At 70.4% G+C, this 85132-nt stretch carries 92 protein-coding genes, 1 tRNA gene and 1 pseudogene; 50 read left to right on the top strand and 44 right to left on the bottom strand.

What is annotated here, in order from left to right; genetic code table 11:
- From ACWDN5_RS12800 to ACWDN5_RS12790, 3 genes and pseudogenes are all read right to left on the bottom strand, one after another.
- Positions 1-203, bottom strand: a pseudogene (locus ACWDN5_RS12800) (hypothetical protein); the annotation flags it as partial.
- 1 nt (position 204) lies between these two features.
- Positions 205-402, bottom strand: coding sequence for a hypothetical protein (locus tag ACWDN5_RS12795; RefSeq protein ID WP_449676379.1), 198 nt, complete (start codon positions 400-402; stop codon positions 205-207).
- 161 nt (positions 403-563) lie between these two features.
- Positions 564-857: a hypothetical protein gene (locus tag ACWDN5_RS12790; RefSeq protein WP_449676378.1), complete on the bottom strand. Its 294-nt coding sequence runs from the start codon at positions 855-857 to the stop codon at positions 564-566.
- Positions 858-976: 119 nt separating this feature from the next.
- Here ACWDN5_RS12790 and ACWDN5_RS12785 point away from each other — a divergent pair, with 119 nt between their 5' ends.
- From ACWDN5_RS12785 to ACWDN5_RS12775, 3 genes are all read left to right on the top strand, one after another.
- The gene (locus tag ACWDN5_RS12785; RefSeq protein WP_310976736.1) at positions 977-1303 is read left to right on the top strand and encodes a GntR family transcriptional regulator; all 327 of its coding nucleotides are present in this window, start codon (positions 977-979) and stop codon (positions 1301-1303) included.
- A gap of 186 nt (positions 1304-1489) precedes the next feature.
- Positions 1490-2965 (top strand): helix-turn-helix domain-containing protein, encoded by a 1476-nt coding sequence (locus ACWDN5_RS12780; RefSeq protein WP_449676377.1) that lies wholly within the window; start codon positions 1490-1492, stop codon positions 2963-2965.
- Position 2966: 1 nt separating this feature from the next.
- A complete protein-coding gene (locus tag ACWDN5_RS12775) occupies positions 2967-3710 on the top strand; it encodes a hypothetical protein (protein WP_449676376.1) in 744 nt (247 codons plus the stop codon).
- A gap of 265 nt (positions 3711-3975) precedes the next feature.
- On the opposite strand, the gene ACWDN5_RS12770 is transcribed toward ACWDN5_RS12775, so the two are convergent.
- Positions 3976-4932, bottom strand: coding sequence for a pentapeptide repeat-containing protein (locus ACWDN5_RS12770; RefSeq protein ID WP_449676375.1), 957 nt, complete (start codon positions 4930-4932; stop codon positions 3976-3978).
- Positions 4933-5795: 863 nt separating this feature from the next.
- Positions 5796-6452, bottom strand: coding sequence for a hypothetical protein (locus ACWDN5_RS12765; protein WP_449676374.1), 657 nt, complete (start codon positions 6450-6452; stop codon positions 5796-5798).
- Between the two features lie 579 nt (positions 6453-7031).
- Here ACWDN5_RS12765 and ACWDN5_RS12760 point away from each other — a divergent pair.
- Genes ACWDN5_RS12760 through ACWDN5_RS12745 form a run of 4 tightly spaced genes read left to right on the top strand, consistent with a single transcriptional unit; the run spans position 7032 to position 10703 of the window.
- The gene (locus tag ACWDN5_RS12760) at positions 7032-7292 is read left to right on the top strand and encodes a hypothetical protein (protein WP_003056176.1); all 261 of its coding nucleotides are present in this window, start codon (positions 7032-7034) and stop codon (positions 7290-7292) included.
- A gap of 5 nt (positions 7293-7297) precedes the next feature.
- Entirely contained in the window at positions 7298-7543 is a 246-nt protein-coding gene (locus tag ACWDN5_RS12755; protein WP_003056173.1) for a hypothetical protein, read from the top strand.
- Positions 7544-7578: 35 nt separating this feature from the next.
- A complete protein-coding gene (locus ACWDN5_RS12750) occupies positions 7579-10305 on the top strand; it encodes an FtsK/SpoIIIE domain-containing protein (RefSeq protein WP_449676372.1) in 2727 nt (908 codons plus the stop codon).
- Positions 10302-10703, top strand: a complete 402-nt coding sequence (locus tag ACWDN5_RS12745) for a hypothetical protein (RefSeq protein ID WP_310969348.1) — start codon at positions 10302-10304, stop codon at positions 10701-10703. Before ACWDN5_RS12750 ends, ACWDN5_RS12745 begins: the two co-directional genes overlap by 4 nt.
- Before the next feature lie 5 nt (positions 10704-10708).
- Here the strand turns inward: ACWDN5_RS12745 and ACWDN5_RS12740 are convergent, their stop codons facing one another.
- The 7 genes from ACWDN5_RS12740 to ACWDN5_RS12710 form a co-directional block, all read right to left on the bottom strand.
- Positions 10709-11065 (bottom strand): hypothetical protein, encoded by a 357-nt coding sequence (locus tag ACWDN5_RS12740; RefSeq protein ID WP_449676370.1) that lies wholly within the window; start codon positions 11063-11065, stop codon positions 10709-10711.
- Entirely contained in the window at positions 11058-11432 is a 375-nt protein-coding gene (locus tag ACWDN5_RS12735) for a YbaB/EbfC family nucleoid-associated protein (protein WP_449676369.1), read from the bottom strand. Before ACWDN5_RS12735 ends, ACWDN5_RS12740 begins: the two co-directional genes overlap by 8 nt.
- On the bottom strand, positions 11429-11758 hold the full coding sequence (locus ACWDN5_RS12730) for a hypothetical protein (protein WP_449676368.1): 330 nt from the start codon (positions 11756-11758) through the stop codon (positions 11429-11431). Before ACWDN5_RS12730 ends, ACWDN5_RS12735 begins: the two co-directional genes overlap by 4 nt.
- Positions 11755-12324: a hypothetical protein gene (locus ACWDN5_RS12725; RefSeq protein ID WP_449676366.1), complete on the bottom strand. Its 570-nt coding sequence runs from the start codon at positions 12322-12324 to the stop codon at positions 11755-11757. Before ACWDN5_RS12725 ends, ACWDN5_RS12730 begins: the two co-directional genes overlap by 4 nt.
- On the bottom strand, positions 12324-13517 hold the full coding sequence (locus ACWDN5_RS12720) for a putative T7SS-secreted protein (RefSeq protein ID WP_449676365.1): 1194 nt from the start codon (positions 13515-13517) through the stop codon (positions 12324-12326). Before ACWDN5_RS12720 ends, ACWDN5_RS12725 begins: the two co-directional genes overlap by 1 nt.
- Positions 13514-14140, bottom strand: coding sequence for a hypothetical protein (locus tag ACWDN5_RS12715; RefSeq protein ID WP_449676363.1), 627 nt, complete (start codon positions 14138-14140; stop codon positions 13514-13516). Before ACWDN5_RS12715 ends, ACWDN5_RS12720 begins: the two co-directional genes overlap by 4 nt.
- Before the next feature lie 140 nt (positions 14141-14280).
- Positions 14281-16746, bottom strand: coding sequence for an endonuclease/exonuclease/phosphatase family protein (locus tag ACWDN5_RS12710; protein ID WP_449676361.1), 2466 nt, complete (start codon positions 16744-16746; stop codon positions 14281-14283).
- A gap of 126 nt (positions 16747-16872) precedes the next feature.
- Here ACWDN5_RS12710 and ACWDN5_RS12705 point away from each other — a divergent pair, with 126 nt between their 5' ends.
- On the top strand, positions 16873-17790 hold the full coding sequence (locus ACWDN5_RS12705) for a CapA family protein (protein WP_449676360.1): 918 nt from the start codon (positions 16873-16875) through the stop codon (positions 17788-17790).
- A 291-nt stretch (positions 17791-18081) separates the two neighbouring features.
- Here the strand turns inward: ACWDN5_RS12705 and ACWDN5_RS12700 are convergent, their stop codons facing one another.
- Complete coding sequence (locus tag ACWDN5_RS12700) at positions 18082-18528, bottom strand: limonene-1,2-epoxide hydrolase family protein (RefSeq protein ID WP_310969361.1); 447 nt, start codon at positions 18526-18528, stop codon at positions 18082-18084.
- Between the two features lie 16 nt (positions 18529-18544).
- Complete coding sequence (locus ACWDN5_RS12695) at positions 18545-19465, bottom strand: TauD/TfdA dioxygenase family protein (RefSeq protein WP_449676358.1); 921 nt, start codon at positions 19463-19465, stop codon at positions 18545-18547.
- Between the two features lie 310 nt (positions 19466-19775).
- Between ACWDN5_RS12695 and ACWDN5_RS12690 the strand changes: the two genes are divergently transcribed.
- Positions 19776-20087 (top strand): hypothetical protein, encoded by a 312-nt coding sequence (locus tag ACWDN5_RS12690; protein WP_310969367.1) that lies wholly within the window; start codon positions 19776-19778, stop codon positions 20085-20087.
- Entirely contained in the window at positions 20084-20656 is a 573-nt protein-coding gene (locus tag ACWDN5_RS12685) for a hypothetical protein (protein WP_449676357.1), read from the top strand. Before ACWDN5_RS12690 ends, ACWDN5_RS12685 begins: the two co-directional genes overlap by 4 nt.
- Here ACWDN5_RS12685 and ACWDN5_RS12680 read toward each other — a convergent pair.
- The 6 genes from ACWDN5_RS12680 to ACWDN5_RS12655 form a co-directional block, all read right to left on the bottom strand.
- Entirely contained in the window at positions 20649-21431 is a 783-nt protein-coding gene (locus ACWDN5_RS12680) for an SDR family oxidoreductase (RefSeq protein ID WP_449676356.1), read from the bottom strand. The genes ACWDN5_RS12685 and ACWDN5_RS12680 overlap by 8 nt on opposite strands.
- A gap of 17 nt (positions 21432-21448) precedes the next feature.
- A complete protein-coding gene (locus tag ACWDN5_RS12675) occupies positions 21449-21925 on the bottom strand; it encodes a hypothetical protein (RefSeq protein ID WP_449676355.1) in 477 nt (158 codons plus the stop codon).
- A 55-nt stretch (positions 21926-21980) separates the two neighbouring features.
- Positions 21981-22068 (bottom strand) — tRNA-Ser (locus tag ACWDN5_RS12670).
- A gap of 33 nt (positions 22069-22101) precedes the next feature.
- Complete coding sequence (locus ACWDN5_RS12665; protein ID WP_449676354.1) at positions 22102-22317, bottom strand: CsbD family protein; 216 nt, start codon at positions 22315-22317, stop codon at positions 22102-22104.
- Between the two features lie 20 nt (positions 22318-22337).
- Entirely contained in the window at positions 22338-22766 is a 429-nt protein-coding gene (locus ACWDN5_RS12660; RefSeq protein WP_449676353.1) for a nucleoside deaminase, read from the bottom strand.
- 23 nt (positions 22767-22789) lie between these two features.
- A complete protein-coding gene (locus ACWDN5_RS12655) occupies positions 22790-23272 on the bottom strand; it encodes a tRNA adenosine deaminase-associated protein (RefSeq protein ID WP_206789346.1) in 483 nt (160 codons plus the stop codon).
- Between the two features lie 77 nt (positions 23273-23349).
- Here ACWDN5_RS12655 and ACWDN5_RS12650 point away from each other — a divergent pair, with 77 nt between their 5' ends.
- Positions 23350-24579, top strand: coding sequence for a M20 metallopeptidase family protein (locus ACWDN5_RS12650; RefSeq protein ID WP_449676351.1), 1230 nt, complete (start codon positions 23350-23352; stop codon positions 24577-24579).
- Here ACWDN5_RS12650 and ACWDN5_RS12645 read toward each other — a convergent pair.
- Positions 24576-26525: a phosphocholine-specific phospholipase C gene (locus ACWDN5_RS12645; protein WP_449676349.1), complete on the bottom strand. Its 1950-nt coding sequence runs from the start codon at positions 26523-26525 to the stop codon at positions 24576-24578. The two genes, ACWDN5_RS12650 and ACWDN5_RS12645, sit on opposite strands and share 4 nt — an antisense overlap.
- An 87-nt stretch (positions 26526-26612) precedes the next feature.
- Between ACWDN5_RS12645 and ACWDN5_RS12640 the strand changes: the two genes are divergently transcribed.
- The 4 genes from ACWDN5_RS12640 to thrS all read left to right on the top strand — a co-directional run bounded on the left by ACWDN5_RS12640 (position 26613) and on the right by thrS (position 29557).
- Complete coding sequence (locus ACWDN5_RS12640; RefSeq protein WP_449676348.1) at positions 26613-26972, top strand: VOC family protein; 360 nt, start codon at positions 26613-26615, stop codon at positions 26970-26972.
- A 25-nt stretch (positions 26973-26997) separates the two neighbouring features.
- The gene (locus tag ACWDN5_RS12635; protein ID WP_449676346.1) at positions 26998-27465 is read left to right on the top strand and encodes a heme-degrading domain-containing protein; all 468 of its coding nucleotides are present in this window, start codon (positions 26998-27000) and stop codon (positions 27463-27465) included.
- A 76-nt stretch (positions 27466-27541) separates the two neighbouring features.
- Positions 27542-28174 (top strand): dihydrofolate reductase family protein, encoded by a 633-nt coding sequence (locus ACWDN5_RS12630; RefSeq protein ID WP_310969381.1) that lies wholly within the window; start codon positions 27542-27544, stop codon positions 28172-28174.
- A 114-nt stretch (positions 28175-28288) separates the two neighbouring features.
- Entirely contained in the window at positions 28289-29557 is a 1269-nt protein-coding gene (thrS, locus tag ACWDN5_RS12625) for a threonine--tRNA ligase (protein ID WP_449676344.1), read from the top strand.
- On the opposite strand, the gene ACWDN5_RS12620 is transcribed toward thrS, so the two are convergent.
- The 6 genes from ACWDN5_RS12620 to ACWDN5_RS12595 all read right to left on the bottom strand — a co-directional run bounded on the left by ACWDN5_RS12620 (position 29487) and on the right by ACWDN5_RS12595 (position 34992).
- A complete protein-coding gene (locus ACWDN5_RS12620) occupies positions 29487-30491 on the bottom strand; it encodes a MerR family transcriptional regulator (RefSeq protein WP_449676343.1) in 1005 nt (334 codons plus the stop codon). The two genes, thrS and ACWDN5_RS12620, sit on opposite strands and share 71 nt — an antisense overlap.
- 113 nt (positions 30492-30604) lie before the next feature.
- The gene (locus ACWDN5_RS12615) at positions 30605-31432 is read right to left on the bottom strand and encodes an ABC transporter permease (RefSeq protein ID WP_310969386.1); all 828 of its coding nucleotides are present in this window, start codon (positions 31430-31432) and stop codon (positions 30605-30607) included.
- Entirely contained in the window at positions 31429-32322 is an 894-nt protein-coding gene (locus ACWDN5_RS12610; protein ID WP_449676341.1) for an ABC transporter permease, read from the bottom strand. Before ACWDN5_RS12610 ends, ACWDN5_RS12615 begins: the two co-directional genes overlap by 4 nt.
- Positions 32319-32729 (bottom strand): hypothetical protein, encoded by a 411-nt coding sequence (locus tag ACWDN5_RS12605; RefSeq protein ID WP_449676340.1) that lies wholly within the window; start codon positions 32727-32729, stop codon positions 32319-32321. Before ACWDN5_RS12605 ends, ACWDN5_RS12610 begins: the two co-directional genes overlap by 4 nt.
- Positions 32726-33769 (bottom strand): ABC transporter ATP-binding protein, encoded by a 1044-nt coding sequence (locus tag ACWDN5_RS12600; RefSeq protein ID WP_449676339.1) that lies wholly within the window; start codon positions 33767-33769, stop codon positions 32726-32728. The genes ACWDN5_RS12605 and ACWDN5_RS12600 overlap by 4 nt, the downstream gene beginning before the upstream one ends.
- Entirely contained in the window at positions 33766-34992 is a 1227-nt protein-coding gene (locus tag ACWDN5_RS12595; RefSeq protein WP_310969393.1) for an extracellular solute-binding protein, read from the bottom strand. The genes ACWDN5_RS12600 and ACWDN5_RS12595 overlap by 4 nt, the downstream gene beginning before the upstream one ends.
- Before the next feature lie 62 nt (positions 34993-35054).
- On the opposite strand from ACWDN5_RS12595, the gene ACWDN5_RS12590 reads away from it, so the two are divergent.
- From ACWDN5_RS12590 to lysA, 3 genes are all read left to right on the top strand, one after another.
- The gene (locus ACWDN5_RS12590) at positions 35055-35759 is read left to right on the top strand and encodes a GntR family transcriptional regulator (RefSeq protein ID WP_310969684.1); all 705 of its coding nucleotides are present in this window, start codon (positions 35055-35057) and stop codon (positions 35757-35759) included.
- Entirely contained in the window at positions 35756-36661 is a 906-nt protein-coding gene (locus ACWDN5_RS12585) for a dihydrodipicolinate synthase family protein (RefSeq protein WP_449676337.1), read from the top strand. Before ACWDN5_RS12590 ends, ACWDN5_RS12585 begins: the two co-directional genes overlap by 4 nt.
- Positions 36662-36801: 140 nt before the next feature.
- Positions 36802-38145, top strand: a complete 1344-nt coding sequence (gene lysA, locus ACWDN5_RS12580; RefSeq protein WP_449676335.1) for a diaminopimelate decarboxylase — start codon at positions 36802-36804, stop codon at positions 38143-38145.
- Here the strand turns inward: lysA and ACWDN5_RS12575 are convergent.
- Positions 38123-39673: an APC family permease gene (locus tag ACWDN5_RS12575; RefSeq protein ID WP_449676333.1), complete on the bottom strand. Its 1551-nt coding sequence runs from the start codon at positions 39671-39673 to the stop codon at positions 38123-38125. The genes lysA and ACWDN5_RS12575 overlap by 23 nt on opposite strands.
- A gap of 264 nt (positions 39674-39937) precedes the next feature.
- On the opposite strand from ACWDN5_RS12575, the gene ACWDN5_RS12570 reads away from it, so the two are divergent.
- Positions 39938-40414, top strand: coding sequence for an Lrp/AsnC family transcriptional regulator (locus ACWDN5_RS12570; protein ID WP_310969400.1), 477 nt, complete (start codon positions 39938-39940; stop codon positions 40412-40414).
- A 44-nt stretch (positions 40415-40458) separates the two neighbouring features.
- On the opposite strand, the gene helR is transcribed toward ACWDN5_RS12570, so the two are convergent.
- Together helR and ACWDN5_RS12560 are read right to left on the bottom strand one after the other, a co-directional pair.
- Positions 40459-42663 (bottom strand): RNA polymerase recycling motor ATPase HelR, encoded by a 2205-nt coding sequence (helR, locus tag ACWDN5_RS12565; RefSeq protein ID WP_449676331.1) that lies wholly within the window; start codon positions 42661-42663, stop codon positions 40459-40461.
- Positions 42664-42764: 101 nt separating this feature from the next.
- Positions 42765-44582 (bottom strand): LamG-like jellyroll fold domain-containing protein, encoded by a 1818-nt coding sequence (locus ACWDN5_RS12560; RefSeq protein ID WP_449676329.1) that lies wholly within the window; start codon positions 44580-44582, stop codon positions 42765-42767.
- Between the two features lie 79 nt (positions 44583-44661).
- On the opposite strand from ACWDN5_RS12560, the gene ACWDN5_RS12555 reads away from it, so the two are divergent.
- Positions 44662-45054, top strand: coding sequence for a VOC family protein (locus ACWDN5_RS12555; RefSeq protein WP_310969406.1), 393 nt, complete (start codon positions 44662-44664; stop codon positions 45052-45054).
- Here the strand turns inward: ACWDN5_RS12555 and ACWDN5_RS12550 are convergent.
- Positions 45030-45518 (bottom strand): DUF6328 family protein, encoded by a 489-nt coding sequence (locus tag ACWDN5_RS12550; RefSeq protein ID WP_310969407.1) that lies wholly within the window; start codon positions 45516-45518, stop codon positions 45030-45032. The two genes, ACWDN5_RS12555 and ACWDN5_RS12550, sit on opposite strands and share 25 nt — an antisense overlap.
- 125 nt (positions 45519-45643) lie before the next feature.
- On the opposite strand from ACWDN5_RS12550, the gene ACWDN5_RS12545 reads away from it, so the two are divergent.
- On the top strand, positions 45644-46201 hold the full coding sequence (locus ACWDN5_RS12545) for a superoxide dismutase (protein ID WP_449676327.1): 558 nt from the start codon (positions 45644-45646) through the stop codon (positions 46199-46201).
- Here ACWDN5_RS12545 and ACWDN5_RS12540 read toward each other — a convergent pair whose 3' ends face one another.
- The 3 genes from ACWDN5_RS12540 to ACWDN5_RS12530 all read right to left on the bottom strand — a co-directional run bounded on the left by ACWDN5_RS12540 (position 46202) and on the right by ACWDN5_RS12530 (position 49570).
- Positions 46202-46591, bottom strand: a complete 390-nt coding sequence (locus ACWDN5_RS12540) for a TIGR03667 family PPOX class F420-dependent oxidoreductase (protein WP_310969409.1) — start codon at positions 46589-46591, stop codon at positions 46202-46204.
- Positions 46592-46658: 67 nt separating this feature from the next.
- On the bottom strand, positions 46659-48545 hold the full coding sequence (locus tag ACWDN5_RS12535) for a DUF2339 domain-containing protein (protein ID WP_449676326.1): 1887 nt from the start codon (positions 48543-48545) through the stop codon (positions 46659-46661).
- A gap of 59 nt (positions 48546-48604) precedes the next feature.
- Positions 48605-49570: a Gfo/Idh/MocA family protein gene (locus tag ACWDN5_RS12530; RefSeq protein ID WP_449676324.1), complete on the bottom strand. Its 966-nt coding sequence runs from the start codon at positions 49568-49570 to the stop codon at positions 48605-48607.
- Positions 49571-50207: 637 nt separating this feature from the next.
- Between ACWDN5_RS12530 and dusB the strand changes: the two genes are divergently transcribed.
- A complete protein-coding gene (gene dusB, locus ACWDN5_RS12525; protein WP_310969413.1) occupies positions 50208-51347 on the top strand; it encodes a tRNA dihydrouridine synthase DusB in 1140 nt (379 codons plus the stop codon).
- Here the strand turns inward: dusB and ACWDN5_RS12520 are convergent.
- On the bottom strand, positions 51268-51669 hold the full coding sequence (locus ACWDN5_RS12520; protein ID WP_449676323.1) for a hypothetical protein: 402 nt from the start codon (positions 51667-51669) through the stop codon (positions 51268-51270). The two genes, dusB and ACWDN5_RS12520, sit on opposite strands and share 80 nt — an antisense overlap.
- Before the next feature lie 138 nt (positions 51670-51807).
- On the opposite strand from ACWDN5_RS12520, the gene ACWDN5_RS12515 reads away from it, so the two are divergent.
- The 13 genes from ACWDN5_RS12515 to phoU all read left to right on the top strand — a co-directional run bounded on the left by ACWDN5_RS12515 (position 51808) and on the right by phoU (position 65745).
- Positions 51808-52455, top strand: a complete 648-nt coding sequence (locus ACWDN5_RS12515) for a VC0807 family protein (protein WP_449676322.1) — start codon at positions 51808-51810, stop codon at positions 52453-52455.
- 32 nt (positions 52456-52487) lie between these two features.
- Entirely contained in the window at positions 52488-53180 is a 693-nt protein-coding gene (locus ACWDN5_RS12510) for a GntR family transcriptional regulator (protein ID WP_449676321.1), read from the top strand.
- A complete protein-coding gene (locus ACWDN5_RS12505; RefSeq protein ID WP_449676320.1) occupies positions 53177-54172 on the top strand; it encodes an ADP-ribosylglycohydrolase family protein in 996 nt (331 codons plus the stop codon). The genes ACWDN5_RS12510 and ACWDN5_RS12505 overlap by 4 nt, the downstream gene beginning before the upstream one ends.
- Positions 54169-55044 carry a PfkB family carbohydrate kinase gene (locus ACWDN5_RS12500; protein WP_449676318.1) on the top strand — a complete coding sequence of 292 codons (876 nt, stop codon included), beginning with the start codon at positions 54169-54171 and terminating at the stop codon, positions 55042-55044. Before ACWDN5_RS12505 ends, ACWDN5_RS12500 begins: the two co-directional genes overlap by 4 nt.
- Entirely contained in the window at positions 55041-56474 is a 1434-nt protein-coding gene (locus ACWDN5_RS12495; protein WP_449676316.1) for a purine-cytosine permease family protein, read from the top strand. Before ACWDN5_RS12500 ends, ACWDN5_RS12495 begins: the two co-directional genes overlap by 4 nt.
- The gene (locus tag ACWDN5_RS12490; RefSeq protein WP_449676314.1) at positions 56471-56998 is read left to right on the top strand and encodes a cysteine hydrolase family protein; all 528 of its coding nucleotides are present in this window, start codon (positions 56471-56473) and stop codon (positions 56996-56998) included. The genes ACWDN5_RS12495 and ACWDN5_RS12490 overlap by 4 nt, the downstream gene beginning before the upstream one ends.
- 10 nt (positions 56999-57008) lie before the next feature.
- Positions 57009-60002, top strand: coding sequence for an NACHT domain-containing protein (locus tag ACWDN5_RS12485; protein ID WP_449676313.1), 2994 nt, complete (start codon positions 57009-57011; stop codon positions 60000-60002).
- Positions 59999-60832, top strand: coding sequence for an alpha/beta fold hydrolase (locus ACWDN5_RS12480; protein WP_449676311.1), 834 nt, complete (start codon positions 59999-60001; stop codon positions 60830-60832). The genes ACWDN5_RS12485 and ACWDN5_RS12480 overlap by 4 nt, the downstream gene beginning before the upstream one ends.
- An 87-nt stretch (positions 60833-60919) precedes the next feature.
- Positions 60920-61483 (top strand): isopentenyl-diphosphate Delta-isomerase, encoded by a 564-nt coding sequence (gene idi / locus ACWDN5_RS12475; protein ID WP_310969430.1) that lies wholly within the window; start codon positions 60920-60922, stop codon positions 61481-61483.
- Between the two features lie 120 nt (positions 61484-61603).
- Positions 61604-62278, top strand: coding sequence for a GGDEF domain-containing protein (locus ACWDN5_RS12470; RefSeq protein ID WP_310969685.1), 675 nt, complete (start codon positions 61604-61606; stop codon positions 62276-62278).
- A gap of 1144 nt (positions 62279-63422) precedes the next feature.
- A complete protein-coding gene (locus ACWDN5_RS12465; protein ID WP_449676382.1) occupies positions 63423-63596 on the top strand; it encodes a hypothetical protein in 174 nt (57 codons plus the stop codon).
- The gene (locus ACWDN5_RS12460; RefSeq protein WP_449676309.1) at positions 63566-64996 is read left to right on the top strand and encodes an LCP family protein; all 1431 of its coding nucleotides are present in this window, start codon (positions 63566-63568) and stop codon (positions 64994-64996) included. Before ACWDN5_RS12465 ends, ACWDN5_RS12460 begins: the two co-directional genes overlap by 31 nt.
- An 83-nt stretch (positions 64997-65079) precedes the next feature.
- Positions 65080-65745 (top strand): phosphate signaling complex protein PhoU, encoded by a 666-nt coding sequence (phoU, locus tag ACWDN5_RS12455; RefSeq protein ID WP_310969434.1) that lies wholly within the window; start codon positions 65080-65082, stop codon positions 65743-65745.
- Between the two features lie 61 nt (positions 65746-65806).
- On the opposite strand, the gene pstB is transcribed toward phoU, so the two are convergent.
- The 6 genes from pstB to ACWDN5_RS12425 all read right to left on the bottom strand — a co-directional run bounded on the left by pstB (position 65807) and on the right by ACWDN5_RS12425 (position 71712).
- A complete protein-coding gene (pstB, locus tag ACWDN5_RS12450; RefSeq protein ID WP_086862623.1) occupies positions 65807-66583 on the bottom strand; it encodes a phosphate ABC transporter ATP-binding protein PstB in 777 nt (258 codons plus the stop codon).
- 10 nt (positions 66584-66593) lie between these two features.
- On the bottom strand, positions 66594-67514 hold the full coding sequence (gene pstA / locus ACWDN5_RS12445) for a phosphate ABC transporter permease PstA (protein ID WP_310969436.1): 921 nt from the start codon (positions 67512-67514) through the stop codon (positions 66594-66596).
- 2 nt (positions 67515-67516) lie between these two features.
- The gene (pstC, locus tag ACWDN5_RS12440) at positions 67517-68440 is read right to left on the bottom strand and encodes a phosphate ABC transporter permease subunit PstC (RefSeq protein WP_449676380.1); all 924 of its coding nucleotides are present in this window, start codon (positions 68438-68440) and stop codon (positions 67517-67519) included.
- 195 nt (positions 68441-68635) lie between these two features.
- A complete protein-coding gene (gene pstS / locus ACWDN5_RS12435) occupies positions 68636-69766 on the bottom strand; it encodes a phosphate ABC transporter substrate-binding protein PstS (RefSeq protein WP_310969687.1) in 1131 nt (376 codons plus the stop codon).
- A 225-nt stretch (positions 69767-69991) separates the two neighbouring features.
- Positions 69992-70891, bottom strand: coding sequence for a mycothiol synthase (gene mshD / locus ACWDN5_RS12430; protein WP_310969437.1), 900 nt, complete (start codon positions 70889-70891; stop codon positions 69992-69994).
- Between the two features lie 71 nt (positions 70892-70962).
- Positions 70963-71712 carry a response regulator transcription factor gene (locus ACWDN5_RS12425; protein ID WP_310969438.1) on the bottom strand — a complete coding sequence of 250 codons (750 nt, stop codon included), beginning with the start codon at positions 71710-71712 and terminating at the stop codon, positions 70963-70965.
- A 150-nt stretch (positions 71713-71862) separates the two neighbouring features.
- Between ACWDN5_RS12425 and ACWDN5_RS12420 the strand changes: the two genes are divergently transcribed.
- From ACWDN5_RS12420 to ACWDN5_RS12375, 10 genes are all read left to right on the top strand, one after another.
- The gene (locus ACWDN5_RS12420) at positions 71863-72762 is read left to right on the top strand and encodes an LmeA family phospholipid-binding protein (RefSeq protein ID WP_449676307.1); all 900 of its coding nucleotides are present in this window, start codon (positions 71863-71865) and stop codon (positions 72760-72762) included.
- A 10-nt stretch (positions 72763-72772) separates the two neighbouring features.
- Complete coding sequence (locus ACWDN5_RS12415) at positions 72773-73201, top strand: TlpA family protein disulfide reductase (protein WP_449676306.1); 429 nt, start codon at positions 72773-72775, stop codon at positions 73199-73201.
- Between the two features lie 85 nt (positions 73202-73286).
- Positions 73287-73385 (top strand): putative leader peptide, encoded by a 99-nt coding sequence (locus tag ACWDN5_RS12410; protein WP_310969441.1) that lies wholly within the window; start codon positions 73287-73289, stop codon positions 73383-73385.
- 81 nt (positions 73386-73466) lie between these two features.
- Positions 73467-73898, top strand: coding sequence for a DUF4395 domain-containing protein (locus tag ACWDN5_RS12405; protein ID WP_449676305.1), 432 nt, complete (start codon positions 73467-73469; stop codon positions 73896-73898).
- Between the two features lie 31 nt (positions 73899-73929).
- Positions 73930-74766 (top strand): sulfurtransferase, encoded by an 837-nt coding sequence (locus ACWDN5_RS12400; protein ID WP_449662393.1) that lies wholly within the window; start codon positions 73930-73932, stop codon positions 74764-74766.
- Positions 74766-75077, top strand: a complete 312-nt coding sequence (locus ACWDN5_RS12395) for a DUF1416 domain-containing protein (protein ID WP_310969444.1) — start codon at positions 74766-74768, stop codon at positions 75075-75077. Before ACWDN5_RS12400 ends, ACWDN5_RS12395 begins: the two co-directional genes overlap by 1 nt.
- 233 nt (positions 75078-75310) lie before the next feature.
- The gene (locus tag ACWDN5_RS12390; RefSeq protein WP_310969445.1) at positions 75311-75925 is read left to right on the top strand and encodes an FABP family protein; all 615 of its coding nucleotides are present in this window, start codon (positions 75311-75313) and stop codon (positions 75923-75925) included.
- Between the two features lie 4 nt (positions 75926-75929).
- Positions 75930-76526: a 5-oxoprolinase subunit B family protein gene (locus tag ACWDN5_RS12385; RefSeq protein WP_449676304.1), complete on the top strand. Its 597-nt coding sequence runs from the start codon at positions 75930-75932 to the stop codon at positions 76524-76526.
- Complete coding sequence (locus ACWDN5_RS12380) at positions 76523-77368, top strand: 5-oxoprolinase subunit C family protein (RefSeq protein WP_449676303.1); 846 nt, start codon at positions 76523-76525, stop codon at positions 77366-77368. The genes ACWDN5_RS12385 and ACWDN5_RS12380 overlap by 4 nt, the downstream gene beginning before the upstream one ends.
- A gap of 98 nt (positions 77369-77466) precedes the next feature.
- Positions 77467-77892, top strand: a complete 426-nt coding sequence (locus tag ACWDN5_RS12375; RefSeq protein WP_449676302.1) for a hypothetical protein — start codon at positions 77467-77469, stop codon at positions 77890-77892.
- On the opposite strand, the gene ACWDN5_RS12370 is transcribed toward ACWDN5_RS12375, so the two are convergent.
- Positions 77871-78719, bottom strand: a complete 849-nt coding sequence (locus tag ACWDN5_RS12370) for an aminodeoxychorismate lyase (protein ID WP_449676301.1) — start codon at positions 78717-78719, stop codon at positions 77871-77873. The genes ACWDN5_RS12375 and ACWDN5_RS12370 overlap by 22 nt on opposite strands.
- Before the next feature lie 31 nt (positions 78720-78750).
- On the opposite strand from ACWDN5_RS12370, the gene ygfZ reads away from it, so the two are divergent.
- The 3 genes from ygfZ to ACWDN5_RS12355 are packed head-to-tail and all read left to right on the top strand — an operon-like array spanning position 78751 to position 81423.
- Positions 78751-79881 (top strand): CAF17-like 4Fe-4S cluster assembly/insertion protein YgfZ, encoded by a 1131-nt coding sequence (gene ygfZ / locus ACWDN5_RS12365; RefSeq protein ID WP_310969449.1) that lies wholly within the window; start codon positions 78751-78753, stop codon positions 79879-79881.
- 49 nt (positions 79882-79930) lie between these two features.
- A complete protein-coding gene (locus ACWDN5_RS12360) occupies positions 79931-80494 on the top strand; it encodes an RsiG family protein (protein WP_310969450.1) in 564 nt (187 codons plus the stop codon).
- Entirely contained in the window at positions 80491-81423 is a 933-nt protein-coding gene (locus tag ACWDN5_RS12355; protein ID WP_449676300.1) for an asparaginase, read from the top strand. Before ACWDN5_RS12360 ends, ACWDN5_RS12355 begins: the two co-directional genes overlap by 4 nt.
- 342 nt (positions 81424-81765) lie before the next feature.
- Here ACWDN5_RS12355 and ACWDN5_RS12350 read toward each other — a convergent pair whose 3' ends face one another.
- A complete protein-coding gene (locus ACWDN5_RS12350) occupies positions 81766-82662 on the bottom strand; it encodes a hypothetical protein (RefSeq protein WP_310969452.1) in 897 nt (298 codons plus the stop codon).
- Between the two features lie 207 nt (positions 82663-82869).
- Here ACWDN5_RS12350 and ACWDN5_RS12345 point away from each other — a divergent pair, with 207 nt between their 5' ends.
- Both ACWDN5_RS12345 and ACWDN5_RS12340 read left to right on the top strand, forming a co-directional pair.
- On the top strand, positions 82870-83064 hold the full coding sequence (locus tag ACWDN5_RS12345; RefSeq protein WP_091319261.1) for a DUF3073 domain-containing protein: 195 nt from the start codon (positions 82870-82872) through the stop codon (positions 83062-83064).
- Positions 83065-83190: 126 nt separating this feature from the next.
- Positions 83191-84045 (top strand): 3-hydroxybutyryl-CoA dehydrogenase, encoded by an 855-nt coding sequence (locus tag ACWDN5_RS12340; protein ID WP_310969453.1) that lies wholly within the window; start codon positions 83191-83193, stop codon positions 84043-84045.
- Here the strand turns inward: ACWDN5_RS12340 and ACWDN5_RS12335 are convergent.
- Complete coding sequence (locus ACWDN5_RS12335; protein WP_449676299.1) at positions 84036-84857, bottom strand: ECF transporter S component; 822 nt, start codon at positions 84855-84857, stop codon at positions 84036-84038. The genes ACWDN5_RS12340 and ACWDN5_RS12335 overlap by 10 nt on opposite strands.
- Between the last annotated feature and the right edge of the window lie 275 nt (positions 84858-85132).

Here is an 85132-nt window from a genome sequence, read left to right as displayed (position 1 = left end):
TTCTGAATCTTCACGATCACCAGCCACTGAACGAACGCGATAATCGCCGTGGCCAAGATCAGGCGGATCGTGTTGCCGGTCATGCGGGTGATCTCGCGAACGCCCCGCTGGGCCCGGATCGCGGACTTGCGGCCGGAGCGCCACACCGAGAACACGCCAACCAGCGCGAGACCGCCGAGGACCATCAGCACCTGGGTGGACATCTCAGGCCACCTCCGGCACGTCGAAGAGGTCGACCTGGCCGGGTGCCTGCCAGTCCCCGCCGTCCCACACCGCGTCCAGCGCGATGCCGTGTTCGGCGCGGATGACCGGCTCGGTCTCCGCAAGCCACGCCCGGCGGGTGGCGGCTGGGGTCTTGGCCCAGGACTGGCCGGTCTGGTCGGTGTATCGGCGGATCGCCAAACGCTCGATTGCGCGAGGGGTGAGGGTGCCTACCATGAGAGACCTCTCCGAGTAGCTACCTGCGTGGTGGTTGATCGGGAGACCCGACGCGGCGTGCGCGTTCTTGGCGGAGTGAGCCGCCGTGTCGGGACCAAATGCGACGGGGATACCGAGCCGGACCGTCATGCGGCCTCCCCGCTCTCCGCCGCGCCGGCCGAGTCGAGCCGGAGCGGCAGCACCCGCAGCGCCGCACGGCTGACGCGCCGGCGAGTGCGGTGAGCGTGCTGCGGGTCGGTGAACGCGTGCCGGGTACGGGTCTCCGCCACTGCCGTCGCGGCGGTCAACTCCTGGTCGACTTCGGCGATCAGCGAGTCAATCGCCGACTCGTCCAGGCCGTCCGGGCAGTGCCCCTGCACAGCGGAAACGCTGTCGGCAGCGGCCCGGGCGACGCGGTTGGTGATGTTCGCGGACTTCATGGGGAACCTTTCGTTCAAGTACCTTGCTGCACCTTATTGCACCTTAATGCACTCAGGTAAGTCAAGGTCGCACGTGTGGCGCATTAGGGTGATGTTGGTTTTCTGCGTACCCTGGCGAGATGCCTATCGATCAGCAGGGAGCGCAGCCGCTAGGCGCACAGATCCGGGATGACCTTGTCCGACGCATCCGGGCCGGCGAGTTCGCGCTCGGGGAAAAGATCCCGTCCCTCAAAGCGCTCTCGGCGACGTACAACGTCGCCGAGCTGACCGTCCACAACGCCATCCGGGAGCTTCAGCACGCCGGCGTACTCGAGTCCGCCGCCGGGCGAGGCACGTTCGTCCGGAGCCTCCCGGACGAGAGCGCGCCCGCCGACGACGTGGCCGCCCTCCGAGCCGAGGTTGCGGACCTTCGACGCCGGGTAGAGGAGCTTGAGAAGCGGTCGTGATGTTCGGCCGTTCGGCCCGTGTTCCGTGATCATGGGAATAGCTTCGCCCGTGAGCACCACCACAGTCCAAGGCCGGACAGTCCTAACGGCGCTCCCGCATGACAGGCAGGCATAACCGCAGGTCAAACGCCATCCAGTCAGCCCGATCACAGCCGAAGAAGATCGAAACGAAGGGACTTGCCACCAGTGGAAGCAGACCAGCCGTGGCTCTCGCCGAGGTCGACAACCGAGCTCGAACTGAACACCGGGCTGCTTGCTGAGGTCCTGAAGGAGTACCGGAAGACGAACGGGCTCAACCAGGCTGACTTGGCCCAGATCCTCAACATGGACCAGTCGTACATCTCGAAGATCGAGACCGGTCAACGGCAGGTCCGGGACCTGGATACCCTGCTGCGGGTCGCCAACCAGCTCGGCATCTCCCCGTCGCGGCTCGGCCTGTCCAAGGAGCTACTTCAGCCCGTCGCTCCCCCGTCGACGTCGGCGCTGGTGAACGAGGTCGACCCGGTCGCGGTGAGCCAGGAGGAGTGGCGCCGGATGCGGCGCGAGCTCAACAGCCGCCGGCGTGAGCTCGCCGAGGCGGCTGCGACGCTCTACCGGCCGGAAGCGCGCATCGGCAAGGCTCCGCTGATCGCCCGGCGCGAGTGGATGCCGCCGGCGCCGGTACGCCTGGAGGACATCAAGCTTGAGTGGTCGGACCACCGGGTGCCGATCACGGTCACCGGCACCGAACCCGAGGCGGACAAGGCGTTGCCGCTCCGTGCGCCCGGCCGGCGTTTCGAGCGCTACACGTCGGCGATCAAGTACCTGGACCCGCCGTCGCTGTTCGAGAACCGCACTAGCTACCGGCTACTGGACGTCGACCTGACGCCGTCAAACGAGCGGATGACCTTCGGCCTGGCAACGTACTTCGACAAGCTCGACCTGTCCGAGGCCATCGCGCACGAGCTCGCCGTCGCGCAGTTCCCGAACCGGAAGGTGCCGCGCGCGGACTGGGCGGAGCTCCCGCTGCGTGGCCTGATCGGCGACCCCTTCGACCTGGAGCGGCGGCCGGTCATGCCCGCGATCGAGACGCTGACACTCCGCCGCGAGCGTGACACCGGCAAGGCAACTTTCCTCCTGCACTGGCGCGACCCAGCGAAGGTGGCGACGGCCGCCGGCATCTACGGCCTCATTCCGGCCGGCGAGTTCCAGCCGTCGTCGGTGGCGGCGTGGGACAAGGAGAACGACTTCGACCTGTGGCGCAGCATGGTCCGCGAGTACTCCGAGGAGATACTCGGTGAGCCGGAGCGCGACGGTAGCCAAGGTGAGCCACTCGACTACGAGAACTGGTCGCTGTACCGCGACCTCCAAGCGGCACGCGAGAAAGACCGTGTCACCGCCTACTGCCTCGGCATTGGCCTGGACACGCTGACCCTCACTGCCACCGTCCTGACGGTCGTCGTCATGGACGACGATGTCTTTGATGAGTTATTTGGCAATGCCGTAGACGTGAACGCCGAAGGTATCTTGGTTACCGCCTCTGAATCATCATCGGTTTCCGAAGGTGTACCTTTCTCCGAGGAAAGCGTTATGCGGCTTCTCACGCAGGAGCCAATGGCCTCACCAGGTGCATGCATCCTAGAGCGGGCATGGCGTTTCCGCGACCAGATCATGAGCTCGTAAAATGGCATGGGAATGGGTCGCTCCCGTCGCCACTTTCGCCACCGGAGCCACAGGAATCTGGTTCACATACCGAACATCACGCAATCAATCAAAGTCGAGTTTAGACGCACTACTGAAGCAACTCAGAGAATCACATGAATCCGAACTACGCAAGGAGAAGCGCCAACTTTACGCCGACTACTTGGGCGCACTGGCTGAGGCTTCATTTATAACCTTGACAATGCAAGTTGCCCACTCAAACACGAAATTTGAATGGGGAAAACTGCCCGCGAGCACACAAAAGGCGGTTCTAAGATCAGTAAACAAGCTATTTCCGGAAAATATGTCACCCGATGAGCGTGCGAAAATGATAGTTAAGGCCCTCGACGAGGCCAAGCCGAAAGTTGAAGAGGCGATGAAGGATAGGCTTGCCGAAAAGGGCGTCCCACGCTATCCGCTCGCCGCAATCAACTTCAAAGACCTGTGGCGCCTCGCGGCGCAGGTAGACATGGTCGGCGGCAAAGAAATCGCGATACTCACTCGCGAGCCTATCACGAGCATAGCGCACGTCTTGGCAGCCGAAGGCCTCAACCCGGAAGAAATTCAGGAGGAAGTACTAAAGATCGAAGTGCAGATTTTGCTGCTAAGATCAGCAATGCGAGACGATCTGCAATACGCGCCGAACACAGGGTCGACTCCAGGACCAAGAAAACGCTGGCGGGTCCGGCGAAACGCCAACCCGAGCCAGCTAGAGCAACCGTCGTGACCACCTCACTTGCTCGTCAAACTTGACGACATCTGGGCGTTTCTGCAACAGGGAAGCAAGGCAACCCAAAGGCTACCCGCCCCCGTTATGCCCCCGAATGGCTTCAGTCTCCTACAGACACGCAGGTCACGACTTACTTCCACGATCCGTTCAAAATCCGTCCAGCCTGCGAGCAAGGATAGAGATCAGGTACAGGCACGCCTTGTATACGAACGGCCTCGCGGATCAACTGGGCTTGGGCCAGGCATGACGTTAGGCCACGGGCTTAGCGCGGCGATAGGCCCTCAGAGCCGGTGAAATTCGCGCCGGTGAAGTTCGCGTAGGTCAAGTCCGCGCCGGTCAAGTTCGCGTAAGTTAGGTCCGCGCCGGTGAAGTTCGCTCGGCTGAGACCTGCGTCAGTAAAGTTCGCGCGGTCCAGGTCCGCCCGGACGAGCTCTGCACTGGACAGGCTTGCACTGGTGAAGTTCACCTGAGTGAGATGTGCGTCGGTGAGGTCTGCGACCAAAAAATTTGCGTCGGTGAAGTTCGCGCAGGTGAGGTTCGCGCCGGTGAGGTTCGCGCCGGCGAGACGCGCGCCACGCAGGGATGAAAAGCCGAGGAACGTGCTACTAAGGTTCGCACTGCTCAAGCTCGCTTGATCGAGTTTCGCGTTGCTACCAAAGGACGCGCCGGCAAGGTACGCGCCATCGAGGTTCGCGCCGACGAGGCTGGCGCCTTCGAAAGCCGCTTTATCGAGGTACGCCCCCTCTAGGTTTGCGTTCTCAAGATGTGAACCCTTGAGATTTGCGGAGCTCAGGCAGGTCAGGCCAAGGTTGATTCGCACGTTTGCGTCTTGCTGCGGGTTGCGGCGGCCCAGCACGGTGAGGGCGGCTTGGACGTCGGCCTTTGGTCCGGTGTCGTTGCGAGGGCATCCCGTGCTGCTGGGGATGCCGGGACTGGTGACAGGGGCGGCGTGGGGGACGCGGCCGCGCACAAATTCCGAGAGAACTTCGATGACAATGGGCTGATAGCGCGGCGAGTCGATCATCAGTCGCTCTAGTGCGTACACCCCACCCAGGCGAGTTTGGAGGTGATCATCACCCTGGGTGCCGGTCTGCTCAACCGCCGAGGTGTAACGCCCGGCGATCTGACCTTGCTCCGCCAAAGCGTTCTGCTCGCGGGTGGCGGTGAGAGAGTCCCCGGTGTATACCAACGCCGCGAGTGCAGTGAAGGCGGTGACCATGCTTGTCACCTTCGACCAGTCCCGTCCTCGCTTGGCGACCGTGTACTGGGCCATGGACGCAGACAGCTGCGGTCCGGAAGATCGTGTCCACCCATCAGAGCCGGGCACCCACAGTGACGCCGTTGCAGGCGCCGACGTCGCCAGCGGCCGCGCGGAGCGTCTCCACCAAGTTATCCCGCCGCCCCCGGCCGCAACGGCTGCGACCGCGGGCCACCAGAGGGACCACCACGCGCCGATCGCTACCCATCCCGGCCACCACGGCAAGCTGGGCAACGTCACCAGAGCCACTAGCGCGGCGAACACGACCGCCGCCGACAACAACATCACGGCGCCCCAGCGCCGGCCACTAAGCAGCTTCACCACCCAAATGTTTCACCCGAGCGTGTCACGCTCGGTTCCAGGTCCAGCGGGCGCCGGAGGCAACTCGACGCCATTACTAAACGCTATCGCTACACACCACAGCGTAAGCGCGTCTTTGAACTTTGCTGCACCCGGTCCGGCAAGCCCCGCTCACGTGCAAGCCGGGACGGCGTGCCGTTGCCCCAGAGGGGCCAACTCGGCGTCCTGCGATCCCGAAGTGGTGGGCAGAACCTCCAAGCCCACCGCAGGCAACTCCTTGAGCTGCACAGCAGGGCCGCAGTCCATAGTCTCAGTTCTAGTCTCATTCACCCCGGGCGGTCGTTGTCCACCGACCGACGCGCAACGCTCTGACCTGCGGCTTCCGACTAGCCGAACCCTCACGTACGGCCATGTGCAGACTTGGAAAGCGTGTTGGGTTCACGCCCTCGCAGGTTCGAATCCTGTATCCTCCGCCGGTTGAACACGCCGGGTGTCCCGCTTCGGGACACCCGGCGTTTTCCGTCCTACCGGCCGTCCAGCTGCACGGGGAACTCCCGGATGGTCGCGACGGTGCTGTCCGGGTCGTCCGGCTGCACCAGGTCGACCGGGTTCCGCAGCTGGTGCAGGTCGCCCGCCGGCGGGAACTGCGTGAGCTCGCCGACCAGCTCGGCCGGGGCCTTGGTGACCAGCACCAGCGGCTCACGCCGCGAGTCGGGCTGGTCGATGGTCATCGTGAACGTCAGCCTCAGGATCTGCTCGTAGCGCGGGGGGTTCTGCTGGATGAGCCTGAGCACGCTCGGGGCGTCGGCGTCGACGTCGTCCTGTTCCAGGGTGATCGTGCCGCCACCCTGGCGGGAGCCGTCGCCGGCGGGCAGCACGGCGGCCACCTTGAACCCGATGATCCGCAGCCGCACGCTGTTGGCCGGGTCGGCCGGGTTCGCTTCGACCCGCACCTTGAGGCCGCCTCGGAAATCGACGCTGAACTTCGAGAGCCTGATCTCCAGCGGCGTGTTCAGCGCCAGCAAGACGTTCGGGATCTCCGCGCCGATCGGCGGCAGGAGGCCGCTCACCCTCGGAACGGTGGCCCGAGCGGCCGGCGTCCCGCCCAGCACCAGCACGGCGGTCATCGCCGCCGCCGCGACCGACCACGACCGGGCAAATCGTTTGACCTGGGTGAACACGGGGCTTCCTTTCCTCGGACCGGCCTACCGCCACCTCCACCGTCGGACACCCCAGGCCCCGCACCAACCACTTTCACCCCGCTGTGGAATGACCGATCCCGCACGCCCGCCCCCTCCGTCACTCTGGTCCCGGCCACCCCTTGCGCGACCCACCGTCGGTATGCCTCGGACACAGTTGCGCGGCACTTTCGGCCCACCCGAACATGAAATGCGTTCGGCGCCGCAGAATTCCGTACCTGTACGGGGAGTTACGAACAGGGCTGAGCGCAAGCGGTTACTCCGGTCGCGCTAGTCTCACCAGCACCTCGCCCGCCCCCGTCGAGAAAGGCCAGCAGTGGCACTGAAACCGCTCTGACCTGGGGTAGCGCTGGCCAGCGACTTCAAGGTGCGGTACTGGCGTCGGGACGACCCCCGCACAGACCGTGATCGGCCCGGCCCCGGACGTTCCCACGTCCGGGGCCTTGCTGATTCCGGGCCCGCGATCACTCGGCAAAGTCTGATGATCACGCTGAGTCGCTGGATCTGTTTCAATGGAATCCGTCCCCCGTACGACACCAGATTTCGAGGAGTAGAGGCCCGATGGCCGGAGTCGAAGAGATCCGCGCTGGCATCGCGCTCGCCAACGAGAAGGCGTCCGCGAGCATCGCCGCCCTGCAACAGGCAGCGCAGTCTCTCGAAGAAGCCCAGCAGTCGCTCGCACAGGCGACGCAGGGGAGCAGCCAGCACGAAGTGAGCCAGGCGCACGGACTCCTTGCGGAAGCCCTGCAAGGCATCAACGGCTTGCAGAGCACCGTCCAAGCAAGCATTTCCTCCGCCGACTCCTACTCGGCGCGTCTGTAAGCCGGATGACGCTCGCCGAACTCCACCAGCTGCTCACCGCTGCCGTGACCGGGCTCGCCGACGCGCGCGCCCACTCCGAACGGGCCACAAGCCTGCTCGGAGAAGCCCGGCAAGCTCTCGTGGATGCCCAGGCCAAGGCCGATCCCTGGCTTCCTTCGCAGTACGCACAGGCCGGCGAGGGGCTGGACCAGCTCCTCGTCCGCCTGCACGCTGCCGAAGATCTGGTGAGCGGATACCGGTCGCGCCTGTAATCCTTTTCAGGGGACACCTTTTCTTGGGGACGCCGATGGCCAACAAGTCAGCCGAGCAACGCAACCGGGTCGAGACCGCGCTCGACCGGGTCCGCCACCAGATCGGATTGGTGCTGGGCGCGGCGGCCGGCGCGCGCCAAGCCGCGGAGGCCGACCTCGCCAAGCTCCAGCTCGAGCAGGACATCGTCAAGGTCGGCATGAACCACGCCAGTGCCGAGCAGCAGAACGAGTGGTCGCGCCACCCCGCCGCGCACGAGGTGTTCGGCGCGCTCGGGACGGTGCGAAGCGCCTTCTACACCGACTGGAGCCAAGGCCCCGCGACCCTGCGCGAACTGGTCGCGCAGAACGCACCCGGCCCGGCCGGGCTGCCACCGGGCGACTGGCTCGGCACGGTCGGGCACAACCCCGGCCTGACGTCGCCCGGGCTGTGGCGCGTCGGCTCGGCGACCGCCGCCGGCGGGGACGCGACCCGCACGTTCGACGTCGCCGTCCCGCTGCTCGACGAGTCGCACCTGGCGATCACGTCGGCGCCGAAGACCCGGCCGGTGATCGACGGCATCGTGCAGAACCTGCTGGTCCGCGTGCTGTCGACGTTCGAGCCGGGCGCGGTCCGCGTGCATCTGTGGGACATCGGGCAGCTGACCGCGATCCTGCCCGACCTCTACCCCCTCAGCCACACCAGCGCGCTGTCGCTCTACGACCCCGGCCGGCTGGAGGACCTCCTCGACGAGCTGGCCGGCCACATCCGCCGCATCCACGCCAGCTGCATGTCCGCCGGCTTCACGTCGCTGCGGGAAATGCGGCAGCACAACCAGCAGCGGGGCGAGCCGTACCGCATCGTCGTCCTCTACGGCAACGGCGAGACCCTCGAACCGGAACGCGCCCGCGACCTCAAGCGCGTCGCGAGCGGCGCCTTGGCCGCGGGCATCTGCCTGATCATGGTCGACGTGCCGACGGCGGTGAGCGCGCCCGTCGAGACGCTGAGCCTGCTCGACGAGAGGCACGCGATCAGCAGCATGACCGGCACCGACCTGGTCGTCGACCTCGAAGCCGCGATGCCGTCCGCGCAGGTGATCCGGGCCGTCGACAAGATCGCCAAGGCACTGATCGCCAAGCAGGGCGGGCCACGGTCGTTCGACGACCTCCTGCCCGCGGAGCTCGGACAGGAGAACTCGGCCCGCGAGCTGCGCGCCCCGGTCGGGTTCTTCGAAGGCGAGCCGGTCGAGGTCGTGATCGGCGACGCGAGCCCGCACGCCCTGATCGGCGGCCCGTCCGGTTCGGGCAAGACGAACTTCCTGTACGCGCTGCTCGGCAGCCTCGCGGCGCGGTACACGCCCGCCGAGCTGGCGCTGTACCTGCTGGACTTCAAGGAAGGCGTCTCGTTCGCCGGTCTGGCGCCGGGCCGCAAGGACGCGAGCTGGCTGCCGCACGCGCGGCTCGTCGGCGTCAACGTCAACACCGACCGCGAGTTCGGCCTGGCGCTGCTGCGGTTCCTGGCCGACGAGCTGCGCCGCCGGTCCGCGGCCGCGAAGGAACACGAGGTCACCAACCTCGCCGACCTGCGCGACGCCGATCCGGGCGGGCACTGGCCGCGGATCGTCGCGGTGATCGACGAGTTCCAGTACCTGTTCGCCGGCCGGGACCAGGTGACGGCGACGGCGACGCAGCTGCTGGAGGACATCGCGCGGCGCGGCCGGTCGCAGGGCATCCACCTGGTGCTGGCGAGCCAGGACGTCGCCGGCATCGAGGCGTTCTGGGGCAAGCCGGCGGTGTTCGAGCAGTGCACGCTGCGGATCGCGATGCCGAAGGCGCGGCGCGTGCTGGCCGAGACGAACAACGCGGCGGTGTCGGCGCCGAAGTGGCACGCGGTGATCAACCACGACTCCGGCGTCGCGCACGGCAACCAGCTGGCCCACATCCCGGACGCGAGCAGCAAGAACGTGTTCGTCCGGCTGCAGCACCGGCTGTGGGAGGAGTACGCGGGCCACTTCCCGCGGCCGCGCCTGTTCGACGGCGCGCACCAGCCGGTCCTGGAACGGTTCCCGGCGTACCTGGACCTCAAGCCCAGCTCGAAGCCGCAGGCCCTGCTCGGCCAGTCGATCGACGTGACCGAAACGGCGTGCGGCGTCGACCTCCCCCGGGCCCCGGGCCGCAACGTCGCGGTGCTCGGCTCGGCGACCGCCGAGGCACTGTCCATCATGGACTCGGCGGCGCGCTCGCTGGCCCGGCAGTACGAACCCGGCGAAGTCGAGTTCATCCTGAGCTGCCCGATCGAAGCGTGCGCCGACGCCGCGATGGAGCTGACCGAGCGCCTGCGCGAGGACCACGCGGCGTCCCTGGTGGACGACCTGACCGGCGTCCTGGAGTCGCTGACCGGCTCGATGTCGGGCGGCGCGAAGGTACTGCTGCTGTACGGCGTCGACGCGGCTTTGCCCGTGCTGGAAGCCAAAGCGGTCGGGCAGCTGAAGAGCGGCCTCGACCACCTGCGGGTGGTGCTCAAACAGGGGCCGGGCCACGGCATCCACACGATCGGCTGGTGGCGCAGCATCGCCCGGCTCAAGGACACGCTGGGCTTCGCCGGCACCGACGACATCGGCACGTGGGCGGCGCTCGACGTCCAAGGCAACGAGCTGTCCCCGTTCGCGGCGGGCCAGGTCGTGCACTGGTCGCCGCGGCCGGGCCGCGCGTTGTTCTTCGACCGCACGACGCACGGCGCACCCGAAGTGATCATCCCGTTCCAGCGTCCGGAGAACGACCGATGACCGACGACGCCACCGCGGCCATGCGGTACAAGGAGATCATCGCCCTCTCCCGGGGTTCGGCGGAGAACCTGCGCGAGTGGGAGCTGGCGCGGGCGGAGGCCCTGGAGACGGAGATCGAGGCGGCCACGGCGGCGATCGAAGTGGCCACCGAACGCGAAGCGAGGGCGGCCGAGCGCGCCACGCGCTGGTGGAAGATGGCGCTGCACAACATCCAGGGCCTGACGTGGCTCGCCCCGGGCGACGACCCGCGCCCGGTGTCGACGGCCCGCGCGGCGTACCTGGAGCGGTACCTCGAGGAGGTCAAGCCGAGCTACCAGGAGCTGGTGCAGGCGGTACTGGCCCTGGGCTGGCGAGCCAAGCGGGCGGCGGCGAAGCAGCGCGGGGAGCCGCCTGCTTGACAGGTTCAGAATGACCACGGCGCCACCCTTCCCGGCTGGTGCGGCGCGTAGACGAACTCGTAGTAACTCCCGAACTGGTGCTCGATCAGGGAGTAGCCGCGGCTTTGCGCGACCCAGAGCAGGTCGGGTCTGCCGATGCTGAACTCGATCCTCCGGATGGTCACCTTGTTCCGCCCGTCCAGCTGCGCGGCCAGCCGCGCCATCTGTCGTTCGCGCGGCTCGGAGGCCCGGTTCATCCGGATGATCATCAACGTCAGGCTGGCGGCCATGAGGCCGACGAGAACGACGGTGAGCATCAGCCAGAGCAGGAGACCGGTTGCGCTGCCGGAGCGCGCGGCCAGCACCATCACCGGGCTAGACATCGAACACCGTGTCGTAGGGATCGTCGTCGTCCGCCGGGGCGGGCCTGCGCGGCGCCGCCTTCGGGACCGGAGCGGCCGCTGGTGCCGGGATAGCCTCTCTCCCGGCGGCGACGGCTTCCCGGATGGCCGCGGTGATGGTCCGGCTCAGCGTGACGGCGTCGAACCGCATGGCCTCGGGCGCGAGCCGGACTTCGCTGACGACCCCACCGGGCCCGGCGAGCACGGTGACGGACCGGTCCGCTGACGTCACGGTGGCGTGGTCGCTCCCCGCGATGGCCGCCAGGACGCGCTGGTTCTCGGCCTTGCGGTCTTCGATCCGGCGGAGCTGCCAGCGCATTTCCTCGATCAGCTGCGCGTTGTCGGTCATGCGAGTCTCCCCGGCTGGTGCGGCGTGAAGACGAACTCGTAGTACTTCCCGACCCGGTGGTCGATCAGCGAGTACCCCCGGCTGTACGCGACCCGGATCAGGTCCTCTCGGGCCAACCCGATCTCCATCTTCCGGACGTACACCTGGTTCCGGCCGTCGAGCTGCGCGGCCAGGGTGGCCATCTGCTCCTCGCGCGGCTTCGTCGAACGACGTACGCGGAAGATCGTCAACGTCAGCCCGGCAAGGACCACCACGCCCATTAGGACGAGGAAGGCCGTCCGCACGGCCGGCGACTCGGATGACCCGGCGGCCACCGTGCTGATCACGGCGTTTCCCCGCTCCGCAGACTCCAAGCCACCTTCGCGGTCGCCTCGGCCACCGCGGGCCAGGCGTCCTCGGACTCCGCGATCACCGACAGGATCACCACGGACCGGCCGTCCGGCAGCGGGATCTGGTACTCCGCCTTGATCTGGGTGCGCACGTCCCGTTCGGGAACGTGGAACTCGCCACCGCTGATCGCCACGATGGCCGGTCCGATCGGGAGCCGGACCGGTTGGACGACCGCGCGCTTGTGGCGGCCGCGGTACTGCTCGGCCAGCGCCACCACCACGGCGTCGCGGTTGCCGGGTGCAGTGTCCGGCCACTGCGCCACGCCGAGGGTCAAGGTCGCGACGTCACCCTTGCGCCGGCCGACCGCGAACTTGCCGAAGACCCGGATACCGTTGGCCTGCATGGCCGGGACCAGCGCCATCAGGTAGCTGCCGAACTGTTCGACGCTCGTGCCGGACGCCACGTTTTCGGCGACCATCCAGGCGTGGCTGCGGTTGAGCCTGTCGTCGGTGCCCACCGGCATGCCGGCGAACCCGGGCGGCAGGTCGATTTCCAGAGGCATCAGTTCCACACCTCGTCTTCCGCACGCTGACGACGGCGCTCCGGCGCATCGTCGGCCTGCATCCCGGCTTCGGCAGCGTTCCAGTACGCCATTCCGGCCGGCGACACGAGGGAAGCCGCAGCCTGGGTCGCATCCTTCGGCACCCAATAGTTGAGGAGGTCTCCGATCGGCCCCTCGAAGTGCGTGCCGATCATTCGTGCGCCGGCATCGGCCTGGAACTGAGCGCCGAAGGCGCCGTATCCGAGGCCCTTCATCACCGCTTCGCCTCCCGTCGGCAAGAAGCTGCCGATGAACGAGGTCCCCGCGCCGATTCCGTCGAAGATCAAGGTTTCCCGAGCGACATCGGCGCCCGCCAGTTTGGCCACGGCGTGACCTTCCATCGCTGCCTCCCCGAAGGTGGTCGCGACGGCCCCCACCACCTCCTTCGCCGGCGACGGGAGGAACTCGCCGACGAAACCGAGCGCGTTTCCGATGTCTCCGGTCACGTCCGAGAGCTTCGAGATCAGCTCCGCGTGGTCCTGGACGAAGTTCCACGCCTCGTCGAACTCGTCCGCGAGGGTGTTCGACAAGTCGACAAGTGCCCCGCCGACCGCGTCACCGAGTTTGTCGAGGAGGTCCGGCTCGTCCGGGGCCGGCTCCTTGGCCTTCCGCAGCAGCTCCGCGACCCGGGCGGCGGCGTCCTGGTGCTCCTGCTGGAGCTGCTTGGCCGCGTCTTGGACGTTCTGGCAGCCGTCGATGGCCGTCTGGAGTTGCTGGCCGGCGTTGTCCAGGAGGCGCTGGGCGATCTGCAGGGACTGCTGGTCCGGGAACGTCCGGTCGGCCAGGGCCAGGTCCGGGTTCGCCCGCGCCTGCTCGGCCGCCCGGGCCGCGGCTTCCGCGCGGGCCTCGAGGTCGGCTGCGCGTTTCTGCAGGTCGCCGAGGGTTTGCGCCCAGCCTTCGAGCGCGTCGGCGGCTCGGCTCATCGATTTGGCGGCATCGTCGAGGTACGCCGGCAGCGGGCCGATGCGCCGGGCGAAGGCCTCGCTCGCCTCGCCCTGCCAGATGCCCTGCTTCCGGACGATCCGGCGGAGCGAGTCGTCGGCCTCGGTCAGGTCGTCGGCGACCGTGCGGTACTTGCCGGCCAGGTCGGCGATGCCGTCGAGATCGCCGGGCGCCGGGTCGAAGCCGAGGGCCGGGAAGTCGCGGGCGCTCACCGGCCGAGGCCGTTCAGGAGGTCGGTGATGCCGCCGGTCGCGCCGCCACCGGGCGGCCCGTCGCCGGGCTGCGCCGGGCCACCGGGCTCGGCCAGCCGATCGATGCCCGGCACCCCACCCGTCACGCCGCCACCAACCGGGCCTTCACCCGGCTCAGTGACCGAATCAGTTCGCCCGGCCGCCGATCCCTCGGCCAGGTCGTCGATCCCCGGCACCCCACCGGTGTATCCCCCACCCACCGGCCCCTCGGCCGGCTGCGCGATCCGCGGGTGGTTTCCCTTCACTCCACCCGGGGACTCACCGCCGGCGACACCGTCGCCCAGCACCGCCGAGCCGAACTTGCCCAGCTCGCCGCCGAACTGGGCTTCTATCTCCTCGTACTTCTGCTTCGCCGCCTTCAGCCGCTCGGTCACCTCCGAAGCCGCCTCACCGAGGCGGCCGATGCCGAAGCGCCAGGCCTCCTCGAACTCGACGCCGGCTTTGCCCAGCTCCGCCGTCCCCAGCGCGCCGAACGCCCCGCCGCCGCCCAGCTTCTTGTTGGCGCCCGCCATGCGATCCGCCGCTGTGCCGAGGTCGCCGATGAGCTTGCCCAGCTCGTCGACCTTCACCGCATACCCGTCCACGCCACCCCTCCCCTTGTGGTGCCTTCAACCGTAAGACGGCCGTCAACGCTCCGCGGTTCCGCAGTCACCCATCGGAGTGGTGGAACGAGAAAGGCCACCTCCGGGCAATACGCCCGAAGGTGGCCTCGTCGCGAAAAGACCTACTTCACGAAGACCTGCTCCAACCAGTCGAGGAAGTCGTAGAACGCGTCCTCCAACGGGTTGCCCGCGCCCGGCCGGAACCGGATCACCTGCGGGTCGTGGTCGCTGGCCTGGTCGGCGAACTCCGCGTTGATGTGGACGACGTCGTAGTCCACCCCGCGCGGTGCCCGCGACGCCAGGATGTGGTCCAGCACCTGGGATTGGCCCTCGAACACGTAGCTGTACCGCTCGGCCTCCGGCACCGACGCGATCAGGTCCTTCAGCGCGCCACCCGCGGTCAACGTCCGGACCGCCGGCGAGAACGGGTAGTCGTTCAGGTCGCCCGCCACCACGATGTTCGCGTTGCGATCGGCCGCCAGCAACGAATCGACGAAGCCGCGCAGCACCGTCGCCTGCTTCGCCCGCTGGACCTCGGAACTGCGCGTCGGCGGCTGGAAGCGGCCGTGCGTCGGCTGGTCGCCGCCCTTCGAGTTGAAGTGGTTGGCGATGACGAACACCGTGCGGCCCTTGAAGACGAACTCGCCGGCCAGCGGCTTGCGGCTGGTCGTCCAGGCTTCGTTCGTGGGGTCGACGCGGCCCGGCGACGCCGTCAGGTGCGCCTTGCCGTGCTCGCGGACGACCCCGACCGCGGTCGTCGACGTCCCACCCGGACGGTCCACAAAGGACACACGAGCCGGGTTGAACAGGAACGCCACCCGGATGTTGCCGCCCGGCTGGCCGCCGTCCTGGTCGTTCACCGGGTCGATCTCGCGCCACTGGTAGCGCGGGCCGCCCTTGGCCACGATCGCGTCGGTGAACTTCTGCAGCGTCTGGTCGGCGGCGACGGTACCGTCGTCGGTCGCGCCCGTGTTGTCCTGGATCTCCTCCAGGTTCACGATGTCCGGCGTCGCCAGGTGCGTCACGATCGCCTCGCCGAGCCGGTCGTACTTCGCCTGCGGGTCGCTCGGGGCCAGGTTCTCGACGTTGTACGTCGCGACGGCGAGCTCGCCGGTCCGCTGCTTGCGCGTGGTCTCGCCCTGCAGCCCGTTGTCCTTTTCGGTCCCGAGCACGCTGGCGAACAGCGTGTAGCCACCGAAGTTGCTGTACTCGACCGGGCCGGACGTGGTGCCGGTCAGCACGTCACCGACGTTGAGCTTCGGGAACGGCCGCTGGTCGAACGGGATCAGCGACGAAACCTTCATGACGCCGCTGTTGAGCTGGTCGTAACCGAGGTAGACGCTGCCGCCGCGGACCGACCGGTGCTGGTCCGGCTTGGACGTCACGTACAGCTCGTTGAACGAGTTCGACGGGCCGACCACGCGGGCGTCGCTGATCGAGACGATCTCGCTCTCGTGCGCTTCCCAGAAGTCCAGCGCGTACTTCGCCGGCTCCAGGGTGAGCGGCTCGATGTTGCCGCCCGGCGACGGCGCGTACGTCGTCGGCACGGTGTCCGGGGTCAGCACCGTCGGCGCCGGGAGGGCGTTCCCGTGCGAGCCGACCGTCCACTGTGCACTGCTCAGCTCGGTGAGCGACTGGAAGTTCGACGTCGCGGGCGCGTCCGGGTAGAACTCGCGGACGGTGCCGGTCGCGGTCACCGCGTCGCCGGCCGCGACCGCCGGGGTCGTCGAGCCGGTGAAGACGAACAGGCCCTCGCTGGTGCGCGGGTCGCTGTCCGGGTTCGGGTCGGTGAGCCAGAACCCGCGCGACGAACCGAACGTCCGGGTCGCGGTGACGACGCCGGTGACGCCGGAGACCTTCTGGTCCTTGAAGGGCGAAATGCGCGTGGTGCCCTGGATGTCGTGGATCTTCGCCGGGGTCGGCGCCGGGCCGGGGTCCCCGCCGGTCGACTCGCCCGCGGTGTTGGTCGGGGTCGGCTCGCCGGCGGTGAAGTCGGCGGCGTTGTCGTCGGTGTCGGCCAGCGCCGTGCCGCGCGCGACGGACGTCGTGTTCGACGGCGCCGCGGTCGGGTTGCCCTCGCGCACGGTCGCCGCGCCGAACCCGACGAGGTCCTTGATCCGCGCGTCGGCGGCGCAGTCGGCGGCGGTCTTGCAGGTCAGCGCGGTGGTTCCGGAGACGAGGGCGATCGTGCCGGCGGTGGCCGACATCGCGATCGCGCCGGTCGCGTCCGGCGTCGGCAGCGCGACGGTGCCGCCGGAGCCCTTGCTCTCGGCGACGAGGTAACGCCCGCCCGGCGCGACGCTGCCGGCCAGCGGCGTCACCTGCCAGGTGCTCGACGGGCTCGCCGAACCGGGCAGGTACTGGACGCTGAACCCGGCGAGGCTCGCGGCGGCCGCGCCGCGGTTGGCGAGCTCGACGAAGTCGCTGACGAGCGTCGCGCCCGAGTTGCCACCGCCGCCGTAGACCTCGGCGATGACCGCGTCGGCGCTCGGTGCGGCGAGCGCGGCCGGTGCGGCCACGCCGCCGAGCACCAGGCCCGACGCGACGGCCAGCGTGAAGGCCGCCTTGGATCTGTGGGTCTTGGTCACCCTGAGTCCCCTTTGTGCTTGAACAGTCGTGGCATAGTCCCCCGAACAAGTGAGGAGGAGGAAGACAAAGATGCAACGATTCGTAACAACTACTTTCGTCGTCACTCACTCGGCAGAGCAGGTTTCGTGATCACGCTGGTACTGGGCGGAGACGTCACTCTTCACGGCCGGGCGACGCCGTCCTTCGGGCCGCTGGAACCGCTGCTCAAGGGCGCCGACCTCCGGTTCGTCAACCTCGAAGGCCCCGTCGACGCGGCGGCGGCCGAAGCGCTGAAGCCGATCGGTGTCGATGTCGTCTCGGTCGCCAACGACGCGCCCCACCCGCCGGCGAGCCTGGCCGTCCTCGAGCACGCCGGAATCGCGTACTGCGGGGCCGGGGCGAATCCCGACGCCGCGCACACCCCCGCGGTGATCGAGCGATCCGGCGAAAAGGTCGCATTCCTCGCGTACACGTCACTTCGCCGCCCCTTCGCCGCGCAGCCGGACTTCCCGGTGGTCGCGCAAGCGTTTGCGACGACGGCGTACCAGCCCGATCCGCACGTCGCGGAGATCCCGGGCCGCCCGCCGCTCGTCCGCACCATGCCGGTGCCCGAGCACCTCGACCGGCTGGTCGCCGACGTCAAGCGGGCCAAGAGCGACCACGACCACGTCGTCGTCTCGATGCACTGGGGCCTGCCGGGCGCGGAGCTCGCCGAGTACCAGGTGACCTACGGGCGCGCGGCGGTCGACGCCGGCGCCGACCTGGTGGCGGGGCACGGCTCGCCCACGATCCAGGCCGTCGAGGTGTACCGGGGCCGTCCGATCCTCTACGGCCTCGGCCACCTCGCCGCCGACCGGCCGGACGGGCTGCTCGCCGGGTGCATGCTCGGCGACGAACCGCGGCTCGAGCTGATCCCGGTCCGGCGGAACGCCGCCAACGAGTGCGAGCCGCTCGGCGGGGACGAAGCGGACAAGGTGCTGCGGTATGTCGCCGAGGTCTCGACGCTGCGTTCCACCACGGTGACTGTCCAGAGCGGAATCGCATCGGTATCCGTTGGCGCGTAACGGATTGCGCCCGTTCTGTGACAGCCGGACACCGGCGTGTCACCCATCCGGCGCATCTGCCTTAAATGAAGGTCAAGGGTCGGAACAACCTGCGTGAAGCGGCGGTACGGTCTGCGTGAGCCGCCGGAAAAGTGGCACAGACCACTCCCCGACAGCTCACGGTAGGCACGACACGGGGGGAGGGAAAATGATCATGTGGGGGCTGATTGTTTTCAGCTGCGTGTTCGTGCTGGTGCTGGGGATAGCCGCGGTCGTGGACCTTCGGGACCACGACCGCGGCGAACACCGGGTCTAGCGCACCGGCTGCCTCGCCTTGTACCGGCCGAGGAGGGTGCGCGCGCCGGCCAGGGCGACCCGCCCGGCACCCTTCGCGCTCGCGGCCAGCACCGTCGTCCAGTCGAAGTAGTCGCGCCAGAGCACGATCCGGCCCGCCTCGACCTCGAACGTGCCGCACACCCAGAACTCCGCTTCCCACGCGCCGCGACGCAGCACGTCGGTGCGCTCGGTGAGCACGACGTTGCCGTCCGCGGCGATGTGGTGGGTCCGCGCCTCGAACCCGGAGCCGTACTTGGCCATGACGCGCAGTTGCTTTTCGAACGCCGCGACGCCGCGGGCGGGCGGCAACGGCACGTTCTGGTACACGATGTCGCTCGCCACGAACGTCAGCGCCCGGTCGACGTCGAGGTCCTCGAGGGCCTCCAGGAAACCGGTCACCACTACCTTGGGTTCATCGGTCATGGCCCCAGGCTACGGCTCAGCGGGGCCGGTCGCCCGCGATCGCGACGCGCTCCGCGATCCGGACGTGCGGGTGGTAGTCGTTGACCGCGTAGTGCTGCGTGGCGCGGTTGTCCCAGAACGCGACCGAGTTCGGCCGCCAGCTGAACCGGACCTGGAACTCGGGCGTGTGAGCCTGCAGGAACAGGTACCGCAGCAGCCGGTCGCTCTCGGCCCGGTCGAGGCCCACGATGTGCGTGGTGAACGCCTGGTTGACGAACAGGGTGCGCCGCCCGGTCTCCGGGTGCGTCCGGACCACCGGGTGTTCCACCGGCGGGAAGCGGTCCTGCCACCGCGCCAGCAGCGCGGGATCGGAGAACCGGTCGAAGCCGGGGAGGTAGTCGTGCACCGCGGTGAGCCCGTCGATGCGGGCGCGGACGTCTTCGGGCAGGTTGTCGTAGGCCGCGGCCATGTCGGCCCACATCGTGTCGCCGCCGACGGGCGGCACCTCGATCAGCCGCAGCACCGAGCCCAGCGCCGGTTCGGGCCGCCAGGTGACGTCGGTGTGCCAGATGTTCTCGTACCCGGGCATGGCCGCGGTGCGCTCGAAGCGCGTGACCGCTTCGTCCTCACCCCGCGCGATGAACGGGTTGGTCTCCAGCTCGCCCCAGTTCGCGGCGAACGCGCGCTGCTGCGCCGAGGTGATCCGCTGGTCGCGGAAGAAGAGCACCTTCCACTCGAGCAGCGCGTGGTTGAGCTCTTCGCGCAGGTCAGGGCCGACCGGCGCGCCGAGGTCGACGCCGTCGACCTCGGCGCCGATCACCCGGCCCAGCGGGCGGAGGGCAAACAGCTCGTACGGCTTCCGCTGCGGTTCCCGGAGAATTCGGGGGCCTTCGACGATGCCATCCGCGGGCGTGACCGCCCCGCGCAGCTGAATCCGGGCAGGAAGATCTACGGACATGGTTGTACTCCAACGGGTTTCGGGGAAATCGGACGCCGGGTTCGCGTCAGGCGGGCGGCGAACCCAGGCGGCCGCGGCGCAGCAGGAGCTCCGCGATGCCTTCCCCGATCGACCGCGCGAGGGCCCGGATCGGCGTGCTTTCCGAGGTGGCGGGCATGTCTTCATGGTCACCTTCTTCCCGATGCGCGGTCAAGACGTCCACTTGGTGGAACGCCGACAACGCCGCAGGTCACCGCGATGCGGGCGGCCCGGGAGCATGAGGCAAGATCTTCCCCGATCGGGTGAGCGCCCTTGATGACGGAGGTCCCGAATGCCGGAAGGCAGAGGCTCGCGAATCGACCCGGTTCGGCTGCGCGCCGCCGCCGACCTGCTCGACCAGGCGGCAGCCGCCGACGACAAAGCCGCGGGGAGGTTCGCCGAAGCGCGCGTCGATTCGACGCCGTTCGGCATCTCGCCACAGGCGCGTGAGCTGGCGGCGCGCTGGGCCACGGCGCTGGCGGCGCGTGAGGCGGACGCGCGCGTCCTCGGCGACGCGACGTCGGACCTGGCGGGCCGGCTGCGCATGGCGGCGGTGAGCACGCGGAGCACCGGTTTCCGGGGGCGGTTAGCGGTGGCACCGTGACCGCTGAGGTCTTCGAACACCCGGCGCTGGTGTCGGCGGCTTCGCAGCTGGCCCCGTTGCGCGCGGCGGCCGGCCGGCTCGGCGTCGCGGACCCGGTGGCGGCGCTGCGGCACCTCGACTGCGCGCCGGCGTCGATCCGCGCGTCCGCCACGGCGGTCGACACCGGCGCGCTGGGCGTGACCTCGGCGCAGGCCGAGTTCCGCGCCGGTGTCGAGCGTGCCGAAAACGGCGGCAGCAGCGAGGCTTTCGGTACCTGGGCGGACACAGTGGACGGTCAGTACGCCGCCGCGGCGCGGGCGGCCGCTTCGACCGCGGCGCTGGGCGCCCGCATCGCCGACCGGCTGGACGAGCTGGCGGTGTCCGCGGCCGAGGAGGTCCGCGCGCTGGCGGCCGCCGCCGCGGCACCGGTGTCGGCGGTCCTGGCCGGCGACCGCTCGGCCGAAGTGGTGAGCGAGGTCAGCGCCACGTGCGCGGCGGTGATCCGGGCCGTGCAGGAGAAGATCGCGGCGCTGACCGCGCTGGCGGCCGAGCTGGAGCCGGTGACGGCGCCGGTCGTCGAACTCAGCTGAAGTGCTCGCGGGCCCAGTCCGCGAACGGCCGCGCGGGGTGCCCGGTGACGCGGGGGACGTCCAGCGAAACGGGTTCCGGGTCCTCGACGAGTGATGCCCAATGGTCCACCGCACCGGCCGCGAATTCCGGCCCCATGAAGGAACTCAGCTGCGCTTTCGCCTCTTCCGGCGGTTGTTCTTCCCACGTGACAGGCGTTCCCAGTGCCGCACCGATGAGCCGGGCTTGCTCGGCCTGCGTGACGGCTTCCGGGCCGGTGACGAGGTAGATCTGTTTCGCGTGGTCCTCGGTGAGCGCCTTGACGGCCATGTCGGCGACGTCGCGTTCGTGGACGACCGACCGCTTCGCCTGCCCGTAAGCCGCCCGGACCACGCCGGTGCCGGCCTGCTGCGCCCAGGCGAGCGCGTTGGTGGCGAGGCCGGTGACGCGGAGGAAGGTCCAGTCGTCGGTGACCCTTTCGACGGCGGCTTCGACGTCTCCCCAGACGCCTCCGTCTTCGGCGGACATGGCGGAGAGGTAGACGATTTTCTTGCCCCGGAAGGGTTCCACGGCCTGTTCGATGCCGTCGGCGCTGAAGAAGGGCCAGAGCAGGTAGACGGCGTCGACGCCTTCGGCGGCTTCGGCGGGATCGGTGATGTCACCCTGGACGACGTCGACGCCCTGGGGCGCCTTCGCGGGATCCCGGACGAGGACTCTGGTGGGGACGCCCGCGGCGCGGAGGCCGGCGACGACGTGCCGTCCGGTGTGGCCGGTGGCCCCGGTGACGAGAATGGTCATGCCGCCACGGTCACACTTCAAGAGCCCTTCAAGTCAAGCGGACGGCTCAGCTCATCCCGCGCCGCGTCGAGGAAGGCGACCTTCGGGCCCCGGAGGTGGTCCCACATCGTGCCTTCGCCGGGCTTCTGCCAGATGACGTGGTCCAGCGCCTTCACGTAGGCGCGGGCCAGGCCGTGCAGGTCCGAGGCGAACAGGACGTGGATCATCCGTTCGCACACCCACAGCTCGTCGACGACATCGAGAGCGGCCGTCTTCCACGAATCATCGTCGTCATCCCGATCCTCGGCGGCCCGCTCGGCCTGCTGGGCGACGCGGATGAACTGGCGCAACAGGTCCAGCTGCTCCTCACGCCGCTTCTCGACGCGCTCGGCGGCCAGCCGCCGCCGCTCACTGCGCTCGTTGCGCCGTTGCACGGTGGTCTGCACCAGGTACGAAAGGCCACCACCGAGCACCACGCCGATCAGGGAGAGGACCGCGAGCCACACCTGCGTCATGCGCATTTCATAGCAAAACGCCCGGCGCCTTCGAGAGGCACCGGGCGTTCAGGAGCGGTGGCGGTGGGATTTGAACCCACGGACGGGGATTAGCCGTCACACGATTTCGAGTCGTGCTCCTTCGGCCGCTCGGACACGCCACCGCGAAGAACAATACCCGAGGGCCGATGCCGGTCTCACCTGGGGTCGACCGGCCGCCCGCCGCGCAGCCTGACCTGCGCCTCCCGTACCGCGCGCGTGGCCCGGCGGCGGACGTCGGACGCCGTTGAACGGAGCTGGGCCGAGCGCCGCTGGGCGCGACCCGATGCCTCCAGACGGCGGTTGCCGGTCGCCAGGCCGGCCTTCTCGCGAGCGCTGCCCACTGCCTGCTGGATCCGGTGCTTCATCGTCATACCGGAGGAGTACCCAAAACTCAGCGGCGCGTAGCGAAGTACGTCTCCAAAAGCCCGGCGCACTCGTCGACCAGGACGCCTCCGTGCACTTCAGGCCGGTGGTTGAGACGACGGTCACGCACGACGTCCCACAGCGACCCCACCGCGCCCGTCTTCGGCTCCCACGCCCCGAACACCAGCCGGGCGATGCGGGCCAGCACCAGCGCGCCCGCGCACATCGTGCACGGCTCCAGCGTCACCGCCAGCGTGCAGCCCTCGAGCCGCCAGCCGTCGCCCACCACCTGGGCCGCCGCGCGCAGGGCGAGGATCTCCGCGTGCGCTGTCGGGTCGCCCAGCTCGACGCGGGCGTTGCGCGCCGCCGCCAGGGGCACGCCGTCGGGGCCGAACACGACCGCCCCGATCGGCACGTCCGCGCCGGGGGCGCGCGCCGCTTCCAGCGCGGCCTCCACGGCCTCGGTGTCGGACGGGCGTCTCAGAGCTCGTCCAGGAGCTTGGCGAACTCGCTGCCGAACCCGCAGCGCTGCGCGACCATCTGCAGCTGCTCGTCCGGGTACAGGTCGACCTCGCCGACGATGACCTCCAGCTCCGGCCCGGGCAGCCCGAGATCGGCGAGGATCTCCAGGTCGCCCTCGGGCCAGACGGAGTCGTCCTCCTCGTCCGGCGGGTCGACGCGCAGGACGTCGAGGACGTCCGCCGCGATGTCGTAGTCCAGCGCCGCCGCCGCGTCCGAAAGCAGCAACGACGGCCCCCGCGGGCTCGGCCGGACGATCACGAAGAACTCGTCGTCGACCGCCAGCAGCCCGAAGCTCGCGCCGGTGGAACGTAGTTTGCCCAGTTCAGTGATCGCTGCGTCCAGCTCGGTCAACGCCCCCGGGTCGAGCGCACTGCACCGCCACCGACCGTCTTCCCGGACCACAGCCACCGCGAAGCCCGTGACCGGCTCATCCACCGCCATGCGCACACCGTATTCCGCCGGTCGGTCCGGCGCACGCACGGTGCGCCCGAAGCGCCGCATGGGGCACTATCGGGACCATGACCGGCCCCACTGACCTGCCCACCTTGCCCGGCACGCCGTTCGCCGGGCTCCTCGACGACGCGCGGGCGCTGCAAGACCGCACGGTCGCCCTCCGGCGGGCCGTGCACCGCCACCCGGAACAGGGCCTCCACCTGCCGCGCACGCAGGCGGCGATCCGCGAGGCCCTCGACGGCCTGCCGCTCGAGATCACCGAGGGCAGGGCCACGACGTCGCTGACGGCCGTCCTGCGCGGCGCGCGGCCCGGTCCGGCGGTGCTGCTGCGCGGCGACATGGACGCCCTGCCGCTGACCGAGGAGACCGGCCTCGAGTTCGCGTCGGAGGACCCGGAGTCGATGCACGCGTGCGGGCACGACACGCACGTCGCGATGCTGGCTTCGGCGGCGCGGCTGCTCGCGGAGCGCCGGGACCAGCTGGCCGGGTCGGTCGTGTTCATGTTCCAGCCGGGCGAGGAGGGCCACCACGGCGCCCGGTTCATGATCCACGAGGGCGTGCTCGACGCGGCCGGCCCGCGGGTGCAGCGCGCGTTCGGCGTGCACATCCTCGCCAACGCGCGCAGCGGGCTGCTGCAGCTGCGGCCCGGCCCGCTGATGGCGTCGGCGGACTCGTTCCACGTGCGCGTCACCGGCAAGGGCGGCCACGGCTCGGCGCCGCAGCACACGATCGACCCGGTGCCGGCCGCCGCCGCGATGGTCGGGGCGCTGCACACGATGATCACGCGCCGGGTCAGCGTGTTCGACCCCGCGGTGCTCTCGGTGACCCGCATCCAGGCTGGCACGACGTCGAACATCATCCCGGAGACCGCCGAGCTCGAGGGCACCATCCGCACGCTGTCCGAGCACACGCGCGCGCTGGTCCGGGCCGAGCTGCCGAAGGTGTGCGAGCAGGTCGGCGCGGCCTACGGCTGCCGCGTGGTCGCCGACGTCGAGCCGGGCTACCCGGTGACGGTGAACGACGACCGGGTCGCCGCCGAAGTCCTGGCACTCGGCGCGGAGGTGCTCGGGCCGGAGAACGTCGAACTGCTCGCCGACCCGCTGATGGGCGCGGAGGACTTTTCCTACGTCCTGCAACGCGTCCCCGGCGCGTACGCGTTCCTCGGCGCGTGCCCGCCCGGCGTCGACCCCGCCGAAGCGGCGGCGAACCACTCCAACCGCGTGCTCTTCGACGAGGACGCGATGCCTCACGGCGTCGCGATGCTCGCCGCCTTCGCGCTCGACGCCCTCCGCTAGGGCCCGGTCCGCGACGGGCGGCCGTCCTCCAGGTGCCCGGCGAAGCGGCGGCGCCACCCCGGCGTCTCGAACGTGACGTCGTACCAGCCGTTGCTCGTCGCCACCGGGAAGTCGTGCGTGCCGCCCGGCGGGAGGGTGACGTCGTGCAGCGTGACCGGCGCCGGCCCGTTGTTGGTCACGGTGACCCGCAGCGCGGGCGTGTCGAGGAACGTGACGGACGCGTCGAGGCCCACGCCGCCCGAAGCCTCGACGACGAAGCCGTTCGGGCCGTGGATGGCGATGTCGTACGTGCCGCTGTGCGCGACCTCGCCGGCTGTGGAGGCGCCGGGGCCGACGTCGAAGCGTTGCGACGTCCCGCCCGCGTGGTAGGCGTACGCGGCCAGCTGCAGAGCCTGCGTCCCGTGGTTGGTCAGGTGCAGTTTGAGGGCCTTCGCCTCAACCGTGGCCCAGGCGAGCGGCTGGTACGGCAGCGGGCGCGCCTTCGCCGTGCCGGGGTCCTGCACCAGCGCGGCCGGCCCCAGCCCCGGCTTCGGGAGGCGTCGCTGCGTGCGGTCGGCTTCGGCGCGCAACGCGTCCGCGTCCGGCAGCAGCGGGATGGTCGTGTCGGGCGCGCGGAAGTCGAAACAGCTGGTCAGGTCGCCGCAGATGGCCCGGCGCCAGGCCGAGATGTTCGGCTCGCGCACACCGGTCCAGGTCTCCAGGAAGCGCAACACCGACGTGTGGTCGAAGACCTGCGAGTTCACCCAGCCGCCGCGGCTCCACGGCGAAACGACGGTCATCGGCACGCGCGGGCCCAGCCCGATCGGGACGGGCGGCCCGGACGGCTCGCCTTTCTCCGGCCGGTTGCCCGGCAGGTACTCGCCGGGGGTGCCGGGCGGCGGCGTCGGCGGGACGACGTGGTCGAAGAAGCCGTCGTTTTCGTCGTAGTTGATGAAGACGACAGTCGATTCCCACAGCTCAGGCTTGTCCCACAACGCCTTCAGCATGCGCTGGATGTAGGCGGCACCGTCGACCGGCCGCGCGGCCGGGTGCTCGCAGTAGCCGTACGGGGCCACCACCCAGGACACCGCGGGCAACGTCCCGGCCGCGCAGTCGGCGAGGAACTCGGCCAGCACGTGGTCGAGGTCCTTGCCCTTCCCCGAGTCGGGTTTGAGCTTCTTGCGCAGGTTCCCGCGCTCGGCCAGCCGGCGTTTGACGGGGTCCATCGAGTACAGCGCGTCGTGGAAGTTCTGGAACAGCCAGAGCGGGTTGTCGCCGTAGTCGCCGACGAAGTGCTCGGGGACGCCGCGTTCCTCGTCGTTCGCGTAGATCCGCCACGTGATGCCCGCGGCCTCGAGGCGCTCGGGGTAGGTCGTCCAGCGGAAGGAGGGCTCGTAGTCGGGCGCGTTGTGCGTCGCGGGGCCACCGGCGAGGCCGTCCGGGTCGATCGTGCCGGTCCAGTGGTAGAGCCGGTTGGGGTGCGTCGGGCCCTGGATCGAGCAGAAGTAGTGGTCGCACAGGGTGAACGCGCTGGCCAGCGCGTGCTGGAACGGCAGGTCGTCGCGCGTGAAGTACCCCATCGTCATGGGGCTCTTCGCCGCGATCCAGCGGTCGTACCCGCCGCCGTTCCACGCGCGGTGCGTGCTGTTCCAGTCGTGCGGCAGCTCGCCGAGGTCCTGACCGTCCACAATGGACGTGTCGATCCGGAACGGCAGCACCGGCCCGCCCTTGTCGCCGCGCTGGTGGAAGACGTCGCGCAGGGCCGCGCGGTCGCCGAAGCCGCGGACACCGGCCATCGTGCCGTAGTAGTGGTCGAACGACCGGTTCTCCTGCATGAGCACGACGACGTGGCGGACGTCGTCGATCGTGCCCGTCCGCGGCGCCGGGGCGCAGGCGACCGGCAGCGTGCCGGCGACGGTGGCCGCGGCCGCGCCGCCCAGCACCGTGCGCCGACGGATCCGGCCCATGCCCACCTCCTCGTCCCCCGGTCGCGGCTCGGCCGGAGGGGTACGTTCGCCACCGAGAGAGGTGAAGCCATGCTCAACTCAGCGGAATTGGTCGCCTTCGCACCGTCGACCGACCTCGATCGCTCACGCGCCTTCTACACGGATGTCATCGGGCTCGAGTTCATCAAGCAAACCCCCTTCGCGTGCGTGTTGCGCAGTGGCGCGACCCTGCTGCGCGTCACCGCCGTCGCCGAGTTCACGCCGCAGCCGTTCACGGTGCTCGGCTGGGCTGTCGCCGACATCCGGGCCGCGGTGGCCGGGCTGCGCGGCCGTGGCGTCGAGTTCCTCACCTACGCCACGCTGCCACAGGACACCGACAAAATCTGGACCACGCCGGGCGGCCGGATCGCCTGGTTCCCCGATCCGGACGGCAACGTGCTGTCGCTGACCGAGTTCGCTGGCAATTAAACAACAGTGTTGATTTAATAGCCTCATGATCGAAGCCGACCGCCTCGCCCAGCTCGCCGAGCAGGAGGAACGCCTCCAGTTCACGAAGTTCGACAACGAGACCGCCCTGGCCCTCGGCCAGCAGCTGCTGACGGCCGCCCGGGACCGCGGGCTGCCGGTGACGATCTCGATCCGGCGCAACGGCCAGCGGCTCTTCCACGCCGCGCTGCCCGGGACGTCGGCCGACAACGACGCCTGGATCGACCGCAAGAGCCGCGTCGTCGACCGCTACGGCCGCAGCTCCTTCTACATCGGGACGCAGTTCCGCTCGAAGGGCGGCTCGTTCGAGGAGCATTCCCGCCTCGACCGGGACCTCTACGCGGCCCACGGCGGCGTCTTCCCGGTGCTGGTCCGCGGGGTGGGGCCGGTCGGCACGGTCGGCGTCTCCGGGCTCCCGCAGGCCGACGACCACGCGTTCGTCGTCGAGCAGCTGGAGCTGTTCCTGAGCTCCTGAAAATTTTCCGGGCGGTTTGTCGATCCGAGGGTGCCCCGTCCGACGGGACAGGCAGGGCCGACCCGAAGGAGACACCATGGGCAAACTCACCGTGACGACGTTCCTCACCCTCGACGGCGTCTACCAGGCACCGGGAGGTGAGGAAGAGGACACTTCCGGCGGCTTCGACCTGGGCGGCTGGGTCAAGCCGTACTACGAGGAGGACATGGGCCGGTTCGTCGCGGAGTGGTTCACCCGCGCGGACGCCTTCCTGCTCGGACGGCGGACGTACGAGATCTTCGCCGCGCACTGGCCGAAGGTCACCGACCCCGCCGACCCGGTCGCGTCCGGGCTCAACACCCTGCCGAAGTACGTGGCGTCGCGGACCATGGCGGACCCGTCGTGGGCCAACACGTCCATCGTGGATGGTGAGGTCGTCGGGTTCGTCCGCGAACTCAAGGCCCGGCTGGACGGCGAACTCCAGGTCCACGGGAGCGGCGACCTGCTGCAGACGCTGATCGCGCACGACCTGGTGGACGAGTACCGCCTGTGGCTGTACCCGATCGTGCTGGGCAAGGGCCGCCGGCTCTTCCCGGACGGCGTGGTGCCCAAGGCGTTCGAGCACGTCGAAACCCGGCAGACCGCCGCGGGCGTGAACGTGCTCGTGCTGCGACCCGCCGGGAAACCGCGGTTCGACACGTTCCGGCTGCCGGAGGATCAAAAGTATTGACCGCGGCTGCTAACGTCGATCCCATGAAGCGCGCTGCAGTGACGACGACGCCGAGGAGTGTCCCGGCGCGCTGAACGACGTTTCGAGCCCGGGGCGGGTGCCCCGGGCTTCGTCTTGTGGTCTCCCGCCTCGCCGTCCACGAGGGAGTCCACCATGCCCGACCACCGCAAGCTCGGCCGCGAACTCGGCCTGTTCGGCACCGATCCGCTGATCGGCGCCGGCCTGCCCTACTGGCTGCCCGACGGCGCGATCGTCCGCCACAGCCTCGAGGAGTACGTCCACGCCCTCGAACGGCGCGCGGGCTACCGGCACGTCCATTCGCCGGTGCTGGGCAAACGCGAGCTGTACGAGATTTCCGGGCACTGGTCGCACTACCGCGACGACATGTACCCGCCGATGGACGTCGGCGGCGAGCAGCTCGTGCTGCGCCCGAGCCTGTGCCCGCACCACGCGCTGATCTACCGTTCGCGCGGCCGCAGCCACCGCGAGCTGCCGCTGCGGCTCGCGGAAATCGGCGGCATGTACCGCAGCGAGCCGTCCGGCGTGCTCGGCGGGCTGTCCCGGGTACGCGCGATCCAGCTCAACGACGCCCACGTGTTCTGCACCCTCGACCAGGTCGAAGCCGAGGCGGCCGCGGCGCTGGCCCTGATCCGGCAGGCGTACGACGCACTAGGCATCAGCCCGGCCCGCTACCGGCTCTCGCTGCCCGGCCCCGGCGGGAAGTACGTGCCCGGGAACTGGTCCGGCGCGGTGGACATCCTCCGTTCGGTCCTTGGTGACCTCCCGTACGACGAAAGCGAGGGCGAAGCGGCGTTCTACGGACCGAAGATCGACGTCCAGATCGCGGACGCCGCAGGCCGCGAATCGACCCTCTCCACCGTCCAGGTCGACTTCCACCAGCCCGCGCAGTTCGGCCTCGAGTACGTCGGCGCGGACGGGGCGAAGCACCGCCCGGTGATGGTGCACCGGAGCATCATCGGCAGCGTCGAGCGCGCGGTGGCCCAGCTGATCGAGGTCCACGGCGGCGCGTTCCCGGCCTGGCTCGCACCGGTGCAGCTCCGGCTCCTCCCGGTGTCCGCCGCGGAAGTGCCGCACGCGCGTGAGGTCCTGGACCGCTGCGACGACCTGCGGGCCGAGATCGCCGCGGACGGCAGCCTCGGCGCCCGGATCCGCGACGGTCGCCTGGTGCCGTTCCAAGCCGTGATCGGGCCGCAGGAGGTCGCCGCCGGGCAGCTATCCGTCCGGTTGCGCGACGGGAGCCGGGCTGACGCCCGACCGGTGGAGGACGCGCTGGCATCGATCGTCGAGTCGGTCAGGCTGCCATCGCCTCGGCCAGCCAGTCGAAGGCGGGAGCCAGGCTTTCCGGTGCCGCCCAGCCGTTGATCACCCCCAGTAGTTGTAGGTAGCGCTCGCGGCGCGGATCGTTGGCGACGCCGAGCCATTCCCGGAGCTCGCCGGGCTCGCGCCCCAGGCCGTCGACGATCGCCTTCGCCGCCGGTGACTTCGGCACGATCCCGGCCACGACGGCCGGGGTGACGGCCTCCCGCACCTCGGCCGCCAGGTCACGACGCAACCCGGGTTCGTGACTGTCCGCGAACCGGCGCAGGTTCGCGCGGAAGTCCGTGTCCCGCATCAGCGCCGCCAGCTCGAGCCACGCCTCGGCCTGCTCGGGGCTGGGGTGCTCGGGCAGGTCCGGGGTCAAGGTCCGGGCGATCCCCGCCAGCTCGAGGCGATCACCCAAGGCGTCGGCGAGGAAGTCACCGATCAGGCACTGCCGCTCCACTTCGGACAACAGGGCCCGCTGGTGCGCGAGATTCGCTTGGTGTGCGAGATCCGTTTCCGCGGGGGACGTCACCGAGGGCACGGAACTCGCATCCTCGCGACGCGAGCCACGATTCACCTCGCGCACGAGACTCGCCCCGTGCACCACACACGCTTCCTCCGGACGCGAGCCACGGTTCGCCTGGTGCACCAGCCCCGCTTCCTCAGGGCGCGAGCCACGGTTCGCCACTGCGTTCAGCACCTCCCTTCGCCGGCGCAGCACGCCGATCTGTACCTCCACCGCCGCGGCGTGCTCCGCCGCCACCTCCGCGACGGTGGTCTCGCCGTCGATCACCTGCCGGATCGTGGCAAGGTCGACACCGAGGTCGCGCAGCACACGGATGATGTCGAGCCGGGCGAGCGCGGCGTCGTCGTAACGGCGCTGGCCCGCGGTGTTGCGCCCGGACGGCGGCACAAGGCCGCGATCCGAGTAGAACCGGACGGCCTTGACCGTCAGCCCGGTCCGGTGGGCGAGTTCGCCGATGGAGTACCGCATGCCACCAGCGTGGCAGCTCCCCTCGGGGGAGGCGCAAGACCTGCAGGTTCGCTCGATCGTGTCGATCATGCGTTCGACTTTTCGCGGTAGAGTCGAACGCATGAGCGAACGAGTCAGGCCTCCTCCCGGATCCGGGTCACCAGCTGAGTCGGGTTCACGAACCGCAACGCAATGAGAAGGAGCACGAGCATGGAGGCGGTGTAGATGGTCGCCATGGCGTCGACGGACTGGTTGGCGCGGATGCCGGCGGCGAACACGGAGTTGTAGAGCGCCACCACGAGGGTCGTCGAGTCCGGGCCGGCGGTGAGGAACGTCAGCTCGAACATGCCGACCGTGCGCACCAGCACCAGGATCGACGCGGCCAGGATGCCCGGCAGCAGCAGCGGGCCGAGGATCCGGGTGAACACCGAGACGGTCCGCGCGCCGGACATGCGGGCCGCGGCCTCGATCTTCGGGTCGATCTGCTCGATGAACGGCGTCATCGTCAGCACGACGAACGGCACCGAGGGCACGAGGTTGGCGAGGATGACGCCGGTGATGGTGCCGGCCAGGTGGAACTTGTACAGCACGGTGGCCAGCGGGATGCCGTAGGTGATGGGAGGGATCAGGATCGGCAGCACGAACAGCAGCATCACCAGGCGCTTGCCGGGGAACGAGCGGCGGGCCAGCGCGTAGGCGGCCGGGACGCCGACGGCCACCGACACGGCGATCACCACGAGCGCGACGATCGCCGTCGTGAGGAGGACGTCGGAGAGGCCGAACTCGCGCCAGGCGTCGGCGTACCAATGGGTGGTGAAGCCGTCCGGGAGCCAGGTGCCGAACCACTGGGTGCCGAACGAGTCGACGACCACCGAGAGCACCACGCCCGCGAGGTTGACGAAGAAGAACGCGACGACGGTCCAGACGACCCAACGTCCGGGACGTGCGACCCAACCGGTCATCCCTTGCCTCCGGTCGCTCCGCGGTACAGCGTGCCGCGCCACGCCATGACCAGGCCGATCACGATCAGCATGACCACCGCCATGAGCATCGCGACGGCCGAGCCCATCGAGTAGTCGTACTCCTCGAACGCGGCGTGGTAGGCGGCGATCGAGATGACACGGGTCTCGTTCGCGGGGTCGCCGACGAGCTGCGCGCTCGGGAAGACCGAGAACGCCATGACGAACGAGAGGCAGAAGGTGATCGCCAGGCCGGGTGCCAGCAGGGGCAGCGTGATCCGCCGGAAGCGCTGGACGCCGTTCGCGCCGAGCGTGGCGGCCGCCTTTTCCAGGGACGGGTCGATACCCGACAGATAGGACAACGTCAGCAGGAAGGAGAACGGGAAGCCGGTGATCACCAGGGAGAGCAGCACGCCGGTGTAGTTGTGGATCAGCGGCAACGGCTGGTCGGTGACGCCGAGGACGGTGAGCACCTTGTTCAGCCAGCCCGCCGGCCCGCCGTACATGATCAGGCCCTGCGCGGTGAGCACCGTGCCGAGCGTGATCGGCACGACCAGGATCGTCGTCAGGAGGCGCTTGCCGCCGACGCGGCCGCGCATCACGTAGGCGATCGGGATGCTGGCGAGCACGTTGATGAAGGTGGCCGGGAGGGCGATGCCGAGCGTCGTCCAGATGGTGTTGCGCAGGTAGGGGTCGCCGAAGAACCGCGCGTAGTTCGCGAAGACGCCGCCCTTGCGCGGCGCGAACGACAGTTGGAGGCCGTAGAGGAAGGGGTACAGGAACAGGCAGGCGGTCACCAGCAGGCCGGGCACCAGGAGCAGCAGGGTGCGGTCGATGCCGCGTTCGGCGAGGCGGTGCCGCAGCGCCGGACGGGCACTCGCGACGGCGGTCATGGCGCGACCTCCCCACCGCGGGCGGCCGTGCTCGTGCCGACGACCACGGCGGCACCCGGCACTGCACCGCGGGCAACAACTGCCCGCGCGACGGCCACCATCACCGCGTGAGCCGCGGCGGCAACCACCATGGCCCCGCAGGCGACACCGCCCTGCGCAACGGGCACCAGCACCGCGGGCCCCTTCGCGGCGGGCACCACCACACCGCGAGCCGCGCCACTGCCCGCGACGGGCACCACCACCGCGGGCGCCTTCACGGCGGCCGTCACCACACCGCGAGCAGCGCCACAGCCCGCGACGGCCACCACCGCGCCGCCGGCAACATCGGCACTCGGCGGGCTGGCGGCGAAACCGCCGCGGCGCCCGGCGCCCACCCTCGGCGCGATCCCGGCGATCACGGCGATCACGGCGCGAACACCAGGACCCGCTCGGCGGGGACGCCGATCTTCGCCGTGTCACCCGGGGCGAGGCGCTTGTCGGTCCGGAAGTAGACCGGCACGCCCGTCGGCAGCCGGGCGGAGACCGACAGCTCGCGGCCGTGGTACTCGACGATCTCGACCGTGACGTCGAGGGCGTTCTCGGTGCCGTCGCCGATCACGAAGTCCTCCGGGCGGATCGCCACCTTCGCCGGGCCCTCCGTGAGCGTGCCGCGGCCGGTGAGGCGGACTCCCGCACCCTCCACGGTGACCGTGGAGCCGGCCGCCCCGGTCACCGTCACGTCGAGGAGGTTGCGGTAGCCCATGAAGGACGCGACGTAGCTGTTCACCGGCTGGGCGTACACCTCCTCGGGTGTGCCGACCTGCTGGACCGCGCCCTCGCGGAGCACCACCAGGCGGTCGGCCAGCGACAGGGCTTCCTCCTGGTCGTGGGTGACGTACACCGTGGTCAGGCCGAGCGTCTGGTGGAGGCGGCGGATCTCCATCCGCATCTCGAGCCGGAGCTTGGCGTCCAAATTGGACAACGGCTCGTCCATCAGGACGACCGGCGGCTCCAGCACGACGGCGCGGGCGATGGCGACGCGCTGCTGCTGGCCGCCGGAAAGCTGCGCGGGGAACTTCGCCGCGTGCTCGGTCAGCTGCACCAGGCGCAGCGCCTCGTCGACCCGCCGCCGGGCTTCGGCGCGGCCGACCTTGCGCATCTTGAGGCCGAAGCCGACGTTCGCGCGGACGGACATGTGCGGGAACAGCGCGTAGTTCTGGAACACCATCCCGAACCCGCGCTGCTCCGGCGGCTGCCCGTCGATGCGGGTGTCGTCGAGCCAGATGCTGCCCGCGGTCAAGGGCAGCAGGCCGGCCAGGCAGTTGAGCGCCGTCGACTTGCCGCAGCCGGACGGGCCGAGCAGGGCCACGAACTCGCCCCTGGGAATCGCGAGGTCGAGGCCGCGCAGGGCGTTCGCGGTGCCGAAGCTGCGCGAGACGCCGTCCAGCCGCAGCCGCCCGAACGTCACTTCTTGCCGACCTTCGAGCCGCCGACCAGCTGGTTCCACTTGTCGAACGCCTTGACCTGCTGCTCGGCCGGCAGCGACGTCTCCTTGGGGTACTGCGCGATCCACTGCTCGTACTCCGGGCGGCCGAACTGCCGAATGGTGTCCTGGCTCTTCTGGGGCGCCATCTGCAGGGTGACGTCCTTGACCGCCGGGCCGGGGTAGAAGTAGCCGTCGTCGTAGGCGATCGCCTGCTGGTCCGGCTTGAGCATCCACGCGACCAGTTGCAGGATCGCCGACTCCTGGTCGGGCGAAAGGCCCTTGGGGATCAGGGCGTACTGGGCGTCGGTGACCCAGTGCATCGGCTGCATGATCGCCGTCTTGACCGTGTTGGGCACGGTGCCGAGCTTGCGCGGGTTGATGTCCCACCCGGTCGTCGACATGATCATGTCCACCGAGCCGGACGCGAGGTTCTTCATCGTCTCCGTGGTGCCCGACGGGTAGTACTTCACGTACTTGCCGAGCTCCTGCAGGAACGCCCAGGTCTTGTCCCAGCCCTTTTCCGGGTCCTTCGGGTCCTTGTCGCCCAGCAGGTACGGCAGGCCCATCAGGAACGTCCGGCCCGGGCCGGAGTTCGACGGCTGGGCGTACTGGAACTTCTCCGGGTGCGCCTTCGCCCAGTCGAGCAGCTCCTGCGGGGACGCCGGGGCGGCGGGCACCGCGCCGGGGTTGAACTCCAGGAGCGGGCCCGACGGGTAGTACACCACCTCGATGCCGTAGCCGTTGGCCAGCTCCTGCATCTTGGCCGCGGGCTCGAGGTAGTTCTGCATCAGGTTGGGAAACCGGCTCGAGAAGTCCGGCAGGACCTTCGCCAGGGTGCCGTTCGCGATGCCGGCGGAGAGGCCGTCGGTGCCGCTGAGCACCAGGTGGGTCTGGGCGACGCCGCCGTCCTGCTCGGCCTTGAGCTTGCCCGCCATGCTCGGCGCGGGCGCCGTCGAATAGGTGACCTTCGCGAGGACTTCCGGGTGCGCGGCCTTGAAGTTCTCGATCATCTGCTTGGTCAGCTGCAGGTTGCCCGCGACGTCGAGGATGTTCAGCTCGACCGGCTTGCCCGGCTTGTCCGGCACGGCCTGGGGATCTGCCGCCTGGCCGCCGTCGCCACCGGGCGCGCCGCAGGCCGCCAGGCCCGCGGCGAGGCTCACCGCCAGCAACACTCGTCGGAATCGGAAGCCGGTGCAACGCTGCATGGCTGCTCCCTAGGTCCGTGATAATGTTGTATGTCGCATCGTATATCAGATCGGACATGCCAGTGGCGAGCACTTCTTCGGCCCGGAGGCCGCCGCCGCCCGTCTCGCGGACGGATTTCGTGCGCGACGCGATCAAGGAAGCGATCTTGAGCGGGGAGTTCGGGCCGGGCGAAACGCTCGTCGAAGCCGAGGTCGGCGCCCTGCTCGGGGTGTCGAAGACGCCGGTGCGCGAGGCCCTCCGGATCCTGGCCGGTTCCGGTTTGGTCACGATGAGCACGTACAAGGGCGCTGCGGTCCGGGTCATGGACGCCGAGAGCGCGTACGCGGTGTACGACCTGCGCGCGCTGCTGGAGCCCGAAGCCCTCCGGCGGGCCGTCGAACAGGGCGCGGACTTCGGGGAAGCGCGGCAGGTGCTGGCCGGGGTCGAGACCGGCGCGGCGGCCGGCGACCGGGCGAAGGCGAGCCTGGCCAACCGGCTGTTCCACCGCGCGCTCTACGCCGGCTGCGGGAACCCGCTGCTGGTCGAAGTCCTCGACGGGCTGCGCGACCAGGCCGCGCTGATCACCGTCACCGGCTGGGGCATCAGCCCCACCTGGCAGGGCGAAGCGGCCGAACACCGGGCGATCCTGAACGCCGCCGAGAGCGGCAACGCCCGGCAGGCCGAACACCTGCTGCGCAAGCACATCACCGATTTCATCGACCGGGTCGCCTTCGGGCTGCCCGGCGAACGCACCACCGAGACCGGCGATCCGAAGGGGGCCCGATGACGTTCGAGGAGCAGAGGCGGCGGCTGTCCGGGGTGGTGGCCATCCCGGTCACGCCGTTCGACGCCGAGGGCGCCGTCGACGGCCAGACGTACGCGAAGCTGGTGGACCGGCTGATCACCGGCGGCATCGAGGTCGTGACGCCGAACGGCAACACCGGCGAGTTCTACGCGCTCGACGCGAACGAAGCGCGGCACTGCCTGGAGGTCACCGTCGAAGCCGCAGCCGGCCGGGCCGGCGTGCTCGCCGGGATCGGTCACGACGTCGCCTCGGCGACGCGGGCGGCGGTGCACGCGCGCGAGGCCGGCGCGGACATGATCATGATCCACCAGCCGGTGCACCCGTACATCTCTGGCGACGGCTGGGTCGACTACCACGCGGCGATCGCCGCGGCGGTGCCGGAACTGGGCGTCGTGCTCTACGTCCGCAACCCGGCGATCACCGGCGATCAGCTGCACGCGCTCGGCGAGGTGGCGCCGAACGTCATCGGCGTGAAGTACGCGGTCCCGGACCCGGTGCGCTTCGGCTCGGTCGCCCGCGATGCCGGCTTCGACCGGTTCGTGTGGATCGCGGGCCTGGCGGAGCTCTCGGCGCCCGGCTACTTCGCCGTCGGCGCGACCGGCTTCACGTCCGGCCTGGTGAACGTCGACCCGGCGATCTCGCTGGAGATGTTCCACGCACTGTCCACTGGGGACTACCCGGCGGCGATGACCGTCTGGGAGCGGATCCGCCCGTTCGAGGAACTCCGGGCGGCCAACGGGAACGCGAACAACGTCAGCGTGGTCAAGGACGCCCTCGGGCAGCTGGGCCTGTGCCGCCCCGACGTCCGGCCCCCGAGCCGGCTGCTCACCGGACCCGAGCGGAAGCAGCTCTTCGGGCTGCTGTCGTCGTGGGGGCTGTCGTAGGTGACGCAAGTTACTGGCGCGTTAACAAGGAGTAAGCGGACAAACCAAAGCCGTCAGGACGGCATTCACGGGTGATCTCCGGGCCCGCCGGCGGCGGTGTCCTGGCGGAGTCCGATCCGCCGTGATGCCCGGAGGCACCCGTGACGCTCAGCGAGCTTCTTCCCAGCCTCGGCTGCGAAGCCGCCGATCACCTCGAGCCAGGAGTCTGGCCGCGAAGCACCCGACTCGGCGAAGACGGCGAGCTGCTCTTCGCCGGCGCCAAGGTCAGCCACCTCGCCGCCCGCTTCGGGACGCCGTCCTACCTCCTCGACGAACAGCAGGTCCGCGACACCGCGCGCGAGTACCGCGAAGCGCTGCCGGACGTCGAAGTCGCGTACGCGAGCAAGGCGCTCTGTACGCGAGCCGTACTGCGCTGGGTCGCCGAAGAGGGGTTGTCGCTCGACACCTGCTCCGCGGGTGAGATCGCCGTCGCGCGTTCGGTCGGCTTCCCCGCGGAACGCATGCTGCTGCACGGCAACGCGAAGACGCCCGAGGACCTGAAGGCCGCGCTCGGCTACGGCGTCCGGCGGATCGTCGTCGACTCGCTCGACGAGATCGAGCAGCTCGGCGCGCTCGCCCACGGCGCTCAGCAGGTGATGATCCGGGTGACGCCGGGCATCGCGGCCGGGGCGCACGCCGCCATCAGCACGGGCGCCGAAGGCCAGAAGTTCGGCTTCTCGCTGCTCGACGGCGTTCCCGACAACGTCGACGCCGCCGTCGAAGCCGTGAAGCGACAACCCGGGTTGCGACTCCAAGGCCTGCACTGCCACATCGGCTCGCAGGTGTCCCGGGTCGACCGGTACGAGGCGGCCGCCCGGCGGATGGCCGAAGTGCTCGTCCGGATCCGCGACACCCACGGCGTCACGCTGCGGGAGCTCGACCTCGGCGGCGGGCACGCGGTGCCGTACATCGGCGGCGAGCCCGCGTTCGACCTCGGCGGCTACTCACGGCGTCTGCGCGTGGCGCTGGCCTACGAATGCGCGGCGCACGGCTTCCCGCTGCCCCGCCTGACGATCGAGCCCGGCCGGGCGCTCGTCGGGCCGGCCGGGATCACCGTCTACCGCGTGTGCGCGGTCAAGCGCGGCAGTCGCACGTTCGTCGCGGTCGACGGCGGCATGAGCGACAACGCACGGCCGTCCCTCTACGGCGCCCGGTACACGACGCGCCTGGTGGGACGGCGGTCGAAGGCGCGGCGCGTCCCGATGACCGTGGTCGGCAGGCACTGCGAAGCCGGCGACATCCTCGCCGACGGCCTCAGCCTGCCCGCCGACCTGCACGCCGGCGACCTCCTGGCCGTGCCGTGCACCGGCGCCTACCACCACTCGCTGGCCTCGAACTACAACCAGGTCGGCCGCCCGCCGCTGGTCGGCGTGCGAGGCGGCGTCGCGACGCTGCTCGTGCGCCGCGAGACCGAGGAGGACCTCAGCCGGCGTGATCTGGGCTGACGATGCCGTCGCCGCCGCGCGGCACGAACCCGCGCGGCAAGCGGCGGCCGGCGAAGAAGTCGCGGCAGGCGCGGTGGACCGCGAACATCAGCGGCACCCCGAGCACGATCGACACGACGCCGATCACCGCGACACCGCCGATGCCGAACACCGTCGTCTCGCCGGCGTCCGGCCGCGCGTACTCGATCAGCGCGAACCCCAGCACCGCCAGGAAGAACACGCCACCGGTGAACGGCAGCAGCCCGCGCAACAGGAAGTTGCGCACGCTCGCGAAGAGCGTCCGGCGGAACACCCAGACGCAGGCGAGCGCCGCCATCGTGTACTCGATCGCGATGGTCAGCCCGACCGCGTCGACCGAGTCGGCCAGGACGTTGTCGCTGATCAGCGCCAGGAGGACGTACACCGCCAGCGACACCAGCCCGAACGCCCAGGTCGCCACGGTCGGCGTCCGGAACCGCGGGTGCACGCGCCCGAAGACGCGCGGGAGGGCGCCGTGGCTGGCCATCGACAACGTCGTGCGCGCCGCCGGCATGATCGTCGCTTGGCTGGTCGCCGCGCCGCTGGTCAGCACGGACACGATCAGCAGCACGCCCAGGACCTTGCCGCCTCCGCCGTCGCCGAACACCGCGCCGCCGAGACCGGCCAGGACATCCTCGGAGTTGGCCTCGTTCGCCAGGCCGATCCCGTCTTCGCCCACCCCGGCGAAGGCCAGCGCGGCGACCGTCACGAGCAGGTAGTTCAGCACCAGCAACACCGTCGACAGCACGGCCGCGCGGCCCGGTGCGTGCCGCGGATCCGCGGACTCCTCGTTGACCGACAGCGAGCTTTCCCAGCCCCAGTAGATGAACACCGCCAGCAGCACCGCCGAAACCGCGGTGCCGGCGGACACCCCGCCCGGCCACAGCCAGTCCAGCCGCGGCAGCGACGCCTGCGGACCGGCCGTGCCGTCGAAGACGCGGACCAGCGCGACGGCCGAGAAGAGCACCAAAACGGCGAGTTCCACGCCGAGCAGGATCCACTGCGCCCGCGCGGACACCTCGATCCCGCGGTAGCAGAGCCAGCACAGCGCCAGCAGCCAGGCGGCGCCGATCGCGGTCGTCACCCACCGGTTGCCCGCCGCGTCCGAGGCGCCGAACAGCAGCAGCGTGTACCGGCCGGTGAGCGCGGACTGGCTGCTCATCACCAGCAGCTGCGCGACCGTGACGACCCAGCCGGTGAACCACCCCGCGTGCGGGCCGAACGCACGCGCCGCCCAGGTGAAGTTGGTGCCGCAGTCGGGTTCCGCGGTGTTCAGCTCGCGGAAGGCGAAGGCGACGAACAGCACCGGCACGAACGAGAGCAGCACGAACGCGGCCGCCTTGAACCCGGTGCCGGCCAGGACGATCAGCCCGAGCGTGGCCGCGATGGAGTACGCCGGCGCCGTCGACGACATCCCGATGACCATCGACGACACCATGCCCAGCGCGCCGCCGCGCAGCCCCTTCGCGGGAACGGCGGGGGCGGCACCGAGCGCCACGGCCTCCGACATGCGTTGATCCTCCTGGCGTTGCTGGGGACGAGAGAGCCGCCAGACGGTACCTGCCGCGGCCCCGGGAGCGCGTCCAGCTGTGCGCGGGCGCACAAAACCGCCTCGGAAAGCCTCGTCAGTTTCGCTCTTGACCACCGAATCCTCGGCTGAGCGCGACGTGCACGTCGAATCGCGCGAAGCTGGCGCGGAGGGCTCGCTTTCTCCGCAGGTCTCGATACGCTGCGCACTTGACAAATCACATGCCGAAACACAGGGAGGGACGGCATGGGTGACGAAACACGTGCGCGCGCGCTGGACAACACGGACAGATCGCTGATCGACCTGCTCCAGAAGGACGGCCGGGCCTCGTTCACCGCGCTCGCCAAGGCGGTCGGCCTTTCGGAGGGAGCGGTCCGCCAGCGCGTGCAGCGGCTGCTGCGTGACGACCTGATGCAGATCGTCGCGGTGACCGACCCCGCCAACGTGGACCTGACGCGCCAGGCCATGGTCGGCATCACCGTCGACGGCGTCGATCCCCGCGAGGTCGCGGACAAGCTGTCCGAGCTGACGAACGTGCACTACGTCGTGCTGTGCGCCGGGCGTTACGACCTGCTGGCCGAACTGGTCTGCCGGGACGACGACCACATGCTCGACGTGCTGGGCGAAGAGATCCGGAAGATCCCGGGCGTGTCCGGGACGGAGCTGTTCGTGTACCTGAAGCTGGCCAAGCAGAACTACTCCTGGGGCCGGCTCACGGCGTAGCGGTGCGGGGATGACGGGTACCGCCACCCGCCACCCCCCGTTCGCTACAGGAACCGCCGGTGCCCGGACCGCACGGGCACCCCGGCTTCGACGAGGCCGGTCAGCGCCGCCGGGAGCGGATCCCGGTGCAGCACCCCGAGGCGCTGCGTGGCGCGCGTGAGCGCGACGTAGAGCTCGGCCGCGCCGCGCGGGCCCGCGGCCAGGATCCGCTCCGGTTCGACGACGAGGACGGCGTCGAACTCCAGTCCTTTGGCCGCCGCGGCCGGGATCGTTCCCGGCACCCCCGGCGGGCCGATCACGACGCTGGTCCCTTCGCGGCCGGCCTCGTCGCGGACGAAGTCGTCGACGGCGTCGGCGAGCTCGTCGTCCGCCACTCGCCTGGACCACGGCCGGACCCCGCAGGCACGCACCGATTCCGGCGGTCGCGCGTCCGGCGCGAACTGCGCCAGCAGCGCGCCCGCGACGGTCATGATCTCCGCCGGAGTGCGGTAGTTCACGGTCAGCTCGCGGTACTGCCAGCGGTCGCCGACGTAGGGCGTGAGCACCGGGCCCCACGCCGTCGCCCCGGCCGCCGACCGGCGCTGGGCGAGGTCGCCGACGATTGTGAACGACCGGCTCGGGCACCGCCGCATCAGCACCCGCCAGTCCATTTCGGACAGTTCCTGGGCCTCGTCGACGACGACGTGCCCGTACGTCCAGTCGCGGTCCGCGGCCGCCCGCTCGGCGAGGTCGCGCGGGTCACGCTCGACGAACCGCCCGGCCAGGTCTTCGGCGTCGAGCAGGTCCTCGGCGACCAGCTGGACGTCCTCGTCGAGTTCCTCGGCGTCCAGCTTCATGACGTCCATGACGCCGGAGGCGTATTCGACCTCGGCTTCCGCCCGTCGGCGCGCGGCGGCGCGTTCGGCGGTGTCGTCCCGGCCGAGCAGGTCGACCAGCTCGTCGAGCAGCGGTACGTCCGAGACGGTCCAGGCCGTGCCGTCGGCGCGGAACAGCGCCGGGTCGGCCCCGGCGGCCTCGAGGCGGCGCGGGGACGCGTACAGCGGCGCCAGCAGCGTCTCCGGCGTCAGGTACGGCCACAGCGCGTCGAGTGCGGTGCCGAGCGCTTCGTGCTCCGCGAGCTCCTCCAGGACGTCGGCGCGCAGATCCGCCCAGAGCCCGCGGTCCTCCCGCGTCATCCAGCCTTCGCCGATCTTCGCCACGACCCGCTCGGCGACGAGCGCCACCGCTCGCTCGCGGAAGATCGCGCGGGCTTCGTTGTGCGGCAGTCCCGACTCGCGTGCGGCGAACCGAGCCTCGGTCACGAGCTCGGCGTCGAGCGCCACGACGACGTCACCCAGATCGACCGGCACCGGTTCGGCGGGCACGCGCTGACGGTCCGCGACCGCGGCGGCCAGCACGTCGAGGATCTCGAGCGATCCCTTGAGCCGCGCCACCTCCGGCCGGTCCTCGGCCGTGACGCGCAGCCCGGGCACCAGGTCGCCGGTGGTCAGGAAGACGACGTCCGACTCGCCGAGCGACGGCAGCACCCGGCCGATGTGGTCGAGGAACAGCGGGCTCGGCCCGACCACCAGGACGCCGCTGCGGGACATCCGCTCGCGCCGGGTGTAGAGCAGGTACGCCACCCGGTGCAGGGCGACGGCCGTCTTGCCGGTGCCGGGGCCGCCCTCGACCACCAGCACGCCCGTGTGGCCGAGGCGGATGATCTCGTCCTGCTCGGCCTGGATCGTCGCGACGATGTCCCGCATGCCCTCGCCGCGAGGCGCGTTGACGGCCGCGAGCAGGGCCGCATCCCCCCGTTCGGTGTCCCCGGGACGGCCCAGCACCTCGTCGGTGAATTCGAGGACCCGGCGCCCCATCGTGTGGAACTGACGGCGGCGGCGCATGTTTTCCGGTCGCGCCGCCGTGGCGACGTAGAACGGCCGCGCCGCCGGTGCCCGCCAATCCAGCAGGAACGGTTCGTAGTCGTTTTCCGCGTCGAACAACCCGAGCCGGCCGATATAGCGGGTTTCGCCCGAAAGGGCGTCCAACCGGCCGAAGCACAGGCCGTTGTCGGCGACGTCCAGCCGGGCCGCCTCCCGCGACCGGCAGCGGACGTCGGTCTCCCGTTCCCCCGGCGTCACCCCGGTTTGCCCGAGTGCGCCGTGGTACCGGGCCTGCGCCGCCGCGCGCTCGCGGTCGAGCCGCTCGTACAGCGCGGCGACGTAGGCCCGTTCTTCCCGCAATTCCTCGTCGTACCCCTGGTTTGACAAGTTCCCCTCACAGCGGTTAGACTCTTATCAGGTTCGGCGATCGCTCCCATTGTTTCCGGAGAGCACGCCGATTTTTTATTGTCCACCCGCTGTCAAGGGCCTCAGCCCAGCATGAATTCGCGCGGGTTCAGCGGCCGGTCGGCCACCCGCACGTCACCCAGCAGCCCCGCGAAACTGCGGTCGACCTTCCCGCCGTAGGACGACGCGCCGACCAGCCACGGGCCGCCCGGATCGGCGAGCCCGACCGCGGGCGTGGCCGGGTTCCGGACCACCGGGCAGCCGTCGACGTACACGGTCGTGCGCCGGCCGTCGTTGACCACGGCCACGTGCCACCACTTCTCCACCGGCAGCTCGTGGCCCCAGTTCGTCGACGTCCGGTCCTGGTTCAGCGGGTACACCGCCCACTGCAGCTCGCCACCGTCCGAAAGGGACAGTGTGGCCGCCGACTCCTGCGGGTCGTCGCCGGTCTTGCCCGCGGCCGCGCCGCTGCCCTGCCGGGCGAACAGGCCGCACCAGCCGTGGTGGCCGTCCTTGAAGTTCGCGGGCAGCCAGAAGAACGCTTCGACGGTGTAGCCGCGCTCGAACTTCAGCTTGTTGATCGGCGCCGTGTCGACCGTGCGAAGGTAGGCGCCCCGGCTGGGATCGCGGCCGCCGTCGAACCGCAGGCTCGCCCGCGACGGCTGCCGCGGCGAGAACTCGTTCGAGTACTTCAACGCGTCCGGCCCGCTGCCGGGCGCGGTGACGCGCGTGAGGTCGTTGCCCAGGCCGGTCTGGTCGCGCACGACGACGTTGTCCGGCACCGCCTTGCCGTCCTGGCCGCCTTCGAATCGCCAGTACGCGACGGTTCCGGGCACCAGCAGCTGCTTCGCCGGCCGCGCGGGCGGAACCGGCACCGGCGCGAAGCCCTTGAAGCGCTCGGCGAAGTCGATCTCCAGGCTGAAGTAGTCGGCCGCGCCGCTGCGTTCGACCTCCTGCTGCTGCAACTCGCTCAGGTGGTCCTGCGCGGCCAGCCACGGCGAGAACGTCCGGACGTCGATCACCCCGCGCGCGAGGTCGAACTGGTAGAGCCGGACCATCGCGCTGCCGCCGTAGTAGCGGTCCTGGTAGTTGGCGAGGTGGACGTGCACGTCGTGGCCGGCGGCGTTCTTCCGGACGGTCCGCCCGGTCGGCCAGTAGTGGCCGTTGAGCGTGAGGAAGATCTGGTCGTTGCCCTGCACCAGCTCCGTCCAGACGAGTTCGCCGAACGTCGAGAACTGGGCCTGGTGGTCGTCGTCGGCCCAGACCAGCTCGTGGATGGTGAGGATGGCCGGCAGGGTCGGGTGCTGCGCGAGCACCTGCTTCGCCCAGTTCAGACCGCCGGCCGAGGGCCGCCAGTCCAGCGCCAGCAGCAGCCATTCCCGGCCACCGCCGCGGAAAATGTGGAAGGTGTTGTAACCGTCCTTGGACGCACCCTTGAAGGTCGGCGAGTTGCGCTGGCGCTGCGGGCCGAACGCGTCGAGGTACGGCGACGGGCCGCGCTGGTCGTCCTTCGAGCCGTCGATGTCGTGGTTGCCCGCGAGGGTGCTGTACGGGAACCGGCGGCGGTCGAGCGCCTGGAACGACCGGCTGATCCTGGCGAACTCGTCCGCCCGGCCGTTCTGGGTGAGATCGCCGAGGTGGGCGAGGAAGACAACGTTGTCGTCCTGCTCTTCGAGGACGTACCGAAGCGAGGCGTCCAGCGGCGCCGCGTCGCCGCGGTCCTCGTCGAACAGGTACTGCGTGTCGGGCATGACCACGAGCGTGAAGCGCGGATCTTCGGCGTCCGGGCGGTGCCGGCCGGTGGCTTGGGCGGCGGGCGCGCCGAGGACGTTCGGCAGGGTCGCCGCGGCGGCGACGGCCGGGGCGCCGAGGAGGAAGGTCCGGCGAGAAGTGTCAGTCACGGGCGGGAAGCTACGGGCGGCTTCCGACCACCCCGGCAACTGCTGCCGAACACGGGATGAACAGCGGTACTGTGCCCGCATGAGCGGCCCGCGGGTGTTCCGGTTGATCCAGCCCGTCGACGACATCGAGGTCGCCGTCGCGTTCTACGCGGCCGTTTTCGGCGACCCCGGTGAGCGGATCGCGGTCAACCGGCACTACTTCACCTGTGGCGGCGTGGTGCTCGCCTGCGTCGAAGCGCCGCCCGAGCACCGTGAGCCACGCCCGCAGCGGGACCCGCGGATCGTCTACCTCGCGGTCGAAGACGTCGAGGAGACCTTCGAGCGGGTGCGCGCCGCCGGACCGCGTTGGGCCGACGACGCCATCGAGACGCAGTTCTGGGGCGAACGCTCCTTCTACGCCGACGACCCGTTCGGCAACCCGCTCTGCTTCGTCCAGGAGGACACGCTCTACTTGGGCGGGCCGGTCGGCTGATCGCCGTTTCCCGGGTGCATCCGGATCGGCATCACGAACCAGAGGACGCCGAAGATCAGCAGGCACAGCACACCCAGAATCACCATGGCGATCCAGCCGTAGACGACCTTGGCGATCAGCGCGACCGTCGACGTGATGGCGAGGGCCAGACAGACCAGCCCGACCAGCACGAGCCGGTTGCCGACGGTCAGGATCCGTTCGCGGCTGCCCGTGCGGAACAGCAGCCGGTGCCACGCCGCGGGCGCGGTGAGCAGGGCCGTGGCCGCCACCGCGAGCGCCACCGCGGACAGGTGCAGCGACTTTTCGAACCCGCTGGCGTCGTGGAACCGGTCGGTGAACACGACCGACAGCAGGAAGCCGAAGAGGATCTGCACCCCGGCCTGCGCGACCCGCAGTTCCTGGAGGAGCTCGCCGACGTTGCGGGTGAGCTGCTCGTTGCGGGTTTCGCCGGTGTGTTCGGGCACCAGACGACCATAACCGGGCGCGAGACGGCCCACCGGCTGGGAAAACCGTGACTTTCCCACCAAATCGGTCACACTTTCGAGTGATGATCATGGCGGTGGCCCGGGCGGCTGGCTAAAGAGGGGAAATGCGTCTTCTCCCCGCTTTCGCCGCCGCGGCCGCCGTCGCCGTGCTCGCTCCCGGCGTCGCCGCCGCGTCACCGTCACCGGTGCGGTTCACGACCGGGCACGGCACGTTCACCGCGGCCGCCCCCGGCGCACCCGCGGTGACGTACCGCCCCGACCTCGTCCCGGCCGGCGCCCGAGCGCACGTGTTCGGCGTTTCGGCCGCCGGCACGGCCACGCTGCTCTTCGTGACCGGGCTGCGGCCTGACCATGCCTACGGCGCGCACGCGCACACCCAGCCGTGCGGCGCTACCGGCGACGCCGCCGGGCCGCACTTCCAGCACGTACCGGACCCGGTGAAGCCGTCGGTCGACCCCGCGTACGCCAATCCCCGCAACGAGATCTGGCTCGACTTCACCACCGACCGGGCCGGCACCGGCTTCGCCCGGTCCACAGTGGACTGGACGTTCGCCGACCGGCGGGCGAAGTCCGTGGTCGTCCACGAAACCCACACGCACACCGACCCCGGCCACGCCGGCACGGCGGGTGCCCGGCTGGCCTGCCTGAACGTCGGCTTCTAGTCAGAACCCCCAGCTGCGCTCGGGCACCACGCGGATGCGGACGGAGTACTTGGCGTCGAACCCGTCCGCGGTCAGGCCGATCGCCTCGTAGCGGGAGCCGTACTTGTCGAGGTAACCGGGCGCTTCGGACGCCTTGCCCGCCTCGACCTGCGCTTTGCCGCTCACCACGAGGATCGAGCCGCCGCCGGGGTTGCTGTTGAAGTGGAAGCTGACCTCGGGGTTCGCCTCGATGTGCCGGAGCTTCGCGGTGCCGGGCTCGCTGAACAGCACGATGTCTTCGCCGTCGAGGACGAACCACACGGGCCGCGGTGCGGGCCGCCCCTTCGGGGTGACCGTGGTCAGCCAGGCGATCGGCTCGCCGGCGCGGTCGGAGAGTTTCGGTGCTGCCATGTCGGTGCCCCCTGGTCGTCGGTCTGTGCTCCAGGGAACCACGGGGCACCGACAATTTCTTCCCGGACTAACGCGACGCGACCCGCCGCGCGTACCGCGTCCCGGCCGCCAGCAGGACCAGGCCCGCGCCGAGGAACGCGCCGACCCTGGCCAGCCCGTCGAGCGCCGACAGGTCGAACAGCACCAGCTTGAGCACCGCGGCGCCGACCAGGATCAGCCCGGTCACCCGCAGCGCGACGACGTCGATCCCGCGCAGGAGCAGCACGAGCGCGGCGATCGTCCAGGACACCGTGATCAGCGCGTGGCCGAGGAGGAACCCGGTCCGCCCGGGGACCGCGAGCAGGGCGCCGCACAGCACGACCCCGGCGGCGCCGTACAGCGCCGAAACCCCGGCGAGCAGCCAGATCGGCAGGTCGTCGGCCGGGCCGCGGAACACCGCCAGCCGCGCGGCGGCCCACGGCAGCGCGATCGACACGGCGAGGATCAGCGCGGCGACCGCGAGCGCGCCGGTCAGCTCGGCGACCGGGTGGGCGCGGGGAACGATCAGCAGCACGGGCGTGACGTCGAAGACCACGCCGAGCAGGCCGCCGATGGCCGCGAACCCGAGCGCGGCGGCCAGTGCACCCCGGTTGCGGCCGCCCACCGCGGCCACGACCAGCAGCAGCGCCTCGCCGAGCAGCACCCCGGCGCGTGCCGGGCCGTCGAACTGGGTGACCGTCGCCTGCAGGAGCGCGAGCAGCCCGGCCAGGCCGGCCACCTGCCCCGCGAACCCGGGCCACCAGCGGCGCGCCGCCCAGACGGCGAGCAGCAGGACGCCCGCGCCGGCCGCGATCGGCACCGCCTGCGCCTTCGGCAGCAGCACCGCCGCGATGAGGGTCGGCAGTACGGAGGTCGCCAGCAGCGACAGCGCGGCGGGGTCGTTCTCGCGGCGGCGCAGCACGATCAGCGCGAGCACGAGCCCGGTGACGCCGGCGCCCCCGGCCGCGGCGGTGTTGGCCCAGCTGCCACCCCCGCCGAGCCACGCCGTGCTGATCACCGAGGCGAACAGCGGCGGGACACCGGCGGCGAGCGTCAGCGACGACCAGTCGCGGCGCAGCTGCACCGGCGCCGTCGCGAGCTGGATCATCAGCAGGAAGGTGACCAGTTCGGGGGTGAACCCGCGGACGATCATCGGGGCGCACACGACACAGCCGATGACGACGGCGGAGGCCAGCAGCGGCGACTCCCAGCGCACGGCCACGAGCAACCCGCCGACGGCGACCACCAGCCCGGCGGCGAGCCCGGCGAGCACCGGCAGGAACTCGTACAGCGTGGTCGCGGCGACGACGTCGAGGTAGAGCGTCGCGATGCCGGTGGCGGCGAGCGCGAACGCCCCGGTGCGGCCGGCGGGCTTGCGGTGCAGCCAGACGCCGGTGCCGGTCAGCGCCAGCCCGAACCCGGCGCCGACGAGCACCCGCGGCAGCGGCCCGAGCCACCCCCGCTGCACGGCCAGCACCAGCAGCAGGACGACGCCGAGCAGCGTCACGGCCCCGCCGACCCAGGCGAGCACCCGGCTCCCGGCGCCTTCCTTGCCGAGCTTCTCGCCCAGCGTCTGCCGCGGAACCGGCAGGTACGGCGTCGGAGGAGGGGCGTACGGCGGCCGCTGCTGGGGCGGCGGCGGGGCGTACTGCGGCTGAGGCGGTTGCCACTGGTACTGCGGCCACGGGACCGACTCGGGCCGCACCGGCCGGGGCGGCGGTTGCGGCTGCGGCTGCGGCGGTGGTTCAGCTTGTGGCTGTTCGGCCGCTTTCGGTTGCTCGGGCTGCTTCTGCTGCTCGGCGTGCGTCTCCTGGGCGGCTTGCTCGGGCTGCTCGTCCCGGACGGTCCGCAGTTCGGAGCCCACCAGGGCGAGACGACGCCCCAGGTCGTCGATCTCGCCGGCGAGCCGGAGGAGCACATCTGCTTCGGTGGTCATACCGGACAGGGTCACCCAAAGGTGTCACCCGCGGATCCGTAGCACTACTCAATCCCGGGTCACGTCCTGGTCGCGGCCAGCACCTCGTCCATGGTGGTCATGATCGAGACGGTCTCGGCCAGCGGCATGAGCGGGCTCTCGGTCTCCCCGGCGGCCAGCCAGAGCGCCACTTCGTCGGCCTCGTGCCGCAGGCCAAGGCCCTCATCGACGTACTCGAAGCGCCGTCGCTCGCCTTCGCGCGGAATGAAGGTGAAGGAGGCGGGAGCGTAGAAGGGGCCGTCGACCTCGATGCGCGCGTCGGTGCCGACGATCGACGCGGTGGTCGGCGAAACCGCGCTCAAGGTGCAGTTCAGCACGGCCTGCGCACCGCTCGCGTACCCGAACAGCATCGACATCTGCGCGTCGACCCCGGTGAAGGCGGGCGTCGCCATCGCGGCCACGCGCTCGGGCCGTCCGAGCACCATCGACGCGAAGAAGACGGGATAGATCCCCAGGTCGAGCAGGGCACCCCCGCCCAGTTCGGGAGCGAACAGCCGGAAGGCGGGGTCCTCGGCGAACCACTGCCCGTGGTCGGCGGCGACGGTGACGACGTCCCCGAGGCTCGGCAGGAACTCACGGATGTGCCGGATGTGCGGCAGGAAGCGCGTCCACATCGCCTCCATCAGGAAGAGGCCTTTGGCGCGCGCCAGGTCGACGAGGTCGCGCGCCTCCTCGGCGTTCATCGTGAACGGCTTCTCGACGAGCACGGGCTTCCCGGCTTCGAGGGCGAGCCGCGCATTGGCGTGGTGCATGGGGTGCGGCGTGGCGACGTAGACGACGTCAACGTCCGGATCGTTCGCGAGGGCTTCGTAACTGCTGTGGCGGGTGGGGATGTCCAGCTCGCCGCCGAACCGCTCGGCACTCCCGCCCGAGCGCGACCCGACCGCGGCGACCACGCCGGACTCGGTGAGCTGCAGGTCCCGGGCGAAGGCCCCGGCGATCCCACCGGTACCCATGATCCCCCACCGCAGGGGCGCGTTCTTCATACGCCGAACCCTATGCCTGGCCGGGCGTGACGGCCGGGAACGAGTAACGAGGCGCGTCACCCCGACGACCCCGGTGTCGACCTGCGCAAGGGACCCCTTGACTCGAGGAGCGACGATCGCCGACACGTCTGGTGTTCCACAACCGGAATCCCGGCCCGGCACCGCGCTCCCACCACGGCGGTGTTCCTGCTGCTGAGTGGCGATGCTGTTGACCGCCACCCTCGATGCCAGACCACTGCTCTTGATCTGCTTCCGCACGCGGAGAAAGCCTCACGAGGAGTGGTTACGTATCCACCATTTCCCTCGCCATACCCGAGATCGGCGAGTTGATGACCCTGTCGGCCCTCGTACCCAAAGAGCCTGACAACGAATTCGCGTGGAATTTTCCCGATCCGGACTGGCCGGGGTTCGACTGCCCTTCCGCCGCTGGTCCCACACAAGGCAGTCGAGGCCGCCCCCGCAGTTCTGGCCCGTTCCCGCCGGCCGGAACGTGAAGTGGCGGCCGTAGCCGTGGCGGGGCTCATCGCCGTGAGTGTCGTGGCGCTGCGCGGCCGCCTTCGGTCACGCCGGTCGCGCGGATAGTCCGCCACCAGGCCCGCACGCCCCCTGGTCGACGTGATCGACACCACAAGCGACAATGGAGGACGTGACCGCGACCCTGAGCAAGCCCGCCCTGCAGATCGGCCCCTACGAGGTCGATCCGCCGGTGGTGCTCGCGCCCATGGCCGGGATCACCAACGTCGCCTTCCGGCAGCTGTGCGCCGAGTACGGCGCCGGGATCTACGTGTGCGAGATGATCACCGCCCGCGCCGTTGTCGAACGGCACCCCGGGACGATGCACATGATGACCTTCGGGGCGGACGAGAAGCCCAGGTCCATGCAGCTTTACGGGGTGGACCCGAAGACCATGGCCGAGGCCGTCCGGATCATCGTCGGCGAGGGGCTCGCCGACCACGTCGACTCCAACTTCGGCTGCCCGGTCGCGAAGGTGACGCGCAAGGGCGGCGGGGCCGCGCTGCCGTTCAAGCGGAAGCTGTTCGAAGCCATCGTGCGCGAGTCTGTGAAGGCGGCCGGCGACACGCCGTTCACGGTGAAGTTCCGCATCGGCATCGACGACGACCACCACACCTTCCTCGACGCCGGCCGCATCGCCGAGGCCGAGGGCGCCGCCGCCGTCAGCTTGCACGCGAGGACCGCCGCCCAGCGCTACTCCGGCCAGGCCGACTGGACGAAGATCGCCGCGCTGAAGGAGGCCGTGACCAGCATCCCGGTGCTCGGCAACGGCGACATCTTCTCCGCCGCCGACGCCCTGCGCATGGTCGAGGAGACGGGCTGCGACGGCGTCGTCGTCGGCCGCGGCTGCCTCGGCCGCCCGTGGCTGTTCGGCGAGCTCGAAGCGGCTTTCCAAGGCCGTGCACTGCCGACCCCGCCGAACCTGGGCGAGGTGGCGGCCGTGCTCCGCCGCCACACGGAGCTGCTGGTCGAGCACGACGGCCACGACAAGGCGATGCGCGACATCCGCAAGCACATGGCCTGGTACCTGATGGGCTTCCCGGTCGGCTCCGAACTCCGCCGCGGCTTCGCGATGCTGTCGTCGATGGACCAGCTGGACGACCTGATCGCCCAGCTCGACCACTCGGCACCGTTCCCGGACGCGGCCACCGGCCCGCGCGGCCGGCAAGGCTCCCCGGGCAAGGTCACGCTGCCGCATGGCTGGCTCGACGATCCGGACGACGACTGCGTCCCCGAAGCCGAAGACATGCACTCGGGCGGCTGAGCTGCACCAGGCTCAGGCCGAACAGCAACACCCCCAGCGGCACGTGCACGGCCTTGACGTGCGCGATCCCGAGGAACACCTGCGCGGTCACGAGCGCCAGGAACACGGCCGCGTAGAGGATCATCCCCGGCGAACCCCCACCAGGCCGCCACACCAGGACCGCGGCGACCACCTGCACCACGGCGACAGTCCACACCGCGTAGGCCGAGGCGCTGTGCAGGACGTGCCCGTTCGGGGTGGTCAGCAGCAGGCCGGCGGTGATCGGCGCCAGGAAGAGCGCCAGCGTCTGCAGCGCGATCGTGCCGCGCAGGAAGATCGTCATGCCCGGTAGACGACGCAGCCGCGCGGAATGTGAGGTCGACCGCCCGATCGGGTGAGCCGGCCGACCGTGACATCTGTCAGCCCGAAGTCGTGGCGGACGGCATCCTTCCCGAAGCCCCCGCCGCGACAAGCTCTTCCCATGACGACGAACCAGCCCGCAAGCTCCCTGGTCAAGACCCTCGCGATCGAGGTCGCCGTGCCCATCGGCGTCTACTACGCACTCCACTCGCTCGGCGCGAGCGACTTCACCGCCCTCGCCGTCTCCGGCGTCTTCCCGCTGGCCAGGACGCTCTACCAGTTCGCCAAGGACCGCACGCTCAACGGCCTCGCCCTCGTCGTCCTGGTCACGAACGTCGTGGGCATGCTGCTCACCTTCGTCTCCGGCGACGCCAGGATGATGATCGCCAAGGACTCGCTCGGCAGCGGGATCACCGGCCTGGTCATCCTCGCCTCCGCCTTCACCGCGGCCCCGATCATGACCAAGACGATGCGGCCCTTCCTCACCCGCGGCAAGGCGGAGAACGAAGCCGCGTGGGAACGGCTCAGCGGCACCGAGACCTTCGACGCCATCCTGCGGCGCTGCAGCGTGATCTGGGGCATCGGCTTCGCGCTGGAAAGCGCGGTTCGCATCGTCGGTGCCTTCACGCTGCCGATCTCGACCATGGTCTGGCTGAGCACCGCCATCTTCGCGGGCGCCTTCGCGGTGATCATGGTGGTCTCCGGCAAGGTGGCCGAGAAGGCGGGCAAGATGATCGCCGCCGACGCGAAGCCCCTCGTGGCCGCTTGACCTGCGACAACGCCGGGTGTACAGGTGTGGACATGTACAGCAAGCGGCAGCAGCTGGTCGGCGACCTCACCGACCTGATCCGCTCCGGGCGCCTCGCCCACGGCGAACGCCTCCCCGGCGAGAACCAGCTCGCCCTGCAGTACCAGGTCAGCCGCGGCACCGTCCGCAGCGCCCTGTCCGAGCTCCAGCAGCTGGAGCTCATCTCCACCCAGGCCGGTGTCGGCTCCTTCGTCACCTTCGACGGCGTCCAGCTCGACCAGCGGATCGGCTGGGCGCAGGCCCTCGCCGACGCCGGCGCGCCGGTCACCACCGAACTGCTCGGCATCGAGACCGTCGAAGACCGGGTCCTCGAAGAAGAATTCGGCGAACCGGCCTACGTCGCCGTGCGGCGGCTGCGGCGGGAGCACGACCGCGGGATCTCCTTCGAAACCGCCACCGTGCCCGCCGTCGGGCCGCTGGCCGGTCTCCCCGAAACCGGTCTGCGGGACGGCTCCCTGACCAAAACCCTCGAAGCCGCCGGACGGATCTCCGTCGGCGGGGACCAGTGGATCAGCACGGAACGCCTCGACGCCTGCGCCGCCGAACTGCTCGGCCGCAGCATCGGCGAACTCTTCCTCCGCGCCGAACGGACGTCGGTCGACATCGAAGGCCGGCTCGTCGAACGGGTCGTCAGCCTGCTGGACCCGGACCGGTTCCAGTTCCACCTCACCTTCGGACACCGGTGACCGCGCGGGACCGGGCGCTCGGCGCGTTCACCGGGCTGGCCGTCGGCGACGCGCTCGGCATGCCGACGCAGTCGATGTCCCGCGCCGCCATCGCCGCCACCTACGGACCGGTCACCGGCCTGCTCACCGCCGTCGCCGAACAGCCGGTCGCGCCGTCGATGCCCGCGGGCTCGGTCACCGACGACACCGAACAGGCCGTCCTGCTGGCCCGGCTGCTCATCGACGGCCGCGGCGTCGTCGAGCCGCACGTCTTCGCCGACGCCCTGCTGATCTGGGAGGCCGACATGGTCCGCCGCGGCTCCGCGGACCTGCTCGGGCCGTCCACCAAACGCGCGCTGGCCCGGCTCCAGGACGGCGTCCCGGCCGACGAAGCCGGCCGCACCGGCACCACCAACGGCGCCGCCATGCGGGTCGCGCCGGTCGGCATCGCCACGCCGTCGGAAAACCTGCACCGCCTGGTCGACGCCGTCGTCGCGACCGCGCGGGTCACGCACAACACCAGTTTGGGCATCGCGTCGGCCGCGGCGGTCGCGGCCACCGTCTCCGCCGGGGTCGACGGCGCGAGCCTGGCCGAAGCGCTCGACGCCGGTGAGCGCGCCGCCGTCGTCGGCGGGGAACGCGGGCACTGGGCGCCCGGCGGGGAGATCGCCGCCCGGATCCGCTGGGCGCGCGACTGGGTGCGGGGCATGGCGCCGGCCGCCGTCGCCGACGCGGTCGCGCAGGTGATCGGCACGTCGGTCGCGTCGCAGGAGTCCGTCGTGGCCGCGTTCGCGCTGGCCGAAGCGATGGGCGACGACCCGCCGTCGGCGTTGCGGCTGGCCGCCGGGCTCGGCGGCGACACCGACACCGTCGCCGCGATCTGCGGGGCGATGCTCGGCGCCGCGCACGGTGTCGGCGCCTTCCGCCCCGACGTCGTCGAAACCGTGCTCGCCGTCAACCGGCTCGAATTCGGGCCGCTCGTCGACGAACTCCTGAAGCTGCGCCGCCGATGACCGGGCGGCTGGTGCACACCGGGCAGGTCGTCGTCGACCTCGTCATGGCGGTGCCGGCCCTGCCCCCGGTCGGCGGCGACGTCCTCGCGTCGTCGACGAACCTGTTGCCCGGTGGCGGTTTCAACGTCATGTCCGCCGCGGCACGCTCCGGCGCGCGAGTGCTTTACGCTGGCAGCCATGGAATCGGCGGATTCGGCGATCTCGTCCGCAGCGCACTTGTGGCAGAAGGTATTGCCCTGGCCCACGATCCGGTGTCCGAAATGGACACCGGAGTCGTCGTCGTGTTGGTGGACGCGACCGGCGAACGCACCTTCGCGACCGGCACCGGCGCCGAAGGGCGGCTGAGCGCCGAACTCCTCGCCCGCGTCACCCCAAAGAATGACGACGTCGTGTACGTGAGCGGATACAGTTGGTTGCACGAGATCAATCGCGGCGCCCTCATCGAGTGGCTGCCCCGGCTGCCCGGCTCGAAGATCCTGTTCGACCCCGGCCCGCTCATCACCGACATCGACCCTGGAGACATCCATGACCTTTTGTCCACCGTAGACATCCTGAGCTGCACCGCCCGCGAAGCCGAGGTGCTGGGCGAGCTGCCGCCCGTCGCCGTCGTCCGCGAGGGCGCGAAAGGCTGTCGTGTCCACGAAAACGGCCGGATCACCGACGTCCCCGGGTACCCGGTCGACGTCGTGGACACGACCGGCGCCGGCGACACGCACTGCGGCGTGCTGGCCGCGGAGCTGTTGCGCGGCAGTACCGTCCTCGACGCCGCCGTGCGCGCCAACGCGGCGGCCGCGCTTTCGGTGACCCGGCGCGGCCCGGCGACGGCGCCGGGCCGGGAAGAGATCGACCAGCTGGTGGAGGCCATGCGATGACCGGTACCCGCAGGCTCGAGGTGGAGACCAACGGCCTCGACGTGATCGACGACGCCGAGCGGCGGGGGCGCCCGCGGCAGCTGTTCTGGCCGTGGTTCGGCGCGAACGTGTCGGTGCTGGGGCTGAGCTACGGCTCGTTCACCCTCGGCTTCGGCATCTCGTTCGGGCAGGCGCTGGTCGCCGGCGTGGTCGGCATCCTGTTCTCGTTCCTGCTGTGCGGGTTCATCGCCATCGCGGGCAAACGCGGGTCGGCGCCGACGATGCTGCTCTCGCGGGCGGCGTTCGGCGTGCGCGGCAACCGGCTGCCGTCAGCCATCTCGTGGCTGCTGACGGTCGGCTGGGAGACCGTGCTCGCCGCGCTGGCGACACTGGCCACGGCGACGGTGTTCGAGCGCCTCGGCTGGGGCGGCGGGACACCGACGAAGGTCGTCGCGCTCGTCGTGGTGGCGGCGCTGACCGTCGCGGCGGGCGTGCTCGGCTTCGACGCGATCATGAAGCTGCAGACGTGGATCACCTGGATCACCGGCGTGCTCACGGTGGTCTACGTGGTCCTCGTGGCCGGCGACGTGCACTGGGCCGCCGTCAGCGCGCTGCCGTCCGGCTCGGCGCAGCAGTGGGTCGGGGCGCTGGTGTTCCTGATGACCGGCTTCGGCCTCGGCTGGGTCAACGCGGCCGCGGACTACTCGCGCTACCTGCCGCGGTCGTCGTCGAGCCGGGGCGTGGTCGGCTGGACGACGTTCGGCGCGTCGGTGGCGCCGGTGGTGCTGCTGGTGTTCGGGCTGCTGCTGGCCGGCTCGTCGCCGGACCTGAACAAGGCGATCGCGGCGGACCCGATCGGCGCGCTGACGACGTTGCTGCCGCTGTGGTTCCTGGTGCCGTTCGCGATCGTCGCGGTACTCGGCCTGGTCGGCGGCGCGGTGCTGGACATCTATTCGTCGGGGCTGGCGCTGCTCTCGGCGGGCCTGCGCATCCCGCGCCCGGCCGCGGCGCTGGTCGACGGTGTGATCATGATCCTCGGCACGATCTACATCGTCTTCTTCGGCGGCGAGTTCCTCGGTCAGTTCCAGGGTTTCCTGGTGACGCTGGGGGTCCCGGTCGCGGCCTGGTGCGGCGTGATGCTCGCGGACGTCCTCCTGCGGCGCCGCGACTACGCCGAGCCGGACCTCTTCGACCCGGCCGGCCGGTACGGTGACGCCCGTGTCGGGCCGATCGCCCTGGTCCTGGTGGCCACGGCGCTCGGCTGGGGCCTGGTCACGAACACGTCCGCGGAGTGGCTGAAGTGGCAGGGCTACCTGCTGGAACCGCTGGGCCTGGGCGGCCGCGAAGGCGCGTGGGCCTTCGCGAACCTCGGCGTGCTGCTGGCGCTGGCCCTGGGGTTCCTGGTGACGTTGCTGACGCGGCGGCGGGTCCGCGAACAGGAGGCAGTGTGAGGAGAATTCTGGCGGTCATCGACCTGCAGAACGTGTTCGCCGACAGTGCGAGCCCGTGGTTCACTCCCCGCTTCGCCGAGGTGGTCCCACGAATCCACCGCTTGGTGACGGCTTTCGGTGACGACGTCGTGTTCACCCGGTTCGTCGCGCCCTCGCGCCCGGAAGGAGCGTGGCGCCGGTACTACGAGCAGTGGCCGTTCGCCTTGCAGCCGCCGGACTCGCCGCTGTACCAGGTGATCGACGCGTTCGAGCCGAAGTCCACAGTGGACGCGACCACGTTCGGCAAGTGGAACGCCCGCATGGCCACCCGGGTCGGCGGCGCGGGCTTGGTGCTGGCCGGCGTCTCGACGGACTGCTGCGTTTTGTCGACCGCACTGGCGGCGGCGGACGCGGGTGTCGCGGTCACCGTGGTGTCCGACGCGTGCGCGGGCGTGGACGACGAGAGCCACGCGAAGGCGCTCGACATCCTGCGGCTGTACGCGCCCTTGGTGACGGTCGCCACAGTCGCGGAGGTGCTCGGCTAGGCTGGGCTCGGTGAGCCTCGAAGCCTCGGCGATCGCGTTGACCACGGCGGTGGTGAAGGCTGCCGCCAAGATCTGGCTCGGAGATCGCCCGATCGCCGCGGACGCCACGGCCAAGGTGTTCGACCTGCTCGAGAAGCAGGTGACCGGCCTCAACGACCGCCGCAAGCTCCGGCTGTTGTTCACCAACCTCGAGTCCCGGGTCGCGGATCGGCTCCTGCCGTTCCTCGACGTCGAGTTCCGCTCGCTGCCGGAGAACGAGCGGGCGGCCGCAGTCGATGCGGTGCGCGAGACGTTCGAGCGCGCCGCGCTGACCGACGAAGACCTGTTCGACGCCGACCTCGACGCCGCGTACCTCTACCGCTACCTGCTCCGGACCGTCCCCGGCGTCACCCGGCTCCTCTCGGCCGACGCGACCGAGCTGTACCAGCGGGTGCTGCGGGAAAGCTGCGCGTACCTGGTGCAGGTGACGAGCACCCTGCCGCGCTTCCAGCCGGGCGCGCTCGTCGAAATCCTGCAGCGCGAGACGGAGATTCTCGAGACGGTCCGGAAGGTGCTGGCGACGCTGCCGGAGCGCCGTCACCCGGACGACTTCGCCGCGGACTTCCGCCGCCAGGTCGTGACGGCGCTCGACCGGATGGCGCTGTTCGGCGCGGGCCTGGCCGAGGCGACCCGGCTGTACCCGCTGTCGGTCGCCTACCTGAGCCTGAGCGTCACGTCCGAGGACGACGTCGCCGGCGATCGGATCGAGCACGTGCTGCCGCGGACGTCGCGGGTCCTCCTGCGCGGTGAAGCCGGTTCCGGCAAGACCACCCTGTTGCAGTGGCTGGCCGTCCAGTGCGCGAGCCGGCAGCTGCAGAACGTCGACGGTTGGGACGACCTCGAGCCGTTCCTGGTGCGGCTGCGCCGGTTCAGCCACTCGCCGCTGCCGACCCCGGAACGCTTCCTCGACGAGGTCGGCAGGCACATCGCCGACGAGATGCCGCCCGGCTGGGTGCAGCGGCACCTGCGCCAGGGCCGGGCCGTCGTGCTCGTCGACGGCCTCGACGAGGTCCCGGACGTGCGCCGCCGCGAGGTGCGTGAATGGCTGCGCGAGCTCGTCGGCGCGTTCCCGCACGCCCGGTTCGTCATCACCACGCGCCCGACCGCGGTGACCGCCGGCTGGCTGCGCGACGAGGGGTTCACCGAGGTCCGGCTCCAGCCGATGACCCCACGTGACGTCCGGACGTTCGTCACGCGCTGGCACCACACGCTGCCGGACGAGCCGCTCGACCAGGAACGCGACGCCCTGATCGCGGCCATCGGCGCCCGCAGCGCGCTGCGGCGGCTCGCCGAGAACCCGCTGCTGTGCGCGTTGTTGTGTGCACTGCACCACCAGGGCAACGGACGTCTTCCGGAGAACCGGATGGAGCTGTACGAAGTCGCGTTGCGCATGCTGCTCGACAGCCGCGACATCGAGCGCGGGATCGAGGCTCCCGTCCGCCTGTCGCTGACCGAGAAGCTGGTGCTGCTGCGGAGCCTGGCGTACTGGCTGGTCCGCAACGGCCACACGGACGTCCCGGCCGCCGACGCCGAAGCCCGCATCACGGCGAAGCTGCGTTCGATGGGCCAGATCGACGTGACACCGCGGACGGTCTTCCGGCACCTGCTGGATCGCGGTGGCGTGCTGCGCGAACCGGTCCCGGGCCGGATCGACTTCGTGCACCGGACGTTCCAGGAGTACCTGGCCGCCCAGGAGGCGATCGAAGAGGACGACATCGGCATCCTGACCGCAAACGCCCACCGCGACGAGTGGCGTGAAGTGGTGGTCCTGGCGGCGGGCCACGCCCATCCCGCGCAGCGCGAGCGCCTGCTGGACGGAATCCTCCAGTGGGACACGGACGAACAGGGGCGGCTGAAGCTCGACCTGGTGGCGCTGGCGTGTCTGGACACGTCGCCGGTGTTGAGCGAGCGGCTGCGCAACGAGATCGAAGACCGGGCCAGCACCCTGATCCCGCCTTCGAGCGACGAGAAGGCGGCGGCGCTGGCAAAAGCCGGCGAGTTCGTCCTCGACCTCTTGGCCACCGCTGACCCCGAGACTCCCGAAGCAACGGCGGCGACCGTCCACACGATCGCGTTGATCGGCGGGCCGGGGGCGTTCGAACTCCTGACCCGTTACCGCAATGCCCAGGAAAAGGCCGTGGTGGACAAGCTGGTCTGGGCTTGGGCCCGGTTCGACCCGATCGAGTTCGCCGAACGCGTGCTGGCCGATCTTCCGATCGATTTCCTGTGGTTGGACGAACCGACGGCCCTTGCCGGCCTGAAGCACCTGCGGCATCTGAGGCGCCTCTTCTGTGACGTCACCGGCCCGGACGAGTTCTGCCTTGCGCCGTTGGCAGACACCTCGCTGAAAAGCATCATGCTGGAAGGGGGCCGGGCCGATGCCGCGACGGATATCGCACCGCTGGCAGGGATACCCACCCTTCGCGAGATCGTCGCCACGACGCCGACCCACGGGTGGGCGCGACTGGCCGAACTGCCGCTCCTGAAGGCACTCACGCTGAGCCACATCGAAGACATCGGCTTGATCGCCGAATTGACCCCCTTGCGGCACTTGTCCGCGCTGACGCTGCGTGAGCTCCCGCACCTCACGGATCTGCGGTGTTTGTCCTTTCTGGACCAGCCGAACCAGCTCTGCTTCGAAGGTTGCCCCAGCCTCCGGGATGTCCGCGCCCTGGTTCGCTGGGCCGGTAGCCTGACCGAGCTCAGCTTCTTCGATTGCCCCGAGGTGGACCTGAGCTTGCTGCCTTCCCTCACTGGCCTCCGGGTGCTGGAGCTCGCGAACACTCCCGTCCCGGACCTTCGGCTCGTGTCCCGTCTGAGCTCTCTCCGGGAACTGCACCTGCACGGCAGCGGTGACATCGATCTGAGCCCCCTCGCCGACCGGCCCGACATCGAGGTGAAAGCGACCGTCGACCCCTCGTACTCCGACGGGGAAGCGGCAGCAAGCGATAGATTCAGGTCGTGATCGACCACATCAGCATCCCCACCGAGGCCGGTTCCTTCGACGCCATCGCCGCCGGGCCCGAAGATGGGCGGCCCGTGCTGTTGCTGCACGGCTTCCCCGAAGCCGCGATCGAATGGGAGCACCAGGTTGCCACCCTCGGGGTGCTCGGGTTCCGGGCCGTCGCGCCGGATCAGCGGGGGTACTCGCCGGATGTGCGGCCCGAGCAGGCCGGCGACTACTCCATCGATCACCTCGTCGGGGACGTCGTCGCGATCGCGGACGTGCTGGGGTGGCCGAGGTTCGACCTCGTCGGGCACGACTGGGGTGGCGCCGTCGCCTGGTGGACCGCCGACATGCACCCCGAACGTCTGCGCAGCCTCGCCGTCGTCTCGACGCCTCACCCCGGCGCGCTCGCCGAGGCCATGAAGACCGATGAGGACCAGCACCTGCGGACGCGCTACATGACCGAGTGGCGGCAGACCCGCGTCACCGAGCGGCGGATGCTGGAGAACGACGCCCGCGCGCTGCGGGAAATGTTCGATCGGCGGGTGTCGCCCTCGAAGGTCGACGACTACGTGCAGCGGCTGTCCGAACCGGGCGCGCTCACCGCCGCCCTCAACTGGTACCGGGCCGGGCGGCCGGGCGGGAAGATCGGCGTGATCACCGTGCCGACGCTGTACATCTGGAGCACCGAGGACGTCTCCTTCGGCTCCACCGCCGCGCTCGACACCGCCAACCGGGTCACCGGGCCCTACCGGTTCGAGATGCTCGAAGACGTCTCGCACTGGGTGCCCGAGGAAGCTCCGGAAGCCGTCACCTCGCTGCTCGTGGAGCACCTCAACGCGCGGTGACGACGCGTCACCCCGCCGGGCGGACCGCGGGTAACCCACCCGCCTCGCGGTACGGCGCACGGCGGGCCGTCGTGTTCACTGGGGCACGTGGATACCGCGACCGAACCCGAGACCGAGCAGGTCGTCTTCGTCACCGAGGACGGCGTGCCCACCGGCGAGACCGGCCCGAAGCTGGCCAGCCACCACGAGCACACCCGGTTGCACCTGGCCTTCTCGTGCTACGTCCTGCGGCGCAGCGACAACGCCCTGCTGATCACCCAGCGCGCCCTCCACAAGAAGGTGTGGCCGGGGGTCTGGACCAACAGCGTCTGCGGCCACCCCGCGCCCGGCGAAGCGCTCGAGGACGCCGTCCGGCGCCGCGCGGACTACGAGCTCGGCCTGCCGTCGCTGTCGGAGCTGCACTGCGTGCTGCCGAGCTACCGCTACCGGACGCCGCCGTTCCAGGGGATCGTCGAGAACGAGTTCTGCCCGGTGTTCGCCGCGTGGGCCGACGCCGAGCCGGCGCCGAATCCGGAAGAGGTCGGCGACTGGCGCTGGGTCACCTGGACTGACTACACGGAGTTACTGAACGATGTGACGGCTAATGTGAGTTACTGGGCCCAAGACCAGTATTCGCAGCTCAAGGGCATCGAGCCGTTCTCCGGGCTCTGAGTCGAGCACTTCGGAGAGTCACTGCCGCAGTCCCGTTTGAGCGAAATTCATCTTCTTCGGCATCGGTACCTCAAGCGCGGCCGTCCCCTCGACGACAACCAAGGGGTGGTGGAGGTCGGGATGGTCGCCGAGGGCGAAGGCGCGCTGGGCCGGACGGCCGGCCCGCAGCCGCCGGACCTGCTCCGCCTGCACGAGGCCGTCGCCGGTCTCTTCGCCACCCAGGGCGACTGGCGGCGTGCCTACCAGCACCTGCGGTCCGCACTGGACATCGCCCGCGACGGCAGCCTCCGCGACGCGCTGACGTCGAGTTACAACCGCCGTTACCTCGACGAGCGACTGTACGGACCGCTCACCGACCGTCCACCGCTGTCGCTGGCGCTGATCGATCTGGACCACTTCAAGAGCATCAACGACACGTACGGTCACCTCGTCGGCGATCGCGTCCTCCGCCGAGTCGCCGATCTCCTCCAGGAGAACCTGCCGCCAGACGGCTTCTGCGCCCGCTACGGCGGCGAGGAGTTCGTCCTGTGGTTGCCAGGCGTCGACGCCGGGCGGGCCCTCGGTGTCGTCGACGGCGCCCGGCTGCGCGTCGCTCGTCATCCCTGGTCAGAACTCCAGCCGGGCCTGCGGGTGACCATCAGCGCCGGCCTGGCGCACGAGCCCGGCACGCCGTCGTCGCCGGAGCACCAGCTGCGCCGCGCGGACGGCCTGCTTTATGCCGCGAAACGCGCGGGCCGCAACAAAGTCGTCTATCACGACGCGCAAACGACACAGTTAATAACCCACTCTGAGTAACGCAAAGGGTGCATTACTCCGTCTGTCGACAAGGGGTATCACCCGTTTGTCGACGCCCACCGGCCGTTCGTCGACTCAAGGTGAAGAAAATTCCGATGGGGTGTCGTCACGAACGGGGGGTATCCGTACGATAACGAAAACCTCCGGGGGAACGATCACCTCCTGCGGGGGAAGACGGCCAAGTCGAAGCCACCCTTCGATCGCGCGAAAGGAGACCGAGTGCCGGACGAGCTCGACAGCCCGGGAACCGGTCGCCGCCTCGACGGTCCCGCGCGGCCCCGGCCCGGACGGCGCCGGTCGATGGAGGACCAGGGCGGGATCAGCGTCTCCGACGTCGTCGCCAAGACCACCGGCGCTCGCCCGGTGCCGCCCCGCGAGCAGCAGGACCGCTCCGACCAGCCGGGACGCCGGGTCCGCGCCGCCGAACCACCGGCCCCGCCGCGGTCGTCGCAGCCGCGCGCGCCGAGGTCCGCCCAGGGACCCGCTGAAGACCCAGTACCCACGGACGCCACACGTCAACCGCGCACCCCGCGCCCCCGCCAGCCCCGCCGCACGACGGCGGCCGCCCCGCTGCCCGAGGCCCCGCTCCAGCGACGCCCGCCGGCGGCCAACCCGGGCCCGCAGCAGACGTCGGCGGCGCAGCAGCCGCCCCGGCGTCCTCGCCGCCCGGGGGCCGAGGACGGGGCCGCACCTCGCCGCGCGCCGCGCCCGGACGCAGGTGCGCCCCAGCGGCCGACGCCGGACAGCCCGTCGCCCCGCCGGGCTGATGGGGCCGCGGGCCGCCGCCCGGCCGGTCCGGTCGACGCAGGTGCGCCGCGGCCGGCCGCGGACGGCCCGGCGCCTCGCCGCACCGGAGAAGCCGCAGGCCGCCGCCCGGCCGACGCCGCATCCCCGCGCGCCACGCCAGACAGCCCCGCACCTCGCCGCGCGGCCAACGGGGCTGCCGAAGGGGCCGCTCCCCAGCGCTCCGCCGCCGACGGCCAGGCACCTCGCCGAGCCGCCAACGGGGCCGCAGCTCCGCGCCCCGCCGCGGACGGCCCGGCACCCCGCCGCACCGGGGAGAACGCGGTACCCCGCCGCCCGGCCGACGCCGCGACCCCGCGCGCCACGCCGGACAGCCCGGCGCCACGCCGAGGCGCCGGCGGTGGTCCCGGCGGCCGCCTCGCCGCAGCTTCGGCCGGCGCAGCCGCGGCTTCACGCGGCAACGAGGGCGCCGCAGCCGACGGCCCAGCAGCTCGCCGAGCGGCCGACGGAGCTGCAGCTCAGCATCCTGCCGCCGAAGGCTCTGTGCCGCCGCGGGCTGCTCTCGATCCGCTGACCATGACCGATGAAATGGAAGCGATCGACGAGGCCACCCAGTACCGGCGGAAGATCGATCACACCCTCGCCCGGTTCTCCGCGGCTCACGATGAGATGGAAGCCGAGGAAGCGAAGCGGCGCGAACGCCGTGAGCGGCTCTCGCCCGCGTCCATCCTCGAGAGCACCCGCACCGCCCTCCAGCGCGTTGTCACCACTACCTCCTCCGAAGCAGCCGACGCCGCCGAAGCCGAAGCAGCGGCCGAACTCAGCCGGCAGCAGGAAAAGAAGCGGCGGTCGGCTCTCGCCGGGCGGATCGCCGCCGCCGTTGTGGCCGGGCTGGTCTTCCTCGGGATCGGGGGTGCCTGGGGCGCTCAGACCTACTTCGACGCCAAGTTCACCCAGGTCTCCGCGCTCGACGAGAACTCGTCCGACATCCAGGACGCCGAGGCGCAGGCCAACGACGAGAACTTCCTGATGGTCGGCTCCGACACCCGCGATGGCGCCTCCGCCGAGGAAGGCGTCGGCACCGCCGACAGCACGCCCGGCGCGCGAAGCGACACCGTGATGGTCGCGCACATCCCGGCCGACCGGAAGCGGGTCGTCGTCACGTCGTTCCCGCGCGATCTCGAGATCAACCGGCCGGACTGCCAGAAGTGGGACCCGGCGCAGAACAAGACCACCGACGAGGTCTACAAGGGCGCGAAGTTCGCCAAGCTCAACACCGCCTACGCCGTCGGCGGGCCGGCCTGCGTCACCAAGGTGGTCCAGCAGATCACCGGGCTGCGGATCAACCACTTCGTCGGCATCGACTTCAACGGCTTCAAGGAGATGGTCGACGCGGTGCACGGCGTCACCATCCACAACGAGATCCCGATCGACGACAGCATCCTCGGCAAGGTGCTGCTGCAGACCGGCGACGTCACGATCTCCGGCGACCAGGCGCTGAACTTCGTCCGCGCGCGGCACGTCAAGGGCGACCCGACGTCCGACTACGGCCGGATCGAGCGGCAGCAGGAGTTCATCGGCGCGCTGCTGAAGAAGGTCATGTCCTCGGACGTCGTGCTCGATCCCGGGAAGCTCAGCGACTTCATCAACGCCTTCGCGAAGGCGACCTTCGGCGACAACCTCGGCGTCAAGCAGATGATGACGCTGGCGCAGTCGATGAAGGGCCTGGATCCGTCGAAGATCACCTTCCTCACCGTCCCGACGGTCGGCATGGCCAACAACCGCGGCAACGAGGTCCTCGTCGTCAGCAAGACCAAGGCGCTCTTCGACGCGCTGCGCAACAACACCCCGCTGCCCGACCCGAACGCGCCGGTCCCGGCGAGCGAGCAGGCGCCGCCGACCAGCACCTCGAAGTCGAAGAGCAGCGGCAGCTCCAAGTCGACCACCACCCGCAGGAGCAGCGGAAACGGCTGATCCGCGAGGATCGTTAGACCGGGTTCACGTGCGGTTCACCCGGCGATGCGGTATTCGGCCACCCTTGGCCGTAGGGTTGGCCCATGCGTGAGGCTTACCATGTCGAACTCGAACAGCTCGCCGACCACCTGGCCGCGATGTCCGTCCAGGTCGCCGACGCCATGGAGCGCGCCACGCGCGCCCTCCTGGAGGCCGACCTCAGTCTCGCCGAGCAGGTGATCAGCGACGACTCGAAGGTCGACGACGCCCGCGCCCAGTGCGAGGAGCAGGCGTACGCCCTGCTGGCCCTCCAGGCGCCCGTGGCGACCGATCTGCGCACGGTGCTCGCGGCGATCCACGCCGCGGAGAGCCTGGAGCGCATGGGCGACCTGGCGCTGCACGTGGCCAAGGCCGCGCGGCGCCGCCACCCGGAGCCGGTGCTGCCGGACTCCGTCCGCCCGTACTTCGCCGAGATGGGCGAGGTCGCGGTCAAGTTGGCCCGCCAGGTCGAGCAGGTCATCCACTCCAAGGACGTCGAAGCGGCGAAGACCATCGAGTCCGAGGACGACCAGGTGGACGACATCCACCGCCACCTGTTCACCGTCATCATGGACCGCGAATGGCCGTACGGCGTCGCCTCCGCCGTCGACGTGACGCTGCTGGGCCGGTTCTACGAGCGCTACGCCGACCACGCGGTGTCGGTCGCGAAGCGGATGATCTTCGTGGTCACCGGCAAGATGCCGGGCTACGGCACCGACGACGACATCTGAGCCACGCCAAGCGAAAACGCCCCCGGTCGCGACCGGGGGCGTTTTCAATTCCCTTGTGGACTCAGCCGAACCGGCCGGAAATGTAGTCTTCCGTGGCCTTTTCGTCCGGGTTGGAGAAGATCTTCTCCGTGTCGTTCAGCTCCACCAGCCGGCCCGGCTGGCCGACCCCGGCGAGGTTGAAGAACGCCGTCTGGTCGGAAACCCGGGCCGCCTGCTGCATGTTGTGCGTCACGATGACGATCGTGTAGTCCTTCTTCAGCTCGCCGATCAGGTCCTCGATCGCCAGCGTGGAGATCGGGTCCAGGGCCGAGCAGGGCTCGTCCATCAGCAGCACGTCCGGCTGGACCGCGATCGCGCGGGCGATGCAGAGCCGCTGCTGCTGACCGCCCGACAGACCGCCGCCCGGCTTGTTCAGGCGGTCCTTGACCTCGTTCCACAGGTTCGCGCCGCGCAGGGCGCGCTCGGCGATGTCGTCGAGGGTCTTCTTGCCCTTGGTGCCGCCCAGCTTCAAGCCCGCGACGACGTTGTCCTTGATGGACATCGTCGGGAACGGGTTGGGGCGCTGGAAGACCATGCCGATCGTGCGGCGCACCTGGACCGGGTCGACCGCCGAGGCGTAGATGTCCTCGCCGTCGAGCAGCACCTGGCCGTCCACGCGGGCACCCGGGATCACCTCGTGCATGCGGTTGAGCGTGCGCAGCACCGTCGACTTGCCACAGCCCGACGGGCCGATGAACGCGGTGACGTTGCGCGGCGGCACCGACAGGGTGACGCCGTCCACGGCGTGGAACTTGCCGTAGTAGATGTCCACGTCCTTGACGTCGATTCGCTTGGCCATCAGGAACAGCTCACTTCTTCTTCGGGGCGACGAGGCGCGCGAACACGGTGGCGAGGAGGTTGATGATCGCGATGATGAGCACGAGGGTCAGGGCCGCGCCCCAGATCCGGTCGAAGCCGACCGAGCCCGGGTCCATCGGGTTGCTGACGCGCTCGTTGTTCATCAGCAGCGGCAGCGCGGCCTGCTCGCCGCTGAAGATGTCCCAGTTCGTGTAGGCCGAGTAGCCGACCAGGACCAGCAGCGGCGCCGTCTCACCCATGACGCGGGCCAGCGCCATCATGATGCCGCCGATGATGCCGGACAGTGCCGTCGGCAGCACGATCTTCATGATCGTCTTCCACTTCGGCACGCCGAGCGCGTAGGAGGCCTCACGCAGGTCGTCCGGGACGATCCGCAGCATCTCCTCAGACGACCGGACGACGACCGGGATCATCAGCAGCACCAGGGCCAGCGATACCGCGAAACCGCTGCGCGGCAGGCCGAACGTGGTGATCCACAGCGCGTAGATGAACAGCGCCGCCACGATGGACGGGACACCGGAGAGGATGTCGACCATGAAGGTGGTCGCCTTGGCGAGCTTGCCGTTGCGGCCGTACTCGACGAGGTAGATCGCCACCAGCATGCCGATCGGCACGGCGATGATCGCGCACACCAGGCCCTGCAGCAGGGTGCCGATGATGGCGTGCAGCACGCCACCGCCGACCTCGTCGGACAGGACGTCACCGAAGTCTTCGGTCCACCAGTTGCTGTAGGGGATCCGCTTGATGCCGTCGACGATCACCGTGTAGAGCACCCACACCAGCGGGACGACGGCGATCAGGAACGACAGCCAGACCAGCGTGGTCGCCAGTCCGTTCTTGACCTTGCGGGCCAGGCTGACCTGCTGGAAAGCGGGGGTCGAAGCGGGTGCTTCGAGCGTCGAGGTGGACATGCTCAGTCCCCCTTCTTGTCGCCGATGATGGAGCGTGCGGCGAAGTTCACGACGAAGGTGAGCACGAACAGCACCAGGCCGGCCGCGATGTAAGCGCCGGCCGAGACCTCGTTGTTGAACTCGCTGTAGTTCGCCGCGATCTTCGACGCGAACGTGGCGCCGCCGTCGAAGAGGCTCCAGTCGAAGTTCTTGCCCTGCGGGATGAGCAGGATGACGGCCAGCGCGATCGTCTCGCCCAGCGCGCGGCCGAGGCCGAGCATGGACGCGCCGACGTAGCCCGCCTTGCCGAACGGCAGCACCGTCGTGCGGATGACCTCCCAGCGCGTCGCGCCGAGCGCCAGCGCGCCCTCGATGTGCGGGGTCGGCGTCCGCTCGAACACCTCGCGCGAGAGCGAGGTGATGATCGGCAGGATCATCACGGCCAGCACGATGCCGGCGGTGAAGATCGTGCCGCGCACGCTCGGCGCGACGTTGCCGGGCGCCAGCAGCGGGAACCACGAGAACGTGTCGTTGACCCACTGTGAGAACGGCTCGATCGCCGGGGCGAACACGAGGATGCCCCACAGGCCGAAGATGATCGACGGCACCGCGGCGAGCAGGTCGATGATGTAGGCGAACGGCCGGGCGAGCCGCGGCGGCGCGTACTGCGTCAGGAACAGCGCGATGCCCAGCGAGACCGGCATCGCGATGATCAGCGCCACGAGCGACGTCGCGACGGTCACCTCGAGCAGGTCGAGGATGCCGAACGACATGTTCGCCGGGTCGTTGGTCGACCAGCCGTGGTTGGTCAGGAAGCTGGCCTTGTTGGCCTGCAGCGCCGGGATGGCCTGGATGAGCAGGAAGAGCCCGATCAGGCCGATCAGGGCGACGACGAAGATCCCGGCCCCGGTGGTCAGGTTCTGGAAGATGCGGTCACCGGGCCGCACCTTCTTCGGTTTCTCGGCCGCGGGCGGCTGCTTGTCCGCCGGCGGGGCTGCTTGCTCCGAAATCGGGACCTCCGGGGGCGTCGTGACGGACGACGAACGCCCACCGGGGTCGCCGGTGGGCGTTCGCGTCGAGGATGACTCGCTCATCAGCTACTTCTGACCAGCCTCTATCACTCGGATGTCAGTCGCAACAGGTCAGGAGATGGCCTTGACCGCGGCCAGGACCTTGGTCTGCAGCGACTGCGGGATCGGCACGTAGCCCTTCGACGACAGCGGCTGCTGACCGTCGGTGGCCGCCACCGTCAGGAACGCCTTGACGGCCTTCGCGACGTTCGGGTCCGCGTACTTCGAGCAGACGATCTCGTAGGTCGTCAGCAGCAGCGGGTACGCACCCGGGGTGTTGCTGGCGTAGATGCCGTTGAGGTCGAGCGCGAGGTCATTGGAGCCGTCCTTGAGGAACTTCGCCGCGTCGAGGGACTTGGCCACGTTCGCCGCGTTGAGCTCGACGCCGCCGGAGCCGCTGTCGATCAGGGCCGGGGTCAGGCCGTCCTTGGCGAACGCGCCCTCGACGTAGGTGATGCCGCCGTCGGAGGCCTTCACCGCGGTCGCGACACCGTTGGAGCCCTGCGCACCGTTGCCGACGCCACCGTTGAACTTCTTGCCGGCACCCTTGGTCCAGTCGGCCTTCGCCGCGGCACCCAGGTACTTCTGGAAGTTGTCGGTGGTGCCCGACTCGTCGGCGCGCGAGACGACCTGGATGGCCTTGTCCGGCAGGTTCAGGCTCTCGTTGCCCTTGACGGCCTTGATGGCCGGGTCGTTCCACTTGGTGATGGCGCCGCTGAAGATCTTGGCGGTCACCGACGGGGTCAGCACCAGCTTGTCCACACCGGACAGCTTGTAGGCGACCGCGATCGGGCCGACGACCAGCGGGATGTTCCAGGCGTCGCTGGCGCAGCGCTTCTTGGCCGCCTCGGCGTCGGCGTCCTTGATCGGGGAGTCCGACCCGCCGAAGTCGATCTGGTTGGCGTTGAACTGCTTGACGCCCGCGCCCGAGCCGCTCGGGTTGTAGTTGACCTGCTGGCCCGAGCACTTCTTGCCGTACTGCTGCGTGAAGATGTCGATCGCGTTCTTCTGCGCCGACGAACCTTCCGCGGACAGCGGGCTCTTGCCACCGCACTGGACGTCGGCCGTCTCCGTCGCGGCGGGGGCAGCAGCGGAGCTCGAGCCGCTGCTGTTGGACGCCGCGGGGTCGGTGCCACAGGCGGCGAGCACGAGAGCGGCGCTCGCCACGATGCCGACCGCGCTCAGGGGCCGCATGATCTTCACTGCTGTTTCCTCCATCAGGAGCTTGACCGGGTCGTCGCGGCGTGCTGCCGCGCCGGATCCGGACATTAGGCAGCCACGGTGGACGGGCGCCCCTCTCCAGATGAACGGAAAGTGAACAAGGTGCCGGGTGTGAGCAGGGCTACTAGCCCGAAAGAGTGCCGTGTCCCGCCCGTGACCTGGGCGTTCGCACACTGTGACGGATTGTTGGCCCGCCGTTGGTAACGGTCACCGTCCGTATTGGACGTCTGTCTCGTACCGCGCGAACCCGAGCTTGGTGTAGACCGCCAACGCCGGCGCGTTGTCGCCTTCGACGTACAGGATGATCTGCCGCAGCCCCCGGTCCGCGAGGTACCGCAGCCCCGCCAGGGTGAGCGCCCGCCCGAGCCCGCCGCCCTGCGCGGCCGGGTCGACGCCGACGACGTACACCTCGCCGACGCGCTCGCCGCCGAACCGGCCGGGCGTCGGCTCGTGCACCTTCGTCCAGTGGAAGCCGATGACCTCGCCGTTTTCTTCGGCGAGGAAGAAGCCGTCGGCGTCGAACCAGGGCCGGGCTTCGTCGGCGCGGACGTCGTCGGCGGTCAGCGCGCCCTGCTCGGGGTGCCAGTCGAAGGCCCGGGCGTTGACCCGGACCACGGCGTCCTCGTCCTGGCCCGGTACGAACGTCCGCAGCGAGACGCCGTCGCGCAGGATCGGCTCCGGCCAGTCCGCGCCTTCGACGTCGACGTGCAGGATCAGCAGCTCGCGTTTGCGCTCCAGGCCGGTCTTCACCGCCAGTTTCCGCGCGGCCGGGTGATCGCCGTGGGCCCAGACGCGGAAGCCGACCGCGGCTCGCTCGTCGAGCGCCTGAAGCAGCTTCGCGCCGTAACCGCGGTCGCGGTGGGCGGGGTGCACGAACAGCTCGGCGACCTGGTGGCCGAAGGAGTCGCCGGTGGTGTCGAGGTGCGCGTAGCCGACGACTTCGCCCTCGACGCAGGCGACGAGGTGCTCACCGCCGTCGAACTCGCCGGGCAGCGGGCCCTCCGGCGCGACCTCGGGCCGCCCGTCGGCCTCCCGCACGGCCAGCAGCAGCCCGCGCACGTCCTCGAGCTGCTTTTCGTCCAGTTCCTGCCGCCACTCTCCGGTCACCCCTGCGACCGTACCCGCGGCCGAGGCAACGCGACGGTTGTCACCGCGTCCAGGTGAACGTGGGGACGTCGTCAGTGAGCGAGTTCGGGGGTCTCGGCGGGCGCTTCGGCCTGGGCCGGGACGCCCGGCCGCGGGCCGCCGCTCTTGGCCGGCCGCTCGAACTTGTAACCGACGTTGCGCACGGTGCCGATCATCTGCTCGTGCTCGGGGCCGAGCTTGGCGCGCAGCCGCCGCACGTGGACGTCGACCGTGCGCGTGCCACCGAAGAAGTCGTAGCCCCAGACCTCCTGCAGCAGCTGGGCGCGGGTGAACACCCGGCCGGCGTGCTGCGCGAGGTACTTGAGCAGCTCGAACTCCTTGTAGGTGAGCTCGAGGGTGCGCTTGCGCAGGCGCGCGGTGTAGGTCGCCTCGTCGATCACCAGCTCGCCGACCCGCAGCTCGGCGTCGACCTGGGCGGAACCGCCGTCGCGGGTCGTCACCAGGCGCAGCCGGGCGTCGACCTCGGCCGGGCCCGCGGTGGGCAGCAGGATGTCGTCGGTGCGCCACTCGGCGCTGACGGCGACGAGCCCGCCCTCGCCGACGACCGCGATGATCGGGGTGGCCGCCTCCTCCTCGCCGGTGCCCTTGAGCAGGCGGCAGAGGCTCTTCGCCGAGGCCAAGTCGCTGCGGGCGTCGAGGAGGATCACGTCACGGTGGCCCGCGTCGAGCAGGGCCGTCACCTCGGGAGCGCGGACGCGTACGGTGTGCGGCAGCAGGTCCAGCGCGGGAAGCACCGAGGTGGCGTCGGCCTCCGCAGTCAGTACCAGAAGGTCCAGGCTCATCAGCCGCACCGCCTTCGCGTCGTCGCCGCACAGCGGCGTTGGTCGGTGCTAAGTGAGAATAGCGGCTGAACGGCCGGGCACCTAACCCTTGCTGGATCGATCACACCTGGAGGAATCCCGGTGTCCCCGACGAACAGGAGTACGGACGCGATGGTGAGCAGGCCCGTGACCCGGGACGACCGACCCGCACCGAGGCCCGACGCACGACGCCGCGGCCGCCGGGCCCGGCGCTGGGTGATCGCACTGATCGTCCTGGTCCTGCTGCTGGTCGGCGCCGATTTCGGGGCCGCGGCGTTCGCCGAGCACATGATTTCGCAGAAGGCGCGCACGCAGCTGCAGCTGAGCGACGACCCGTCGGTGACGATCCACGGCTTCCCGTTCCTCACGCAGGCGCTCGGTGGTGACTACAGTCACATCAGCGTGTCCGCCGCCGGCGTCCCGGTCGCGGACAAGCTCCAGGACGTCGCGGTGAACGCCGAGCTCGAGGACGTCAAGGCGCCGCTGTCAGACCTCACGAACGGCAACACGAAGGCGATCACCATCGGCCAGCTGACCGGCTCGGTCACCATCAAGGCCGCCGACCTGGCCCGTCTCTCGCCGCTGGACAAGATCAAGGAACTGCGGATCGAGCCGTCGACCACCGAGTACGTCGAGAACGGCGACGCCGGGCAGAGCGAGCCGGCGCCGACCACGACGAAGACCACCGAGGGCCAGGCCGAGCAGGACGAGTCGCGCACCGGTGTCCGCATTTCGGGACACCTTCAGTTCGCGGGCAAGGATCTGGAAATCTTCTGTTTCGCGATGATCGAGGCGGACGCCGCCAAGGGGACGATCAACTTCCTCCCCAAGCGGCTGCAGTTCGGCAACGACCAGGAGACCACCGTGGTCCCGGCCGCGGTGCAGAAGGCGCTGATGCCGAACTTCAACGCCTCGATCAGCACGAAGGACCTGCCGCTGTCGGTCACCCCGACCGGCGTGCGGGTGCAGAGCGGATCGGTGACGATCAAGGGCAAGGCGGCGAACGTGTCGTTCGCGGACCTGAGCAAGTAGGGAGCGTGCGGTGACGGGGCTGTGGGTGCTCGTGGCGACGCTGGTGGCCGCCGCAGCCGTCGGCGGGCTGCTCAAGGCCCGCAACGGCCGCGTGCGGGACGCCAAGCCGGCCGCTCGCGAGCTGCCCGCCCCCGTCACCGACGTGCTCGACCCGGCGTCCGCCGTGACGCTGGTCCAGATCTCCACCACCTTCTGCGCGCCCTGCCGGCACGCGAAGGCCGTGCTCGCGCCGCTGGCCGAGCGGACCGACGGCCTGCACCACGTCGAACTCGACGTCACGAACCAGCCCGAGGTCGCGCAGTCGCTGTCCGTGCTGCGGACGCCGACCACGATCGCGCTGACCCCGGACGGCCGGGAGCTCCTGCGCGTCGGCGGCGTCCCCAAGGGCCCCGAGCTGCTGGCCGCCCTGCGGCCGCATCTCACAACGCGGACGTCCTGACCGGGATTTCTCCCGGATCCTGGGAATCGTCCCAAGGTATGAACGTGGTTCCCACCGTGAGAGAGCGCTGGGTACCCTCGCACCCGTGACCGGGCTGACCAGCTTCTTCCTGACGCAGCGGCGCGCAGTCGACCTCTGCCGCGTCCGCAGCAGCCTGTGTCGCGTTCAGTCCGACCGGCACTGAACTTCCCGATCCGGTCCCCGCCAGCCCTGATGCCGCTGACGCGTGCCGTTCGCACGCCCCCTTGCTCCAGCTGGAGGCACCATGTCCGCCGGACCGGCCGTCGACCCGCGAGGCCCGCGGTTCGCCGCCATCCTGACCACGATCGTGCTCGCGGTCGTGCTGGTCACCGAGTGGTGGCCGCTGCTGGCGATCCAGACCGTCGTCTTCGCCATCGGCGCGTTCGTCGGCCTGAAGCCGGCGCCGTATTCACTGGTGTACCGCTATTTGATCGCCCCGCGCCTCGGTCCCACGACCGAGCGGGAGGACGCGGCGCCGCTGCGGTTCGCCCAGGCCGTCGGGTTCGTGTTCGCCCTGGTCGGCACGATCGGCTTCGCCGCGGGGATCACTCCACTCGGCATCGTCGCGACGGCGTTCGCGCTCTTCGCGGCCTTCCTCAACGCGGCCTTCGACTTCTGCCTCGGCTGCGAAATGTACTTGCTCATCAAACGCTTCAGCCCCGCCCGCGCGTCCTGAAAAGTTCAACCCCAGAAAGAGAGTCCGTTCCATGAGCCGTGAAGACGTCCTGGTCACCACCCAGTGGGCCGAGGAGAACCTGGACACCCCCGGCGTCGTGTTCGCCGAGGTCGACGAGGACACCACCGCCTACGACGCCGGCCACATCCGGGGCGCGGTGAAGTTCGACTGGCGGAAGGACCTGCAGGACGGGGTGCGCCGCGACTTCGTCTCCAAGGAGGGCTTCGAGAAGCTTCTCTCGGAGAAGGGCATCTCCAACGACGACCTCGTGATCCTCTACGGCGGCAACAACAACTGGTTCGCGGCGTACGCGTACTGGTACTTCAAGCTGTACGGCCACGAAAAGGTCAAGCTGCTCGACGGCGGCCGCAAGAAGTGGGAGCTCGACGGCCGTGAGCTGAACTCCGACGAGGTCAAGCGCGACACCACTGACTACAAGGCGCAGGACCAGGACCTGTCGCTGCGGGCCTTCCGCGACGAGGTCGTCCAGTCGATCGGGTCGAAGAACTTCGTCGACGTGCGCTCGCCGGACGAGTTCTCCGGCAAGCTGCTCGCCCCGGCGCACCTGCCGCAGGAGCAGTCCCAGGTTCCCGGCCACATCCCCGGCGCGCTGAACGTGCCGTGGGCGAAGGTCGCCAACGAGGACGGCACCTTCAAGACCGAGGAAGAAATCAAGGAGCTGTACAAGGACGAGGGCATCGACGAGGGCAAGGGCACCATCGCCTACTGCCGCATCGGCGAGCGCTCGTCGATCGCGTGGTTCGCGCTCCACGAGCTGCTGGGCTACGAGGACGTGAAGAACTACGACGGTTCATGGACGGAATACGGCTCGCTCGTCGGCGTGCCGGTCGAGTTGGGAGCCAAGTGATGGCGGTTGACGACAGCTGCGGCGCACCGGTCCAGGAGGCCACGCCGGCGGACTTCGACACGCGCGGGCAGGTCGTGCTCGCCGGCAAGGTGACCGGAGCGAACGGGCCGGTCGGCGGCGCGTTCGTCCGGCTCCTCGACGGCGGCGGCGACTTCACCGGCGAGGTCGTCTCGTCGGCCGACGGCGACTTCCGCTTCTACGCGGCGCCGGGCGAGTGGACGGTGCGTGCGCTGCACCGCTCCGGCAACGGCGAAGCCTCGGTCACCGCCGAGGGCCCCGGCCTGCACCAGCTGGCGATCTCGGTCGCCTGAGTTCCGCTTCACCCCGCGAAGGCCTCCCCGCTCCGGCAGGGAGGCCTTCGCGCGTTCCGGCCGGGTGACCGTGCTCACCGCGCCGACCCTGCGCAGGGCCGTTCCGGACCGGGCGGACTATTCTGCGGGGCGTGGAAGCCTTCTTTACGACTCTGCTGGTCCTCGCCGGCATCGCGATCACCTGGTTCGCCGTGTACGTCGTCTACCGGCTGTACGCGGACCAGCGCTGACCCATGACCGCCAGCGGCGACGAAGCCATCGTGGCAGCGGAGAAGCGCGCGGAAAGCACCCGCACGCGCAACCTCCCGCTGTGGGACGACCTGCCCATTCCGAACGACACCGCGAACCTGCGCGAGGGGCCGAACCTCAACGACGCCTGCCTCGCGCTGCTGCCGCTCGTCGGTGTCTGGCGCGGTGAGGGCGAGGTCGACTACCCGACCATCGAGGGCCCGTACAAGTTCGCGCAGCAGCTGACGATCTCCCACGACGGCCGGCCGTTCCTGATCCACGAGTCCCGCGCGTGGCTGCTGGACGAAGACGGCAACGTCATCCGGCCCGCCGCCCGCGAGTCCGGGTTCTGGCGGCCGCAGGAAGACGACACGATCGAGCTGCTGCTCACCCACAACACCGGCATCGTCGAGCTGTACTACGGCAAGCCGCGCAACCAGACGTCCTGGGAGCTCGGCACCGACGCGGTGATCCGCACGGCCACGGCCAAGGACGTCACCGCGGCCCAGCGCCTGTACGGCCTCATCGAAGGCTCCCTCGGCTACGTCGAGGAGCGGGCCATGGTGGGCCAGGAGATGCAGCCGCACACTTCGGCGCTGCTGCACCGCGTCGTCGGCTGACGCCGTGCGCTGGCGGCGGTGCGGCGAGGACGCCGCCCTGCTCGACTGCGACTCGCCGGACCAGCTGCGGGCCGCCCACGCGACCGTGCTCGCCGCCCGGCCACCCGGGGTCGTCGACCTCGTGCCGGGCGCGCGCAGCCTGCTCGTCGTCGGCGGCGTCGCGGCCGTGCGGGCCCTGCTCGAAGCCGCCGATCTCACGCACCCGCCCGCGGGCGAGCCCCGCGAAGTGACCCTCGACGTCCGCTACGACGGCGAGGACCTGGCTCTGATCGCCACCGACGCCGGGGTTTCGCCCGAAGCCGTGGTCTCGATGCACACCGAAGCCGGCTACACGGTCGCGTTCACCGGGTTCGCGCCCGGCTTCGGCTACCTGACCGGGCTTCCGGCTCCGCTCCAGCAGCCACGCCTGGAGACGCCGCGCACCCGCGTCCCGGCCGGTTCGGTCGGGATCGCCGGCGAGTTCACCGGCGTCTACCCGCGCGAGTCGCCGGGCGGCTGGCGGCTGCTCGGGCACACGTCGGCGACGCTGTTCGACCCGCACGCGGACCCGCCCGCGCTGTTCGCGCCGGGGGACCGCGTGCGCTTCCGGAGCGTCCGATGAGGAGCCTGGAGGTGCTCGATCCCGGGCGGTACGCGCTGGTCGAGGACCTCGGCCGGCCCGGGTACGCCCACCTCGGGGTCGCGCCATCGGGAGCGCTCGACCAGGTGTCGCTGCGGCTGGCGAACCGGCTCGTCGGCAACGCCGAGGACGCGGCGGGCATCGAGGCGCTGTTCGGCGGCCTCTCCGTGCGGTTCACGGCCGCGGTGACGGCGGCGGTCACCGGCCCGGCGGTCGACGTCCGGATCGACGGCCGTCCGGCCGGCTCCCACGCGCCCCTGGCCATTCGCGCCGGGCAGACGTTGACGCTGGGGACGCCTTCGGCAGGCCTGCGTTGCTACCTGGCCGTCTCGGGTGGGGTCGCGGTCGAGCCGGTGCTGGGCAGCCGGTCCCGGGACGTCCTGTCCGGCATCGGGCCATCGCCGCTGAGCCGCGGTGACGTGCTGCCGCTCGGCACCCCGGGAATCCCCGCGGGCGCGGACGTCGTCGTACCCGTGCGGGCGCCTGGTGAGCTCGTGGTGCCCGTGACGCTCGGCCCCCGCGACGACTGGTTCGCCGACCCGGCGGGCGGGCTCTCGGCGGGCTGGACGGTGACGGCCGAGTCGAACCGCGTCGGCCTGCGGCTGGACGGGACGCCGCTGCGGCGGGCCGTCGACGGCGAGCTGCCCAGCGAGGGCGTCGTCACCGGCGCGATCCAGGTGCCGCCGAGCGGGCTGCCGGTGGTGTTCCTCGCCGACCACCCGACGACCGGCGGCTATCCGGTCGCCGCCGTCGTGAAAACGGCCGCGCTGAGCGCCCTCGCGCAGGCTCGGCCGGGTACCCGAATCCGGTTCCGGCCTTCCTGAGCAAGGCGTACCGCCGCGCGGGTGAGACCCGGGTCACCCGGTGCACCCGTCCGGGTAGGGGTCGGAACCATGTCGCGCCGTCACCCGTCCTCATAAGCGTGGAACAGGTGACGATCAGCGGTGGCGCGGGTTTCCTCGACGTGAACGCACGGGCGCGGGCGGACCTGCCGCAATCGCTGCGGATCGCGCTGGCCACCGGGCAGCTGCGCCGTCCGCTGGCCACCACGCTGGGGCCGGTTCTCGACCTGCTCGTCGACGGCGACTACCGGGTCAGCGGCCCGGAGCGGCTGCCGGAAGACCGGCTGCTCACGCCGACCGACGCCTGGCCGCCGTCGGACGAGGCCCGCGTCGGCTACTACCGGACGGCCATCCGCACCGGGCACCGGCCGGTCGCGGTGGTGCTGGCCGACGGCGAACGCGAGCTGATCATCGACGGCCACCACAAGATCGCCGCCTACCGCGCCGAAGAGGTCGCCCCAGCCGTCGTCCGGATCACCCAGGGTCAGGCGTATTCGCCTTCGTAGGCCGCGACGAGCTCGGCGTACACCGCTTGGGAATCGCGCAGGCGCTCGCCGTCGAGGGTGTGCACCCGGGTCAGCTTGCGGACGCTGGAGGCCATGAAGACGCCGTCGCCCTCGACGAGGTCGCGCACGGTCAGCGGCTCCACCTTGACCGCCCAGCCCGCCTTCTCGGCGCCGCGGAACAGCGCGGCCTGGGTGGTGCCCGGCAGGATCCCGATGCTCGACGGCGGCGTGTAGAGCGTCCGCCCCTTCGCCAGCACGACGGTCGACGTCGGGCCTTCGAAGATCGATCCGTCGGCCGCGGTGAAAATCACATCTTCGGCTCCGCGGCGGCCCGCCTCCCGCACGGCGGCCATGTTCATCGCGTACGACAGCGGCTTCGCGCCGAGCAGCAACCAGGGCGCGCGCTCGGCGAGATCCGGCGGGAAACCGCGTTCGAGGGTGATCGCGGCGACGCCTTCGGCGCGGGCCTTGAGAATCGCCGGGGCGACCTCCGAACCGAGCGCGAAACCGGTCGGCGCCGCGGCCGGGTCGCCGTCGGATCCCCTCGTGTACACCAGTTTCAGCACCATTTCGGGGCCACCGGCCCACCTTTCGAGCACCAGCGAAACGACCCGCTCCCAGGCCGCGAGATCGGGCTCGGGGAGGTCGAGCATGGCCGCCGAACGGGCCAGCCGGTCGAGGTGCGGCCGGAGCTCGCGGGGCCGGCCGTCGACGACGAGGATCGTCTCGAAGACGCCGTCGCCGCGCAGCAGCCCGAGGTCGTCGACCTTGATCTGGGCCGCATCGGGGTCGGCCGGGGTTCCGTCGAGGAAGACGAGCACGCGCATGCCGACACCGTACTCACCTAGGCTGGGCGGTATGCCGTACCGCTCGCCGCTGCTGGACGTGCCCGGATCGATCCCCGCACCCGACGACCACCCCGAAGCCGGCGTCCCCTGGCACTGGGGAGACCCCTTCGCGGAGCAGCGCACGGCCTCGCGCAGCGTGGTCGTGATCGACCGGTCGCACCGCGAGTTCCTCGCCGTGACCGGCGAAGACCGGCTGTCCTGGCTGCACCTGGTGATCTCCCAGCACGTGACCGGCCTGGCCGAGGGCTCCGGCACCGAGGCGCTGGTCCTCGACAGCCAGGGCCGGGTCGAGACGCACATGGTGCTGGCGCACCTCGACGGCACGGTCTACCTCGACACCGACGCCGGCGCGCACGTGACGAGCGCGCTGCCCAAGGGCGGCCCCCAGACGCTGCACGAGTACCTCGAGGCGATGAAGTTCTGGTCCAAGGTGGACATCCGGGACGCGACGGGCGAACTGGCGCTGCTCACCGTGCTCGGCCCGGACGCCGAGCGCGTGCTGAGCGCGGTCGGCGCCGAGGTCGGCCCGGAGCCATACGCCGTGGCCGCGCTGCCGGGCGGCGGGTTCGCGCGCCGGATGCCGTGGCCCGGCCGGTGGAGCGTCGACCTGGCGGTGCCGCGCGCGGCGCTGACGGACTGGTGGCAGCGGTTGACCGACGCGGGCGCGCGGGCGGCGGGCAGCTGGGTGTTCGACGCGCTGCGCGTCGAATCGGTGCGGCCGCGGCTGGGCGTCGACACCGACGACCGCACGATCCCGCACGAGGTGGGCTGGGTCGGCTCGGCCGCGCACGTGGCGAAGGGCTGCTACCGCGGCCAGGAAACGGTGTCGAAGGTCCACAACGTGGGACGCCCGCCGCGGAACCTGCTGCTGCTGCACCTCGACGGCTCTCCCGAGGTCACCCCGGAGACCGGCGACCCGCTGCTGCTCGACGGCCGGACGGTCGGCCGGATCGGCACGGTCATCCAGCACCACGAGCTCGGCCCGATCGCGTTGGCGCTGGTCAAGCGCTCGACACCGGTGGGCGCGGAGCTGCTGGCGGGCTCGGAGGACAACCTCGTCCAGGCGGCGATCGACCCCGACTCGGTGCCCGCGGAACAGCCCGCGCCGGGCCGTGCGGCGGCGGCGCAACTCCGTGGCTGAACGAAAGCCCCTGACAGCGAGATCACGCTCAACCGGGATAAACTGCGCTGTGATCGAAGTGCGGCCCGGTGGCAGGCGGCGGATCGACCGCGTGCTCGGCCCGGGGTACCTCAGCGGCCTGGGTGAACTGCCGCTGAACGTGCTGCGCGAGCGGCGTGACGAAGCCGCGCAGGAAGAGACCGACCTGTCCTACCTGCGCCGTCTCCTGCACGCCCGGATCGACATCGTGCGCGCGGAGCAGGCCCGGCGCAGCTCGGGCGGCGAAGCGAGCATCGTCGACCAGCTGGCGACGATCCTGGCCGACAACGCACTGGGCCCGGCGGCGGGCTCGGGCCGGCACCAGCAGCTGGAGCCGTCCCGCGCCGGCGAGCACCGCCGGCACGCGGAGGCCCTGATCGGCGACACGGACCTGACGGACGTCGAGTCCCTGTCGGACGAGAAGCTCGCTTCCGCTTTGGACACGTACGCGCGCGAAGAGCTGTCGGTGTCGTCGTTCCGGCGTGAGGTCCAGGGCGTGATGGACACGCTGAACGCGGAGATCGCGAAGCGCTACCAGCAGGGATCAGCCACAGTGGACGAGCTGCTGGAGAACGAAGGCGGCCGCGGCGAGTGAACAACCCGGTGCTCGCCGAAGTCGTGCGGTCGGGTTTCGTCGAAAGCGTCCACCGTGGCGCGTTGGTGATCACCGGCCCGGAGGGCGCGGTCCGGCTGGCGCTGGGCGACGTGGTCTCGCCGGTGTACCCGAGGTCGTCGAACAAGCCGCTGCAGGCGGTCGGCATGCTGCGCGCGGGCCTGGATTTCACGGGCGAGGACCTGGCGCTGGCGTGCGCCTCGCATTCGGGCGAGCCCGGGCACGTGAAGCGGGTCCTGGAGCTGCTTTCGGCCGCGGGCCTGAGCGAGACCGACTTGGCGTGCCCGCCGGACTTCCCGTTGCACGTGCCGAGCATGCGCGACGCGGCCGAGCCCCGGCGGGTGATGATGAACTGTTCGGGCAAGCACACGGCAATGCTGACGACGTGCGTCCGGGCGGGCTGGCCGGTGCCGGGGTATGCCGAGCCGGACCACCCGCTGCAGCAGCACCTCGCTGACGTCGTGTCGTCGCTGGTGGGTGAGCCGATCGCCCACACGGGTGTCGACGGGTGCGGAGCGCCGTTGTTCGCGTTTTCCCTGACGGGTCTGGCGCGGGCGTTCGGCCGGATAGCGGCGGCTTCGGAGGGTCCTTCGGCGGAGGTGGCTGCGGCGATGCGGGCGAACCCGTGGCTGGTGGCGGGGACGGGCCGCGAGGACACGGCGCTGATGTCCGGTGTGGAGGGTCTGCTCGCCAAGGCGGGCGCGGAGGGCGTCCAGGCATTCGCGTTGCCGGACGGCTTCGCGGTGGCGATCAAGATGGACGACGGGGCCAAGCGGGCCTGCGCACCGCTGGCGGTGGCGGCGCTGCGGTATCTGGGGGTGGAAGTGTCGGGCCTCGAGGAGCTGGCACACCCGACGGTCTTGGGTGGAGGGCAGCCGGTGGGCGAGATCCGGGTGCCGGAACTGCGCTGACGGCTACCCGCCGCCCCGCCCTGGCTGCACCGCCGAATCCGCCAGCCGCTTCCGCCGCTCCGCCGCCGAACGCTTCCGCCGCCCACCCTGGCTGCACCACCGAACCCGCCGGCCACTTCCGCCGCGGCACCTTCGCTGCGCCGCCGAACCTCACTGGCCGCCTCCATCGCGCCGCCGGAGCCCTCGGCCGCCCCCTCTGCCCCAGCTGGGACCAGCCGATCGTCGCGGCCGCCGTTCAGCGAGGTCCGCGGCGGTTCGTGGTTGAGCAGCCCCCGTTTTCCACGCTACCGGCGGGCACCGACAGTTTCGGGCCGGCAGCCGCCCGGGCCGGCCGGTTGTCCACTAGTTGGCGCGCTCGCGGGCGGCCACGTCGCCCCAGAACTCGCGCAAGTCCGAGAACAGCTCGGCCAGCTCTTCGACGTTGCCCGAGCGCAGGGCATCCAAGATGTCGTGGACCTCGTCGGCCGTGTTGTCGGCCTCCAGGACCGGGTCGGTGAACAGCTGGACCAGGCCGCCATAGTCGAGCTCGATCACGGAATCGTCGTGGAAGTTGTCCAGCCAGCGGCGCGTCTCGAACAGCACCCGGCCTGGCCCGGAGTCGCCGAACGTCTGCTCCAGCAGCTCGCCGGCCTCGCGGGCGCGGTGCTGGGCGTCGGCGAGGGTGGCCCGCCAAGACAGCTCTCGCTGGGGGTCGGCTCGGCCGTTGCCGAGGACCAACCGGCGCTCTTCCGGCTCGATCAGCACGAACCACGGCAGCGGCACCGTCCAGGTCGTCGACAACGTGTGCGCCGCCGACGTCGTCAGGTCCGCCATCGCCGACTTCGTCCGGGCGCGGATCGTCTCCTGGGTGAAGCCGCCTTCGTCGAGGACGACGTTCTTCAGCGCCGGGTGGGCGTCGCCGAGGAAGGTGACCAGGGCCGCCGCCGAGCGGGCTCGCAGCTCCAGCGGGCAGACGAGGGGCCCGTGCTCGGCTTTGCCTCCGGGCACTTCCGCGGGGTCGAGGACCAGGACGTCGGTCAGCAGGCTCGGCGCCGGACGGCCGTCCGCGAGCTCGGCGGGCAGCAGCCGCCGCGGGGCGGCCACCTGTGACTTGAGCCACATGGCCTGCTCTCGCGCTCCCGCGTCCGTCCGCCGCAGTTTGGCCGCCGCGACGGCCGCACGCAGCCGTTCGTCCGGCGGATCGCCCAGGGCGAGCAGGGGTTCGTACACCCGCAGGTAAGCCACGAAGGGACGGAGCACGAGTAGATCGTGGCACGTCTACCTGCACCGATCGTCACCGACCGGCCGGTAACCGGTGTCCGGCGAACACTGTCGCGACCGGCACACCGTGCCACGTCGCATCGAACCCCCCGGACACGGTACGGTGTGAGCAGGAAAGAATTGTCGAGACGATGCGGGGCCGCCGATTCCCCCGGCCGCCCCGCCCCTGTGCGAGGGGGTCGAGCCATGGGGCGCGGCCGGGCTAAGGCCAAGCAGACGAAGGTGGCGCGTGAGCTCAAGTACAGCTCGCACGAGACCGACTTCGATGCTTTGCAGCGCGAGCTGTCGAGTAACTCCTCCAGTGACAACCACCACGAGGACTCTGCCGACAGCCGGTATGAAGACCCGTACGACGACGGGTACGACGAGTACCGTCGTTGAGCACGCGTAACCGCGCGAGGGCGTAGCCGGGCACCACCCGGCGACCGCCCTCGCGCGCTGCGTGCTGCCCACAATGCTGTCCAAACAGGGCAAGCGGGTCGGCGAAGCGGACGAAGGAGTGAGCCGGTGGTAAGTCGGGTTGGAGTCGTCGGAGCGGGCCTCATGGGGTCCGGCATCGCCGAGGTGCACGCGCGGTCCGGGTTGGACGTCGTGATCACCGAGGTGAACCAGCCGGCGCTCGACGCGGGCAAGGCGCGCATCGAGAAGTCGCTGCAACGCGGCGTCAAGAGCGGCAAGCTCTCGGCCGAGGACGCCGACGCGGCCCTCGGCAGGCTCCGGTTCACGACGGACATCGCCGAGTTCGCCGACCGCGAACTGGTCATCGAGGCGATCCTCGAGCAGGAGCAGGCGAAGGTCGACGTCTTCCGCCAGCTGGACAAGATCGTCGAGGCCGAGGACGCGCTGTTCGCGTCCAACACGTCGTCGATCCCGATCATGAAGCTGGGCATGGCGACGAGCCGGCCGCAGCAGGTGGTCGGCATCCACTTCTTCAACCCGGTGCCGGTGCTGCCGCTGGTGGAGCTGGTGCCCTCGCTGCTGACCAGCGAGGAGACGGCCCGCCGCGCGGAGGAGCACGCGACGACGGCGCTGGGTAAGACCGTCATCCGCTCGCAGGACCGCGCCGGGTTCATCGTGAACTCGCTGCTGGTGCCGTACCTGCTCTCGGCGATCCGGATGATCGAGTCGGGCTTCGCCTCGGCCGAGGACATCGACCGCGGCATGGAGCTGGGCACGGCCCACCCGATGGGCCCGCTGCGCCTGTCCGACCTGATCGGACTGGACACGATCAAGGCCATCGCGGACTCGATGTACGCGGAGTTCAAGGAGCCGCTGTACTCGTCGCCGCCGCTGCTGCTGCGCATGGTGGACGCGGGCCTGCTCGGCAAGAAGACCGGCCGGGGCTTCTACTCCTACAACTGACCGCGGTCGAAGGTCACGGGCGCATCGAAGGCGGCCCGCCTGGCGGCGCGTCTCAGCACCGCCAGGACGGCCGGCCCGAGCAGCACGATGGCGACCGCGTTGGTGATCGCGCGGCCGGTGTCCCAGCCGAGGGTCGACGTCAGGACGGTGTAGGTCGCGAACCGGCGAAGGTTGTCGAGGAGCGGTGCGCCGGGCACGAAGCCGAGCTGCGTGCTGTCCCCGGCGAGGAACGGCCACGACCACAGGCTCATCAGCATGCCGAAGAAGTAGGCCGCGAAGACGCCGTAGCCGACGAGCATGGCGACCTCGGTCTTGCCCCGCGGTTTCCGCGGCAACAGGCCGGCCCCGAGCCCGATCAGTGACGACGCGAGCATTTGGAACGGCAGCCACGGCCCGACCCCGGCGGTGAGCAGCGCGCTCGTGAAGAGTGACGTCGACCCGAGCACGAACCCGAACCCGGGCCCGAAGACGCGGCCGGCGAGCACGAGCAGGAAGAAGACCAGCTCGATGCCGCCGGTTCCGGCGCTGAGCGGCCGAAGCCCGGCGTTGACGGCCGAGAGCACGCCGAGGAGGGCGAGCGCTTTGGCGTCGATGCCGCCCCGGGACAGCTCGGCGAGGACGACGAGGATGAGCACCGGCAGGGTCGCCATGAAGACGAACGGGGCATCGGCGGTGTGCGCGGCCGCGGTCGGCTGGGGGTGGGCGAGCAGGGGCCAGCAGAACATGGCCACGCCGAGGAGGCTCGCGACGGTGAGGACCAGCGCGGGCCGCGGGGTCAGGCGGACTGTGCGGGTTTTGAGGAAGTCGGTCATGTCGGGGTCACCTCGGCCGGGCACGCGGTCGCACGGGCACGGCCTGGCGGTCGCGGCCGGTTGGGGCAGGCGGGCGCCGGCGCGCTCGAGGGCGTGCCGAGGGCGATCATGTCGGGATCACCTCGGCCGGGACGCGGTCGCACAGGCACGGCACGGCGGGCGCAGCCGGTTGGCGCGACCAGTCGGTGGCCGGTCGGTCGAAGCGGCGGCCGGGGCGGCCGGTTGGTCCGGCCGATTGCCGCGGGCGGTCGGTGCAGCGGCCGATCGGTAGGGCC

It is taken from the genome of Amycolatopsis sp. NPDC003731, from assembly GCF_053586895.1.
This window is presented reverse-complemented; position numbering and strand designations above follow the sequence as displayed.

What these genes read in the sequence shown, in the direction of transcription:
- ACWDN5_RS12790 (WP_449676378.1), bottom strand. Translation starts at nt 857, where the DNA reads ATGAAGTCCGCGAACATCACCAACCGCGTCGCCCGGGCCGCTGCCGAC.
- ACWDN5_RS12785 (WP_310976736.1), top strand. Translation starts at nt 977, where the DNA reads ATGCCTATCGATCAGCAGGGAGCGCAGCCGCTAGGCGCACAGATCCGG.
- ACWDN5_RS12775 (WP_449676376.1), top strand. Translation starts at nt 2,967, where the DNA reads ATGGCATGGGAATGGGTCGCTCCCGTCGCCACTTTCGCCACCGGAGCC.
- ACWDN5_RS12770 (WP_449676375.1), bottom strand. Translation starts at nt 4,932, where the DNA reads ATGGTCACCGCCTTCACTGCACTCGCGGCGTTGGTATACACCGGGGAC.
- ACWDN5_RS12760 (WP_003056176.1), top strand. Translation starts at nt 7,032, where the DNA reads ATGGCCGGAGTCGAAGAGATCCGCGCTGGCATCGCGCTCGCCAACGAG.
- ACWDN5_RS12755 (WP_003056173.1), top strand. Translation starts at nt 7,298, where the DNA reads ATGACGCTCGCCGAACTCCACCAGCTGCTCACCGCTGCCGTGACCGGG.
- ACWDN5_RS12750 (WP_449676372.1), top strand. Translation starts at nt 7,579, where the DNA reads ATGGCCAACAAGTCAGCCGAGCAACGCAACCGGGTCGAGACCGCGCTC.
- ACWDN5_RS12745 (WP_310969348.1), top strand. Translation starts at nt 10,302, where the DNA reads ATGACCGACGACGCCACCGCGGCCATGCGGTACAAGGAGATCATCGCC.
- ACWDN5_RS12740 (WP_449676370.1), bottom strand. Translation starts at nt 11,065, where the DNA reads ATGTCTAGCCCGGTGATGGTGCTGGCCGCGCGCTCCGGCAGCGCAACC.
- ACWDN5_RS12735 (WP_449676369.1), bottom strand. Translation starts at nt 11,432, where the DNA reads ATGACCGACAACGCGCAGCTGATCGAGGAAATGCGCTGGCAGCTCCGC.
- ACWDN5_RS12725 (WP_449676366.1), bottom strand. Translation starts at nt 12,324, where the DNA reads ATGCCTCTGGAAATCGACCTGCCGCCCGGGTTCGCCGGCATGCCGGTG.
- ACWDN5_RS12700 (WP_310969361.1), bottom strand. Translation starts at nt 18,528, where the DNA reads ATGACCGATGAACCCAAGGTAGTGGTGACCGGTTTCCTGGAGGCCCTC.
- ACWDN5_RS12695 (WP_449676358.1), bottom strand. Translation starts at nt 19,465, where the DNA reads ATGTCCGTAGATCTTCCTGCCCGGATTCAGCTGCGCGGGGCGGTCACG.
- ACWDN5_RS12690 (WP_310969367.1), top strand. Translation starts at nt 19,776, where the DNA reads ATGCCGGAAGGCAGAGGCTCGCGAATCGACCCGGTTCGGCTGCGCGCC.
- ACWDN5_RS12680 (WP_449676356.1), bottom strand. Translation starts at nt 21,431, where the DNA reads ATGACCATTCTCGTCACCGGGGCCACCGGCCACACCGGACGGCACGTC.
- ACWDN5_RS12675 (WP_449676355.1), bottom strand. Translation starts at nt 21,925, where the DNA reads ATGACGCAGGTGTGGCTCGCGGTCCTCTCCCTGATCGGCGTGGTGCTC.
- ACWDN5_RS12665 (WP_449676354.1), bottom strand. Translation starts at nt 22,317, where the DNA reads ATGACGATGAAGCACCGGATCCAGCAGGCAGTGGGCAGCGCTCGCGAG.
- ACWDN5_RS12655 (WP_206789346.1), bottom strand. Translation starts at nt 23,272, where the DNA reads ATGGCGGTGGATGAGCCGGTCACGGGCTTCGCGGTGGCTGTGGTCCGG.
- ACWDN5_RS12650 (WP_449676351.1), top strand. Translation starts at nt 23,350, where the DNA reads ATGACCGGCCCCACTGACCTGCCCACCTTGCCCGGCACGCCGTTCGCC.
- ACWDN5_RS12645 (WP_449676349.1), bottom strand. Translation starts at nt 26,525, where the DNA reads ATGGGCCGGATCCGTCGGCGCACGGTGCTGGGCGGCGCGGCCGCGGCC.
- ACWDN5_RS12635 (WP_449676346.1), top strand. Translation starts at nt 26,998, where the DNA reads ATGATCGAAGCCGACCGCCTCGCCCAGCTCGCCGAGCAGGAGGAACGC.
- ACWDN5_RS12630 (WP_310969381.1), top strand. Translation starts at nt 27,542, where the DNA reads ATGGGCAAACTCACCGTGACGACGTTCCTCACCCTCGACGGCGTCTAC.
- ACWDN5_RS12620 (WP_449676343.1), bottom strand. Translation starts at nt 30,491, where the DNA reads ATGCGGTACTCCATCGGCGAACTCGCCCACCGGACCGGGCTGACGGTC.
- ACWDN5_RS12615 (WP_310969386.1), bottom strand. Translation starts at nt 31,432, where the DNA reads ATGACCGGTTGGGTCGCACGTCCCGGACGTTGGGTCGTCTGGACCGTC.
- ACWDN5_RS12610 (WP_449676341.1), bottom strand. Translation starts at nt 32,322, where the DNA reads ATGACCGCCGTCGCGAGTGCCCGTCCGGCGCTGCGGCACCGCCTCGCC.
- ACWDN5_RS12595 (WP_310969393.1), bottom strand. Translation starts at nt 34,992, where the DNA reads ATGCAGCGTTGCACCGGCTTCCGATTCCGACGAGTGTTGCTGGCGGTG.
- ACWDN5_RS12585 (WP_449676337.1), top strand. Translation starts at nt 35,756, where the DNA reads ATGACGTTCGAGGAGCAGAGGCGGCGGCTGTCCGGGGTGGTGGCCATC.
- ACWDN5_RS12575 (WP_449676333.1), bottom strand. Translation starts at nt 39,673, where the DNA reads ATGTCGGAGGCCGTGGCGCTCGGTGCCGCCCCCGCCGTTCCCGCGAAG.
- ACWDN5_RS12570 (WP_310969400.1), top strand. Translation starts at nt 39,938, where the DNA reads ATGGGTGACGAAACACGTGCGCGCGCGCTGGACAACACGGACAGATCG.
- ACWDN5_RS12555 (WP_310969406.1), top strand. Translation starts at nt 44,662, where the DNA reads ATGAGCGGCCCGCGGGTGTTCCGGTTGATCCAGCCCGTCGACGACATC.
- ACWDN5_RS12545 (WP_449676327.1), top strand. Translation starts at nt 45,644, where the DNA reads ATGCGTCTTCTCCCCGCTTTCGCCGCCGCGGCCGCCGTCGCCGTGCTC.
- ACWDN5_RS12540 (WP_310969409.1), bottom strand. Translation starts at nt 46,591, where the DNA reads ATGGCAGCACCGAAACTCTCCGACCGCGCCGGCGAGCCGATCGCCTGG.
- ACWDN5_RS12535 (WP_449676326.1), bottom strand. Translation starts at nt 48,545, where the DNA reads ATGACCACCGAAGCAGATGTGCTCCTCCGGCTCGCCGGCGAGATCGAC.
- ACWDN5_RS12530 (WP_449676324.1), bottom strand. Translation starts at nt 49,570, where the DNA reads ATGAAGAACGCGCCCCTGCGGTGGGGGATCATGGGTACCGGTGGGATC.
- dusB (WP_310969413.1), top strand. Translation starts at nt 50,208, where the DNA reads ATGGAGGACGTGACCGCGACCCTGAGCAAGCCCGCCCTGCAGATCGGC.
- ACWDN5_RS12520 (WP_449676323.1), bottom strand. Translation starts at nt 51,669, where the DNA reads ATGACGATCTTCCTGCGCGGCACGATCGCGCTGCAGACGCTGGCGCTC.
- ACWDN5_RS12515 (WP_449676322.1), top strand. Translation starts at nt 51,808, where the DNA reads ATGACGACGAACCAGCCCGCAAGCTCCCTGGTCAAGACCCTCGCGATC.
- ACWDN5_RS12510 (WP_449676321.1), top strand. Translation starts at nt 52,488, where the DNA reads ATGTACAGCAAGCGGCAGCAGCTGGTCGGCGACCTCACCGACCTGATC.
- ACWDN5_RS12500 (WP_449676318.1), top strand. Translation starts at nt 54,169, where the DNA reads ATGACCGGGCGGCTGGTGCACACCGGGCAGGTCGTCGTCGACCTCGTC.
- ACWDN5_RS12495 (WP_449676316.1), top strand. Translation starts at nt 55,041, where the DNA reads ATGACCGGTACCCGCAGGCTCGAGGTGGAGACCAACGGCCTCGACGTG.
- ACWDN5_RS12470 (WP_310969685.1), top strand. Translation starts at nt 61,604, where the DNA reads ATGGTCGCCGAGGGCGAAGGCGCGCTGGGCCGGACGGCCGGCCCGCAG.
- phoU (WP_310969434.1), top strand. Translation starts at nt 65,080, where the DNA reads ATGCGTGAGGCTTACCATGTCGAACTCGAACAGCTCGCCGACCACCTG.
- pstB (WP_086862623.1), bottom strand. Translation starts at nt 66,583, where the DNA reads ATGGCCAAGCGAATCGACGTCAAGGACGTGGACATCTACTACGGCAAG.
- pstA (WP_310969436.1), bottom strand. Translation starts at nt 67,514, where the DNA reads ATGTCCACCTCGACGCTCGAAGCACCCGCTTCGACCCCCGCTTTCCAG.
- ACWDN5_RS12425 (WP_310969438.1), bottom strand. Translation starts at nt 71,712, where the DNA reads ATGAGCCTGGACCTTCTGGTACTGACTGCGGAGGCCGACGCCACCTCG.
- ACWDN5_RS12420 (WP_449676307.1), top strand. Translation starts at nt 71,863, where the DNA reads ATGGTGAGCAGGCCCGTGACCCGGGACGACCGACCCGCACCGAGGCCC.
- ACWDN5_RS12405 (WP_449676305.1), top strand. Translation starts at nt 73,467, where the DNA reads ATGTCCGCCGGACCGGCCGTCGACCCGCGAGGCCCGCGGTTCGCCGCC.
- ACWDN5_RS12400 (WP_449662393.1), top strand. Translation starts at nt 73,930, where the DNA reads ATGAGCCGTGAAGACGTCCTGGTCACCACCCAGTGGGCCGAGGAGAAC.
- ACWDN5_RS12395 (WP_310969444.1), top strand. Translation starts at nt 74,766, where the DNA reads ATGGCGGTTGACGACAGCTGCGGCGCACCGGTCCAGGAGGCCACGCCG.
- ACWDN5_RS12390 (WP_310969445.1), top strand. Translation starts at nt 75,311, where the DNA reads ATGACCGCCAGCGGCGACGAAGCCATCGTGGCAGCGGAGAAGCGCGCG.
- ACWDN5_RS12380 (WP_449676303.1), top strand. Translation starts at nt 76,523, where the DNA reads ATGAGGAGCCTGGAGGTGCTCGATCCCGGGCGGTACGCGCTGGTCGAG.
- ACWDN5_RS12370 (WP_449676301.1), bottom strand. Translation starts at nt 78,719, where the DNA reads ATGCGCGTGCTCGTCTTCCTCGACGGAACCCCGGCCGACCCCGATGCG.
- ygfZ (WP_310969449.1), top strand. Translation starts at nt 78,751, where the DNA reads ATGCCGTACCGCTCGCCGCTGCTGGACGTGCCCGGATCGATCCCCGCA.
- ACWDN5_RS12345 (WP_091319261.1), top strand. Translation starts at nt 82,870, where the DNA reads ATGGGGCGCGGCCGGGCTAAGGCCAAGCAGACGAAGGTGGCGCGTGAG.
- ACWDN5_RS12335 (WP_449676299.1), bottom strand. Translation starts at nt 84,857, where the DNA reads ATGACCGACTTCCTCAAAACCCGCACAGTCCGCCTGACCCCGCGGCCC.